This is a genomic window from Streptomyces sp. LaBMicrA B280 (assembly GCF_049222185.1).
GTDB classification, from domain to species: Bacteria; Actinomycetota; Actinomycetes; order Streptomycetales; family Streptomycetaceae; genus Streptomyces; species Streptomyces murinus.
In genome coordinates this window covers 168,225-279,470 of sequence record NZ_JBMJCT010000062.1, presented here as the reverse complement: position 1 = coordinate 279,470, position 111,246 = coordinate 168,225, and the positions used below count along the sequence as shown (strand labels likewise).

At 72.3% G+C, this 111,246-nt stretch carries 106 protein-coding genes, 1 tRNA gene and 2 pseudogenes (2 of these 109 running past the window's edge); 50 read left to right on the top strand and 59 right to left on the bottom strand.

Annotated elements, in window-relative coordinates:
- Positions 1-374, top strand: the 3' portion of a protein-coding gene (locus ACLF5H_RS34320) for a TetR/AcrR family transcriptional regulator (RefSeq protein ID WP_421679915.1). 265 nt of this gene lie to the left of the window's left edge; the window shows 374 of its 639 coding nt (coding positions 266-639); the start codon falls outside the window, past its left edge; it ends in the stop codon at positions 372-374.
- Positions 375-456: 82 nt separating this feature from the next.
- Here the strand turns inward: ACLF5H_RS34320 and ACLF5H_RS34315 are convergent, their stop codons facing one another.
- Positions 457-651, bottom strand: a complete 195-nt coding sequence (locus ACLF5H_RS34315) for a hypothetical protein (RefSeq protein WP_037651818.1) — start codon at positions 649-651, stop codon at positions 457-459.
- Between the two features lie 473 nt (positions 652-1,124).
- Between ACLF5H_RS34315 and ACLF5H_RS34310 the strand changes: the two genes are divergently transcribed.
- Positions 1,125-2,312 carry an acyltransferase family protein gene (locus tag ACLF5H_RS34310; RefSeq protein WP_421679914.1) on the top strand — a complete coding sequence of 396 codons (1,188 nt, stop codon included), beginning with the start codon at positions 1,125-1,127 and terminating at the stop codon, positions 2,310-2,312.
- Between the two features lie 40 nt (positions 2,313-2,352).
- Here the strand turns inward: ACLF5H_RS34310 and ACLF5H_RS34305 are convergent, their stop codons facing one another.
- From ACLF5H_RS34305 to ACLF5H_RS34270, 8 genes are all read right to left on the bottom strand, one after another.
- On the bottom strand, positions 2,353-3,783 hold the full coding sequence (locus ACLF5H_RS34305; protein ID WP_421679913.1) for a DUF6177 family protein: 1,431 nt from the start codon (positions 3,781-3,783) through the stop codon (positions 2,353-2,355).
- A 22-nt stretch (positions 3,784-3,805) separates the two neighbouring features.
- Positions 3,806-7,783, bottom strand: coding sequence for a type VII secretion protein EccCa (gene eccCa, locus ACLF5H_RS34300; RefSeq protein ID WP_421679912.1), 3,978 nt, complete (start codon positions 7,781-7,783; stop codon positions 3,806-3,808).
- A gap of 49 nt (positions 7,784-7,832) precedes the next feature.
- Entirely contained in the window at positions 7,833-9,020 is a 1,188-nt protein-coding gene (locus tag ACLF5H_RS34295; protein ID WP_421679911.1) for a MinD/ParA family protein, read from the bottom strand.
- Positions 9,021-9,045: 25 nt separating this feature from the next.
- Positions 9,046-10,401: a type VII secretion integral membrane protein EccD gene (eccD, locus tag ACLF5H_RS34290; protein ID WP_421679910.1), complete on the bottom strand. Its 1,356-nt coding sequence runs from the start codon at positions 10,399-10,401 to the stop codon at positions 9,046-9,048.
- Positions 10,402-10,414: 13 nt separating this feature from the next.
- Positions 10,415-10,708 (bottom strand): hypothetical protein, encoded by a 294-nt coding sequence (locus ACLF5H_RS34285; protein ID WP_421679909.1) that lies wholly within the window; start codon positions 10,706-10,708, stop codon positions 10,415-10,417.
- Positions 10,709-10,739: 31 nt separating this feature from the next.
- Positions 10,740-11,231, bottom strand: a complete 492-nt coding sequence (locus ACLF5H_RS34280; protein WP_421679908.1) for an HD domain-containing protein — start codon at positions 11,229-11,231, stop codon at positions 10,740-10,742.
- A gap of 168 nt (positions 11,232-11,399) precedes the next feature.
- The gene (locus ACLF5H_RS34275) at positions 11,400-12,266 is read right to left on the bottom strand and encodes an immunity 49 family protein (protein ID WP_421679907.1); all 867 of its coding nucleotides are present in this window, start codon (positions 12,264-12,266) and stop codon (positions 11,400-11,402) included.
- 25 nt (positions 12,267-12,291) lie between these two features.
- A complete protein-coding gene (locus ACLF5H_RS34270; RefSeq protein WP_421679906.1) occupies positions 12,292-12,531 on the bottom strand; it encodes an immunity 49 family protein in 240 nt (79 codons plus the stop codon).
- A 23-nt stretch (positions 12,532-12,554) separates the two neighbouring features.
- Between ACLF5H_RS34270 and ACLF5H_RS34265 the strand changes: the two genes are divergently transcribed.
- Positions 12,555-12,893 (top strand): hypothetical protein, encoded by a 339-nt coding sequence (locus ACLF5H_RS34265; RefSeq protein ID WP_421679905.1) that lies wholly within the window; start codon positions 12,555-12,557, stop codon positions 12,891-12,893.
- Positions 12,894-13,815: 922 nt separating this feature from the next.
- On the top strand, positions 13,816-14,238 hold the full coding sequence (locus tag ACLF5H_RS34260) for a hypothetical protein (RefSeq protein WP_421679904.1): 423 nt from the start codon (positions 13,816-13,818) through the stop codon (positions 14,236-14,238).
- A gap of 36 nt (positions 14,239-14,274) precedes the next feature.
- Here the strand turns inward: ACLF5H_RS34260 and ACLF5H_RS34255 are convergent, their stop codons facing one another.
- The 8 genes from ACLF5H_RS34255 to ACLF5H_RS34220 all read right to left on the bottom strand — a co-directional run bounded on the left by ACLF5H_RS34255 (position 14,275) and on the right by ACLF5H_RS34220 (position 21,566).
- On the bottom strand, positions 14,275-14,784 hold the full coding sequence (locus tag ACLF5H_RS34255; protein WP_421679903.1) for a hypothetical protein: 510 nt from the start codon (positions 14,782-14,784) through the stop codon (positions 14,275-14,277).
- A 33-nt stretch (positions 14,785-14,817) separates the two neighbouring features.
- On the bottom strand, positions 14,818-17,406 hold the full coding sequence (locus tag ACLF5H_RS34250; protein ID WP_421679902.1) for a hypothetical protein: 2,589 nt from the start codon (positions 17,404-17,406) through the stop codon (positions 14,818-14,820).
- A complete protein-coding gene (locus ACLF5H_RS34245; RefSeq protein WP_421679901.1) occupies positions 17,403-17,828 on the bottom strand; it encodes a DUF6507 family protein in 426 nt (141 codons plus the stop codon). The genes ACLF5H_RS34250 and ACLF5H_RS34245 overlap by 4 nt, the downstream gene beginning before the upstream one ends.
- 28 nt (positions 17,829-17,856) lie before the next feature.
- Positions 17,857-18,171 carry a pore-forming ESAT-6 family protein gene (locus tag ACLF5H_RS34240; protein ID WP_086808276.1) on the bottom strand — a complete coding sequence of 105 codons (315 nt, stop codon included), beginning with the start codon at positions 18,169-18,171 and terminating at the stop codon, positions 17,857-17,859.
- A 67-nt stretch (positions 18,172-18,238) separates the two neighbouring features.
- Positions 18,239-18,571 carry a hypothetical protein gene (locus tag ACLF5H_RS34235; RefSeq protein WP_037651814.1) on the bottom strand — a complete coding sequence of 111 codons (333 nt, stop codon included), beginning with the start codon at positions 18,569-18,571 and terminating at the stop codon, positions 18,239-18,241.
- 169 nt (positions 18,572-18,740) lie between these two features.
- Positions 18,741-19,919 (bottom strand): PP2C family protein-serine/threonine phosphatase, encoded by a 1,179-nt coding sequence (locus ACLF5H_RS34230; RefSeq protein WP_421679900.1) that lies wholly within the window; start codon positions 19,917-19,919, stop codon positions 18,741-18,743.
- A 125-nt stretch (positions 19,920-20,044) separates the two neighbouring features.
- Positions 20,045-20,854 (bottom strand): Fpg/Nei family DNA glycosylase, encoded by an 810-nt coding sequence (locus tag ACLF5H_RS34225; protein WP_421679899.1) that lies wholly within the window; start codon positions 20,852-20,854, stop codon positions 20,045-20,047.
- Between the two features lie 226 nt (positions 20,855-21,080).
- A complete protein-coding gene (locus tag ACLF5H_RS34220; RefSeq protein ID WP_421679898.1) occupies positions 21,081-21,566 on the bottom strand; it encodes a ribose-5-phosphate isomerase in 486 nt (161 codons plus the stop codon).
- A gap of 317 nt (positions 21,567-21,883) precedes the next feature.
- On the opposite strand from ACLF5H_RS34220, the gene ACLF5H_RS34215 reads away from it, so the two are divergent.
- Positions 21,884-23,314 carry an amino acid permease gene (locus ACLF5H_RS34215; RefSeq protein WP_421679897.1) on the top strand — a complete coding sequence of 477 codons (1,431 nt, stop codon included), beginning with the start codon at positions 21,884-21,886 and terminating at the stop codon, positions 23,312-23,314.
- A gap of 82 nt (positions 23,315-23,396) precedes the next feature.
- Here the strand turns inward: ACLF5H_RS34215 and ACLF5H_RS34210 are convergent, their stop codons facing one another.
- On the bottom strand, positions 23,397-23,978 hold the full coding sequence (locus tag ACLF5H_RS34210; protein ID WP_159701352.1) for a biotin transporter BioY: 582 nt from the start codon (positions 23,976-23,978) through the stop codon (positions 23,397-23,399).
- A 488-nt stretch (positions 23,979-24,466) separates the two neighbouring features.
- Between ACLF5H_RS34210 and ACLF5H_RS34205 the strand changes: the two genes are divergently transcribed.
- The 7 genes from ACLF5H_RS34205 to ACLF5H_RS34175 all read left to right on the top strand — a co-directional run bounded on the left by ACLF5H_RS34205 (position 24,467) and on the right by ACLF5H_RS34175 (position 32,321).
- Positions 24,467-25,666, top strand: a complete 1,200-nt coding sequence (locus ACLF5H_RS34205) for an ROK family protein (RefSeq protein ID WP_421679896.1) — start codon at positions 24,467-24,469, stop codon at positions 25,664-25,666.
- Positions 25,667-25,880: 214 nt separating this feature from the next.
- On the top strand, positions 25,881-26,927 hold the full coding sequence (locus tag ACLF5H_RS34200) for an ABC transporter substrate-binding protein (protein WP_421679895.1): 1,047 nt from the start codon (positions 25,881-25,883) through the stop codon (positions 26,925-26,927).
- Positions 26,924-27,799: an ABC transporter permease gene (locus tag ACLF5H_RS34195; RefSeq protein WP_421679894.1), complete on the top strand. Its 876-nt coding sequence runs from the start codon at positions 26,924-26,926 to the stop codon at positions 27,797-27,799. The genes ACLF5H_RS34200 and ACLF5H_RS34195 overlap by 4 nt, the downstream gene beginning before the upstream one ends.
- Positions 27,775-28,515 carry an ABC transporter ATP-binding protein gene (locus tag ACLF5H_RS34190; protein ID WP_421679893.1) on the top strand — a complete coding sequence of 247 codons (741 nt, stop codon included), beginning with the start codon at positions 27,775-27,777 and terminating at the stop codon, positions 28,513-28,515. Before ACLF5H_RS34195 ends, ACLF5H_RS34190 begins: the two co-directional genes overlap by 25 nt.
- Complete coding sequence (locus ACLF5H_RS34185) at positions 28,512-29,849, top strand: LLM class flavin-dependent oxidoreductase (protein ID WP_421679892.1); 1,338 nt, start codon at positions 28,512-28,514, stop codon at positions 29,847-29,849. The genes ACLF5H_RS34190 and ACLF5H_RS34185 overlap by 4 nt, the downstream gene beginning before the upstream one ends.
- Before the next feature lie 26 nt (positions 29,850-29,875).
- Entirely contained in the window at positions 29,876-30,802 is a 927-nt protein-coding gene (locus ACLF5H_RS34180) for a TauD/TfdA dioxygenase family protein (RefSeq protein WP_421679891.1), read from the top strand.
- Between the two features lie 136 nt (positions 30,803-30,938).
- Positions 30,939-32,321 carry an amino acid permease gene (locus tag ACLF5H_RS34175; RefSeq protein ID WP_421679890.1) on the top strand — a complete coding sequence of 461 codons (1,383 nt, stop codon included), beginning with the start codon at positions 30,939-30,941 and terminating at the stop codon, positions 32,319-32,321.
- Between the two features lie 19 nt (positions 32,322-32,340).
- Here ACLF5H_RS34175 and ACLF5H_RS34170 read toward each other — a convergent pair whose 3' ends face one another.
- Positions 32,341-33,111 (bottom strand): HAD hydrolase family protein, encoded by a 771-nt coding sequence (locus tag ACLF5H_RS34170; protein WP_421679889.1) that lies wholly within the window; start codon positions 33,109-33,111, stop codon positions 32,341-32,343.
- A gap of 107 nt (positions 33,112-33,218) precedes the next feature.
- Between ACLF5H_RS34170 and ACLF5H_RS34165 the strand changes: the two genes are divergently transcribed.
- Both ACLF5H_RS34165 and ACLF5H_RS34160 read left to right on the top strand, forming a co-directional pair.
- Complete coding sequence (locus ACLF5H_RS34165; RefSeq protein ID WP_421679888.1) at positions 33,219-33,866, top strand: superoxide dismutase; 648 nt, start codon at positions 33,219-33,221, stop codon at positions 33,864-33,866.
- Between the two features lie 216 nt (positions 33,867-34,082).
- The gene (locus ACLF5H_RS34160; RefSeq protein ID WP_421679887.1) at positions 34,083-35,105 is read left to right on the top strand and encodes a 2-hydroxyacid dehydrogenase; all 1,023 of its coding nucleotides are present in this window, start codon (positions 34,083-34,085) and stop codon (positions 35,103-35,105) included.
- Positions 35,106-35,200: 95 nt separating this feature from the next.
- On the opposite strand, the gene ACLF5H_RS34155 is transcribed toward ACLF5H_RS34160, so the two are convergent.
- Positions 35,201-35,857, bottom strand: a complete 657-nt coding sequence (locus ACLF5H_RS34155; protein ID WP_421679886.1) for a DsbA family protein — start codon at positions 35,855-35,857, stop codon at positions 35,201-35,203.
- Positions 35,858-35,996: 139 nt separating this feature from the next.
- Here ACLF5H_RS34155 and pepN (ACLF5H_RS34150) point away from each other — a divergent pair, with 139 nt between their 5' ends.
- Positions 35,997-38,570: an aminopeptidase N gene (gene pepN, locus ACLF5H_RS34150; RefSeq protein ID WP_421679885.1), complete on the top strand. Its 2,574-nt coding sequence runs from the start codon at positions 35,997-35,999 to the stop codon at positions 38,568-38,570.
- A 275-nt stretch (positions 38,571-38,845) separates the two neighbouring features.
- Entirely contained in the window at positions 38,846-39,910 is a 1,065-nt protein-coding gene (locus ACLF5H_RS34145) for a hypothetical protein (RefSeq protein ID WP_421679884.1), read from the top strand.
- Between the two features lies 1 nt (position 39,911).
- Here the strand turns inward: ACLF5H_RS34145 and ACLF5H_RS34140 are convergent, their stop codons facing one another.
- From ACLF5H_RS34140 to ACLF5H_RS34125, 4 genes are all read right to left on the bottom strand, one after another.
- The gene (locus ACLF5H_RS34140; protein WP_421679883.1) at positions 39,912-40,133 is read right to left on the bottom strand and encodes a hypothetical protein; all 222 of its coding nucleotides are present in this window, start codon (positions 40,131-40,133) and stop codon (positions 39,912-39,914) included.
- Positions 40,134-40,157: 24 nt separating this feature from the next.
- Positions 40,158-40,619 (bottom strand): hypothetical protein, encoded by a 462-nt coding sequence (locus tag ACLF5H_RS34135; RefSeq protein ID WP_421679882.1) that lies wholly within the window; start codon positions 40,617-40,619, stop codon positions 40,158-40,160.
- Entirely contained in the window at positions 40,580-42,601 is a 2,022-nt protein-coding gene (locus ACLF5H_RS34130) for an ATP-binding protein (RefSeq protein ID WP_421679881.1), read from the bottom strand. Before ACLF5H_RS34130 ends, ACLF5H_RS34135 begins: the two co-directional genes overlap by 40 nt.
- A gap of 160 nt (positions 42,602-42,761) precedes the next feature.
- On the bottom strand, positions 42,762-43,493 hold the full coding sequence (locus ACLF5H_RS34125; RefSeq protein WP_421679880.1) for a Crp/Fnr family transcriptional regulator: 732 nt from the start codon (positions 43,491-43,493) through the stop codon (positions 42,762-42,764).
- A gap of 104 nt (positions 43,494-43,597) precedes the next feature.
- Here ACLF5H_RS34125 and ACLF5H_RS34120 point away from each other — a divergent pair, with 104 nt between their 5' ends.
- Complete coding sequence (locus ACLF5H_RS34120; protein WP_421679879.1) at positions 43,598-44,371, top strand: hypothetical protein; 774 nt, start codon at positions 43,598-43,600, stop codon at positions 44,369-44,371.
- Positions 44,372-44,380: 9 nt separating this feature from the next.
- Positions 44,381-44,839, top strand: a complete 459-nt coding sequence (locus ACLF5H_RS34115; RefSeq protein ID WP_421679878.1) for a hypothetical protein — start codon at positions 44,381-44,383, stop codon at positions 44,837-44,839.
- 18 nt (positions 44,840-44,857) lie between these two features.
- Here the strand turns inward: ACLF5H_RS34115 and ACLF5H_RS34110 are convergent, their stop codons facing one another.
- Together ACLF5H_RS34110 and ACLF5H_RS34105 are read right to left on the bottom strand one after the other, a co-directional pair.
- Positions 44,858-46,033: a serine hydrolase domain-containing protein gene (locus ACLF5H_RS34110; RefSeq protein WP_421679877.1), complete on the bottom strand. Its 1,176-nt coding sequence runs from the start codon at positions 46,031-46,033 to the stop codon at positions 44,858-44,860.
- Between the two features lie 74 nt (positions 46,034-46,107).
- Positions 46,108-47,865 carry a TIGR03767 family metallophosphoesterase gene (locus ACLF5H_RS34105; protein ID WP_421679876.1) on the bottom strand — a complete coding sequence of 586 codons (1,758 nt, stop codon included), beginning with the start codon at positions 47,863-47,865 and terminating at the stop codon, positions 46,108-46,110.
- A gap of 608 nt (positions 47,866-48,473) precedes the next feature.
- Here ACLF5H_RS34105 and ACLF5H_RS34100 point away from each other — a divergent pair.
- Positions 48,474-49,493 (top strand): aspartate-semialdehyde dehydrogenase, encoded by a 1,020-nt coding sequence (locus tag ACLF5H_RS34100; RefSeq protein WP_421679875.1) that lies wholly within the window; start codon positions 48,474-48,476, stop codon positions 49,491-49,493.
- A 66-nt stretch (positions 49,494-49,559) separates the two neighbouring features.
- Here the strand turns inward: ACLF5H_RS34100 and pepN (ACLF5H_RS34095) are convergent, their stop codons facing one another.
- Positions 49,560-52,130: an aminopeptidase N gene (gene pepN, locus ACLF5H_RS34095; RefSeq protein WP_421679874.1), complete on the bottom strand. Its 2,571-nt coding sequence runs from the start codon at positions 52,128-52,130 to the stop codon at positions 49,560-49,562.
- A gap of 113 nt (positions 52,131-52,243) precedes the next feature.
- Here pepN (ACLF5H_RS34095) and ACLF5H_RS34090 point away from each other — a divergent pair, with 113 nt between their 5' ends.
- A complete protein-coding gene (locus ACLF5H_RS34090) occupies positions 52,244-52,714 on the top strand; it encodes a DUF1203 domain-containing protein (protein WP_421679873.1) in 471 nt (156 codons plus the stop codon).
- Here ACLF5H_RS34090 and ACLF5H_RS34085 read toward each other — a convergent pair.
- Both ACLF5H_RS34085 and ACLF5H_RS34080 read right to left on the bottom strand, forming a co-directional pair.
- The gene (locus tag ACLF5H_RS34085) at positions 52,635-53,567 is read right to left on the bottom strand and encodes a methyltransferase domain-containing protein (protein WP_421679872.1); all 933 of its coding nucleotides are present in this window, start codon (positions 53,565-53,567) and stop codon (positions 52,635-52,637) included. The two genes, ACLF5H_RS34090 and ACLF5H_RS34085, sit on opposite strands and share 80 nt — an antisense overlap.
- A gap of 174 nt (positions 53,568-53,741) precedes the next feature.
- Positions 53,742-55,283, bottom strand: coding sequence for an FAD-dependent monooxygenase (locus tag ACLF5H_RS34080; RefSeq protein WP_421679871.1), 1,542 nt, complete (start codon positions 55,281-55,283; stop codon positions 53,742-53,744).
- A gap of 186 nt (positions 55,284-55,469) precedes the next feature.
- On the opposite strand from ACLF5H_RS34080, the gene ACLF5H_RS34075 reads away from it, so the two are divergent.
- Together ACLF5H_RS34075 and ACLF5H_RS34070 are read left to right on the top strand one after the other, a co-directional pair.
- Positions 55,470-56,045 carry a TetR family transcriptional regulator gene (locus ACLF5H_RS34075; protein ID WP_421679870.1) on the top strand — a complete coding sequence of 192 codons (576 nt, stop codon included), beginning with the start codon at positions 55,470-55,472 and terminating at the stop codon, positions 56,043-56,045.
- Positions 56,046-56,074: 29 nt separating this feature from the next.
- Positions 56,075-56,464, top strand: coding sequence for a cytidine deaminase family protein (locus ACLF5H_RS34070; protein WP_421679940.1), 390 nt, complete (start codon positions 56,075-56,077; stop codon positions 56,462-56,464).
- Between the two features lie 138 nt (positions 56,465-56,602).
- On the opposite strand, the gene ACLF5H_RS34065 is transcribed toward ACLF5H_RS34070, so the two are convergent.
- Genes ACLF5H_RS34065 through ACLF5H_RS34055 form a run of 3 tightly spaced genes read right to left on the bottom strand, consistent with a single transcriptional unit; the run spans position 56,603 to position 59,324 of the window.
- Positions 56,603-56,884: a hypothetical protein gene (locus tag ACLF5H_RS34065; protein ID WP_421679869.1), complete on the bottom strand. Its 282-nt coding sequence runs from the start codon at positions 56,882-56,884 to the stop codon at positions 56,603-56,605.
- Between the two features lie 58 nt (positions 56,885-56,942).
- Positions 56,943-59,036 carry a 4-alpha-glucanotransferase gene (gene malQ / locus ACLF5H_RS34060; RefSeq protein WP_421679868.1) on the bottom strand — a complete coding sequence of 698 codons (2,094 nt, stop codon included), beginning with the start codon at positions 59,034-59,036 and terminating at the stop codon, positions 56,943-56,945.
- A complete protein-coding gene (locus tag ACLF5H_RS34055) occupies positions 59,037-59,324 on the bottom strand; it encodes a hypothetical protein (protein WP_421679867.1) in 288 nt (95 codons plus the stop codon).
- A gap of 109 nt (positions 59,325-59,433) precedes the next feature.
- On the opposite strand from ACLF5H_RS34055, the gene ACLF5H_RS34050 reads away from it, so the two are divergent.
- The 3 genes and pseudogenes from ACLF5H_RS34050 to ACLF5H_RS34040 all read left to right on the top strand — a co-directional run bounded on the left by ACLF5H_RS34050 (position 59,434) and on the right by ACLF5H_RS34040 (position 61,859).
- Positions 59,434-59,967 carry a PadR family transcriptional regulator gene (locus ACLF5H_RS34050; RefSeq protein ID WP_421679866.1) on the top strand — a complete coding sequence of 178 codons (534 nt, stop codon included), beginning with the start codon at positions 59,434-59,436 and terminating at the stop codon, positions 59,965-59,967.
- Between the two features lie 17 nt (positions 59,968-59,984).
- Positions 59,985-60,692 carry an ABC transporter ATP-binding protein gene (locus tag ACLF5H_RS34045; RefSeq protein ID WP_421679865.1) on the top strand — a complete coding sequence of 236 codons (708 nt, stop codon included), beginning with the start codon at positions 59,985-59,987 and terminating at the stop codon, positions 60,690-60,692.
- 2 nt (positions 60,693-60,694) lie between these two features.
- Positions 60,695-61,859: pseudogene (locus ACLF5H_RS34040) on the top strand (ABC transporter permease).
- A gap of 45 nt (positions 61,860-61,904) precedes the next feature.
- Here ACLF5H_RS34040 and ACLF5H_RS34035 read toward each other — a convergent pair.
- Both ACLF5H_RS34035 and ACLF5H_RS34030 read right to left on the bottom strand, forming a co-directional pair.
- Positions 61,905-62,078 (bottom strand): DUF397 domain-containing protein, encoded by a 174-nt coding sequence (locus tag ACLF5H_RS34035; RefSeq protein ID WP_086806028.1) that lies wholly within the window; start codon positions 62,076-62,078, stop codon positions 61,905-61,907.
- Positions 62,079-62,082: 4 nt separating this feature from the next.
- The gene (locus ACLF5H_RS34030; RefSeq protein ID WP_361668209.1) at positions 62,083-62,967 is read right to left on the bottom strand and encodes a helix-turn-helix domain-containing protein; all 885 of its coding nucleotides are present in this window, start codon (positions 62,965-62,967) and stop codon (positions 62,083-62,085) included.
- Positions 62,968-63,102: 135 nt separating this feature from the next.
- Here ACLF5H_RS34030 and ACLF5H_RS34025 point away from each other — a divergent pair, with 135 nt between their 5' ends.
- Entirely contained in the window at positions 63,103-63,576 is a 474-nt protein-coding gene (locus ACLF5H_RS34025; protein ID WP_421679864.1) for an ATP-binding protein, read from the top strand.
- Here ACLF5H_RS34025 and ACLF5H_RS34020 read toward each other — a convergent pair.
- Complete coding sequence (locus ACLF5H_RS34020; RefSeq protein ID WP_421679863.1) at positions 63,530-64,132, bottom strand: hypothetical protein; 603 nt, start codon at positions 64,130-64,132, stop codon at positions 63,530-63,532. The genes ACLF5H_RS34025 and ACLF5H_RS34020 overlap by 47 nt on opposite strands.
- Positions 64,133-64,406: 274 nt before the next feature.
- Complete coding sequence (locus ACLF5H_RS34015) at positions 64,407-64,943, bottom strand: HNH endonuclease (protein WP_085564765.1); 537 nt, start codon at positions 64,941-64,943, stop codon at positions 64,407-64,409.
- Positions 64,944-65,292: 349 nt separating this feature from the next.
- Here ACLF5H_RS34015 and ACLF5H_RS34010 point away from each other — a divergent pair, with 349 nt between their 5' ends.
- From ACLF5H_RS34010 to ACLF5H_RS33960, 11 genes are all read left to right on the top strand, one after another.
- Positions 65,293-66,378: a mechanosensitive ion channel family protein gene (locus tag ACLF5H_RS34010; RefSeq protein ID WP_421679939.1), complete on the top strand. Its 1,086-nt coding sequence runs from the start codon at positions 65,293-65,295 to the stop codon at positions 66,376-66,378.
- 92 nt (positions 66,379-66,470) lie between these two features.
- The gene (locus ACLF5H_RS34005; protein WP_421679862.1) at positions 66,471-67,109 is read left to right on the top strand and encodes a Uma2 family endonuclease; all 639 of its coding nucleotides are present in this window, start codon (positions 66,471-66,473) and stop codon (positions 67,107-67,109) included.
- A gap of 107 nt (positions 67,110-67,216) precedes the next feature.
- Entirely contained in the window at positions 67,217-68,428 is a 1,212-nt protein-coding gene (locus ACLF5H_RS34000) for an ROK family transcriptional regulator (RefSeq protein ID WP_421679861.1), read from the top strand.
- 90 nt (positions 68,429-68,518) lie between these two features.
- Positions 68,519-69,871, top strand: coding sequence for an ABC transporter substrate-binding protein (locus ACLF5H_RS33995; protein WP_421679860.1), 1,353 nt, complete (start codon positions 68,519-68,521; stop codon positions 69,869-69,871).
- 3 nt (positions 69,872-69,874) lie between these two features.
- A complete protein-coding gene (locus ACLF5H_RS33990; protein ID WP_421679859.1) occupies positions 69,875-70,816 on the top strand; it encodes a carbohydrate ABC transporter permease in 942 nt (313 codons plus the stop codon).
- A 2-nt stretch (positions 70,817-70,818) separates the two neighbouring features.
- The gene (locus ACLF5H_RS33985) at positions 70,819-71,712 is read left to right on the top strand and encodes a carbohydrate ABC transporter permease (protein WP_421679858.1); all 894 of its coding nucleotides are present in this window, start codon (positions 70,819-70,821) and stop codon (positions 71,710-71,712) included.
- A 7-nt stretch (positions 71,713-71,719) separates the two neighbouring features.
- A complete protein-coding gene (locus tag ACLF5H_RS33980; protein ID WP_421679857.1) occupies positions 71,720-72,985 on the top strand; it encodes a 6-phospho-beta-glucosidase in 1,266 nt (421 codons plus the stop codon).
- Positions 72,976-73,962 (top strand): N-acetylglucosamine kinase, encoded by a 987-nt coding sequence (locus tag ACLF5H_RS33975; RefSeq protein WP_421679856.1) that lies wholly within the window; start codon positions 72,976-72,978, stop codon positions 73,960-73,962. Before ACLF5H_RS33980 ends, ACLF5H_RS33975 begins: the two co-directional genes overlap by 10 nt.
- Before the next feature lie 436 nt (positions 73,963-74,398).
- The gene (locus ACLF5H_RS33970) at positions 74,399-75,694 is read left to right on the top strand and encodes a hypothetical protein (RefSeq protein ID WP_421679938.1); all 1,296 of its coding nucleotides are present in this window, start codon (positions 74,399-74,401) and stop codon (positions 75,692-75,694) included.
- A gap of 14 nt (positions 75,695-75,708) precedes the next feature.
- Complete coding sequence (locus ACLF5H_RS33965; RefSeq protein WP_421679855.1) at positions 75,709-76,737, top strand: glutamate ABC transporter substrate-binding protein; 1,029 nt, start codon at positions 75,709-75,711, stop codon at positions 76,735-76,737.
- A 41-nt stretch (positions 76,738-76,778) separates the two neighbouring features.
- Positions 76,779-78,050 carry a hypothetical protein gene (locus ACLF5H_RS33960; RefSeq protein WP_421679854.1) on the top strand — a complete coding sequence of 424 codons (1,272 nt, stop codon included), beginning with the start codon at positions 76,779-76,781 and terminating at the stop codon, positions 78,048-78,050.
- Between the two features lie 22 nt (positions 78,051-78,072).
- Here ACLF5H_RS33960 and ACLF5H_RS33955 read toward each other — a convergent pair whose 3' ends face one another.
- A complete protein-coding gene (locus ACLF5H_RS33955; RefSeq protein WP_421679853.1) occupies positions 78,073-78,441 on the bottom strand; it encodes a hypothetical protein in 369 nt (122 codons plus the stop codon).
- On the opposite strand from ACLF5H_RS33955, the gene ACLF5H_RS33950 reads away from it, so the two are divergent.
- The 4 genes from ACLF5H_RS33950 to ACLF5H_RS33935 all read left to right on the top strand — a co-directional run bounded on the left by ACLF5H_RS33950 (position 78,416) and on the right by ACLF5H_RS33935 (position 85,213).
- Positions 78,416-80,536 (top strand): tetratricopeptide repeat protein, encoded by a 2,121-nt coding sequence (locus ACLF5H_RS33950; RefSeq protein WP_421679852.1) that lies wholly within the window; start codon positions 78,416-78,418, stop codon positions 80,534-80,536. The genes ACLF5H_RS33955 and ACLF5H_RS33950 overlap by 26 nt on opposite strands.
- 3 nt (positions 80,537-80,539) lie before the next feature.
- Entirely contained in the window at positions 80,540-81,919 is a 1,380-nt protein-coding gene (locus ACLF5H_RS33945) for a protein phosphatase 2C domain-containing protein (protein WP_421679851.1), read from the top strand.
- Positions 81,920-82,016: 97 nt separating this feature from the next.
- Complete coding sequence (locus ACLF5H_RS33940) at positions 82,017-83,354, top strand: vWA domain-containing protein (RefSeq protein WP_421679850.1); 1,338 nt, start codon at positions 82,017-82,019, stop codon at positions 83,352-83,354.
- Between the two features lie 59 nt (positions 83,355-83,413).
- Positions 83,414-85,213, top strand: coding sequence for an FHA domain-containing protein (locus tag ACLF5H_RS33935; protein WP_421679849.1), 1,800 nt, complete (start codon positions 83,414-83,416; stop codon positions 85,211-85,213).
- A gap of 18 nt (positions 85,214-85,231) precedes the next feature.
- On the opposite strand, the gene ACLF5H_RS33930 is transcribed toward ACLF5H_RS33935, so the two are convergent.
- On the bottom strand, positions 85,232-86,203 hold the full coding sequence (locus tag ACLF5H_RS33930) for a methyltransferase domain-containing protein (protein ID WP_421679848.1): 972 nt from the start codon (positions 86,201-86,203) through the stop codon (positions 85,232-85,234).
- Between the two features lie 79 nt (positions 86,204-86,282).
- On the opposite strand from ACLF5H_RS33930, the gene ACLF5H_RS33925 reads away from it, so the two are divergent.
- Positions 86,283-86,687 (top strand): globin, encoded by a 405-nt coding sequence (locus ACLF5H_RS33925; protein ID WP_421679847.1) that lies wholly within the window; start codon positions 86,283-86,285, stop codon positions 86,685-86,687.
- Positions 86,688-86,711: 24 nt separating this feature from the next.
- Here ACLF5H_RS33925 and ACLF5H_RS33920 read toward each other — a convergent pair whose 3' ends face one another.
- Genes ACLF5H_RS33920 through ettA form a run of 3 tightly spaced genes read right to left on the bottom strand, consistent with a single transcriptional unit; the run spans position 86,712 to position 89,494 of the window.
- On the bottom strand, positions 86,712-87,404 hold the full coding sequence (locus ACLF5H_RS33920) for a hypothetical protein (protein ID WP_421679846.1): 693 nt from the start codon (positions 87,402-87,404) through the stop codon (positions 86,712-86,714).
- Complete coding sequence (locus tag ACLF5H_RS33915) at positions 87,401-87,823, bottom strand: acyl-CoA thioesterase (RefSeq protein WP_421679845.1); 423 nt, start codon at positions 87,821-87,823, stop codon at positions 87,401-87,403. Before ACLF5H_RS33915 ends, ACLF5H_RS33920 begins: the two co-directional genes overlap by 4 nt.
- A gap of 6 nt (positions 87,824-87,829) precedes the next feature.
- Complete coding sequence (gene ettA, locus ACLF5H_RS33910; RefSeq protein ID WP_111586220.1) at positions 87,830-89,494, bottom strand: energy-dependent translational throttle protein EttA; 1,665 nt, start codon at positions 89,492-89,494, stop codon at positions 87,830-87,832.
- 333 nt (positions 89,495-89,827) lie between these two features.
- Between ettA and ACLF5H_RS33905 the strand changes: the two genes are divergently transcribed.
- The gene (locus tag ACLF5H_RS33905) at positions 89,828-90,238 is read left to right on the top strand and encodes a hypothetical protein (protein WP_421679844.1); all 411 of its coding nucleotides are present in this window, start codon (positions 89,828-89,830) and stop codon (positions 90,236-90,238) included.
- A gap of 21 nt (positions 90,239-90,259) precedes the next feature.
- Here the strand turns inward: ACLF5H_RS33905 and ACLF5H_RS33900 are convergent, their stop codons facing one another.
- The 5 genes from ACLF5H_RS33900 to ACLF5H_RS33880 form a co-directional block, all read right to left on the bottom strand.
- Complete coding sequence (locus tag ACLF5H_RS33900) at positions 90,260-91,660, bottom strand: TQXA domain-containing protein (protein ID WP_421679843.1); 1,401 nt, start codon at positions 91,658-91,660, stop codon at positions 90,260-90,262.
- 215 nt (positions 91,661-91,875) lie between these two features.
- On the bottom strand, positions 91,876-92,352 hold the full coding sequence (locus ACLF5H_RS33895; protein WP_093892999.1) for a single-stranded DNA-binding protein: 477 nt from the start codon (positions 92,350-92,352) through the stop codon (positions 91,876-91,878).
- A 219-nt stretch (positions 92,353-92,571) separates the two neighbouring features.
- Positions 92,572-92,907 (bottom strand): hypothetical protein, encoded by a 336-nt coding sequence (locus tag ACLF5H_RS33890; RefSeq protein ID WP_421679842.1) that lies wholly within the window; start codon positions 92,905-92,907, stop codon positions 92,572-92,574.
- Positions 92,886-94,556 (bottom strand): GTPase, encoded by a 1,671-nt coding sequence (locus ACLF5H_RS33885; RefSeq protein ID WP_421679841.1) that lies wholly within the window; start codon positions 94,554-94,556, stop codon positions 92,886-92,888. The genes ACLF5H_RS33890 and ACLF5H_RS33885 overlap by 22 nt, the downstream gene beginning before the upstream one ends.
- Before the next feature lie 330 nt (positions 94,557-94,886).
- On the bottom strand, positions 94,887-96,509 hold the full coding sequence (locus ACLF5H_RS33880) for a dynamin family protein (protein WP_421679840.1): 1,623 nt from the start codon (positions 96,507-96,509) through the stop codon (positions 94,887-94,889).
- A 274-nt stretch (positions 96,510-96,783) separates the two neighbouring features.
- On the opposite strand from ACLF5H_RS33880, the gene ACLF5H_RS33875 reads away from it, so the two are divergent.
- Positions 96,784-96,856, top strand: a tRNA-Arg gene (locus ACLF5H_RS33875).
- 343 nt (positions 96,857-97,199) lie between these two features.
- Here the strand turns inward: ACLF5H_RS33875 and ACLF5H_RS33870 are convergent.
- The gene (locus ACLF5H_RS33870; protein WP_421679839.1) at positions 97,200-97,376 is read right to left on the bottom strand and encodes a hypothetical protein; all 177 of its coding nucleotides are present in this window, start codon (positions 97,374-97,376) and stop codon (positions 97,200-97,202) included.
- 491 nt (positions 97,377-97,867) lie between these two features.
- On the opposite strand from ACLF5H_RS33870, the gene ACLF5H_RS33865 reads away from it, so the two are divergent.
- The 4 genes from ACLF5H_RS33865 (at position 97,868) to ACLF5H_RS33850 (ending at position 100,262) form a co-directional block, all read left to right on the top strand.
- Entirely contained in the window at positions 97,868-98,395 is a 528-nt protein-coding gene (locus tag ACLF5H_RS33865; protein WP_421679838.1) for a GNAT family N-acetyltransferase, read from the top strand.
- Positions 98,379-98,627, top strand: coding sequence for a DUF7660 family protein (locus ACLF5H_RS33860; protein WP_421679837.1), 249 nt, complete (start codon positions 98,379-98,381; stop codon positions 98,625-98,627). The genes ACLF5H_RS33865 and ACLF5H_RS33860 overlap by 17 nt, the downstream gene beginning before the upstream one ends.
- A 239-nt stretch (positions 98,628-98,866) precedes the next feature.
- A complete protein-coding gene (locus tag ACLF5H_RS33855) occupies positions 98,867-99,826 on the top strand; it encodes a D-2-hydroxyacid dehydrogenase family protein (protein ID WP_421679836.1) in 960 nt (319 codons plus the stop codon).
- A 139-nt stretch (positions 99,827-99,965) separates the two neighbouring features.
- On the top strand, positions 99,966-100,262 hold the full coding sequence (locus tag ACLF5H_RS33850; RefSeq protein WP_086807391.1) for a chaplin: 297 nt from the start codon (positions 99,966-99,968) through the stop codon (positions 100,260-100,262).
- A gap of 139 nt (positions 100,263-100,401) precedes the next feature.
- On the opposite strand, the gene ACLF5H_RS33845 is transcribed toward ACLF5H_RS33850, so the two are convergent.
- From ACLF5H_RS33845 to ACLF5H_RS33800, 10 genes and pseudogenes are all read right to left on the bottom strand, one after another.
- Complete coding sequence (locus ACLF5H_RS33845) at positions 100,402-101,268, bottom strand: tyrosinase family protein (protein WP_421679835.1); 867 nt, start codon at positions 101,266-101,268, stop codon at positions 100,402-100,404.
- Between the two features lie 175 nt (positions 101,269-101,443).
- Positions 101,444-101,860: pseudogene (locus tag ACLF5H_RS33840) on the bottom strand (tyrosinase cofactor); the annotation flags it as partial.
- A gap of 104 nt (positions 101,861-101,964) precedes the next feature.
- Positions 101,965-102,468: a hypothetical protein gene (locus tag ACLF5H_RS33835; protein WP_421679834.1), complete on the bottom strand. Its 504-nt coding sequence runs from the start codon at positions 102,466-102,468 to the stop codon at positions 101,965-101,967.
- Between the two features lie 231 nt (positions 102,469-102,699).
- Positions 102,700-103,191, bottom strand: a complete 492-nt coding sequence (locus tag ACLF5H_RS33830; RefSeq protein ID WP_421679833.1) for a DUF5949 family protein — start codon at positions 103,189-103,191, stop codon at positions 102,700-102,702.
- A gap of 156 nt (positions 103,192-103,347) precedes the next feature.
- Entirely contained in the window at positions 103,348-103,638 is a 291-nt protein-coding gene (locus tag ACLF5H_RS33825; RefSeq protein ID WP_361668276.1) for a hypothetical protein, read from the bottom strand.
- 133 nt (positions 103,639-103,771) lie between these two features.
- Positions 103,772-104,650, bottom strand: a complete 879-nt coding sequence (locus ACLF5H_RS33820; RefSeq protein WP_421679832.1) for a hypothetical protein — start codon at positions 104,648-104,650, stop codon at positions 103,772-103,774.
- A gap of 196 nt (positions 104,651-104,846) precedes the next feature.
- A complete protein-coding gene (locus tag ACLF5H_RS33815; protein ID WP_421679831.1) occupies positions 104,847-105,086 on the bottom strand; it encodes a chaplin in 240 nt (79 codons plus the stop codon).
- A gap of 217 nt (positions 105,087-105,303) precedes the next feature.
- On the bottom strand, positions 105,304-106,053 hold the full coding sequence (locus tag ACLF5H_RS33810; protein ID WP_421679830.1) for a chaplin family protein: 750 nt from the start codon (positions 106,051-106,053) through the stop codon (positions 105,304-105,306).
- A gap of 131 nt (positions 106,054-106,184) precedes the next feature.
- Positions 106,185-106,412, bottom strand: coding sequence for a chaplin (locus ACLF5H_RS33805; RefSeq protein ID WP_128790111.1), 228 nt, complete (start codon positions 106,410-106,412; stop codon positions 106,185-106,187).
- 283 nt (positions 106,413-106,695) lie between these two features.
- Positions 106,696-107,106, bottom strand: a complete 411-nt coding sequence (locus ACLF5H_RS33800; RefSeq protein ID WP_421679829.1) for a rodlin — start codon at positions 107,104-107,106, stop codon at positions 106,696-106,698.
- A gap of 248 nt (positions 107,107-107,354) precedes the next feature.
- Here ACLF5H_RS33800 and ACLF5H_RS33795 point away from each other — a divergent pair, with 248 nt between their 5' ends.
- Positions 107,355-107,765, top strand: a complete 411-nt coding sequence (locus tag ACLF5H_RS33795; protein ID WP_401229480.1) for a rodlin — start codon at positions 107,355-107,357, stop codon at positions 107,763-107,765.
- 213 nt (positions 107,766-107,978) lie between these two features.
- Positions 107,979-108,386, top strand: coding sequence for a rodlin (locus ACLF5H_RS33790; protein WP_421679828.1), 408 nt, complete (start codon positions 107,979-107,981; stop codon positions 108,384-108,386).
- A 73-nt stretch (positions 108,387-108,459) separates the two neighbouring features.
- On the opposite strand, the gene ACLF5H_RS33785 is transcribed toward ACLF5H_RS33790, so the two are convergent.
- Both ACLF5H_RS33785 and ACLF5H_RS33780 read right to left on the bottom strand, forming a co-directional pair.
- On the bottom strand, positions 108,460-109,311 hold the full coding sequence (locus ACLF5H_RS33785; protein WP_421679827.1) for an ABC transporter permease: 852 nt from the start codon (positions 109,309-109,311) through the stop codon (positions 108,460-108,462).
- Positions 109,308-111,246 carry the 3' portion of an alpha/beta fold hydrolase gene (locus tag ACLF5H_RS33780; protein ID WP_421679826.1) on the bottom strand. It continues 638 nt past the right edge of the window, so the window shows 1,939 of its 2,577 coding nt (coding positions 639-2,577); its start codon lies beyond the right edge, outside the window; its stop codon occupies positions 109,308-109,310. The genes ACLF5H_RS33785 and ACLF5H_RS33780 overlap by 4 nt, the downstream gene beginning before the upstream one ends.

The following is a 111,246-nucleotide window of genomic DNA, read 5'->3' as shown; positions in this document are numbered from 1 at the left end:
GGCTGCTCGCCGAGGTGCTGCACGAGCGGCTGCCGGCCGGGGTGCTCGCGCCGCTGATCGCCGACTGCGCCGCCGACCCCGGGCTCCATGAGCACCTGCTGCGCAGCCTCGTCGGGCCCGGCCGGGCGGCCGCCGCGGTCGCGGTGCGGCGGGCCGTCGAGCGCGGGGACCTCCAGCCGGACGTGGACCCCGAGCTGTTCGTGGACCTGCTGGCGTCGGTGGTGTACCGGCGGGCGCTGTTCGGCGAGGCGCCCGTCGACGCGTCCGCGGCGCGCGCGCTGGTGGACCTGCTGCTGCGCGGGGTGGCCGTGGACTTCGACCGCCTGGTGTTCATCAGTCGGCAGCCGGCCGAGCGGCGGCACCTGTACCACTAGCGGTGACCGCGCCACGGGCGGCGGCCGGCACCACCGGTGCCGGCCCGTCGGGGTCCGACGGCCGAAACTTGATCGTCGACGGTCAGAACTTGATCGAGGAGATCGAGTCCGCTATCGAGTTCAGGAACCGCTGGATGGACGGCGCCATACCGCTGGAGGCCAGGAAGAAGCCGAAGAGCACGGCCACCAGGGCCGGTCCCGCCTTGAGGCTCTTCCCTCTTATGAGCACCACCAGGATGACCGCCAACAGCACCACTACGGACAGCGAAATGGCCACAACTGATCACAACCCTCGGTCGGTCCCTCTGCCGGCCCGGGGGTACGGCCCGCACCCCCGCCAGAACCATCGTGCCACCAACGGGCCTGCTCCATGCGGCCGCTGACAGGATGTCGGACAGGATGCCGGACGGGCCGCCCCGGCGCGGGGTACGCACCGCACTGCAATTCGATGGACGGCCGCTCGGGACTCCAGCCGTAATTGTGCGAGTTCGTTTCCGTGTCCACACATCTCGTGTGCAGGTAATTCGAATTGATGACACCTCGACGACGCCCGGAGCATGCCGAGGCGCGGTATGCCCCAATTATTGGGGATGAATCGGGACATCGGGGGCCAACGGTGGACCTCTGTGTGTGCATCATCACGTGCACGAGGGAGGCAAGTTCGGGAAATCCCGGGGCATACGCAGGGGATAACCAGGAATGACTAGGGGGGTTTTACGAAATCCCGCCGACGACGCTAGGGTGCCTGAGATGTTTGACGCCGCCTCGTCCCCCGGCCAGAACCCACGGCCGCTCCCCCCGGCACAGTCGCCGGCGGACGGAGTGCCCGGACCGCGTGCCCCGCAGCGTGCGCAGGAGGAGCAGGCGAAGGCGGGCAGACCCGGCAAAGAGCGCGATCCGTTCTTCGACAACGCCAAGTACCTGGCGATCGCGCTGGTGGCGATCGGGCACTCCTGGTCCCCGCTGAAGACGGACAACCGGGCCCTCGAAGACCTGTACAACGTCGTCTACACGTTCCACATGCCGGCGTTCATCGTCATCTCCGGCTATTTCTCCCGCAGTTTCGACATGCGCCCGGACCGGCTGAAGCGCCTGGTCACCGGCGTCGCGGTGCCCTATGTGCTGTTCCAGCTCGCCTACTCGCTGTTCAAGCGGTACGCGGGGCACATGGGCGGCCCGATCAACCTCTTCTCGCCGTACTACCTGACGTGGTTCCTGCTCGCGCTCTTCGTGTGGCGGATGACCAGCCCGCTGTGGAAGCTGGTGCGCCGGCCGCTGCCGGTCGCGCTCGGCCTGGCCATGATCGGATCGGTCACCCCGGGGGTGGACGACAGCCTGGACTTCGGCCGCATCCTCCAGTTCCTGCCGTGTTTCGTCCTCGGACTGCTGCTGAAGCCGGAGCACTTCGCGCTGATGCGCACGCGCCGGATGCGGATCCTGTCGCTGCCGGTGTTCGCGGCGGCGCTGGCCATCGGCTGGTGGACCGCGCCGCACATGAACGACAACTGGTTCTACCGCCAGAACGCCGCCCAGGAACTCGGCGCCCCGTGGTGGATCGGGCCGCTGATGACGCTGGCCATGTTCGGCTGCGCGATGCTGCTGACCGCCTGCTTCCTGGCCTGGGTGCCGGGCCGCCGCACCTGGTTCACGGCGCTCGGCGCGGGCACCCTGTACGGCTATCTGCTGCACGGCTTCGTGATCAAGAGCGTGCTCTTCCTCGGCGGCTTCGACATCGCCCAGCGGTACGGCGACTACGGCTCGGCCGTCGTCACCGTCCTCGCGGTGGCCACCGTCACCGTCCTGTGCACCAAGCCGGTGCAACGGGTGTTCCGCTTCGCCATGGAGCCCAAGATGGCCTGGGCCTTCGTCCAGGACGCCACCGAACTGGCCCGCGCGCGGCAGAGCAAGGAGCGGGAGCCGGTGAAGGCGAGCGTCTGAGGCTCCTGTCTCAGCGGCCCCTGTCCCAAAGCCCCTTGGCTCAGAGGCCCTTGAGGTGGCGCATCAGGCGCTCGAACTCCGTCCAGCCCGAGAGGTCCGAGGGGTCGCCCGGGAAGGCGTAGTACAACGCCGGACGGCGCTTCGGGCCCAGCTCGCGCGGTGACCGGGGCAACGGAGTGCGCCGGGCCCGGTCGCCGGGCATCTCCCGCACCTCGTCGGCGCCGAGGACGAAGGCGTACGGGACGCCGGGCCCCTCGAAGCGCGGCGGTACGGACAGGTCGCGGCGGGCCCGGCGGACCTGGACCAGCATCGACTGGAGGTCGTGCCGGGTGGCGAGGACCTCGGCCGCCCGGATCACCTCGGCTTCCGTGGGCATCTCCTCGCCCGGTCCGTACCCGAACGCCAGCGTGACATCCTCCTCCACACCGCCCTCGGTACGGCTGATCCGGACCGTCGCGAGGCCCGGGCGCTCCGGGCTGCCGACGGCCACCAGCCAGGTCGGCCGGGGGGCACGCTCGTACGCCACATCCGTCAGCTGCCGCGGCGACCACGGCAGGTTGGCGGGTTCCTCGGTGCCCCAGCCGGCCGGCGGCTCACCGGTCAGTTCACGCCATACGGCTTCCAGCGCGCCGCCGAGCAGGAGCCGTTCGTCCGCGGGGTGGATCGCCCGGAAGGACACGGCCAGCTGGCGTTCGCCGTCGTCGGCGGCCGCGGCGGCGAACGAGTCCGCCATCGGGGTGCGGGGGTCCTCCGGCGTGGCTTCCGGGTCCGGGGACGCGACCGGCACGAACATGCCGTGGTCCCAGTGCAGCACGGCTCCGGACAGGCCGTCGTAGTAGCCGTCCTTCTCGTCCTGCACCACCCAGCGCGAGGGCAGGCCGGGCAGGTTGTTGCGGACCGCGGGCGACAGCCGGGTACCTGCGGGGGTGACGATCTGGAGGCCGAGTCCGGCTTCGGCGACGGCCCGGAAGGCGTCCGAGAGCCAGGCGGTCATGGCGACCACCGGGCGGTCCTGGATCACCACGGCGACCCGGTCCGTGAGCACGTCCACGGCGGGCTGCGCCGCGGCCGGGGCCGGCACCGCGCGGATCCCGTCGGTCCTGACCACCGCCAGCGAGCGCGCCGCCTCCCGCGGCCAGGCGGTGCCGCCGACCAGGGTGGCGATACGGGCCGCGAAGGCCCCGGCGAGTTCCTCGGCCTGCTTGACGCCGGTGGTGGCACGGGCCTCGGTCCACCAGTACGGCACCTCCGGCTCGCTCGCCCCGAGCAGCCGCCGCGCCTCTCCCCTGACCTGCACCAGCAGCGGCGCCTCGACGGAGACCAGCGGGCGGCCCTGCTCGTCGCAGAGCTGCACCACCGCGCCGTCCCCGGCGGCGCCCGCCAGCACGTCCGGGCCACCGGCGAGCAGTGCCGCGAGCACGCTGAGCGGGTCGGGCATGTTCCTGGTGAGCGCGACGACATCCTTCGTCATGGTCTTCCGTTCCCTGCCTGGTCTACCTGTTGCCCGCGTACACGGTCTGGATCAGCCGGTTCGGCTCTCCCCTGCGGACCAGGACGCCCCGGCCGGGCGGCTGCTGACCGGCGTACACACCGGGGAAGAGCTGGCCCTCACCGCGGTCGCCCGCCATCACCAGGGCCGAGGCGCCGGACTCGCGCAGGCTCTGGAGCAGCGGCTCGTACAGGCCGCGGGAGGCGCCGGCGACCCGGCGGGTGAGGACGAAGTGCAGGCCGATGTCCTGGGCCGAGGGGATGTACGGCAGGAAGGGCGCGAGCGGCTGCTGTCCCGCGGTGGTGAGCACGTCGTAGTCGTCGACCAGGATCACGATCCGCGGGCCCGACCCCCAGTTGCCCGGTTCCAGGTCCTCGCCGCCCTCGCTCTCGTCGGGCATCCGCTTGTCCAGTTCGGTGGCGATGCCCGCGGAGAGGGCCGAGCACAGCTTGGCGTTGTAGGCGTAGCCGCCCCGGTACTCCTCCGGGACGGCGCCGCGCAGCCCGCGCCGCGGGTCCATGACGCCGAAGACCAGTTCGTCCTCGCTGTAGCGCTCGATCAGGGCGTCCGCGACGACCTTGAGCAGATTGGTCTTGCCGCACTCGCTGTCGCCCATGATCAGCAGGTGCTGGTCGTGCCGGAACAGGTCGACCAGCACCGGCGCCAGCTGGGTCTGGTCCAGGCCGATCGGGACCCGGCGCGGTTCGGCCGCCGGGCCGGGCAGCAGGTGCGGCTCCAGGAGATGCGGCAGCACCCTGACCGGCTGGGCCGTCTCACCGGTCCAGGTGGCGCGGATCGTACGGGCCGTGCGCTCCAGGACCGCGCCGAGGTCGGCGGTGTCGGTGGCGCCGTCGGTACGGGGCAGGGCGACCTGGGCGAAGAGCTTGCCGTCGGTGAGGACGCGGCCCTTCTCCTCGGGCGAGAGGGTCTGGGCGAGCCTGCGGTCGACGCTGGACTCCCCGGCGTCGTTCAGCCGCAGTTCCACCCGGGTGCCGAACTGGGACTGGGCGGCGATGCGCACATCGTTCCAGCGGAGCATGCCGGCGACCACGTGGATGCCGTAGCCGCTGCCGCGCCTGAGGATGTCGCCGACCGCGTCGTCGAGTTCCTCGAAGTCGTCACGCAGGGCGCCGAAACCGTCGATGAGCAGCACGATCTCCGTGGAGGCCAGCTCGGGGACGCGCCCCGCGGCGCGCAGGGTCCGCAGCTGCTCCAGGGAGTCCACGTCGTGCAGCCGAAACAGCTCCTCGCGCTGGTCCAGCATGCCGCGCACGGAGTCGATGGTGCGGGCGCACCGCTCCCGGTCCGCCCGGCCGGCCACCCCGCCCACGTGCGGCAGGACGGACAGCGCCTGGAGGCCGCCGCCGACCAGGTCGAGGCCGTAGACGCCGACCTCCCGCGGGGTGTGGGTGAGCGCCAGGGACAGGGCCAGGGTGCGCAGCAGGGTGGTCTTGCCGGACTGGGGGCCGCCGATGACCGCCGCGTGACCGCCCGCCATCGTGAGGTCCAGGTACCACTGGCCCTGCCACTGCCGGGTCGGGTCGTCCAGGAGGCCGAGCGGCACCTGGAGGGGGCCCCGGCGCCGGGCGAGCTGCATGCCGCGGGCGCCCACCTCGACGGGCCCCGCGACCTGGTCGAGGGCGACGGCGCCGGGCAGCGGGGGCAGCCAGATCTGGCGCACGGGACCGGCGCCGGAGTCCTCGATCTGCCGGACCAGTACGCCCATCTCGGTCGGGCCGGTCTCCCGGCGCCGCATCTGCGGCTCCTCGGCCCCGGTGCTGTCCTCCTGGCCCAGCGAGTTGTACGCCGGGTACTCCAGGGCGAGCGGCCCGCTGTCCTCGGTCTCCCGCTGGACGGGGCCGCGGTAGCCGCCGGAGACATAGCCCGCCTTGAACCGCTCGTAGTGGCTGGTGTCGACCTTGAGGTAGCCGAAGCCGGGCAGCGGCGGCAGATGGAAGGCGTCCGTGGTGTCGAGGACCGTACGGGACTCGTCGGCGGAGAAGGTGCGCAGGCCCAGCCGGTACGACAGATAGGTGTCCAGGCCCTTGAGCTTGCCGCCCTCGATGCGCTGGCTGGACAGCAGCAGATGGACGCCGATGGAGCGGCCGATGCGGCCGATGGACAGGAACAGGTCGATGAAGTCCGGCTTGGCGGTGAGCAGTTCACCGAACTCGTCGATCACGACGAACAGATGGGGCAGCGGTTCGAGATCGGGGCGCCGCTCGGCGCGGAGGGCGGCGTAGTGGCCGATGTCGGCGACGTTGCCCGCCTCCTTGAGCACCTGCTGGCGCCGCTTGACCTCGCCGGCGAGCGAGGCGTGGACGCGTTCGACCAGACCTGCCTGGTCCTCCAGGTTGGTGATCACACCGGCCACGTGCGGGAGGTCCGCGAAGGGGGCGAAGGTGGCGCCGCCCTTGTAGTCGACGAGGACCAGCGCGAGATCCTCCGGCGGGTGGGTGGCGACCAGCGCGAGGACGAGGGTGCGCAGCAGCTCGGACTTGCCGGAGCCGGTGGCGCCGACGCACAGGCCGTGCGGGCCCATGCCCAGCTCGGAGGACTCCTTGAGGTCGAGGAGGACGGGTTCGTGGCGGTCGCCGACACCGATCGGGACGCGCAGGAAGGCGCGTTCGCCGCGCGGTGCCCACAGCCGGGCGAGGTCGAGCCGGGCGACGTCGTCGATGCCGAGCAGTTCCGCGAAGTCGACCGGGCCGGTCAGCGGCGCGTCGACCAGGGACTCCGCGGACAGCCGCAGCGGGGCGAGCATCCGGGCGAGGCCCTCGGCGAGCGCGGTACCGGCCTCGTCGACCGTGCCGCCGGCGCTGATCGGCTCGTCCTCGCGCAGGTCCTCGATGAGGATGCGGACGCCGTCGACGGTGATCCGCACACCGATGCTGCCGGGCTCCTGCACCCGTTCGTCGAGCAGGTGCAGCACGGTGACACCCATCTCCCGCAGGCCGACCGCGTCATCGGGGCGCGGCAGGTCGACGGCGTCCGCGCCGTGCGCGTCGGCGACGACGAGGAGCCGGGAGGTCATGGCGAGGGCGTCCTTGTCGGACAGGCCGCGGCGCACCTCGGCCGCGTAGGAGGCGCGGCGGCGCAGCTCACCGCCGATCTGCCGGGCGAGCTGGGGCAGCGAGGGGGCGATGCGGCGGGCGGCGACCGGGCCGTCGAACTGCTCGGTGTCCAGCATGTGCGGCAGCCACTTGGTCCACTCCCAGTCGGCCAGCCGGTCACCGGGTGCCGCGAGGGCCAGGGCCACGTCGTCCGGCGCGTGGGCGGCGGCGGTCTGGAGGAACAGCGCGCGGACGACGCGCAGGGTGTCCTCGCGCGGGCCGATGACGCTGACGTTGCCGACACGGTCGAGCGGGACGGTGAGCGGCAGCTCGGAGCCGGTGCCGAAGCGGGCGGTCAGCGCGGATGCCTCGTTGAGCATGAACTGGTCGGGCGGGGTGAGCACGGAGGAGCCCTGCTGGGCGATCTTCAGATCGCGTACCGGCATCCGGCCGGTGCCGACGCGCACCCGCAGGAAGTCCCCGTCCGTCCGGCGCCGCTCCCACAGGCGGGCGGGATCGCGCACGATGTCGTAGAGCGCGTCCGGCGGCGGGTTGAGCACCTGGGCGCCCGCGCGGCGCTCGCGTTCCTCCTTGGCCAGCTGTTCGCGCAGTTCCTCCAGGTAGGCGAGGTAGGCCTCGCGCTGGGTGCGGCGGGTGCGCTGGGCCTTGCCGCGCTGGGAGAAGGCCATGGCGAGGGAGCCGGTCAGGGTGACGACGAGGATGATCGCGCCCAGCCCGGCGAACTGGCTGTTGCGCACGACGGTCATCATCACGACGGACGACATGACCCCGGCGATGGGCAGCAGCGAGTGCAGCACGGAACCGGCCTTGCCCTCGGGCAGGTTGGGCGGCGCCTCTATGGTGCGCGGTTCGGGCGCGGCCGGTGGCCGGGTGGTGCGTGCCGGGCGGTGGATCAGTCGGGTGCTCATTGTCGTTGCCTCGTCCTCGAGTTCCTCGTGTCCCTTCCTGTCGGGGCGGTCAGCGCTGTTTCTGGGAGAGCCGGAAGACCTCGGCGGCCAGCCGGGTGACGGCGTCCCGGGTGGCCCGGGCGAGGAGTTCGGTGCGGATGGCGCCGCCGGCCGCGAGGTGGCGGTCGTAGGGCAGGGCCGCCACGGTGACCCCGGCCGCGGTCAGCTCCTCGGTGGCCTTGCGGAGGTCGAGGCCGGGGTGCGGCGCGACCTCGGTGAGGACGACGACGGTGGAGGCCAGCACGTGCCGGGGCAGGTTGCGCATCCACTCCAGGACGGCACGGGTGCTGGCGACGCCCTCCAGGGTCGCGGGCACGGTGAGCACCCGGGCCTGCGCCGCGGACAGCGCGGTGCGGGCGACCTCGGCGGGCAGGGTCTCGCAGTCGACGACGGTGACGCCGAAGTAGCGGCGCAGCGACACCATGACCCGCTCGTACGCCTTGGTGTCGAGCATGGCACCGACCTGGCCCTGGCTGCCGGGCAGCAGCCAGGCGTTGCCGGGGAGCTGGACCAGGTATCCGGTGACGTCGAGCAGCGACATCTGCGGTTCCACCAGCCCGGCGAGGTCGCCGGTGGTCCAGCGCAGCGCCTGCGCGCCGAGCCGCAGCGGCAGCGAGCCGAGCGCCGGGTCGGCCTCGACGACGAGCACCGGGTCCTGGCGGTAGTGGGCGTAGGTGGCGCCCAGCAGCGCGGTGACGGTCGTCTTGCCGGAGCCGCCGCGGATGGAGGTCACCGCGATCTGGCGGCCGGTGGTGACGGCCTGCTGGAGCACCTCGGCGGTCGCGGCGGCACCGGCGACCTCGCGGGCCGCGGAGGAGGAGACGGTGCGGCGCACGGCACGCAGGGCACGCGCGGCGAACGGCTCGCCGTGGCGCGGCTTGAGCGCGGCGGACGCGAGCCGTTTGTCGAGCACCGGCCGGGAGTCGGGGGCGCCGCGCCGCGCGGCACCGGTCTGCTGCTGTTGCCGGGCGGCTTGCTGCTGCTGCCGTTGGTGGGTCGGCGCGTCGGGGTACGGCTGCTGCTGTGGGGGGCTGTACGCCGGTCCGTGCGCCGGTCCGTGCTGCGGTCCGTACGCCGGTCCGTCCGGTTGTTCCGGGGCAGCTGCCCCCTGTCGCGGCTGCTCCGGTACGGGTGGCTGCGGCGTGCCGCCCCTCAGCTCCCGCAACACGTCGCCCTGCCAGTTGTCCCCGTTCGGCATGTCGCCCTTCACTCCTGCCCTGGCCTCAGAATTTGTCGAGCAGTTGCCCGTATATGCCGAACGCTCCGACGGCGAGCGGGAAGAGCCCGATGAGGCCGACGGACTCGATCAGATCGCCGACCCGCCGCAGCCGCACCCGCACATGCTCGGGCGGCTGGGCCACGAGGGCCGTCAGCGGGAGCACCCCGGCGGCGCACAGCAGCACCAGCGGACCGGCGCCGCCCGCGTGGTCCATCCATTGCACGGCGAGCCGCAGGACGAGCAGCGCGGCCGCGCCGAACAGCGCCACGACCTCGGCGACCAGGGGGAAGGCCCGGGCCCGGGACAGCAGGACGACGGCGGTGAGCGAGGTGAGGGTGATCGTCCACACGGTCGGCCGCCCGGCCGAGGTCAGCAGCCAGCCCCCGGCGGCGGCCGAGGCGACGGTCGCGACGGTGGCCAGCGCGAGCCCGCGGTGGGTCGCGGCGAGCGCGTTGGCGACCTGGTGGCGGCTGACCGACGCGCCCGCGGAGCGCCGGTCGTCGAGTCCGGTCAGGCCGGAGGCCATCAGCGCGAGCCGGGGCAGCAGTCCGAGCAGGACGACGGAGAACACGGCCATCACCGCGCCGAGCCGGTCCGGCCGGTCCTGCACGGCGGCGACCGCCTCCCACACCAGGGTGATACCGGCCCCGGCAGCCGCCCCGACGAGCGCGCCCCGGCCGAATGGGGAGGCGTAGGCGAGCAGCGCGAGGGTGAGCACCAGCGCCGCGGCGACACCGGCGAGCCGGGCCGGTCCTGACCAGCCGTGGGCGTCGGCGGCGGTCCAGGCGGCGAGCACTCCGAGGCCCCCGGCGGCGAACAGCAGCGCGGTGGCGAGCCCCCGGTTGCCGTCGCCGATCCTCGCGACGAGCGCGCCGGCCGCCAGGAACACGACGGTGACGACGGCGAGGACGACGGCGACGGACCCGAGCGCGAACTCGCGCCGGGCCAGCAGGGCCGCGGCCACCGCGAACAGGACGGTGGCCACCCCGGCACTGGCCCGGCGGGCGGCGGGCCGCCAGCGCCAGGCGCGCAGATCGAGGTCGTCGGCGACCTGGTCGGTGACGTCGTGCACGACGGGCGCGGGCGGCGCGGCATGGGCGCGCACCAGCTGGAGCACGGCGCCGTCGGGCACCTCGGCCGACGACAGCGTGGCCTCGTGCGACAGCACCGAGCCGTCGGAGGTGACCAGTTGCCGGGTCATGGGCCGGGCGGCGGCCCGGTCGTCGAGCAACCGGAGTATGTCGGGCAGCAGTTGACCGATCGGGGTGTCCGACGGCAGGACGAGGTCGGCACGTCGACGCTCACCGATCAGCGTGACCCGGCTCAGTTGTGTTCGGGACGTCGTTGCTGTGCTCACCACTCACCGGAACCTATCATCGCGAAGTCGAGGCCGAGGATGCCGAGGACGGCTGTGCGGAGGGGGTGCCGTACTGCTGCTGTTGCTGTTGTTGCTGCTGCTTCTGCTGGGCCAGGGTGGCCTGGAGGAAGGACCATCCGACGCATCCGGCGCACAGTACGGCCGCGATGGCGATGCCCGCGAACACCTTGCCGAGCCGTTCGTCCATCGAGCGGCGGGTGCGCTGCGCGCCGAACAGCAGGGCGTCGCGCATCCGGCGTCGGCGTACCGCCACCGACTCCAGGAGCTGGCTGTCGTAGTCCCGTGCCATCGAGTTGGTCCTGTGCCTGTGTTCTGTGTGGTCAGTCGTCGGACGGCGTGGCGGCGGGGCTGAGGCCGAGGTACTGCCGCATGGCGGCGTACTTCCGCGTCAGCCGCCGTGCGGTGGGCTCGTCGAGGGCGGCCAGTCTGCGCGGGTCGGCGTTGTGCGCGAGGTCGGCCGCCTTGACCAGCAGTGCGCCCGGGGTGGCCAGGATCCGCTCCGCGTACGCCTGCGGCTCCTCGCCCGGCCGCTTGGTCACGGCCCGTACGACGTCCTTGGTGCGCCGGGTGAGCGGGGCCGCCGCCAGCCATTCCTCGCCGAGCACACCGTCCTCGACCGCGTCGTGCAGCCAGGCGGCGGCGATGAGTTCATCGTCACCACCGCGAGCCCGTACGCCCTCGGCGACGGCTCGTAGGTGCTCGACGTAGGGGCGCCCGGCCTTGTCCCGCTGCGCGGCGTGCGCGGCACACGCGACGGCCTCGACCTCGGCGAGCGTCATGCCCGGCGCCTCGGGCAGCCCGTCGTACGTCATCCAGAGTCCCCCTCACTTTGCCCGTGCAAGATAAAACATGACCGCGGGGGCGGCACAGCCGGGTCGACCGGGTTCATGGCCGCGACCGGGGATCCTCCGCGGATCCGGCATACCCAGGAGGCTGAGGCGTATGCGGCGCGCCCTCGGGGAGCGCGCGGGGCACGCGGCTCAGGTCTGGTACTCGCCGACCCAGGACCGCCGCAGCAAGGCCCGCGGAATGTACTCGGACTCGACATCGACCGGCATGCCCGCGTCGTAGGCCATGCACGCGACGGCGAGTGGAGCGAGCGCGACCAGGCCTTCACCGCTGCGGGACCGGGCCTCGTTCGCCGCCCAGTACTCCTTGTGCCAGGTGAGGGCGTCGGCCAGGGTCGCGTTGAACTCCCCGGCCTCCCGCCGCAGATAGTGGTGGAAGAGTTCGAGCGGCGGATAAAGGATCTTCAGCATGAGTTCCGGCCCGGCGATCGGGGCGGCCTCGGGGGCCGTGCCGTCGATGGCGGTGGCCAGGGTGTCCCAGACCTCGCGCCGCCCGAACCAGAGGTTCTGGAGGGTTTCCACCCAGGCGTAGACGTACTCGTCGAACTCCGCACCGGACGCGCGCAGGAAGGAGACCGGCACCTGGGCCAGCTGCTCGACCCGGCCGTTCTCACGGCAGATCACCGCGAGGTAGAAGGAGGTGAGCCAGTTACCCGCGTGGAGATAGTCCTGGGGCCCGGTGGCGGGGAGGTTCTTCACCCCGCCCTCGCTGCCGACCCGGCAGGCCACGGGCCCTTCGGCGGCCGTACCGGCGGCGAAGAGCCCGCAGCCGATCTGCATGGCCGTGACCCACGCCTCCCAGGTCGGAAACTCACCCGCCGTCGGGTTCGTCAGACAGCGCCACTTGGCGACGGCGAGCGTGGCGGACAGGGCGTCATAGCGGTCGTCCTCGGAGGTTTCGACGTGGTCGAGTACGTCCTTGGCGTTCTCGACGACCGGCGCCATGAGTTCCTCCGCGTTGTCCGTGCGGAACTCATGACGGGGGATGTGGGTGACCACTTGCTCTCCTCGGCCGAGAAATGTTCTAGGTGAGAAACTCGCCGAGCCGGCCGCGCTGGAGCAAGTGCTGGGGCAGATAGTCCGACTCCACTTCGATCGGGATTCCGCCGTCGTAGGCGAGGCAGGCGATCGCGAGTGGGCCCAGGGCGAGGCGTCCCTCGGGATCCTCGGCCCGTTCCTCGTCCGCTGTCCAGTGCTGCTGGTGGAGTTCCAGCGCCTCCACAAGGCCGGGCTTCCGCAGCCAGTACTGCTGAAGGACGGCCACCCAGTGGGGCCCAGCGCCGGAACATGCCGGATTTCATGGTTGATACGGCAGTCGACGAAGCCCTCGGCTCGGGCGGCCACGGTGAACAGTGCCGAGCCGGTCTGCAGGGCGTTGACGGTTGCTTCCCATGTTTCGAGCCGCGCGGCACGAGGATCGACGGTGCACCGGGCCCGCAGGTGCAACAGGGCCGTACTGAACATGAAGTCGACCTTGCCGGGATGGCGTTCGATCTCTCCCTTGACGACGATGTGGTCCAGTTTGTGATCGTCCAGCGCGTCCTCCAGCTGTCGTGCGAATCACTAGGCAGATTGCGTGCCCCGAGTTCCGTGGTGACGTTGCTCTTCGCTTCGATCACCACGTAGCCGCCGTCTTTACGCCGCCATACAGTGCGCGGACTTGTATTCACAGGTGCGCTCGAGCTGATGCAGCTCGGTCTCGGGGGTCGGAGCGTGCTTATGGACCTCGACGGCTCCGGCGCGTCCTTGACCGACCCCACCGGGCTCGTGGTTGGCGCGGTGGACCTGTATGTCGTGGATCTGCTTGTCGGTGAACGAGCCCTCGGGCCCGTACGGGTTGTCACCGTCGCGGGCGACACCGCGCCATGTCCCGGCAGGTGCGAGTCGCCGCCCTGGACCGGCAGATCCCGACCCGGCGTGTGGGTGTCGCTGCCGTGACCGCTCGTCACATGGTCACCGGACGCGGCGGGCACACCCGCGTGGTCCGTGGTGCCGGCGGGGACATGGGTGTCGACGCTGTTCGTCGACATGCGGCCCTCGGCCCGGTCGCCCGGGAGGTGGTCGCCGGCCCGGTCCGCGCCATGGACGCCCGCGCCGGCCAGGACCGGTGGAGCAGCTCCATTGGTGGATACAGGGGCTTCGCCACAGGAGCACGGCGTTGTGCCGAGTACCCATGTCCTTGTCGCTGGAATCCGGCGCGCGTGACGACGAGTTCGAGTACGCCTGGATCGACACACTGCAGACGTGTCCTTCTCCCGGCACACCAAGCACCCGGCTGAGCGCTGTGACGAACACGGCGGAGCCGACCTGCATGGCATTGACCCAGGATTCCCATGTCGCGAACTTCTCGGCAGCCGGGTCTTCCGCACAGCAGGACTTGGCCACGGTCGGCGTGCCCTCCAGAGCCCGAGCGCGCGACATCTCGGATCGCTCCAACCGGTCGCTCTCTCGTGCCCTGGGCCACGTCACCGACGCCTTCTCACCACTCCAGACCGGCGGACGCGCCTCTTCTTCGACAGCCTGGCCCACTGAGATCTAAGCTCCAGGCATGAGTGACGTGTTCGCGATGGACTTGGCCCTGGATCTTTCATCCTCCGTACCGAACGCCCTGCTCGATGACCTTCGGTGGCACCTTGGACTCCGCGACGATGAAAACGACGCAGTCGACGAAATGGCAGTCCCGGAACCGCTGCTGGCAGCGCGTGGCCCGGCGGCTCGCATCGGCGGACTGCTGACCGGTGAACTGGTCCGGGCCGGTAGCCGCTGGTCCCTGACGGCCAGGCAGGAAGTGCATGCCGAGCTTCTACCCGAGCTGGAGTCGCTGATCGAGTGCCTCGCGTTCCACGCGACGACCGACGGGGTCATCGGGCAGATACGGTTCTACGAGGACGACATCCCCGAGATGCTGCTCAACAGGTCCGGGGAACTGGTCAGGATGAATCTACGGCCAGACGAACCGACGGACCATTAAACCCTCTGCCCGAAAGCGGCTCCCGGTCCGGAATCGTCAGCGATCGTCCCCCATGAGCTCTTCCAGAGAGATATCCGCGAGGGATCCTTCATCGATCACCGGCGTGAGATGCAGTGCGGTCTCTGCATTCGCAACCATTCTGCTGATCTCGATCGGGAGGTTCTCAAATTCCTCCATCACCACGTCATACGGTTCAACGCGGTATTCTTTTCCGTCCCGCCCCGTCGCTTCCACGACATACCGGTAACCGGCAGGCGAATGCGTGTCGTCGATCCTCACCCACACCGCGCCGTGTCGACGCACGAGCAGGTCGCCGAGGTACGAAGTCAAATCCGTGTGAAGGCTGATCCAGTCGGACTGCTCGAACTCACTCAGCGGGAGACGGTCCGCGTAGTTCTGCAACCCAGGCAGAAGAACCAAAGGGTCTTCGTCATACTGTGTCGGCGACACACCGAGCACCGAAGCGAGACCGGCGGCATTGCGGTGCGCCCCCTCCGCCCACTCCGACAGCTCGGTGGCCGAGTTGTCCGGTGTCTTGTCCTGCATCGTACACAGCCTTCCAGTTGACCCGGAGCCAGTCTACTTCTTCCCGGGAGGCAAATCCCACTGATCCTTCTTGGGAGTGGGACCGTATTCGAGGAATATTATCTTCGCCTTCTTGAGGTACTCGCGCAGTTCACTGGAAGGCCCGGCGTGCGTGAAAGACCAGCGAGGGTCATATCCAGGATTCATTCTGCGCAACGCGACATCCTTGTGTATCTGCTCCTTGATGTGCTTACTCAGCGGGACTTCGTTCTTGATCGTTTGGTGAGAGCCGTCCTTCAGCGTGATAGTGCGGTACGGGCCATAGGTCTTCACCTCGACGGCAACAGTCCGCCCGTCTGGCAGGTCGACCGGAACGTCGACCTTGCGCCCGCCCTTGGCCGTCACCGGATACCTGTGATCGGAATTGGTGGGAACGGGGTAGTGACGCTCCGGCCCGCCGCCCCACATCTGTCGATGGAACTCCTCGCCGCGCTCCCAACGCGTGCGCACATCGCGCGAGTTGCGTACATCTCTCAGTGTGAGCGGGCCGTCCGCGGGAAGCAGGGCACGCCGGGAGAGGTCGGGCTCGTGTCCAGCGTACGGATCGCCGTCTCCGTGGGCGGGACCCGTGTCCGCCCCACCGTCCGCGGAGCCTTCGTGATCCGTGCCTGTGCCGTCTCCGTCGTGACCCGCTTCGTCATGGTCCGGGATTCCATCGTCACTACTCGGGTGTGCGCCACGGTGTCCAGGGAGATCGCGAGCGCCATGTCCTGCGTCACCCTGCGGGCCGTCGGAATGGGTGCCGCCCGCGCCCGAGCCGTCCGGTCGACCGGAGCCATGAGGGTGACCGACGGCGGATGGAGTGCCCGGGTGGTTCTCGGCCATGCGGGGCGCGCCACCGTGGTCGTCGCGAAGACTGTCGTTCAGGTCGTTCCTGGGTATGTGATCACCGACGTGACCGCCGGGCGCATGGCCTGCCGTGTCCTGCGGAAGGTGGTCGCCCAGGCGGCTTTCAGGGATGTCACCACCTACGTGGGTGCCGGAAGCGGTCGTGATGTCCTCACCGGCTCGGCCGGTGTCGCCGAAGTCGTGGCCGACGCTGTCGCCGAGCTTGATGTGGTCGCCGGTGTGCACCGTGGTGTCCGCGCCGTGGGTGGCCGCGCCGACCAAAGCCGGTTCCTTGGCCGGGGACGGGGTGTGCGGGACGTCGGAGCCGGAGTGGGGGTGGCTGGTGATGTCCGGGGGGCCGCCGTCGTGGTGCATCAGCACATCGCCCTTGTGGTCGACGATGTTGCCGTGCTCGTCGGCGAACAGCGGGGGCTCGCCCGCGGGGGTGTGCAGGGGGTCCGTGCCCGCCGGATGCAAGGGGGCGTCGTGCGGCAACCGGACGTCACCGCCCGGGAGTTCGACGGCGCCCTTGGGGATCGACGCGCCCTCGGGGAGGCGGACCGTGCCGTCCGGCAGATGCACGGTGCCCGCGGGCAGGGTGATGGCGTTGTCGGGGAGCTTGGGGATGTCGATCTTCCCGGCGCCCTTGAGGGCCTTGCCGATGTCGCCGATCTTCGACAGACCGGCGCCCGCGCCCTTCATGACGTACGTCATCGGGTCGATGACCCGGCCCGCCTTGCCCGCGAACGAGATCGCCTTGGCCACCGCGCCCGCCTTGCCCGCGCCCTCGGCCGCGGCGCCCGCGCCGTCGGTGAAGATCGCGGTGACGACGTTGAAGGTGACCCCGCCGGCCGCGCGGGCGGGGTTCTTGCCCCACTCGTCCCACGCCAGCAACGCCTTGCCGGTCTGCTTCATCGTGTTGCGCGACTCACGCAGCCACGACGGCATGTACTTGTCCGGCGTGGCCCAGAACGCCGCCGCCAGCACGGGGTTGCTCATGAACGCCAGGCCCGTGGCCAGCTGCGCCAGGCCCTTCCAGGCGGTCTTCATCGCGTCCCAGCCGTCGACACCGACCAGGGTGCCCAGGCCCTTGACCGTGCCCCAGATGCCGTCGACCACGATGCCGTCCCAGACGAACGACTTCACCCAGTGCCCGACGTCGTACCAGTGGTGCTTCTGCTCCACCGGATCGCCCCACGGCAGCCCCTTCGCGCCCTTCAGATCGGCCGCGCTGTAGCCGTACATGTTCTTCTTGTCGCTGCCGTCACCGGCGATCATCTGGGTGCCGTGCCACAACGCCGTGATCTTGTTGTGGCAGGTGCGCTCCGCCGCCCAGAACGCCGCGACCGTCGCCGTGACATCGTCGCGGAGCTGGTTGTTCTTCTTGACCTTGTCCTCGTCGTACTGCCAGTCGTCGTCGCCCTCGACCGAGTCGACGAACGTCTGCGCGTCATGCTTGAGCTGCTGCAGCTTCGTCACCAGCGGACGGACCTCCGCCGCGTACCCCGACAGCGCCGAGGACACCGTCTCCAGGTCCGTCCCGAACGCGTCCGCCCGGTCCGACACCGGCTTCGTCGAGGCGAACAGCTGATCCGCCTCGGGAGCCTTGTAGTACGCCGACAGCCCCTGGAACTGCGTATGCACATCCGAACCGGTGGAACGGACCTGCCCCGCGTCCTTCTTCAGCGCGGTGCAGTCCTTCTCCAACTGCGCCAGATCACCGGTGAACTCGGGTATCTCCTCCGGCTTGATCACGGCTTGTCCACTCCCGGCATCGTCACCCCGGGCGTGGCCGCCTTGCGCTGCGCCTCCGCCGCCATCGCCTCGTCACCGTCCAGATAGGCCGTCGTCGCGTCCACCGCGCCCTGCAACGACTTACCGGCCCGTGCCGCGATGAACTGAAGGTCCTTGGTCGCGTGCTCGGCGTACTCCGACAACGCCAGCGCCACGAGGCCGCCCTGCGTCGCGCCGCCGTCCTTGCCGTCCTGACCGCCCTTGCCGCTCTGGCCACCGGAGCCGCCCGAGCCGTCGCCCGCGGAGATCGTGCCCGCGCTCGACGCCGCCGACTGGAGATGCCCGCCGAAGTCCTTGGCCTGTGTCTCCAGATGCGACGCCGTCTTGCCCGTCGTCGTCAGCACCTGACTGATGCCCTGCGGACGCAGATCCCAGCCCGTCATACCCAACCCCCCGTGAACCGGCCGCTGGTCAGCCGATGTTGTCGACCGCCGACTTCGCCTTCGCCAGCGTCGAATGCGCCGTCGAGTCGTTCTTCTCCATCGTCGTCTTCAGCAGGTGGATGATGTTCCGCACCTCCTGCGACGCGTTGTTCCAGCGCTGCTCCTTGCCGTGGTACTCGTCCGCCACGCCATCGGCCGTGAAGTCCGCCATCGCCTTCTTCACCTGCTTGTCCCGCGCCGCGATCACCGACTCCAGCTGGGCGATCACCCCCGCGAGGTTCCCCTGCACATCGGCCGACGCCCCCGTGTCGTACGACCGACGATCCGCGCCAGAACCCGCCATCACACACCACTCCCCGTGAAGAGACCGAACGTCTCGAAGAATTCAGAACAACCCGGACGCGTGCGGCTCAGCGGCCCGAGAACCGCGCCGCGTCGAAGTTGGCGGCGCCCATCTGCGACTTGGCGTTCTCGCCCTGCTCCTGGTCACCCGAGCTGAAGGCACCCTCCATCCCGGACTGACCGCCCAGGATCGCCGCCAGCGAGCCGTTCAGCTCCTTCGTGATGCCGTCCGCGCGCGCCTTGAACTGGTCGAACGCCGTACGCCCCGCACCGTTGAACTTTCCTTCCAACGGCTCGGCGGCCTGCACCAACTGCCGGATCAGCGTGCCCAGATCCTGGCTGGACCCGCGTGAATCACGCATCAGCGTCGAGAGCGTCTGCGCGCCCATGTCGAACTTCATGTCGCCTCCCCCGTATGGGCTCCCGCGGCGTCCGCCGCTCATGTCACATACCGAAACATAATTATGAACTCCCGGGCGCAGGCGGTCGAGTCAGGGCCCGATCTGTCACAGGATCAGCGAATTTCCGTGACAAAGGCCCGGCACGGAACGGCGGCTCCGGCGGCCGGTGTCAGCGGGCCGTCTGCCCCGTCGGCGACTGCCGGCAGATCAGCAGCAGCGCCCGGTCGTCGTTGACGTCCTTGGCGACGGCCTCGATGAGGTGCCAGGCGGCGCCGTGGAAGCCGCCGGCGACATAGCGGTCGGCCTCGCCGGTGAGGCGGTCGATACCTTCCACGATGTCGCGGTCGGAGGTCTCCACCAGGCCGTCGGTGAAGAGCATCAGGACGTCGCCGGTGCGCAGCGAGCCCTTGACGGAGTCGAACTGGGCGCCGTCGTAGACGCCGAGGAGCGGGCCCTCGGCGGACTTCTCCTCCCAGCGGCCGGTACCGGCGCTGAGCTGGAGGCCCGGCGGATGGCCCGCGGAGTACAGCTCGTAGTCACCGGAGTCGAGGTCCAGGACGAGGTGGATGGAGGTGGCGAAGCCCTCGTCCCAGTCCTGGCGCAGCAGATAGCCGTTGGCCGCGGGCAGGAAGGCGTGCGGGGGCAGCGAGCCGAGCAGGCCGCCGAAGGCGCCGGACAGCAGCAGGGCGCGGGATCCGGCGTCCATGCCCTTGCCGGAGACGTCGGTGAGGACGACCTCCAGGGTGCGGCCGCCGTTGGTGCGGGCGGCCACCACGAAGTCGCCGGAGAAGGACTGGCCGCCGGCGGGCCGCAGCGCCATCTCGTGGTGCCAGCCCTGGGGCAGCTTGGGCAGGGTGGACTGCACCCGGATCCGCTCGCGCAGGTCGAACAGCATGGTGCCGCCGCGCCGCCAGGGCACGCCGACGCGGCTGCGGAACTGGGCGGTGAGCAGGCCGAAGAAGCCGCAGGCGGCCACCACCAGGACGACGCCCGGGGTGACCCGCGAGGGGCCCTCGGTGTACGGGCCGAGGCGTACCGACTCCACGATCAGCGCGGTGGCCGCGGTCGCGTACAGGCCGAGCAGGCTGGCCGGGCGCAGCAGCAGCCCACCGGCCACGATCGGCAGGACGAGCATGGCCGGGGAGCACCACACGGAGTCGAACAGGGTCAGGGCGGTGAAGACCGGGACGGTCAGGAGGAGCCCGGCGAAGGCGATCCAGTCGGAGCCGTCGCCCCGGAAGTAGTCGACGGCGCTTCTGCGCAGCCCGACGCGGGCCCGGTGCCACTGCATCTTCCACCGGGCCGTGAGCGTCTCGGCCTTCGCGCGCGTCTCTCGTCCTGCTGCCATTAGTTCGGGACCCTATCCATCGCACCGGCCCCTTGGCACGGGAGGTCCTGCTTGTCCCCCGTGCGGGGCTCGGGTTCACAGGTTCGCTCAGGCACCGGAATTCCGTAAACCCACCCGAAGGAGTGTCAGTGCTTCTGACAGGTGGGGCACCAGAAGAGGTTGCGGGCGGCGAGGCCCGCGGTGCGGATGGGGTCGCCGCAGATGTGGCAGGGCCGGGTGGCGCGGCGGTAGACGTAGACCTCGCCGCCGTGGTCGTCCACGCGGGGCGGGCGGCCCATGGCCTCGGGGGTGTGCTCCGGCCGTACGGTGTCGATCCGGTTGTCGCGCACGCCGTCGCGCATCAGGGCGGCGAGGTCGGCCCAGATCGCGTCCCATTCGGCGGGGGTGAGGTCGCGGCCCGCGCGGTAGGGGTCGATACCGTGCCGGAAGAGGACTTCGGCGCGGTAGACGTTGCCGACGCCGGCCACGATCTTCTGGTCCATGAGCAGGGCGGCGATCGTCGTACGGCTGCGGCTGATCCTCCGGTACACCGCCGCCGGGTCGGCGTCCGCCCTGAGCGGGTCGGGGCCGAGGCGGGAGTGGACGGCGCGTTTCTCGTCGTCGGTGATCAGGGCGCAGGTGGTGGGGCCGCGCAGATCGACGTACGACAGGTCGTTCGCGAGCCGGAGCCGGACGGTGTCGGTGGGCGGGGGCGCGGGGGCGTCGCCGAAGCCGACCTTGCCGAACAGGCCGAGGTGGATGTGGACCCAGTCGCTGTCGCGGAACCGCAGGAACAGGTGCTTGCCGTGGGCCTCGGTGGCGGTCAGCTCGGCGCGGTCCAGGAGGGCGGCGGCGTCGGAGAACTTGCCCTGGGGGCTGGTGACGCGGGGGGCACTGCCCTGGAAGCGGGCGGCGTAGTCCTGTGCCAACCGGTGGATGGTGTGGCCTTCCGGCAAGGCGGGCCGTCCTTTCGTCTTCTTCTCCCGCCCGCCCGGCTCACTCGACCGGCGGGCAGCCCTCGCCCCTCAGCCTAGGCGCGTTCCCCGGTCGCGTTTCCCGGCGCGTTCCCCGGCCGCGTTCCCCGGCGCGTTCCCCGGTCGCCTTCCTCCGCCGAGCACGACGCCCACCCGCCGCCGAGCGGATCGGCGAGGGGTGGGCGCGGGCGGAGGCAAAGGTGGTGGGTTACTGCTGGGGGTGGTGGGCGGGGATCGGGGGGAGGTCGCCCGTCGTCTCGTAGTCGCTCAGCATGTCGATGCGGCGGATGTGGCGCGCGTCACCGGAGAACGGGGTGGCGAGGAACGTCTCGACGAACGCGGTCGCCTCCTCGGTGCTGTGCATGCGCGCGCCGACGGCGACCACGTTGGCGTTGTTGTGCTGACGGCCGAGGGACGCCGTCTCCTCGCTCCAGGCCAGCGCCGCGCGCACGCCCTTCACCTTGTTCGCGGCGATCTGCTCCCCGTTGCCGGAGCCGCCGATCACGATGCCGAGGGCGTCGGCGTCGGCGGCCGTGCGCTCGGCGGCGCGCAGGCAGAAGGGCGGGTAGTCGTCCTGGGCGTCGTAGAGGTGCGGCCCGCAGTCGACGGGCTCGTGCCCCGCCGCCTTGAGCCACTCGACGAGGTGGTTCTTGAGTTCAAAGCCCGCATGGTCGGAGCCGAGGTACACGCGCATGGGACGAGTGTGACACGCCGGAATCGGGGCAGCAGCCCGGGGTCCACGGCATTCGAGGGGCGTCCGTCAAGGCATCCGGAGGTGACTCATGCGACACCCGGAGAGCTACGGATTTCGTCGTCAAATGTGAGCGGGGCCATAGAACCTCAAGGGAACCTCAAGTAACAATCCGGATTCAGAGGTTCCCGAATTCGTTCGCCTCGGATTCACTGGACCGACTCGTACACCGCTCGTACGAATCCCGTATCGGACCCCACAACGGCAACCCCCGTTTCCGTACGAGAACCCCCGCTCAACAGGCGCAAAGGAATCCGTCCATGACCCCTCCTGGTTCCGGACTTCAAGCAGGCCTCAAGAACCGGCACCTGACGATGATCGCCATCGGCGGTGTGATCGGCGCCGGGCTGTTCGTCGGCTCCAGCTCCGGTATCGCCGCGGCCGGACCGGGCATTCTGCTGTCCTACGCCCTCGTCGGCACCCTCGTCGTCCTCGTGATGCGCATGCTGGGCGAGATGTCCGCCGCCAACCCGACCTCCGGCTCCTTCTCCGAGCACGCCGACCGCGCGCTCGGCCGCTGGGCCGGTTTCTCCATCGGCTGGCTGTACTGGTTCTTCTGGGTCGTGGTGCTCGCGGTCGAGGGAACGGCCGGCGCGAAGATCCTGGAGGGCTGGGTACCCGCGGTGCCGCAGTGGGGCTGGGCCCTCATCGTGATGCTGGTGCTGACCGCGTCGAACCTCGTATCGGTCGGTTCCTACGGCGAGTTCGAGTTCTGGTTCGCCGGTATCAAGGTCGTGGCGATCGGCGCGTTCATCGTCGTCGGCCTGCTCGCGATCTTCGGGGTGCTGCCGGGCGCGCACACCGACAACGCGTCCTTCTCCAACCTCACCAGTCACGGCGGATTCCTGCCGCACGGTCCGGGCTCGATCCTCACCGGTGTCCTGCTGGTCGTCTTCTCCTTCATGGGCAGCGAGATCGCCACCCTGGCCGCCGGTGAGTCGGAGGACCCGCAGCGCGCGGTCACCAAGGCCACCAACAGCATCATCTGGCGTATCGGTGTCTTCTACCTCGGTTCGATCCTCGTCGTGGTCACGCTGGTGCCGTGGAACGACGCGTCGCTGGCGAAGCAGGGTTCGTACGTCGCCGCGCTGAACTCCCTCGGCATCGCGCACGCCGGCGAGATCATGAACGTCATCGTGCTGACCGCGGTGCTGTCCTGTCTCAACTCCGGCCTCTACACGGCCTCCCGCATGGCCTTCTCGCTCGGCCAGCGCGGTGACGCGCCGAAGGCGTTCGCCCGCACCACCTCCCGCGGTGTGCCGATGGCGGCGATCCTCGCGTCGGTCGTCTTCGGCTTCGTGGCCGTGTTCTTCAACTACAAGTTCCCGAACACCGTCTTCCTGTTCCTGCTGAACTCCAGTGGCGCGGTCGCCCTGTTCGTGTGGCTGGCCATCTGCTTCTCGCAGCTGCGGATGCGCCGGATCATCCAGCGCGAGGCGCCGGAGAAGCTCGTCGTGAAGATGTGGCTGTACCCGTACCTGACCTGGGCCGCGGCCGCGCTGATCGTCTTCGTCCTGGGCTACATGCTCACCGACACGGAGGGCGCGAGCAGCGGCCGCAAGACCGTGCTGCTGTCGCTGGGCGTGGCGGCGGTCGTGGTGGTGCTCGCCTTCGTGAAGCAGGCGGTCCAGTCCCGCCGTGCCCCGGCGGGGGCCGCCGAGGCCGCGACGGACAAGGTCTCCATCGGCTGACCCGGTCCGCCCACGGACAACGGCCGCGGGGCCCGACGAACTTCGTCGGGCCCCGCGGCCGTTGTCCTGTGCCGGTGGGCGGCTAGCGCTTGCCCGCGAACTTCCACGCGGTCGGCAGCAGACCCATCGCGAGGGCGGCCTTGAGGGCGTCGCCGATCAGGAACGGGACGAGGCCGGCGGCGACCGCCTGGCCGAGGGAGAGATGGGCGGCCAGGGCCAGGTAGGGGACGCCGACGGCGTAGATGACGGCCGAGCCGAGGATCATCGTGCCCGCCGTGCGCAGCGGGGAGCGGTCGGCGCCGCGGCGGGCGAGGGCGCCCACGACGGCGGAGGCGAGCAGCATGCCGAGGACGTAGCCGAAGGAGACCGCGCCGGTGCCGGAGTCGCCCTCCGCGAACCACGGGACGCCGATCATGCCGGCCACCGTGTACAGGGCGAGGGAGAGGAAGCCGCGGCGGGCGCCGAGCGCGGTGCCGACCAGCAGCGCGGCGAAGGTCTGGCCGGTCACCGGCACCGGAGAGCCGGGCACGGGCACCGACAGCTGGGCGGCGAGCCCGGTGAGCGCGGCACCGCCGAGCACGAGGACGGCGTCACGGGCGCGGGACGCGGGCAGCAGGTCGGCGAGGACGGCACCCGGACGGGCGCTGACGGTGGCGGTGCTCATGGGGACTCCGCGGGGTGAGGAGACAGGGGACAGGTGGGACATCGCGACGCTATACCGGCGCCCCGAGGCCGATCACCGTCAGCGCTCGACAAAGGGTTGATCGACAGCTTGGTGGGCTCCGTACAAAAGCGCGGTTCACACCGGGTTCGGCGTGACGGTGGTCACTGGGGTGGGGTGCTTCAGCAGACGTCGCGGACCGGCGGCGGGTCTGTAGGGATCCACCAAAGCGGCGGCCGGGCCGGCCGCTGGGGTCCCGGGTCGTCTCGGTCGGTGGGCGAGGGGTGGGCAGTGGTCGGGGGGTTTGCTAGCTTCGGGGGCATGGTTGCGCAGGCCCGGTATTTCACGTCGCGTCGCTATGTCGACCTGCGGCGCCAGGGCGCGGCCACCTGTCGCCGTCCGGGATAGGGGCGGGCCGCCGCCCGGCGTCGCGCCGCCCCGTCCTTTCCGGTCATCCGATGTACCGGCTCCGGTCCCGAGGACGGTTCTCCATGCCCCGCAGTGCGGCATCCACCCTTGTCTCCCCCGTGCCCCGCGCCGCCGAGCGCGACCGGCGGCGCGCCAGCGCCAGTTCCGTGCTGCGGTCCGTGCTGGAGCACGGCCCGGTGGCGCGCAGTACGGTGGCGCGGCTGACCGGTCTTTCGCCCGCTTCGGTGACCGAGCACTGTGCGCGGCTCGCCGGGCTCGGGCTGATCCGGGAGTCCCCGGCGCCGCGCCGCTCGCGCGGGGTGGGCCGGCCGCATGTGCCGGTCGAGCTGGACGACGCCCGGTTCGTGGTGGGCGGGGTGCATGTGGCGGTGCCGTACACCACCGTGGCGCTGCTGGATCTGCGCGGGCGGGTGCTGGCCCGGCGCGAGCTGAAGCATGACCGGACCGATCCCGGGCGGGTGCTGGCGCGGGCCGCCGAGGGGCTGGCCGCGCTGTTCGCCGAGGCCCCCGGGCGGCGCCCGCTCGGGGTCGGGGTCGCCGTCGGCGGCTGGGTGGACCGGGAGACGGGCACCGTGGTGGAGCACGAGCTGCTGGGCTGGCGGGAGGTGCCGGTGCGGGAGCTGCTCGCCGCCCGTACCGGTCTGCCGGTCGAAGTCGACGGGCACGCGCGGGCGTTGGTGAACGGCGAGCGCCTGTTCGGGCGGGCCCGGGGCAGCCGGAGCGTGCTGCATCTGTTCGTGGGCAATGTGGTCGACGCGGCGTTCGCCACCCATGACGAGGTGCACCACGGGCCCCGGTCCGCGGCCGGTGCCATCGCGCATCTGCCGGTGCCGGGCGGCACCGAGCCGTGCCCGTGCGGCCGTACCGGATGCCTCCAAGTGGAGCTGGGGGAACGGACGTTGTGCCGCAGGGCGCGGGCGGCCCGGGTCACCGCCTCGGCGAATCCGATGCATGTCGTGGCCGCGGCGGCGGCCGGGGACCCGGTGGCCCGGCGGCTGCTGGTGGAGCGGGCGCGGGCGACGGGACGGGCGGCCGCGCTGCTGCTCGATGTGCTCAACCCGGAGACGGTCGTGGTCACCGAGGTGGGGGTCATCCACTTCGAGGAGTGCCTGGACGCGCTGCGGGAGGCGGCCGGGAATTCCCGTTCCGCGGCGGTGCTGCCGACGAGTTTTCCCGATTCCGTACTCGCGGTCGCGGGCGGTTCGGTGCTGCTCGACGCGTTGTTCCGGGATCCGCTGGGCGCCTCACCTGAGGGTATTTAATTCAGAAACTCGGAATGTTGACATGGGTCGCCCGGGGCCTGGAACATGCTGGTCATGCGCCCCTTCACGAGCTGTCGAACCGAGTGTCACGCCTTCTGTTGCTGACATCTTGCCGCGCGTGACACGCGTGTTGCCGTGAATTTCCCAGGGCTTCTTCGCATTTCCTTTGAGTTTCTCCGTGTTTCCGTTGACCGGCTCTTTCCGGGAGACCTCCATGCACCGTCGTCTCTTTCTCACCTCCCTGCTGGGCGCGTCCGCCGCCGTCGCCGGACTCGACGGCTGCGCCAAGGGCGTGGCCACCGCCGACACCGGCGGCGCCGCCGCCACCCGGCCCCTCGCGGCCAGGGTCCCCGCCGGGACCAGCCTGAAGATCACGTCGTACCAGGGCGTGGAGCAACTCCAGTTCAGACTGGGGAAGTTCCCGCCGCTGCCGTTCACCGTGTCCGACTGGGTGAACATCGGCGCCGGACCCGATGTCATCAACGCCTTCCGCGCCAGGTCCCTGGACGTCGCCAACAACGCGGGCATCCCGCCGATCCAGGCGCAGTTCCAGGGCCTCGCGGCGAAGATCGTGGCGATCGAGCTGACCCGCAGGCCGAACTACCTGTTCGCGACCCGGCCCGGCAGCGACATCCGCACCGCGGCCGACTTCAAGGGCAGGCGGCTCGCCTTCTCGCAGGGGCAGGCGCAGGGCGTGGTCCTGCTGCGGGCCCTGAAGCAGGCGCATCTGGCGTACGACGACGCCGAGTTGGTGCCGCTGACCAGCAACCAGTTCCTGACCGCCCTCCAGTCCGGCCAGGTGGACGTGGCGCCGCTCGCCAACAGCCAGGCACCCGCCTACCTCAAGCAGTACGCGGCGAAGGGCGCCCGCACCGTCACCACCGACGTGGTCGACCTGCTCAACCTGCTCTGGGCGCCGCAGGCCACGCTGGACGACCCCGCCAAGGCCGCCGCGATCGCCGCGTACATCCCCAGGTGGGCCCGGGGCCAGGTGTGGCAGTACGAGCATCCGGACCGCTGGAACGAGGAGTTCTACGTCAAGACGCAGAACCTGACCCTCCCGCAGGCCGAGTCCATCACCGCGCTCGCCAACAAGCCGCTGTTCCCGCCGTGTTGGGACGAGGCGATCAGGTGGGAGCAGGAGACCGCCGATCTGCTCGCCGAGGGCGGCTTCGTGAAGAAGACGGATGTGTCGGGCCTGTTCGACCACCGCTTCGAGGCGATCGCCGCCCGGGCCGTGCCCGAGGAGTACCGGAAATGACCGCCGTGACGACCACGCCGACCCCGCCGAACGTCGCGTCCGGGGAGCCGCCCGCGGTCCGCCGGCGGCGCCGCCTCTCCCCCGGGCGCCGGCTGCCCGCCGCCCGGCTGGCCGGGCGCCGGCTGCCCGCCGCCCGGCTGGCCGGGCCCCTGCTGGTGCTGGCCGCCTGGGCGATCGCCTCGGCCGCCGGGCGGCTCGACCCGGCCGCGATACCCGCGCCCTGGACGGTGCTGCGCACCCTCGGCCGTCTGTGGACCGACGGCACCCTGCCCACCGATGTGCTGACCTCGCTGCGCCGGGCCGCGTACGGCTTCACGATCGGGCTCACCGCCGGGGTGCTGCTGGCGCTGGTGTCCGGGCTCAGCCGCACCGGGGAGGCGCTGATCGACGGGACCGTGCAGCTCAACCGGGCGATCCCGACCCTCGGCCTGATCCCGCTGTTCATCCTCTGGCTGGGCATCGGGGAGACCTTCAAGGTCGCCATCATCGCGATCGTCGTCTACGTCCCGGTCTATCTGAACACGCATGCCGCGCTGGCCGGAATCGACAGCCGCTATGTCGAACTGGCCGAGGTCCAGGGCCTGTCGAGGCTCGGCTTCGTGCGGCAGGTGGTGATCCCGGGGGCGCTGCCCGGGTTCTTCGTGGGGCTGCGGCTCGGGGTGACCGGCTCCTGGCTGGGCCTGGTGGTGCTGGAGCAGATCAACGCCACCAGCGGGCTCGGCTATCTGATGTTCCAGGCGCAGAACTACGGCCGTACCGACACCATCCTCGTCGGCCTGCTGATCTACGGCGTCTTCGGCCTGGTCTCCGACAGCGCGGTCCGTCTGATCGAACGGAGGGTGCTGTCATGGCGCCGCACACTGAGCAGCTGACCCGGCCCGCTACCGCCGTCCAACTGCGTTCCCTGCACCGGTCGTTCGGCGAACGTACGATCCTCGACGGCATCGATCTCGAACTGCCCGCCGGACAGTTCACGGCGCTGCTCGGGCACTCGGGGTCCGGGAAGTCCACCCTGCTGCGGGCGATCGCCGGGCTCGATCACGGGGTGGCCGGGTCCGGGCAGGTCGCGGCGCCGCGGCAGGTCTCGGTGGTGTTCCAGGACTCCCGGCTGCTGCCCTGGCGCCGGGTGCTGGACAACGTGCTGCTGGGCCTGGACGGGAAGGACGCCCCGCGGCGCGGCCGGGCCGCCCTCGCCGAGGTCGGCCTCGAAGGGCGGGAGCGGGCCTGGCCGGGCGAGCTGTCCGGTGGTGAGGCACAGCGGGCCGCGCTCGCCCGCGCCCTGGTGCGTGAGCCCGAACTCCTGCTGGCGGACGAGCCGTTCGGGGCGCTGGACGCGCTGACCCGGATCCGGATGCACCATCTGCTGCGCGAGCTGTGGGAGCGCCACCGGCCCTCCGTGCTGCTCGTCACCCATGACGTGGACGAGGCGATCGTGCTCGCCGACCGGGTCCTCGTCCTGGAGCGGGGCCGTATCGGCCTCGATCTGACCATCGACCGACCCCACCCGCGCTCCTACCGGGAGCCGGTCCTGGGCGAGTACCGGGAGCGGCTGCTGGCCGCCCTCGGTGTCACGGAGGACCACCGATGACCACCCGCCGACTCCATCTGAACGCGTTCCTGATGAGCACCGGCCACCACGAGGCGTCCTGGCGGCTCCCGGAGAGCGATCCGTACGCGCATGTCGATCCGCTGCACTACACCCGGCTCGCGCGGACCGCCGAACGCGGCACCTTCGACAGCCTGTTCCTCGCCGACAGCCCCCAGCTGTGGGGCGAGCTGGGTCAGCGTCCGGCCGGTGCCCTGGAGCCGCTGACCCTGCTGACCGCGCTGGCGACGGCCACCGAGCACATCGGTCTGATCGCCACCGCGTCCACCTCCTACAACTCCCCCTACAACCTGGCCCGCAGGCTCGCCTCGCTGGACATCGTCAGCGGCGGCCGGGCGGGCTGGAACATCGTCACCACCGCGGGCGCGGAGGCGGCCCGCAACTTCGGACTGGAGCAGGAGCCCGCGCACGGCCAACGGTACGCGCGGGCCGCGGAGTTCCTCGACGTGGCGCTGAAGCTGTGGGACAGCTGGGAGGACGACACGATCGTCGCCGACAAGGCGGCCGGCGTCTGGGGCGACGACGGCAAGATCCATCCGCCCCGGCACGAGGGGCCGTACTTCCGGGTCGCGGGCGCCCTCAACGTGCCGCGCTCCCCGCAGGGTTACCCGCTGCTGGTGCAGGCGGGCTCCTCGGCGGACGGCAGGGCGTTCGCGGCGCGGTACGCGGAGGCGGTGTTCACCGCGCAGCAGACCCTCGCCGACGCGCAGTGCTTCTACGCGGACGTCAAGCAGCGCACCGAGCGGGCCGGGCGGGACCCGGAGCAGCTGAAGGTGCTGCCCGGGATCGTGCCCGTGCTCGGCGCGACGGAGGCCGAGGCGCGGGCGGCCGAGCAGGTCCTGGAGGACCACATCGTGCCCGAGCACGGGCTGCGGCGCCTGGAACGGCTGCTGCAACTCACGCCCGGTGAGCTGGAGTTGGACAGAGAGCTGCCCGCCGAGCTGCCGCCGGAGTCCGCCGTTCAGGGCGCCAGGAGCCGGTACACGCTGGTGGTGGAGCTGGCCCGGCGCGAGCGGCTCACCGTGCGGCAGCTGATCGGCCGGCTCGGCGGCGGGCGCGGCCACCAGACCTTCGCCGGGACGCCCGAGCAGATCGCCGACCGCATCGAGACCTGGTTCACCCGGGGCGCGGCCGACGGCTTCAACATCATGCCGCCCGTGCTGCCCTCGGGCCTGGACGCCTTCGTGGACCACGTCGTACCGATCCTGCGCGCCCGGGGCCTCTTCCGCACCGAGTACGGACCGAGGCGGACCCTGCGCGAACGCTACGGCCTGCCGCGCCCCGCGAACCAGCACCTGTCCCCCGCCTTCGCCTGACACCCACCTCTCGGAAAGGAATCCCCATGTCCCTGGAGATCACCAAGATCACCGCGCGCATCGGCGCCCGTGTCTCGGGCGTCGACCTCACCCGGCCGCTCACCGAGGCGGAGGTGACCGGCATCCGCGAGGCGCTGAACGCCCACAAGGCGCTGGTCTTCGCCGCCGAGGGCCTGGACGACGCCGGTCAGCAGGCGTTCGCCCGGCACTTCGGCGCGCTGACCACCGCCCATCCGACGGTCGGCGCCGTCGAGGGCGCCCCGAACGTGCTGCCCGTGGACAGCGAGCGGGGCCGCGCCAACCACTGGCACACGGACGTCACCTTCGTCCTCAACCCGCCCCAGGCCAGCACCCTGCGCTCGATCACGATCCCGCCGTACGGCGGCGAGACGCTGATCGCGAACGCGGCCGGCGCCTACCGCGATCTGCCCGAGCCGCTGCGCCGCTTCGCCGACACGCTGTGGGCCGAGCACACCAACGACTACGACTACGCCGTACCGGACGAGGAGATCGACGCGGAGAAGGCGGCCCACCGCGCCCAGTTCACCTCGATCACCTTCCGCACCGCCCATCCGGTGGTGCGCGTCCATCCGCTGACCGGGGAGCGCGGGCTGTTCGTCGGCGGGTTCGCGCAGCGGATCGTGGGCCTGTCGGTCCGCGAGTCCCGCACGATCCTGGACCTGCTCCAGTCGTATGTGACCCGGCCCGAGAACATCCTGCGCCATCGCTGGGCGGAGCGGGAGCTGGTCCTGTTCGACAACCGGATCACCCAGCACTACGCCATCGACAACTACGACGACCTGCCGCGCCGGCTGCACCGGGTGACCGTCGCCGGTGATGTCCCGGTCGGTGTCGAGGGCAAGGAGAGCTACTCCATCGAGGGCGACGCCGCGCACTACACACCCGTACACACCCCGGCGGATACCCCCGCGCCCGAGCCCGCGGCGGTGTAACCGGAGTCTCACTCTCCGAATGGCGGGTGTCCGGATACTGGGCGGTCTCTCCGTGTGAGCGGACGGGTCGCCCAGACTGGGTTAGTTTTTGCCCGCCCATTGCACGCCCGCCTATCGCATCGGGAGAGCCGCGCCCATGCCCAGCCCCACCCGCTCGGACACACCACGCCTGGCGGAGAACCCCGCCCTCTCCCATGGTCTCAAGCAGCGCCATCTGTCGATGATCGCCCTCGGCGGTGTGATCGGCGCGGGGCTCTTCGTCGGATCGGGCGCGGGTATCGCCGCCGCCGGACCGTCCATCGTGATCGCCTACGCCCTGTCCGGGCTGCTGGTGATGCTGGTCATGCGGATGCTCGGCGAGATGTCGGCCGCGTACCCGTCCTCGGGCTCCTTCTCCGCGCACGCCGAGCGGGCGATCGGCCCCTGGGCCGGGTTCGCGGCCGGGTGGGCGTTCTGGGTGCTGCTGTGCACGGCGGTGGGCCTGGAGGGCATCGGCGCGGCGAAGATCGCGCAGGGCTGGATGCCGGGCAGCCCGCAGTGGGTGTGGGTCGCCCTGTTCATGCTGGTCTTCCTGGGCACGAACCTGGCCGCCGTGAAGAACTTCGGCGAGTTCGAGTTCTGGTTCGCCGCGCTCAAGGTCGGCGCGATCTCGCTGTTCCTGGTGCTCGGCGTGCTCGCCGTCACGGGCGTGCTGCCCGGCACGGACTCACCCGGCACCGCCCATCTCACCCACTTCCTGCCGCACGGCGGCCAGGGCCTGGTCATCGGCCTGCTCGCCTCGGTCTTCGCGTACGGCGGCCTGGAGACGGTCACCATCGCGGCGGCGGAGTCCGAGGACCCGGTGCGGGGCGTGGCGCGCGCGGTGAAGACGGCGATGTGGCGGATCGCCGTCTTCTACATCGGCTCCATGGCCGTCGTCGTCACCCTGGTGCCCTGGAACGACCCGGAGGTCGTGGCGCGCGGCCCCTACGTGGCGACCCTGGACCACCTCGGCATCCCGGGCGCGGGCCAGCTCATGAACGTCGTGGTGTTCGTGGCCCTGCTGTCCGCGATGAACGCCAACATCTACGGCTCCTCGCGCATCGCCTACTCCCTGGTCCAGCGCGGCCAGGGCCCGAAGGTGCTGGCGAAGGTGTCCGGCGGGGTGCCCCGGATCGGCGTGCTCACCTCCTGCCTGGTCGGCTTCGTCTGTGTGCTGCTGAGCTACTGGCGGCCCGATGACGTCTTCCCGTGGCTGCTGAACATGATCGGCGCGGTGATCCTGGTCGTCTGGATCTTCATCGCCGTCTCCCAGCTGCTGCTGCGCCGCCGCATCGAACGCGAGGCCCCGGAGAGGCTGGTCGTGCGGATGTGGGCCTTCCCGTACCTCACCTGGGTGGCGCTCGCGGGCATGGCCGCGATCTTCGTCCTGATGGCACGGCAGCCCGACACCCGCGTCCAGCTGTACTCCTCGGGCGCGATGACGCTCGTCCTCGCGGCGGCGGGGTACGCCTGGCAGCGGGTGCGCGCCAAGCGCTGACCCGTACGGGGCGCGGCGCTCAGGCCGCGGGCGGCAGCGCGGCCAGCCGGGAGATCTCGGCGGCCACGGCCTCCGGGTCGGGGGTGACGGTGACGCGGGCGATGCCGTCCAGGGCAGGGTGGGCGCCGACCCGGACCGAGTGGTGGGCGTGGCGCAGCAGGTCGAGGTCGTTGATGTCGTTGCCGAAGGCGTTGTAGCGGTCGATGCCCAGCGAGGCCAGGGCCTCCCACTTGTTCGTGGTGCCCGGGGCGAAGTCGATGATCGCCTCGTCGAGATGGTGGTTGACGGTCATGCCGAGCACGCGGCCCGCCTCGGCGAGGGCGGCCATGTCGGTCGCGTCGACCACGAGGAACTTCACCACGGCAGGCAGGCCCGCGAGGTCGACCCGGCGGGCGAGCCGCCCCTGGTCGACGCGGCCGAGGATCGGGTGCTCGGCCGGCCCGGTGTAGGCGTAGTCCCAGGGCCCGTCGGCGAGGTAGCCCGCGCGGTAGCGGTCGGCCTCGATCAGCAGCTTGCCGAGGTCGCCCGGCTCGAACGCGGCCCGCGCCCGGACCTCACCGCCGACGGCGACCAGGCTGCCGTTGCCACCGATCAGCGTGGCGGTGGGGAAGGCCCCGCCGAGCACCGGCAGCAGATCGCGGACCGGCCGGGCGGAGGCGAAGACCAGCTGGTGACCGGCGCGCTCGCAGGTCTCGATGGCGGTACGGATCCTGCCGTCGATCGTCCGTCCGTCGAAGCAGAGCGTGCCGTCGACGTCGAAGACCGTGGTGCGGGCGCTGGAAGTGATCACCGCGCGATCGTATCGACACTAAGGGGAGCCTTCCTGTCGCCCTGGTGCAGTTGTTGCTAGCGTGTAGTTGCAAGCAGTTTGCAATAAGGTTCCGGAGGGGATCACCCATGCCCGTCTACACGCTGCCCGAGCTGCCCTACGACTACTCCGCGCTGGCCCCCGTGATCAGCCCCGAGATCATCGAGCTGCACCACGACAAGCACCACGCGGCCTATGTGAAGGGCGCCAACGACACGCTGGAGCAGCTGGCCGAGGCGCGCGACAAGGAGACCTGGGGTTCGATCAACGGCCTGGAGAAGAACCTGGCCTTCCACCTCTCCGGGCACATCCTGCACAGCATCTACTGGCAGAACATGACCGGTCCGAAGGACGGCGGCGGCGAGCCGCTGGCCGCCGACGGCGTGGGCACGCTCGCCGACGCGATCACGGAGTCCTTCGGCTCCTTCGCCGGTTTCAAGGCCCAGCTGACCAAGGCCGCGGCCACCACGCAGGGCTCCGGCTGGGGCGTCCTCGCGTACGAGCCGCTGAGCGGGCGGCTGATCGTGGAGCAGGTCTACGACCACCAGGGCAACGTCGGCCAGGGCGCCACGCCGATCCTGGTCTTCGACGCCTGGGAGCACGCCTTCTACCTCCAGTACAAGAACCAGAAGGTCGACTTCATCGACGCCATGTGGGCCGTCGTCAACTGGCAGGACGTGGCCCGCCGTTACGAGGCCGCCACCTCGCGCGCGAACACGCTGCTGCTGGCCCCCTGAGCCCCGGCGCGCCCCGCGCGCCGCTGAAGCGCCCTGCCTCGTGATCGTCTTCTCACCCTTCACGACGGCAGGCGGATGAGGGGAGGCCCTCCGTGAGGACATGACTCGCGGAGGGCCTTTCGCCGTACGCGCCGGGCGCGTTCGGAGTTTCCCCGCTTTCCCCACACACCAGGGATTGACGCCCCTCGGCTGATCATTACAACCTGTGTTCCTGTGATGACCTCCAGTGTGCGGGTACTGGCCGCCGGCGACCGCTTCGTGCTCCCCTCGCTGATCACGGCCGCGCTGGCCAGACAAGCCCACTGCGATGTACGGGAGTTGACCCTCGACTGGCCGCAGAAACCGTTCGGCACCGTCGCCGAGGTGGAGGAGGCAAGCGACGCCGAGGACGAGCTGATCACGGCCCTCGCCGGGGCGGACGTCCTCGTCACCCAGATGGCACCGGTCACCGAACGGGTCCTCGCCGCCCGCCCCGAGTTACGGCTGGTCGCGGTCTGCCGGGCCCGCCCGGTGAACGTCAATCTCCGCGCGGCCCGCGCCCACGGGGTCCGGGTGTGCTGCGCGCCCGGCCGCAAGGCCGCGGCGACGGCCGAGTTCACCGTCGGGCTGCTGCTCGCCGCGCTGCGGCGCATCCCGCAGGCCCATGACCGCCTCACCGCGCAAGGGAGTTGGGCGGGTTCCCGGTACTACACGTACGAGCACAGCGGCCTGGAGGTGGAGGACCTGCCCGTCGGACTCATCGGGTACGGCGCGGTCGGCAGCCGGGTGGCGCGGGTGCTGGGCGCGCTCGGGGCGCGGGTGATGGTGTACGACCCGTACGCGCGCGGGGAGATGCACGGGCTGCGGATGGCCTCGCTGGACGAGCTGCTGCGGCGCTCGCGGGTGATCAGCCTGCACGCCCGGGTCACCGAGGAGACACGGGGGCTGATCGGGGCGCGGGAGCTGGCGCTGCTGCCGCCGGGGGCGGTGGTGGTGAACGCGGCGCGGGGGGCGCTGCTGGACGAGGGGGCGCTGTGCGACGCGCTGGAGGACGGTCGGCTCGCGGTGGCGGCGCTGGACACGTACGCCGACGAGCCGCTGCCGGCGGACTCGCGGCTGCGGACGGTCGGGGGGCGGGTGGTGCTGACGCCGCATGTCGGCGGGGCGAGCCGGGCGGTGGCGGAGAAGGGGGCGCGGATCGCGGCGGCGGAGGTGGGGCGGTGGGTGCGGGGCGAGGCGCTGGCGCATTGTCTTACGTGAGCGAGGGGACCGCACAAGACGGGCAGGGCCTCGCGCGCGCGTTGCGCGAAGCCCTGCCCCGTTGATCACGACAGTGCTCTCCGCGGCCCCGGAGGTCAGTCGAAAATGGGCCCCTGCGTCCGCGTCCGCTTGATCTCGTAGAAGCCCGGGACCGAGGCGACGGCCAGGGTGCCGTCCCAGAGGCGGGCGGCCTGTTCGCCCTTGGGGGCGGGGGTGACGACGGGGCCGAAGAAGGCGATCTGCTCGCCGTCCTCACCGGGGACGGCGATGACCGGGGTGCCGACCTCCTGGCCGACCTTGTCGATGCCCTCCTTGTGGGAGGCGCGCAGCTCGGCGTCGAACTCGAAGTCCTGCTGCTCGGCGTAGTCGATCAGCTCGGCGGGCAGACCGACGTCGGCGAGGGCCCCGGCGATGGACTCCAGGGTGATGCCCTCGCCGTTGTTGTGGATACGGGTGCCGAGCGCGGTGTACAGCGGGCCCACGACCTCCTGGCCGTGCTTCTGCCAGGCGGCGGTGACGACCCGGACGCCCTGCCAGGCGCGCACCGCGAGCATCTCCCGGTACTCCTCGGGCAGCGTGTCCAGCTTGTCCTCGTTGAGGACGGCGAGGCTCATGACGTGCCAGCGGACCTCGATGTCGCGGAGCTTCTCCACCTCCAGGACCCAGCGGGAGGTCATCCAGGCCCACGGGCACAGCGGGTCGAACCAGAAGTCGACAGGGGTCTTGCCGGACGGGGAAGCGGTGTCGGACATGGCTCTCCTCAGCGAAACGGTCTTCTTGAGGGATCAACGACATCGTCCCGGGGGGCATTCCCCGATGATTCCCGTCAGGGGCACATGGCAGGATCGGTGCTGTTCAGCCCCCATCACGCGATCACAAGGGAGTGCCGCCGTGCCCGGTGAGAATCTTTCCCGCGACGAGGCCCGGGAGCGGGCCGCACTGCTGTCCGTCGAGGGATACGACGTGTCCCTGGACCTCAGGTCGGCCGTCGGCGACGCGGCCGGCGAGCCGCGCACCTTCCGCTCGGTCACCACGATCCGCTTCCGCTGCACCGAGCCGGGCGCGTCCAGCTTCGCCGACCTGATCGCGCCGAGCGTGACCGCGGTGTCGCTCAACGGCAAGGACCTGGATCCCGGCGAGGTCTTCGACGGCGCCCGGATCGCCCTTGAGGACCTGGCCGCGGAGAACGAGCTGGTGGTGGACGCCCAGTGCGCCTACTCCCGCACCGGCGAGGGCCTGCACCGCTTCGTGGACCCCGAGGACGGCGAGGTCTACCTGTACACGCAGTACGAACCGGCCGACTCCCGCCGGGTGTTCGCCAACTTCGAGCAGCCGGACCTCAAGGCGCCCTTCCGCTTCGAGGTGCGCGCGCCCGAGGGCTGGACCGCGTGGAGCAACGGCGCCGGTGAACTCACCGACGGCGTCTGGAAGTTCGCGGAGACGAAGCCGATCTCGACGTACATCACCTGCGTGGTGGCGGGGCCGTACCACTATGTGACGGACTCCTACTCCCGTACGTTCGCGGACGGTACGACGCTGGAGATCCCGCTGGGCGCGATGTGCCGCAAGGGGCTCGCGCCGCACTTCGACGCCGACGACGTCTTCCTGGTCACCAAGCAGGGCCTGGACTTCTTCCACGAGAACTTCGACTACCCGTACCCGTTCGGGAAGTACGACCAGGCGTTCGTGCCGGAGTACAACCTGGGCGCGATGGAGAACCCGGGCCTGGTGACCTTCCGCGAGGAGTACATCTTCCGCGGCAAGGTGACGCAGGCGTCGTACGAGGCCCGCGCCAATGTGATCCTGCACGAGATGGCGCACATGTGGTTCGGCGACCTGGTCACCATGGCCTGGTGGGACGACCTGTGGCTGAAGGAGTCCTTCGCGGACTTCATGGGCACGTTCGGCAACGTCGGCGCGACCCGCTTCAAGGACGCCTGGATCACCTTCGCCAACCGCCGCAAGGCATGGGCGTACCGCGCGGACCAGCTGCCGTCCACGCACCCGATCACCGCGGACATCCGCGACCTCCAGGACGCCAAGCTCAACTTCGACGGCATCACCTACGCCAAGGGCGCCTCCGTCCTCAAGCAGCTGGTGGCGTACGTCGGCCAGGATGCCTTCCTGGAGGGCGCCCGCCGCTACTTCAAGCGGCACGCCTACGGCAACACGCGCCTCGGCGACCTGCTGTCGGTGCTCGGCGAGACCAGCGGCCGGGACATGACGGCCTGGTCGCGGTCCTGGCTGCAGACGGCCGGGGTGAACGCGCTGACCCCGCAGGTGCTCCTTGAGGACTCCCGCGTCGCCGAGCTCGCGGTGCTCCAGGAGGCCGCCGAGTCGCACCCCGAGCTGCGTCCGCACCGGGTCGCGGTGGGCCTGTACCGGCTGACCGAGGGCGGCGCCCTCGAACGGTACGCGCGGGTGGAGACGGACGTGGAGGGCCCGCGCACGGTCGTGGCGGACCTCGCCGGTGCCGAGGCCCCGGACCTGGTGCTGGTCAACGACGACGACCTCACCTACTGCAAGATCCGCTTCGACGCGGCCTCGCTGGACACGCTCCGGGAGCACCTGGGCGACCTGACCGACCCGCTGGCGCGCGCGCTGTGCTGGTCGGCGCTGTGGAACATGACCCGGGACGCGCTGCTGCCGGCCCGGGACTTCATCGCCCTGGTGCTGCGGTTCGCGAGCCGTGAGTCGGACATCGGCGTGCTCCAGATGCTGCACGCCTGGACCCACACCGCGCTGGACCACTACGCCGCCCCCGACTGGCGGCCGACGGGTGGCGCGCTGCTCGCCGAGGGCGCGCTGCGCCGGCTGCGGGCGGCCGACGCGGGCAGCGAGCACCAGCTGGCCTGGGCGCGCTTCTTCGCCTCGACGGCCTCGGCCGGGCCGGATCTCGCGCTGCTGAAGGACCTGCTGGACGGCACCACGTCGATCGAGGGCCTGGAGGTGGACCAGGAACTGCGCTGGGCGTTCCTCGGCCCGCTGGCCGCCCATGGCGTGGCGGACGAGTCCGTGATCGCCGCCGAGCTGGCCCGGGACGACACCGCGTCCGGCAAGCGCCACCAGGTGCGCTGCCTGGCGGCCCGTCCGTCGGCGGCCGTCAAGGCGCAGGCGTGGGCGCAGGTGGTGGAGTCCGACACGCTGTCGAACGCGCTGGTGGAGGCCACCATCGCGGGCTTCGACCAGCCCGGTCAGCGAGAGCTGACCGCGCCGTACGCCGAGAAGTACTTCGCGGCCATCGACCGGCTCTGGCAGGAACGTTCGATCCAGATCGGCATGGACATCGTCAGCGGGCTGTTCCCGGCCCTCCAGGACCGGCCCGCGACGCTGGCCGCGGCGGACGCGTGGCTTACGGCGCACGCGGACGCGGCCCCGGCGCTGCGGCGGCTGGTGCTGGAGGCGCGGGACGACCTGGCGCGCGCCCTGCGCGCGCAGGAGTGCGACGCCCAGGCTGCGGGCTGACCCCTGGCCCGAGCCGGGCTCCGGCCCGAGCCGAGCTTTGACCCGAGCCGAGCTTTGGCCCGAGCTGGGCTTTGGCCTGAGCTTTGGCGGTCGGTGACCGTTACGGGACCCGTACCCGTAAGGCCGTAACCCCTGGTCCGCACCCGGACGGACCAGGGGTTTCCGGTGCCCTTTCGGCATCCGAACACCTGACCTTTAGTACTACCTTGTCCGCATTTATCGACGACCGTGTAACAGCGGTTAAAGGGGGGACCAAGGGTGGGCATCCGAAGGGCATGACGCACAACGCACCGCTCTCCTCCCGCTCCCTCGGTCACCTCGGCCCGCTCACCGAGCCCCATCAGCGGGTCCTGACGACGGCCCAGCTGCGCGCCCACGGGGTGACCGCGGCCGAACTCTCCGCACGCTGCCGCCCGGGCGGGCCCTGGTCCCAACTGCTGCCGCACGTCTACGTGTTGCACCCCGGGCCGCCGACGAGCGAGGAGCGGCTGCACGGCGCCCTGCGGTACGCGGCCCGGGAACCCGCGCCCGGCGTCCCGGCCCAGCCGACCGGGCGGCACGCGTACCGGCCGCCCTACCCGGGCGCGGTGCTCACCGGCCTCGCGGCGCTCGCCCTGTACGGCTTCACGGGGACTCCGCCGCTGCCGGACCTGGAGCACGTCGACGTCCTGGTACCCCGGCAGCGCCGGCTGCGCTCCTCCGGCTACGTCCGCGTCCTGCGCACCGCCGACCTGCCCACCCCCGCCACGGTGACCGGGCTGCCGGTGGCGCCGGTGCCGCGGGCGCTGGCGGACGCGGTCGCCCAGCTGCGGGACGGGGCGGTGGTGCGGCGGCTGCTGACCGAGGCGGTGCGTGGCGGGCACTGCGAACCGGCCGCCGTCGTACGGGAGTTGACCAGCGCCAAGCTGCTCGGGCTGCCGCATGTGGTGGACGCGGTGGACTCGCTGGTGGCGGAGGGCCGGGCGATCGCGGAGAACCGGCTGTACCGGATGGTGCGCGAGCACGGCCTGCCGGACCCGCTGTGGAACGTCGACCTGCGGCTGCCCGGCGGGCCCCGCCTCGGTGCCCTGGACGCGTACTGGCCGGACCAGGCGGTCGCGGTCGAGCTGGACACCCGGGCGCGGCACGGGCACGCGGAGGGCGAGTCGGACGAGGAGACGGAGTGGGCGCGCCACGCCCGCAAGCGGGAGCACCTGGAGCGGCTCGGCATCACGGTCGTCCATCTGACCCCGAGGAAGCTCAGGGACGCGATGGAGCAGCAGGCCGCGGTGGTCCGTACGGCCCTGATGGCGGCGGACGACCGGGAGCCCGCCGCCTATGTGGTGGTCCTGCCCCGGTAGTTCAGGCCTCTTCCGGCATCTCGTGGTGGACGTGCAGATCGCCGTTCATCACCGTGTAGACGGTGCCGTGGTCGTTGGCCGTGTTGTTCTGGACGGGACCGGCGGCCTCCCGGTCGGCCTCGGGGGCGGCCTGCCGGACCTCGACGCGGTTGCCGTTCCCGGCGACGACCGGGCCGGACGCGTCACCGCCGATGCGGATGCTGTTACCGGGTGTACGGGACATGGGGCCCTTCCTGGGGAGCGGGGGTCACCGCGCGCGGGTGAGGTAGAGCGTTCCGCAGCTGAAGCACTGCACGCCCTGCTGGTAGGTCTTGGTCATGGTGGTGGTGACCTTGGCGGAGTCGCCGCTGAGGGTGATCGTGGTGGTGGCCTCGCCGAGGAGGTCGGTGCAGGAGCCGCCGGTGGAGTTGTAGATGGGCCGCTCGGCGCTGTAGGTGTCGCCGCCGCCGGTGAACTCGGTGCTCGCGTCCTGGCCGCAGGCGTCGCGCCCGCGGGAGACGTATCCGCCGCCCGACGCGTCGAACTCGTACGTCGCCCCGTCGCTGCCCGTCCAGCGTCCCGCGAGACCGGTGTCGGAGGAGCTGGACGAGCTGGACGAGCCGGAGCGGCTCTCCGCGAACGAGTGCACCGCCTGGCTGATGACGACCCGGCCCACGACGACGGCGACGATCACCGCGACGACCTTGAGCACCACGGAGGCCCCCGCCATGGAGGCCCCGGCACCGGCCGCGCCCGCACCCGCGGCGCCCGCGCCCGCCGCGCCCGTCCCCGCGTGATCTTGCGCGCCTGGATCGCCCACAGCTCGGAACAGGACCGCGAACCCCGGCGCGCCGACCTGCTGTTCGCCTTCGCCGCGCCCGCCTTCGCCGCACCGGCGTTCGCCGCGTGCGGGGCGGCGGCCGAGTGTGTCGTGGCCGCCGTGTGGGAGGTGGCCGTGGTGTGTGTGGTGGCCGTCGTGTGCTGGGCCGCCGTCGTGTGGGCCGTCGTGCCGGGGTCCATCGGGGTGGCGGGCGGGTGGGCCGCCGTACCGTGTGCGCCCGCCGCGTGGGCGGTGGACGGGTCGGGGGCGGAGGGCCCTGCGGAGGGTCCTGAGGAGGCGAGGTGGGAGGCGCCGCCGTCCGGCTGGAGGAGGGTGCCCTGGGCGTTCGCGGCGTGCGAGGGGACGTACTGGTGGGCCCCGGCGGCCGCGTTCGCGCCGTGCACATCGCCGAGTTGGCGCCACAGGACGGCCGCCTCGGTGAGCAGGACGGCCGCCATCACCCGGCGCCCGGTGAGCAGGCTGCGGATGCCCTGCTCATGGGTGAAGTACGCGACGGCCTGACGGTCGCCGGCCAGCTGGGCGGCGGGCAGCCCGAGGTCCAGCAGCCTGCCCCACACACCGAACCGCAGCGAGCGGGCCAGCGCCGGGGACGCGGCCCGTACGATCCGCACCGCCAGCTCGGGGCGCCCGTCCCGCTCGGCGAGTTCGGCCACCACCTCCAGGGCGCGGGCGTGCTGCTCGACCTGCGCGGGGGTGGTGGCGGGGCGGCCGATCCAGGTGGCGAAGTGCTCGCACAGCACCTCGACGGGGAACGGCTCGGGGTCGCGCTCGCGCAGCGCCGGTACGACATCGGCCACGGCGCGGTAGCCGCGTTGGGTCTGCTCCGCGAGGCCCAGGTCCACCAGGCGGCCGCAGAGCAGGGCGGTGTCGGAGGCGCCGCCGAGGGCCTCGATGTGGCCGACGTCGAGTTCGGCGTCGTCGAGGGTGGTCAACAGCCGCAGGACGCGCAGCGGTTCGTCGTCCAGTCGGCCGAGCAGCAGGGGCAGCAGATCGCCGACCTCGGCGGGGCGGGGCAGGGCGCCGGTGCCGGCCGCCTCCAGGCGGGTGAGGGCGGCGGCGCGCAGCAGCAGCAGGGGCCGCCCGGACGATGTCTCCCACAGGTCGCCCGCCGTGGCGCCCTCCGCGCCCGCGCCCACGGGCCGCCCCAGTTCGCGGGCGAGCAGATCGAGGGCGGGGGCGCGGCCGATGCCGTCCAGGCGCAGGGCGGTGCCGTCGCCGAGCAGCGATCTGTCCCGGCCCGCGACGACGAACGTGGCGTCGGGCGCCGCGTCCATGAGGGTGCGCAGGCCCTCCGGGGAGAAGTCGGCGTTGTCGACGTAGACGGTGACGCGCACGCCGGTCATCAGGCGGCGCAGTTCGGGGCCGGAGGGGGCGTACCCCCGGGTCTCGTAGCAGGCCTCGAACATGTCCTGGGCGAGGTCCTCGGGTTCGCGCCGGGCCGCGTCGAGGAAGAGCACGCCGTCGCGTTCCGGGGTGAGGGTGCGGGCCGCGTGCCGCAGCAGGGTGCTCTTGCCGACGCCGGGCGCGCCCCAGAGCTGGACCGGTCCGCCGTCGCGGACGGCGGTCGCGAGCCGGGCCAGGTCGGGGTCCCGGCCGAGCGGCGCGTTCTGCCGCCGGGGCAGCAGGGCCACCCGGTCGCGGCGCACCGGGCGGGGGCGGCGGCCCTCCATGAGGAGGGTGACGGTGGAGCCGTGCTGGGCGTCGATGACGACGTTGTGATCACCGGCGACGACCGGGCCGCCCGCGTCGCCCGCGATGTCGATCCGCCGCTCGGGCCCGTGTCCGGGCCGTCCCTCGTGCCGCTCCTCGTGCCGTCCCTCGCGCCGTTCCTCGTCGGCCGGCGCGGGCCCGCTCGTGTCCCTGTCCGTCATGACAACCCCCGTTGCGCAGGCGGCCCCGGAGCCCTGTCGCGCCGGCGCCCTGCCGCCACGCTAGCCACGGGCGGGCACCGGGCTGTCGTCAAAGTACGGTTTTCCCGGACCGATTTCGAGCGGCCCCGGGGCTCTCGACACCACTTCTGCACAAGGGAGTTCAGGGTTCCGGGTAGGCGATGCGGTACAGCAGGGCGAGGTCCTCGATGCGGACGCTGCGGTAGCCGGTGGCGACGGCGCCCGAACGGCGCAGCGCGCGCAGCGCCTTGTGCACGCTGGGCTCGGCCGCGCCCGCCAGGGTGGCCAGTTCGGGCTGGGTGATCGGCCAGTGGATCACCGCACCGGCGCCCGCGCGCTCCCCGTAGGTCATCGCGAGATGGTGCAGCACCCGGGCGAGGCGGGTGCCGACGTCGCAGCCGGTGAAGTTGATGCGATGGGCGTTGGCCAGGCGCAGTTTGGCCACGATGGCGCGGTTCACGGCGTCCGCGATCCGCGCGTCCCGGCGCAGGCAGTCGAGGAAGGCCGCGCGGGTCACCATCCGGGCGACGAGCGGACCGCAGGTGGTGACGGTGGCCGAGCGGGGATTGCCGTCCACGGCGGCGAGTTCGCCCACCAGATCGCCGCCCATCCGCACCGCGAGCAGGGCGTCCCGGCCGTCCTGGGTGCGGCCGGTGGCCTTCACCACGCCGTCCAGCAGGATCAGCGCGAAGTCGGTGTGCTCGGCCTCCCGGATCAGGATCCGGTCCGCGTCGTAGCGCACCCGTGTCCCGAGGCCCAGCAGGCGGGCGCGCGCGTCCGCGCCGAGGCCGCCGAGCAGGCTGGGCGCCGGCCAGTCCCACTCCTCGCGCGGCCGCCGTCCGGAACGCGCGAGGGACCGGGTGCCGTCCACCATGACCCCAGTATCCCCGCCCGACCCCGTATTCCTACGAGTTGTGCGCACACCGGCGCGGGAAGACTGGAGTACGTCACCTCCGCCGCCGAGCCGAAGCGGGTGCCATGAACGACGAGTTGGAGTACCGGGCCGTGCTGGCCGTGGACATCGAGCGGTCCGCCGGGCGCGGGGACCGGGCGCTCCTGGAGATCCGGGCGCGGCTCACGGAGATGGTCGAGGAGGCGTTCGAGGCGAGCGGTGTCGACTGGTCCGCGTGTCTGCGCCACGATCTGGGCGACGGACTGCGGGTGACGGCACCTGCGGGCACCCGCAAGGCGGCGCTCGTCCATCCGCTGGTGCCCGAACTCGCCCTGCGGCTGCGCACGTACAACCGGGGGGCCGCGCCGCTGACCCGGATCCGGGTGCGGATCGCGCTGCACGCGGGCGATGTCCATGTCTCCCCGGACGGAACGGTCGCCGGGAGCCCGCTGGAGGTCCTGGCCAGACTGCTGGACGCGCCCCCCGCGCGGGCCGCGCTGGCCGGGGCGCCGGAGACGGTGCCCGCGTCGCTGCTGCTGTCCGGGCACTTCTACGACGAGACGGTGCGGCACGGCCATCTCGGCCTGTTCCCCGAGGACTTCCGCAGGGTCGGCTTCACGGTGAAGGAGCACACCGCCGACGCCTGGCTCCAGTTGCCGGGCCGGGAGCTGCCCCCGGACCCGGACACAGACCCGGACCCGGACCCGGCCGGGGCCGCTCCCGAACCGGCCGACGCCCAGGAGCGGCCCGCCGGTTCGGAGACGGCCGGTTCGAGGATGGTCAACAAGGCCACCGGTCACGGCGTCGTCTACGCCACCCAGCACGGCACCCAGCACATCCGGATCGAGCGAAAGCACTGAGGCAAGCGGATGAACGACGAACTGACCGTGCTCGCCGAGGCCGGGGCCGCCGCCGTGGTCACCGCGATGGCCACCGATCTGTGGCAGGAGACCCGCGGCGCCGTCGTCGCCCTCTTCCGCCCGGACCGCCGCCGAAGGGCCGCCCTGGAGAGCCAGCTCGACGGCAACGCGACGCTCGTCCGGCAGGCCCCGGACCCCGACGCGGCCCGGCAGGCGCTCTTCTCCTACTGGACCCTGGAGCTGACCGCGCTGCTCCGGCGCGACCCGGCCGTCCGCGCCGCGCTGGAACGGCTCGCGGCGGCCGTCGAAGAGGCGCCCGGGGGCGGGACGCGGGGGCGGGTGCTGCGGCAGACAAACACGGCGCACGGCTCCGGGACCGTGTTCGCCGTACAGCAGGGCGACCAGCATGCCTACGGCGCGAAGTCGGAGTGGGCGCAGGGGCCGGAGGGGGCGCAGTCGCAGGGCTGAACTCGGCCCGCGCCCACGTCAGTTCCGGGCCGGTACGGACCGGCCCGCGGTGCCGCAGTACTCGGCGTCCAGCACCGCGGTCGTGTCCCCCGCCCAGTCCCCGTTGAAGTTCAGGGCCAGTGTGTGCCGGCCGTCGGGCGTCGCGGCGGCGACCGAGGTGGAGCCCAGGATGTCGCCGGTGTGGGTCCAGACATGGACACCGCAGGACAGCCGCCGGTCCATCAGCCCGAGGCCGTAGCGGACGCCCGGGGCCTGTGCGATCGCCACGGTGGTCCTCAGCTCCCCCGACTGGCGCGCGGGAAGCAGCCGTCCGCCGAGCAGGGCGGCGTAGAAGCGGTCCAGGTCGGCCGAGTCGGAGATCATCGCGCCGGAGGCGGCGGCGAGGGAGGGATCGAGGTCGGTGACGTCGTACGGCTCCCCCACCGAGCCGCCGAACGTCGAGTAGGCCCGGCTGCTGGGCCGGGGCACCTCGACCTCCCCGACGGGCACGGACGTCGCCGTCAGCCGCAGCGGTTCGATGAGACGCCGGGTGATCTCGGTGGCGTACGACCGTCCCGTCGCCTTCTCGATGACCATCCCGGCGATCACGTAGTTGGTGTTGGAGTAGCGCCATGAGGTGCCCGGCGCGAAGTCGGGCGCGTGCCGCAGGGCCATGGCCACCAACCGGCGCGGGGCGAGCGCCTCGTAGCGGTGCCGCCGAAAGCCGTCCTCGGTGAGGTACCGGGCGCGGAAGTCCGGGTCGGCGGTGTAGTCGGGTATCCCGCTGGTGTGGCCGAGGAGTTGGCGCAGGGTGATCCGGCGGCCGTCGTTGCCGTGGCCCTCGACCAGGCCCGGCAGCCAGGTGTCCACGGTGTCGTCCAGGGACAGCCTGCCCTCCGCCTCCAGCTGGAGCAGGACGGTGGCGACGAAGGTCTTGGTCAGGCTGCCGATGCGGTAACGGTCGCCGGGGGAACGCGGCCCGCCGGTGCGCAGGTCGCCGGTCCCGGCGGTGGCGGACCAGGTGCCGCGGGGGTCGTGGACGGTGACGGTCGCGCCGGGAACGCCCGAGCGCACCGCAGCGTCGAGGGCCCGTGCGGTCGCGGCGTGGGCAGGGGCGGGGGCGGGGGCGGGGGCGGCCGGGAGCGCGAGGGCCGTCGCGAGGGCGGCCGCCAGGAGCGGGGCGCCGGCGCTCGCCAGGACGGTGCGGACGCGCATGTCTTCCCCCAGCCTGTGGTGTGCGGTCGGGGGAAGATACCCGTTCGGCGCGTCCCGTGTCGGCCCGGCGCGCGTCAGCCCTTCTTGAGGACCAGCTCCGTGTTGCGGTCGACCGAGGCGCCCGCCAGGTTCGTCTTCGCGCCGGGGGCGTTGAAGGCCAACTCGCGGTAGAGGGAGGCCAGTCCGGTCTGGGAGAGGTCGGAGAAGTCGGTGCGGGCCGGGGCGGCGGACTCGATCAGGGTGGTGAACAGGGAGATCGTGCCGTCCTTGTTGTCGACCAGCTCGATGATGCGGGCCAGGTGCGGGTGGTCGATGTGCGAGGCGGTGGAGATCTCCCAGAAGGAGCCGCCCGCGCTGTTGCGGTGCGGGGTGATCTCGTTCTCGTGCTTGTGCCCGTTGACCCAGGCCAGCACATTGGCGTGCCGGGCCAGCAGGTTGACCACCTCGGCGCCGGTGTGCCGCATCTCGCCGGGGCGGGCCGGGTCGGGGCGCTGGTTGGTCATCGAGTCGCTGGTGTGGTGGCTGAAGACGATCGCGTGGGAGCCCTTGTTGTCCCGCAGCGTCTTCTCCAGCCACTTCAGCTGGGCGGTCCCGACGGACCCCTGGTAGTGGCCGCCCGCGTCGGTGGTGTCCAGGCTGATGCCGATGACGTCCTCGGCGATCCGGAAGGCGTAGTACTGGGTGCCCGCGTCGAGGTTGGCCGAGGAGTAGCCGTGGCCCGCCGGACCGTGCCCCTGGTAGGCGGGGTCCAGATGGGCCTTGAGGTACTCGGCCGGGGTGTACAGGGCGCGCGAGTCGTCGGCCGTGACCGAACGCATTCCGCTCGCATGGGACTTGAGGAAGTCGCGGTAGGCGGCGCCCTTGGGGTCCTTGCCGCTCCAGATGGAGTCCTGGAGCTTCTTGGCGTCGGCGGCGCTCACGCTGAACAGCTTCTTGCCGCCGATCGCCGCCTCGGCGAGGTAGGGGTCGCCGTGGGCGCCGTAGATGCCGAGCGGGAGCGCGTCGTGGTTGCCGACGGTGGAGTACCAGGGCAGGTTGAGGCCGGGGCTGCGCACCTCGCGGATCGCGGCGGCGAGGAAGCCGTCCAGGTGCGGGAAGCCGAGTGCCTTGTCGCTGTCCCCGGCGGTGGACCCGGGCTGCCAGTACAGGGAGAGGCCGCTGTTCTGCACGCCCTCGTAGTGTCTCGGGTCGCCGGTGTTGGGGGTGATCCGGCCGCCGCTCATCACCTTCATGAACCACTCCAGTTCGGAGCGGGCGTTGTTGTCGGTGTTGTCGCCTGTGGTCATCACGAACTGGAGCGGGGCGCCGGTGACGGGGGCGCCGCGCAGCGCGTTGACCCGCTCCACCAGCGAGACGGCGCCGGGCACGGTGAGCGCCTCGTGCGGCCGCCAGACGTCCTGGTGGGCGGCGCGCAGGTACTCCAGGCGCAGCGGGTGCTGCACGTCCTGCAGATGCAGATCGGTGAACTGCACGAACGCGGCGATGGCGTGCCGGCGCTTGTCGCGGCCGACCTTGGGCTTGGCCAGCTCGGTGCGCACCACCCGCTGCCAGCCGGGGCCGTCGGCGAGCCGCCGGTAGCCGGTGCCGTGCGGGGTGGAGACGGTGGCGAGGGTGGTGCCGGTGCGGTAGGGGGCGAGCGGCGCGGCGGCGGCCGGCCGGGACTGGGCGACCGGGGTCTGCCCGGTGGCGGCGGTGGCGGTGGCGGCCTCGCTGTCGGTGGGGCGCAGGGCGAAGCCGACACCCGCGGCGAGCGAGACCGCTCCGACGGCGGTGAGGACGGTACGGCGGTCGACCCCCGCTACGGAGGTGGCGGCAGAGCGTAGGCGCGACATGGTGCGATCTCCCCGAGTGCGAACGCGTCGGCAGTGGCCGCGGGCCGTCACGGACGCGAACGCCCCGCTTGCTATGGACCCTTGGCAACGGGGATGGCATTCATGCGAACGCCACGGCAACTCGGGGCGCCGATCACCGTACGTGGATCTATGGCCCCCGGCCCGGCCATGGACTCGTCCGCGCCGCGCCGGGGGCCGGTCGCCTTCCGTTCAACTACCGGGGTACGAGGGCCTACCCGGCCCACCGGCACACCCTCTGCCGGAACCCTCGCGGGGCCGCCTGGATCCGGGCGCGCGTCCCGGCCGAGCAGGAAGCCGGCCTCGGTGTTGGCCCATGGGTAGAATCGAACGACTGTACGACGGCCACGGTGACTCCGCGGCCATGGGTGACCGGCAGAGGCGTACGTCACATCGTCGTATGAGCGCGATCCGTAGGGGCAGGGGCGGCGAGGGGACGCCGTGGAACCGGAACCGTCCCCGCGGCCGATGGTGTCCCACTCCTCGGGCACATGTCGCAAAGAATTGGACAGGTGGACCGGGGTCGGCCGCATGATGGAAACGCCCCGGTCATCCCGGGGCCAGGCAGGAAACGGACAGAGGGAGTCGTCGTGAGGGTCGGAATCGTCGGAGCCACCGGACAGGTCGGCACGGTCATGCGCAGGATCCTCGTGGAGCGCGACTTCCCGGTCACGCAGCTGCGCCTGTTCGCCTCGGCCCGCTCGGCCGGCACGGTCCTGGACGGCGTGACGGTGGAGGACGCGGCGACCGCCGACTACTCCGGCCTGGACATCGTGCTCTTCTCGGCGGGCGGCGCGACCTCGAAGGCGCTGGCCGAAAAGGTCGCCTCGCAGGGCGCCGTGGTGATCGACAACTCCTCGGCGTGGCGCCGGGACCCCGAGGTGCCGCTGGTCGTCGCCGAGGTGAACCCGCACGCGATCGCCGACCGCCCCAAGGGCATCATCGCCAACCCGAACTGCACCACCATGGCCGCGATGCCGGTCCTCAAGCCGCTGCACGAGGAGGCGGGCCTGGAGGCCCTGATCGTCGCCACGTACCAGGCGGTGTCCGGATCCGGGCTCGCGGGCGTGGCGGAGCTGCACGGCCAGGTGCAGAAGGTCGCCGCCGAGGCCGACAAGCTGACCCATGACGGCGCGGCGGTCGACTTCCCCGAGCCGGGTGTCTACAAGCGCCCCATCGCCTTCAACGTGCTCCCGCTGGCGGGCGCGATCGTGGAAGACGGGGCGAACGAGACCGACGAGGAGCAGAAGCTCCGCAACGAGTCCCGCAAGATCCTGGAGATCCCCGCGCTGAAGGTCTCCGGCACCTGTGTGCGCGTCCCGGTCTTCTCCGGCCACTCGCTGCAGATCAACGCCCGGTTCGCCCGCCCGATCTCCCCGGAGCGCGCCACCGAGCTGCTCGCCAAGGCCCCGGGCGTCGCCCTCTCCGACATCCCGACCCCGCTCCAGGCGGCCGGCCAGGACCCGTCGTACGTCGGCCGGATCCGCGGCGACGAGACGGTGGAGCACGGCCTCGCGCTGTTCGTCTCCAACGACAACCTCCGCAAGGGCGCCGCGCTGAACGCGGTGCAGCTCGCGGAGCTGGTGGCGGCGGAGCTGTCCGCCCGGTAACCCCCGGCGCGACGAAAGGGGCGCCCGGCGAATCGCCGGGCGCCCCTTCCTCGTACCGGCCGGGCGCTACTGGGCGGCGCCGTCCGCGGCCTGGGCCTTCAGCGCGCGCTCGATGCCCGCGCGGGACTCGGAGACCAGACGGCGCAGGGCCGCGCCGGGCTCGGCCGAGGCCAGCCAGGCGTCCGTGCGGTCCAGGATCTCGCCGGAGATCTGGAGCGACGGGTAGAGGCCGACGGCGATCTGCTGGGCGATCTCGTGCGAACGGGAGTCCCAGGCGTCCTTGACGATCTCGAAGTACCGCTCGGCGTACGGCGCCAGCAGTTCGCGCTGGTCCGTCTGCACGAAGCCGCCGATCACGGCCTCCTGCACCGCGTTGGGCAGCTTGTCGGAGTCGACCACCGAGGACCAGGCCTCCGCCTTCGCCTCCTCGGTCGGGCGGGCCGCGCGGGCGGTGGCCGCGTGCCGCTCACCGGCGGCGGTCTTGTCCCGCTCGTACTCGCCGGCGATCTCCGCCTCGTCGTACCGGCCGACGGCCGCGAGGCGCTCCACGAACGCCCAGCGCAGCTCGGTGTCCACGGCCAGGCCCTCGATGGTCTGGGAGCCGTCCAGCAGGGCCTCCAGGAGGTCCAGCTGCTCGGGGGTGCGGGCGGTCGCCGCGAAGGCCCGCGCCCAGGCCAGCTGGTGGTCGCTGCCCGCCTCGGCGCTGCGCAGGTGCGCGAGCGTGGCGTCGGTCCAGCGGGTGAGCAGCGGCTCACGGGCGGCCGGGTCGGCGTACAGGTCGACGGCCAGCTTCACCTGGCGGTGCAGCGACTGTACGACGCCGATGTCGGACTCCTTGCCGATGCCGGACAGCACCAGCGAGAGGTAGTCGCGGGTGGCCAGCTCGGCGTCCCGCGTCATGTCCCAGGCGGAGGCCCAGCACAGGGCGCGCGGCAGGGACGCCTCGAAGTCGCCGAGGTGCTCGGTGACGAACGCGAGGGACTGCTCGTCCAGGCGGACCTTGGCGTACGACAGATCGTCGTCGTTGAGCAGGATCACGGCCGGGCGCGCCTTGCCGGTCAGCTGCGGTACGGCGGTCAGCTCACCGTCCACGTCCAGCTCGATCCGCTCGGTGCGGACCAGCTTGCCGGCCGCGTCGAGGTCGTACAGGCCGATCGCGATGCGGTGCGGGCGCAGGGTCGGCTCGCCCTGGGCGCCGGCGGGCAGCGCGGGGGCCTCCTGGCGCACGGCGAAGGAGGTGACGACCCCGTCGGCGTCCGTCTCGACCTCGGGCCGCAGGACGTTGATCCCGGCGGTCTCCAGCCACTTCTTCGACCAGGTCTTCAGGTCGCGTCCGGAGGTCTCCTCCAGGGCGCCCAGCAGGTCGGACAGGCGGGTGTTGCCGAACGCGTGCCGCTTGAAGTACGCCTGCACGCCCTTGAAGAACTCGTCCTCGCCGACGTACGCCACCAGCTGCTTGAGGACGGAGGCGCCCTTGGCGTAGGTGATGCCGTCGAAGTTGACGAGGACGTCGTCCAGGTCGCGGATGTCCGCCATGATCGGGTGCGTGGAGGGCAGCTGGTCCTGCCGGTACGCCCAGGTCTTCATGGAGTTGGCGAACGTGGTCCACGAGTGCGGCCAGCGCGAGCCGGGGGCGGCGGCCTGGCAGGCGATGGAGGTGTAGGTGGCGAACGACTCGTTCAGCCACAGGTCGTTCCACCACTCCATGGTGACCAGGTCGCCGAACCACATGTGGGCCAGCTCGTGCAGCAGCGTCTCCGCGCGCAGCTCGTACGCCGCGTCGGTCACCTTGGACCGGAAGACGTACTGGTCGCGGATGGTGACCGCGCCGGCGTTCTCCATGGCGCCCGCGTTGAACTCGGGGACGAAGAGCTGGTCGTACTTCTCGAAGGGGTACGCGCAGTCGAACTTCTCCTGGAACCAGTCGAAGCCCTGCCGGGTGACCTCGAAGATCGCGTCCGAGTCGAGGAACTCGGCGAGCGAGGGCCGGCAGTAGATGCCGAGCGGCACGCTCTGGCCGTCCTTCTCGTAGACGCTGTGCACCGAGTGGTACGGGCCGACGATCAGCGCGGTGATGTACGACGAGATGCGGGGCGTCGGCGCGAACGTCCAGACGTTGTCCCGCGGCTCCGGGGTCGGCGAGTTGGACACCACGGTCCAGCCCTCGGGCGCCGTCACGGTGAACTGGAAGGTGGCCTTCAGGTCCGGCTGCTCGAAGGAGGCGAAGACGCGGCGCGCGTCCGGGACCTCGAACTGGGTGTACAGATAGGCCTGCTCGTCGACCGGGTCGACGAAGCGGTGCAGGCCCTCACCGGTGTTGGTGTACGCGCAGTCGGCCACGACCCGCAGGACGTTGCGGCCCTCCAGCAGACCCGGCAGCGTGATCCGCGAGTCCGCGAACACCTCGGCCGGCTCCAGCCGGTCGCCGTTGAGCACGACCTCGTGGACGGCCGGGGCCACCAGGTCGATGAAGGACTCCGCCCCGCTGCGGGCGACGTCGAAGCGCACCGTGGTCACGGACCTGTAGGTACCGCCCTCCTGCGCGCCGGAGAGGTCGAGTTCGATCTCGTACGAGTCAACGTTGAGCAGCTCAGCCCGCTGCCGCGCCTCTTCGCGAGTCAGGTTTGTGCCAGGCACGCGGTCATCTCCTCGTTTATGTGTGGGTTGCGCCATCCTTCCATGCCGTCCGGCGGGAATGCGATGTCCGTATGCCGCCGGTGAGGTGGGCCGCGCCGCCGGAAGGTGGACTCATGACGACGTACACCGTGTGCCCCATTCCCGCAGGTACTCTCGCCGCGCTGCGCACCGAGGACGACGCGGGCGTTCCCGCGGCGGGTTACCTCGACCCGGAGGGCGACGCTCCGCTGCGCTGCTGCCTGCGCCGCAGCGCACCCGGGGAGCGAATTGCCCTTGTCTCATACGCTCCGCTGCGCCGCTGGGCGGCGGAGACCGGCGCCCGCCCCGGCGCGTACGACGAGCGGGGGCCGGTCTTCGTGCACGCGGACGGCTGCCCCGGTCCCTCCGGCCCCGAGCTGCCCTTCACCAACACCCACCGCGTCCTGCGCCGCTACTCGGCGCAGGGGCACATCCTCGGCGGGGAACTGGTGCGCGAGGACTTCCCGGCGGCCCTCACCCGGGCGTTCAGCGACCCGGAGGTGGCGTTCCTCCATGTGCGGGCGGTGGAGTACGGGTGCTTCCTGTACGAGGTGCGGCGGGGCTGACGGGCCGCCGCCGGTAGACGGTGACCAGGGCGGAGACGGTGACCCGCCCCGCCGTCCCGGTGGGCTCCAGATGGCGCGCGCTCGGGGTCATCGCGACCAGGTCGAGGGCCTGCGCCGCGCCCAGGTCCAGCCCGTACTCGACCCGTTCGGTGCCGCCGTCCTCGAAGCAGGGGTCCAGCGCGCGGTGCAGCCGCCGCTCCTTGTCCGGGTCGACGGCGACCATCCCGGGCAGCCGGTCGCGCAGTTCCGCGAGGTGCCGGGGGGTGGGGCGGACGACGATCAGGCGGCCGTGCGGGCGCAGCACGCGGTGGAACTCGGCCGGGTTGCGCGGGGCGAACACGTCCAGGACGACATCGGCGGCGCCGTCGGCCAGCGGGAGCGGGCGGAAGAGGTCCCAGCTCACCGCGGCGGCCCGGTCGTGGGCCCGCGCGGCCGAACGCAGGGCGCGCGCGGAGGAGTCCAGGCCGAGACCGCGGGCGCCGGGCAGCCGGTCGAGGACACCGGCGAGGTAGTAGCCGGTGCCGCAGCCCGCGTCCACGACCGTGGCCGGGTGCGGCCGCGTCCCGGCGGCCAGCCGGGCCACGGCCCGCCGCAGCGGCGCGTATCCGCCGGTGGCCAGGAAGCGCTCCCTGGCGCGGACCATGGGCGCGTCGTCGCCGCTGGTCGCGCGGGCGCCGGTGAGGAAGGCGGCGTAACCGGGCCGGGCGAGGTCGAAGGTGTGCCCGGCCGGGCAGCGCAGGGCGCCGGGGGCGGGGCTCAGGCGGGGTGCGCCACAGGTGGGGCAGCGCAGCAGGTCGAGGAAGGGGACGAGAGCGCGCGGAAACGACGCGGGCACGGGAGACAGAGGAGACATGGGAAAGGCACTCCTGGCGGACCGACGGGAGGGGACGGTGCCCGGGGTTCATGCCGCCGGGCACACCGAGGAGGGCGATGCCATACGGCGTCGCCCTCGTCGTCCTCCGGTCAGAGGAAGCAGTGGTGCGGGGTGCTCAGGAATGCCACGGGGGGAGTGTAAGCGGCGCCCTTTTCAGTGGAGTTGGCGGGCGGGGGCGGGGCCCAGGTGGGCGGTCAGGACGGACCGCAGGTCACCCGGGGCGGGAGTGCCGTCCGAGGCCCAGGCCGCGTAGCCGTCGGGGCGGACCAGGAGGGTGGTACGGCGGGCGCTCGCCCAGTGGGCCGTGGTCAGACGGTCGGGGTGGGGCGGCAGCTCATGGGAGAAGGGCTCGTGGGCCGGGGTGATCAGGACGAAGTGGCCGTCGCGCAGGGCCTCGTAGAGGCGGGTGCCGTCGGCGAGACGGACGTCGGGGACGCGGGTGCCGGTGAGCGGGTGGGTGCCGCGGGGCGCGGGGTAGCGGTAGCCGATGCCGGTGACCTGGGCGGTGGCCTTGCGGCGGGCGGGGCCGACGTGGCTCACGAGCCCGGTGAGCGCGGCGCGGGCGGCCCGGGTCCAGGGGCGCTTGACCATCGCCAGCCGCACCAGCCCGCCGCTGCTGCGCAGGACCGCCTTGCCGACGGGGTGCCGTTCGGACTGGTAGGTGTCGAGCAGGGCCGGGTCCGCGTGCCCGGCGAGGACGGAGACCAGCTTCCAGCTGAGGTTGGCCGCGTCCTGGAGGCCGGTGTTCATGCCCTGCCCCCCGGCCGGGGTGTGCACATGCGCGGCGTCCCCGGCGAGGAACACCCGCCCGACCCGGTACGCCGGTGCCTGCCGCTCGTCGCTGTGGAACCGGGACATCCAGCGGGCGTCGTGCATCCCGTAGTCACGGCCGAGCGCGAGCCGGGTGATCTCCTTGATCTCGGCCAGGTCCAGCGGCTCGGTGTCGGGCACATCGCGGCCGCGGTGCCAGCCGATCACCCGGTGGTATCCGTCCCCGAACGGCGCGAGGAACGCGAACGCGTCACCCACCGCGTTGACCGTGAGCAGCTCGTCCGGCTGTTCGGCCAGCCTCACATCGGCCAGTACGACGGACCGGAGCACCGACTTCCCGGGGAACGGCAGCCCGATCGCGCCCCGCACCGCGCTGCGCATGCCGTCCGCGCCGACGACGTACGCGGCCCGCAGCGATTCCGTACGGCCTTCCGGGCCGCGCGTCTCGACCGTCACCCCGTCCGCGTCCTGGACGAGCCCGGCCATCTCGGTGTCGTACCGGAACTCCGCCCCCGCCTCGACGGCCCGCCGCGCCAGCGCCTTCTCGACCTCGTACTGCGGGAGGACGAGGAGGTGGTTGAAGCGGGAGGGCAGGTCGGTGAGGTCGATGGAGAGGCGGCCGAAGAGGCGGAGCCGGTCGAGGGTGCGGCCGGTGGCCTCCAGTTCGTCGGCGAGGCCGCGGGCGTCGAGCTGTTCGAGGGTGCGGGCGTGCAGGGCGAAGGCGCGGGAGAGGTTGCTGATCTTCTGGGGGCGCTTCTCCAGCACGGTGACCGGGATGCCGGCGGTGGCGAGATCACCGGCGAGGAGGAGGCCGGTGGGGCCGGAGCCGACGACGATGACGCGGGTGGGGTCGGTGGTGCTGGTGGTGCCGGTTGTGTCTGTGTGGTCGGTGCTGCCGGTGGGATGTCCGTTGCTGCCGGTCATGGTGGCCTCCTGTGGGTGCCAACGCCCGTGGGTCAACGCTCGTTGGCCAACGCCTGTCGGCCAACATCCGTTGGTCAACAACTGTTGGCCAACGTCCGTTGACAACGGTACGCGCGGGACCGGGACGGGTCAACACTTGTTGGCCCACACTTGTTGGCCTACGTATGTTGGCCTACGCTCGTTGTCATGACCGAAAAGCACCCACCCCCGCCCCGCCGCTCCGACACCACCCGCACCGCCATCCTCACCGCCGCCCGCGAACGCTTCGCCGCCGACGGCTACGACCGGGCCACCATCCGCGCCATCGCCAAGGACGCGGGGATCGACCCGTCGATGGTGATGCGCTACTTCGGCAGCAAGGAGGGACTGTTCGCCGCGGCCATCGACGTCGATCTGCGGCTGCCCGACCTGACGTCCGTACCGCGGGAAGACGCCGGCCGCGCTCTGGTGGGCCACTTCCTCGACCTGTGGGAGGGGAACGAGCATCTGCGGGCCATGATGCGGGTCGGCGTCACCAACCAGGCCGGTGCCGAGCGGATGCAGGGCGTCTTCCGCGACCAGCTGCTCCCGGTGGCCCGGCAGGTGTGCCCCGACCCCGAGCAGGTCCCGGCCCGCGCCGCCCTGTGCGCCGCCCAGCTCCTCGGCCTGGCGCTCACCCGGCACGTCCTCCGGATGCCCGCCGCGCAGGCGCTGACCAGGGAGGAACTGGTGGCCTGGATGGGCCCGACGGTGCAGCGCTATCTGATCGCGCCGAACCCGTGACGGCCGTGGACACCATCACCCCTGACGACATGGCCCTCGTCGCCGCCGCCCGCCGTGTCGCCGAGGAGTACGCGCGCCCCGACCTGCACACCGTGGCGGCGGCCGCGCGCACCGGCGACGGCCAGATCGTCACGGCCGTGAACGTCTACCACTTCACCGGCGGCCCCTGCGCCGAGCTGGTCGTGATCGGCGCCGCCGCCGGGCAGGGGTCGTACGAGCTGACCGCGATCGTCGCCGTGCGCTCGCGCGACATGGCGGTGATCCCGCCCTGCGGCCGCTGCCGGCAGGTGCTGATCGACTACTTCCCCGGCATCGACGTCCTGGTCCGGCCCGAGGGGCGGCGGCTGACCCGGCTGCCCGTCGCCGAGCTGCTCCCGGCCGCCTTCAGCCGCAGCCGGTCGGCACCGCGGGAGTCGTAGAAAGCCGCAGGGCCCGTAGGAAGCCGTGGCGCGCACCGCCGCGAAAACGCCGAGGGCGCCGACCTCACCCGGGTACGCGAGGGACACGTACCGACGGGAGGACAGGCGCCCCCGGCGTAAGAACCGATGAACCGGCGATCAGACCTTGGTCTGGGCGTCGGGCTTGACGTTGATGTTGGACGAGGGGGTCTTGCCCTTGCCGCGGGACTTGTCCAGCGCCATCACCAGACCGGCGATGACCCCGAAGAGGACCAGCGGGAGCAGCACGTACAGACCCAGCGTCTGGACGACGCTCAGGCCCGGACCGGGGTCGTCGCCGTCGTCGCGGATCAGCGCGAGCGCAGGGGACGACATGAGCAGCATCATCAGCGTCGTACCGGCGCCCAGGGTGCCGGCGCGCAGGGCGTTCTTCTTGTCCACGATCTCAAGTTAGCGAATCACCCGGAAGGACGCGCGCCCGGGGTCCCGTAGCGCCCCCTCAACCGCCCCTGAGCTGGGCGAACACCTCCAGGAGCGCGCGCAGTCGCGGGGCGGCCGTCAATTCCTCCAGCGGCACCGCCCTGCCCTCGCGGTCCGCGATCGGCAACCGCCAGTTGGGGTATTCGGCGCAGGTGCCCGGCAGATTCTGCGGGCGGCGGTCGCCCACGCCGTCCGGGAGCCAGACGCCGATCAGCCGGGCCGGGGTGCGCAGCAGGAACCGGTGGACGGCTCGGACCTCCGCCTCCTCGTCGGTGCCGGGCGGCCCGGTGGCCGTGCTGTCCACCAGGTCGAGGCTGCCCAGCAGGGCGAGCCACTCGGCGGCGTCGGCGACGGCCTCGGCGCGTTCCTCGGCGGCGGGGCGGGTGAGCAGGCCGAGCCGGTCGCGCAGTTCGACGTGGTCGCCGCTGAGGCGGGCGGCGGTGGGCGGCAGATCGTGGGTGGTGGCGGTGGCGAGGCAGTCGGCGCGCCAGCGTTCGGGGGGCAGCGGGCGGCCGTCGCCGGTCCAGTCGCGCTCGAACCAGAGCACGGAGGTGCCGAGCACACCGCGCCGTTGCAGGGTCTCGCGGACGCCCGGCTCCACGGTGCCGAGGTCCTCGCCGATGACGACGGATCCGGCGCGCCCGGCCTCCAGGGCGAGGACGGCGAGCATGGCCTCGGCGTCGTAATGGACGTACGTGCCCTCGGTGGGCGGGCTGCCCTGGGGGATCCACCAGAGCCGGAACAGGCCCATGACGTGGTCGATGCGCAGGGCGCCCGCATAGCGGAACAGGGCGCGCAGGAGGTCGCGGAAGGGGGCGTAGCCGCAGGCGGCGAGGCGGTCGGGGCGCCAGGGCGGCAGGCCCCAGTCCTGGCCGCGCGCGTTGAAGGCGTCCGGGGGCGCGCCGACCGACGTACCGGCGGCGAAGACGTCCTGCTGGGCCCAGGAGTCGGCGCCCTCGGGGTGCACGCCGACGGCGAGGTCGTGCACGATCCCGACCGGCATCCCGGCCTCCCGGGCGGTGCGCTGCGCGGCCCGCAGCTGTCCGTCGGTGAGCCAGGCGAGGCGGGTGTGGAAGGCGACGCGGTCGGCGCGTTCGGCGCGGGCGCGGGCGGTCGCTTCGGAGCGGGGGTCGCGCAGGCCGTCGGGCCAGGTGGTCCAGTCGGGGCCGTGGGTCTCGGCGAGGGCGTAGTACGTGGCGTGGTCGTCGAGGGCCCGGCCGTGGGCGGCGCGGAAGGCGTCGTAGGCGGCGCGTCGGCCGGGTCCGAGGGGGACGGCGAGGACCGTCTCCAGCGCCTCGCGCTTGAGTTCCCACACCGCGTCCCGGTCGATCAGGGCGCCCTTGTCGAGGACGGCGGCCCGCAGCCGCGCGGCCCGCTCCAGCAGCCCGGCGAGCCGCTCGCGGTCCTCGGCGTACGCGTACTCGGGTACGTCCTCGACCCGCAGATGCACGGGGTCGGGGAAGCGCCGGGAGGAGGGCCGGTACGGCGAGGGGTCGGTGGGCGCGCCGGGCACGGCCGAGTGCAGCGGGTTGACCTGCACGAACCCGGCTCCGGCGACGTTCGAGGCCCAGCCGGCCAGCTCGGCGAGGTCTCCGAGGTCGCCCATGCCCCAGGAGCGGCGGGAGAGCAGGGAGTACAGCTGGACGAGGAGTCCGTAGGAGCGTCCGGGCGGCGCGGGCAGCCGGTCGGGGGCGACGACGAGGTGGGCGTGAGCGGTGCGGCCGTCGGGGGCGGTGGCGGTGATCCGGTGGACGCCGAGGGGCAGCCCGGCGACGAGGGGTTCGCTCGCGCGGTACGACTCCTCGCCCTCCTCCGTCTCGATCCGCACCCGGGTGCCGGGCGGCAGGGCGGTGAGGGCGGCGGGGTCATGGGTGTCACCGGCCCAGTGCACGACGGTCGGCGGCAGCAGGCGCTCGCCCAGCGCGCGTTCCCGGTCGGCGAGCGCGGCGCGGACCGCTTCGGGGGTGGTGGCGTCGACGCCGAGGGCGCCCAGCGCGGCGACGACGGCGGAGGTGGGGACGGTGACCGTACGGTCCGGGGCGGGGCGGTAGGAGACGGCGACCCCGTGCAGCTCGGCGAGCCGTGACAGCTCGTCCGCGCGCGTCCCCGTCATCTACGACCCCGCCGCGTAGGCGTCCGACTCGCTGGTGAGGGTGCTGGTGTCGGCGAGCGGCGGCTCGCTGGTCAGGGGCTCGGCGGCGGGCAGCGGCGGCTCGCTGGTGAGCGGCGCCGTGGTGGCGGCGGCCTCCGCGTTGAACGCGTACAGCCTGATCTCTCCGGTCTCGGTCGACTCGATCGACTCGATGGTCTCGGCGGACGTCTCCGCCAAGGGTTTGCGCGCGCCGTGGGCGCGGCCGTGTTTCCACTGGGCCGGGATCGGGGTGCGGGCCGGTGCGGGCACGGGGGCCTCCTCGTCGTGGGGTCTTCGGGGGTCATCGCAGCCCTACCCCGAGAACGCCGCCGCACTCACTATTCACTCAGTACATGTACCTGGTGCATACTGATCCGCCATGAGCACCCGGCACATCCTCCTGGGCCTGCTGGAGGCGGGGCCGAGCCATGGCTACGACCTCAAGCGCCGCCACGACGAACGCTTCCCGCAGGCGCGCCCGCTGGCCTACGGGCAGGTCTACACAACGCTGCAACGCCTGGTCAGGGACGGTCTCGCGAAGATCGAGGGGACGGACGCGGACGGCGGTCCCGAGCGCACCCTGTACCGCTCGACGGCCGCCGGCGCACGCGAGCTGGCCCGCTGGGCCGGTGAGATCGCCCCGCCCGCGCCGTTCGTGGCGAACGAGATCTTCGCCAAGGTCGTCGTCTCCATCCTGGCCGGCGGTGATCCGGCCGCCTATCTGCGCGCCCAGCAGGCCGCGCACAAGGCACGGATGCGGGAGCTGACGGCGGTGAAGACGGGCCCGGGCGCCGATCTGGCGACCGTGCTCTCGGCGGACTACGCCCTGAACCACCTCGACGCCGACCTGCGCTGGATGACCACCACGGGGGCCCGGCTGACCACATTGACCTCGGAGGTCGAGACGACATGAAGCACAGGGGGGACCTGATGAAGCACAGGGGGGACCTGATGAGCGGCGCGGAGCCGTTGCTGGCGGGCCTGGATCTGGTCAAGGCGCACGGCAGGACACCGGCGCTGCGCGGCGCCTCGATCGCGCTGGCCGCGGGCGAGATCCTGGCCGTGACGGGGGCCAGCGGCAGCGGGAAGTCCACACTGCTGCATGTGCTGGCGGGGATCGTACGACCGGACGAGGGCTCGGTGTCGTACGCCGGGCAGCGGCTCGACCGGCTGCCGGAGCGGCGGCTGACCGAGCTGCGCCGTACCGAGTTCGGGGTGGTCTTCCAGTTCGGGCAGCTGATCCCGGAGCTGACGGCCGCGGACAACGTGGGGCTGCCGCTGCTGCTGGCCGGAACCTCCCGCGCCGAGGCCCGGCGGCGGGCGGGCGAGTGGCTGGAGCGGTTCGGGGTGCGGGAGCAGGAAGAACTGCGGCCCGGTCAGCTCAGCGGCGGACAGGCGCAGCGGGTGGCGCTGGCGCGGGCACTGGTGACCGGTCCGAAGGTGGTCTTCGCGGACGAGCCGACGGGCGCCCTGGACTCGCTGGCGGGCGAGCGGGTGATGACGGCGCTGGTGCGTACGGCCCGCGCGGCGGGTACGGCGGTCCTGCTGATCACGCACGACGCGCAGGTCGCGGCGTACGCGGACCGCGAGGTGCGGCTGAGCGACGGTCTCGTGCTCCCCGCGGAGGTGGCGGCGTGAGCGTGTGGACGGAGGCACGGCTGGCCTGGTGGCTCGGCCGGGGCGCGGACCGGCGGGAGTGGTGGCGGGCCGGGCTGACCGCGGCCGGGTCCGCGCTGGCGACGGGATTCGCCCAGGCCGCGGTGGCTTTGGCCGCGCTGCGGGGGCAGTACCGCGTCTCCGTCGGCGACGGTCTGCTGGACCGGCCGGGCGAGCGCTCGGGGGTCGTCCTGGCCCTTCTCCTGCTGCTGGTGCCGGTGCTGGGCTTCCTCGGGCAGTGCGCCCGGATCGGTGCCGTGCACCGCGATCGGCGGCTGGCCGGGCTGCGGCTGGCCGGTGCCACCCCGGCCCAGGTGCGCCGGATCGCCGCGCTGGAGACCGGTCCGGCCTGTCTGCTGGGCTCGCTGCTCGCCACCGTCGCCGCCGTCACGGCCGTACTGCGCCTGTGGAGCAGCCCGGAACCGGCGGCCTGGGCCGGCCTCGCGCTGATCGCGCTCGGGGTGCCGGTGGTGGGCACGGCGGTGGCCGTGCTGGCGCTGCGCCGACTGGTGGCCTCGCCGCTCGGCCGGGTGCGCCGGGTGCGGCCGCGGGCGGCTGGTGGCGCGCCGGGCCCGGACCGCGGCGGCGCTGATCGCGGCGGAGCGGCTGCGCGACGATCCATGGGCCGCGGCCCGCACCCACGCGGCGGTCCTGCTGGTCACGGTGGTCGGCACCGGCTTCGCGGGCGTGCGGCAGACGCTCCTCGCCGATCTGCACCGGATGCGCCGGGACCATGGGCTCGGCATGCCGATGTCCTTCTACACCACGGGCATCGACCTGACCGGCGCCGCGATCCTGGTCGCCCTCGCGATCACCCTGTGCGGGCTCGCCGTGGCGACCGCCGAGTCCCTGGCGAGCCGCCGTCGGGGGCTGGCCGCGCAGGTCGCCGCCGGGGTGCCGCGGGCGGTGCTCGGCCGGGCCCTGCTCCTGGAGACCGCCCTGCCGCTGCTGCCCGCGCTGGTCCTGGCGGGCGCCGGAGGCATGCTGATCGGCACCGGGTACGCCACGCTGACCGGCGGCACCGTCACCGTGCCGTACGCCGCCCTGCTGGCGCCGGTCCTCGTCTACGCCTGCTGCCTGGCCTCGGCGGCCACCACCCTGCCCCTGCTGCACCGCTCGGCACGGCCGGGGGAGCTGCGGTACGCGTGACGCCGCCCGGTCCCGGGGGCGCGGGGGGCTCCCGGGACCGTGCCGTCAGCCGAGCGAAACGGTGAACTCCGTCCAGGCACGGGGGTCGAGACGGAGCAGCGGCCCGTCGGGGGTCTTGGAGTCGCGGACGGCGACGACGTCGGGGACGTTGCGGGCGACTTCGACGCACTCGCCCCCGGTGTTGCTGTAGCTGGACTTCACGAAGTCGAACTCGGGCATGAGGTCAGATCTCCTGGCGAATGGTGTCGATCAGCTGGGCCGAATCACGCTGGGCGCGGCTGAGCCGGGCCGTGCGCTCGAAGAAGGCGTCGTACGCCGTGCTGTCGGACTTGTTCTCCGCCCACACCGTGGACGTGTTGGTGTCCGCGTGAACGACGTCCACCGCCTCACTCTCAGCGAACGAGATGATGGTAAACGAAGCGGTGAGACACGGGTGTCCGCCCGCGTGGAACGGCAATACCTGCAAGCGGACGTTGGGCAGTTCGGCCACCTTCAGCAGGTGCTCCAGCTGGGCGCGCATGACGCCGGGACCGCCGATCAACTGCCGCAGTGCCGCCTCCCAGACGATGGCGTACACCTCAAGTGGGCGCTCGTCGTGCAGCCGTTGCTGACGGCGCATGCGAATCTCCACCAGGCGCTCGATCTCGTCCGGGTCCTCCCAGACGCCCGCGCCTTCGCTGACCGCGAGCGCACGGGCGTACTCGGCAGTCTGGAACAGACCGGGGACCAGGGAGAGTTGCCATGTGCGCACTCGACTGGCGGCAGCCTCCAGTGCGATGTACTCCGTGAGCGCGCCAGGGTGGGGCGAGTCCTGCCACCAGCCCTTGGCCTTACGGCGTTCGCGGTCCAGTCTTGCCAGGTCCAGCAGCCGGCCCACCGCTTCGGGATCGTCGAGCCCATAGCACTCGCAGAGCACGCGGATGTCCGGGTCCCGCATCGGGACCCAGCCCTGTTCCATCTTCACGATCTTCGAGTTCGTCGCGTTGATCGCCTCGGCGGCCTGCCGTTGGGTCTTGCCCGCCGCGTCCCGCAGCCGCAGCAGTTCTCCACCGAGCCTGCGGCCCAGGACAGTTGACGTTCGGTTACCCAGGGATGAGGTACGAGTCACGGCCCCAGTCTGTCGCATCCTGACGGCACGTCACTCGTTGGGGACAATTATCTCCGCAGACATTGCATCCATAACTCAAGCCTCGCTACCGTCAGCCTCCGGTCGCTCACTCAGCGAATTCACCGGAGGCTCCCCATGCCCGACGCCACCCCCTCCCCCATCCCCCTCGTCCACGAGGACCAGCTCGACTACACCCCCCTCCCCCGCAGCGTCACCCTGGCCCGGCACCGCACCGTGCGCCTGGTCGGCGCGTGGGGGTACGCGGCGCTCGCCGACGACGTCGCCCTCGTCGTCAGCGAGCTGATGACCAACGCCCTGCTGCACGGCAGCCTGCGCGGCCGGCTCATCCGGCTGCGGGTCCTCACCACGGCCGCCACGCTCCGCGTCGAGGTCAGCGACCCTCGCGGCGAGCGCCGGCCGACCCTTCGCGCGGTGACCGGCGACCAGCAGTTCGGGCGGGGTCTGCTGCTGGTCCAGGCACTGGCGGACGACTGGGGCGTGGCGCCACGGGTCGGCGTCGGCAAGACGGTCTGGGCTCAGTGGAGCCTCAGGCTCACGCCGGTCACTGCTCCGGGTGACGGAGTTCCAGTGGGGCACCGAGCCGGGTGAGCGATGAATTCCCTCTTCGCACGGCCTGAACGCGCGCGCGTTCGCCAGGCAGCAGGACGAGGAGGACCAAGGGGCCGGTCAGATCCCGCCTGGAGAGCGCCGAGGCCTCGGGGAGGGCCGGTGAAAAGCGCTCGATCTCGATGAGGTCCGCCGCACCGCTCACCAGGAGCTCCCACACGTGTACGAACTCCTCTCCGTCGCTCTTGGGGCCGGGTCTCGCGTACACCAGGGACCCGGATTCAGCGACCACGGACATCGGCGCCCCGGCGAGCGCGCACTCGACGGCGGAGGGGTCCGCCGTCTCCACGCCCACGAAGCCCCCGCTGAGATGTTCCGGGCACTCCCAGACGCCGTCTTCCCCACGCGAGGAGTAGTACAGCTCTTCGGCCATGAGGCCGTCGCCCCTGCGGTGCAGAAGGAGGACGAACCCGAGGTCGCCGCTGATCCAGACGTCAGCGACGTGGGGGGTACCGGCGTCCAGCGGCAGGCGCTTCACGGCGGTGCGGGCACCCAGCGGCACCCCCGACCGGAGGGCGGCCCCGGCGATGTCAGCCATCGGCTCTCTCACTGACTTCTTTCACTTTCTCGCCCGCATCACAGCCGTGATACCGCCGCAAAGGCACTGAACGTAAGGGTTTGGTAAGAGCAACAGATGGTCACAAGGAGCGCACACCGGACCGTGATCGTCAAGTGATGAGCGTGACGTCACGCAGCGCAACGCGACAGGGGCAGCGCCGGCCGATACGACCGAAGGGCGGGCACGCCCCCGCGCCCCGCGTCCCCGTCCGAGGAGGCCGGGGCGCGGGGCGGACGCGCGGAGGCCCGGATCGTCAGGCTGAGATGCCGTCGATCCGGGCCATGGCGTCGTCCGCGCCGTACGGCTGTAGGTAGGGCAGCCAGCGCGGGTCCCTATGGCCGGTGCCGATGATGCGCCAGGCCAGACCGGTGGGCGGGGCCGGTTTGTGGTGCAGGCGCCAGCCCAGTTCGACGAGGTGGCGGTCGGCCTTCACGTGGTTGCAGCGGCGGCAGGAGGCCACCACGTTGTCCCAGACGTGCTTGCCCCCGCGGCTGCGCGGGATGACGTGGTCGACGCTGGTTGCGACGCCACCGCAGTACATGCACCGGCCCCCGTCGCGTGCGAAGAGCGCACGGCGGGTGAGCGGAACGGGCCCGCGGTAGGGAACCCGGACGAATCGCTTGAGCCGGACCACGCTGGGTGCGGGGAGTGTGACGGTCGCGCTGTGCATGAAGGCGCCGGATTCCTCCAGGGAGACGGCCTTGTTCTCCAGGACGAGGATGAGCGCGCGGCGGAGCGGTACGACGCCGAGCGGCTCGTACGACGCGTTGAGGACCAGGACATGCGGCACGGGTGCCTCCTTGGGCGTCGGCGGCGCGTGGCTCGCGCCGGGACGATCTGCAGCCAGTCTCCCCTCATGCCTGGTGGCGGCGCCACCATGTCCCGGTAACGGGCTGGGAGTGTTTTCGACCACAGGTGATACATCCCCAGGATCACGGCCTGTTCAAGCCAGGGTGAGCCGTGTCTCTCCTGCGCCCCTCCTTGGCGGAACCGCACAGGACACCCACAATGCCCCGTTAGTGTGGTGGTGCTGGCCGTCCGGTGATCTTTTCGTGACCTCGCAGACCCTGCCCGCCCCACCGGTACGGACCGTGCAGCACCTGGAGGTACCTGCCGTGTCGTCCTTGCCCGTGGCCCTGATGGCCGCCGGTGCGTCTTCGTCCCCGTCGCCGTCCCCGTCGGGCACGGCGCCCGCGGTGCCGTCGCTCCAGGACGCCCAGGAGAGCGCGACGAACGCGGCGAGCTGGGTCGAGCAGAACTGGTCGACGTGGCTCGCCATGGGACTCCAGATCCTGCTGATCATCGTGGTGGCGGTCGCGCTGCGTTCGGTGGTGCGGCGGGCGATCACCAAGCTGATAGAGCGGATGGCCCGGACCGCGCAGGCCGTGGACGGCACCGCGCTGGGCGGGCTGCTGGTCAACGCGGAGCGGCGGCGGCAGCGGTCGGCGGCGATCGGGTCCGTGCTGCGCTCGGTGGCGAGCTTCCTGATCCTCGGTACGGCGGCGCTGATGGTGCTGTCCACCTTCAAGATCAACCTGGCCCCGCTGCTGGCGTCCGCCGGTGTCGCCGGTGTCGCGATCGGTTTCGGCGCGCGGAACCTCGTCACGGACTTCCTGTCCGGCGTGTTCATGATCCTGGAGGACCAGTACGGCGTCGGCGACGTGATCGACGCGGGCGTGGCCACCGGCGAGGTGATCGAGGTCGGGCTGCGCGTGACGAAGCTGCGCGGCGCCGAGGGCGAGATCTGGTACGTCCGCAACGGCGAGGTCAAGCGGATCGGCAACCTGTCCCAGGGCTGGGCGACGGCCGGGGTCGACGTGACCGTGCGGGCGAGCGAGGACCTGGACAAGGTCAAGGCGACGCTGGACGAGGTCGCCGAGAAGACGAGCAAGGAAGAGCCCTGGAACGAGCTGCTGTGGGGCCCGATCGAGGTCCTCGGCCTGGACTCCGTGCTCATCGACTCCATGGTGGTCCGCGTCTCCGCCAAGACCATGCCCGGCAAGTCCGTCACCGTCGAACGCGAGCTGCGCTGGCGCATCAAGCGCGCCTTCGACGCGGCGCACATCCGCATCGTGGGCGGCGCGACGGCGATCGAGGACGCGGAAGACCTCCCCGACCCGACCGCCGCGGTCGCCGCCCCCTCCGCCTTCTCCAACTCCGACTCCCCGCAGTCGATGGCGACGACCCCGATCACGACACAGCGGACGGTTCCGCCGAGGAAGTAGAGGAAGTAGGGGAACGGTTCAGCACGCTCGTTCGAGTGAAGGGGTGGGGCATTCCGGCGCGGTGGCGTTCGGGGTGCCCCACGGTGCTGTCCATGGACAGTACCGGTGATGCCGTTCCGGACCTCATGGCTCAGCTGGAGCCGGACCGCCTGCTGGCGGCGTACGAGGCGGTGTCACCCATGCCCGTACGCCCCGAGTTCCTCGAAGGCCGCGCCTACCTGCCGCAGTCGCCGCCCGATCACGGGCACGGCAGCGCGGTCATGAGCCTGCTTCTCCAGTTCCGGTCGGCGGCGGTCCCGGGCGTCGGCACGGGCAACGGGTACCGGTTCACCGGCCGGACCGGGAGCACGGCCGGGCTGCTCGTCCCCGACATCCACGTCCGGAGCCGAAAGGCGACCAGCGCCGACGAGGCCCACTACGCGGCATATCCGGGCTGGTACCCCAGCGACATGCTCGACCTGGTCGGCGAGGTCACCTCCACCGACCACGAAATCGACACCGGCCCCAAACTCCACGCCTACTCCGCCGCCGGCATCCCCGTCTACGTCCTCATCGACCGCCGTTCCAAGACCGCCCACTGCTACACAAACCCGGCCCTGCCCGGCGACGACCCCGCCGACGCCTACTACGAGCACGACACCAAGGTCGACCTCGGCGACCCCCTCCCCCTGCCTGCGCCGTATCCCACCCTCGACACCACCACTTGCTCCACGACCGGGCCTGAGAGGTAACGACTCCGTTGCCTCTCAGCTCCCGCGTATTGACGCCCCCTCCCCGCCGGGCTTACGTTCGGCCACAATAGGAAAGTTTCCTAACAGTGAGGCAGGTGTCGGGACCCATGGCAGGAACGGCCGGTACGCCGGGGACTCCGCGCGTGCTGCGGGCGATGAATGATCGTGCCGCGCTGGATCTGCTGCTGGAGCACGGGCCGCTGTCCCGGACCCGGATCGGGAATCTGACGGGGCTGTCCAAGCCCACCGCCTCCCAGCTGCTGGCCCGCCTTGAGGCCGCGGGGCTGGTCAGGGTCACCGGGACCAGCGAGGGCCGGCCGGGGCCCAGCGCCCAGCTGTACGCGGTGCACCCCGGTGCCGCCTACGCCGCCGGGCTCGATGTCGCACCCGACCGCATCCGCGCCGCCGTCGCCGACATCACCGGCCGCACGGTCGGCGAGTACGAGCTGCCCACCCCCGGCAGAAAGCCCGCGCAGTCCGTCGTACGACAGGTCACCGACGCCCTCGACGGCGCCGTGAAGGCGGCCGGGCTGGCGCGCGGCGAGCTGCACCGGGTCGTCATCGGCACGCCCGGCGCGTTCGACCCGAACACCGGGCGGCTGCGCTACGCCTCGCACCTGCCCGGCTGGCACTCCCCCGCGCTGCTCGACGAACTCGCCGCCGCGCTGCCGATGCCGGTCGAGTACGAGAACGACGTCAATCTCGTCGCCGTCGCCGAACAGCGCCTCGGCGCCGCCCGCGGCCACGGGGACTTCGTGCTGCTGTGGAACGAGGAGGGCCTCGGCGCCGCCCTCGTCCTCGGCGGCCGGCTGCACCGCGGCTGGACCGGCGGCGCCGGTGAGGTCGGCTTCCTGCCGGTGCCGGGCACGCCCCTGGTGCGCCAGGTGACCCGGGCCAACAGCGGCGGCTACCAGGAGCTGGCCGGTGCCCAGGAGCTGCCGAAGCTGGCCCGTGAACTCGGCGTCCCGGACGTGCCGCCGGGGCCGTACACCGAGGCGGCGCGCGAGCTGCTGGCCCGCGCCGCCGACCACGCGGACGGCCCGCACCGGGAGCTGCTGACGGCGTACGCGACCCGTCTCGCCACCGGTCTCGCCGCACTCGTCTCGGTCCTCGACCCCGAACTCGTCGTCCTCAGCGGCTCCGCCCTGACCGCGGGCGGCGAGGTGCTGCGCGCCCTGATCCAGGCCGAGTTGGAGGAGCTGGCGGCGACCCGGCCCCGGCTCGTCCTCGGCGACATCCGTGAACACCCCGTGCTGCGCGGCGCGTTGGAGTCCGCGCTCGCCACCACCCGGGACGAGGTCTTCGACACCTCGCGCTGACCGCCCCGGGCCCCAATAAAGCCCGGGCCACGAATTGCCCCCGCACCGCGCCCTCCCCACCCCGACCCGAACCGTCCTGGGAGATCCGCCATGCCCACAGCAACCCCCGGAGTCACCAGAGCCACCCGCAAAGCCGCCCTCGCCCTCACCGCCTCCGCCCTGCTGCTGACCGCCGCCTGCACCGGGCAGTCCGACGCGGGTGCCACGGACGACCCCACCAAGGACACCACGATCAACTTCTGGCACGCCTGGAGCGCGCCGAACGAGGTCGCGGCGGTCAGGTCGCTGGTCGCCGGGTTCGAGAAGGCGCACCCCAACATCCATGTGCACATCGTCGGCAACATGACCGACGACAAGATCAACCAGGCGCTGCGCACGGGCGGCGGCGACGCCCCGGACGTGATCTCCTCCTTCACCACCAACAACGTGGGCAAGTTCTGCTCCTCCGGCGCGCTGATCGACCTCGACCCCTTCCTGAAGAAGGCGGGCATCGATCCCGCGACGACCTTCCCGAAGGCCATGAACGAGTACACCCGGTTCGACGGCGACCGCTGCACCGTGCCGCTGCTCGGCGACGCGTACGGGCTGTACTACAACAAGACGGCGTTCGCGAAGGCCGGGATCGAGCAACCCCCCAGGACCTGGAGCGAGTTCGAGGCCGACGCCAAGCGGCTGACCGTGCCCGCCGGGGACTCGTACCGGCAGCTCGGGTTCATGCCCGACTACCACGGCTGGGAGACCACCACCGAGCACTACCTCGGCCAGTTCTCGCCGACGTACTTCACCAAGGACGGCAAGTCGAACGTCGCCGAGGACCCGGCGTTCAAGCAGGGGTTCGCGCTCCAGAAGCGGCTCGTGGACGAACTCGGCGGATTCCGGAAGCTGGAGAGGTTCCGCTCCACCCTCGGCGACGAGTGGGGTGCCAAACACCCCTTCCACACCGGCCAGGTGGCCATGCAGCTGGACGGCGAGTGGCGGCTCGGGATGGCCGAGCAGACCAAGCCGACGTTCGAGATAGGCGTCGCCCCGCTGCCCGTACCGGACGACCAGAAGGACCAGTACGGCAAGGGCTACATCACCGGCACCATCACCGGCATCGCCGCCACCAGCCGCAAGCAGAACGCCGCCTGGGAGTTCGTGAAGTACATCAGCACGGACACGGACGCGGTGGTCGGCTTCGCCAACGACATCCACAATGTGCCGTCCACGCTCGCGGCCCTCAAGTCCCCCAAGCTGAAGTACGATCCGCGCTTCAGGACCTTCCTGGACATCGCCGCCGACCCCGACTCCACCACCACGCCCGCCTCCCTCAACGGCGGCCAGTACCTGGTGACGCTCCAGCAGTTGGGCTACGACTACGAGAGCGGCAGGGTCACCGATCTGACGGCCGGGCTGAAGAAGGCCGCCGCGCAGATCGACACGGACATCGCGCAGGCGAGGTAGCCGATGAGCACGCTCACCCTGGCCGCCAAGCGCCGCCGCTCGGCGCTGCGCACGTTCGCCTTCCTGTCGCCGTGGCTGATCGGCTTCGCGGTGTTCTTCGCGTACCCGCTGATCTCGACGGTCTACTTCTCCTTCATGCACTACGACGGCTTCCGGCCGCCCACCTGGAGCGGCGGGAAGAACTGGACGTACGTCTTCAGGCACTACCCGCTGTTCTGGCCCGCGCTGCGCAACACGCTGTGGCTGGTCGTGGTGATGGTGACCCTGCGCGTGGCCTTCGGGCTCGGCATCGGGATGCTCATCACGAAGATCAAGACGGGTACCGGCGTCTTCCGCACCCTGTTCTACCTGCCCTACCTCGCCCCGCCGGTCGCCGCCACCATGGCCTTCGCCTTCCTCCTCAACCCCGGTACCGGGCCGGTCAATTCACTCCTGGAGAAGGCGGGGATCCCGGCGCCCGGCTGGTTCAACGACCCGGACTGGTCCAAGCCGGCGCTGACCCTGCTCGCGCTGTGGGGCATCGGCGATCTGATGGTGATCTTCATGGCCGCGCTGCTCGACGTGCCGAGGGAGCAGTACGAGGCGGCCGAACTGGACGGCGCCTCCGCCTGGCAGCGGTTCCGGTACGTGACGCTGCCGAACATCTCCCCCATCGTGATGTTCGCCGTCGTCACCGGCGTGATCCAGGCGATGCAGTGCTACACGGAGCCGCTGGTCGCGGGGAAGGTCGCCTCCGGGGTGATCCAGGGCGCGGGCGCCCAGTTCGAGCCCGGCTACCCGGACAAGTCCACGCTCACGCTGCCCCAGCTCGTCTACAACCTCGGCTTCCAGCGCTTCGACTACGGCTCCGCGTGCGTCGTCGCCCTCGTACTCTTCGCCCTCTCCATGGCGTTCACCGCGCTTCTGATGCGGCGCCGGGGCGGCCTGATCCAGGCAGGTGACTGACCATGACCCAAGTCCTCGCCACGCCGACCGAGTTGGCGCCGATGTCCACGCCCGCGCGGCGCACCGCCCGCCGCAAGGAGCTGCTCCGGTGGATCGCGGTGCACTCCCTCGGCGTCGCCGCCGCGCTCTTCTTCGTGCTGCCCTTCGTGTTCGTGCTGCTGACCTCGCTGATGAGCGACAGCCAGGCACTGAGCCGGGACCTGATCCCGGGCACCTGGGAGTGGGGCAACTACCGCAAGGTCTTCGACACCCCCGGCTTCCTCACCTGGTGGCGCAACACCCTGATCTACGCGGGCCTGGGCACCGCGCTGACCGTGGTGTCCTCGATCCCGGTGGCGTACGCGCTCGCCAAGTTCCGCTTCCGGGGCCGCAATCTGGCCCTGATGCTGGTGATCTCGATGATGATGCTGCCCCCGCAGGTCGTCGTCATCCCGATGTACCTCTTCTGGGCGAAGCAGCTGGGCCTGTCCGGGACGCTGTGGCCGCTGATCATCCCGATGGCGTTCGGCGACGCGTTCTCGATCTTCCTGCTGCGCCAGTTCCTGATGACGATCCCGAACGAGTACGTCGACGCCGCCCGGGTGGACGGCTGCGGCGAACTGCGCACCCTCGTCCGGGTCGTGCTGCCGATGGCGAGGCCCGGCATCGCCGCCGTGGCCCTCTTCCAGTTCTTCAACGCCTGGAACGACTACTTCGGCCCGCAGATCTACGCCTCCGAGAACCCCGGCGCCTGGACGCTGAGTTACGGCCTGGAGTCCTTCAAGGGCGCGCACCACACCGACTGGAACCTCACCATGGCCGCGACGGTACTGGTCATGGCCCCCGTGATCCTCGTGTTCTTCTTCGCCCAGAAGGCGTTCGTCGAAGGCGTCACGCTCACCGGAGTGAAGGGTTGATCTCTGTATGAAACTCACCGTGGTCGGCGGCGGCTCGACCTACACCCCCGAACTCATCGACGGCTTCGCCCGGCTCAGGGACACCCTGCCCGTCGAGGAACTGGTCCTGGTGGACCCGGACGCCGAACGCCTGGAACTGGTGGGCGGGTTGGCCCGGCGGATCTTCGCCAGGCAGGGGCACGGCGGGAAGATCGTGACCACCGCCGACCTGGACGCGGGCATCGACGGCGCCGACGCGGTGCTGCTCCAGCTGCGCGTCGGCGGCCAGGCGGCCCGGCAGCGGGACGAGACCTGGCCGCTGGAGTGCGGCTGTATCGGCCAGGAGACCACCGGCGCGGGCGGCCTCGCCAAGGCGCTGCGCACCGTACCGGTCGTGCTGGACATCGCCGAGCGGGTCCGGCGCAGCAATCCGCGCGCCTGGATCATCGACTTCACCAACCCGGTCGGCATCGTCACCCGCGCCCTGCTGCACGCCGGGCACCGCGCGGTCGGCCTGTGCAACGTGGCGATCGGCCTCCAGCGCAAGTTCGCCGACCGCCTCGGGGTGATCCCGCAGGACGTGCACCTCGCGCACGTGGGGCTCAACCACCTCACCTGGGAGACCGCCGTACGGCTCGGCGGGCCCGAGGGCGAGAACGTGCTGCCCAAGCTGCTCGCCGAGCACGGCGACGCCATCGCCGACGACCTGCGGCTGCCGCGCGCCCTCCTCGACCGCCTCGGCGTCGTCCCCTCGTACTACCTGCGCTACTTCTACGCCCACGACGAGGTCGTACGGGAGCTGCGCACCAAGCCCTCGCGGGCCGAGGAAGTGGCCCGGATGGAGCGGGAGTTGCTGGCGATGTACGCCGATCCGGCCCTGGACGAGAAGCCGGCGCTGCTCGCCAAGCGGGGCGGGGCCTACTACTCCGAGGCCGCGGTGGACCTGGCGGCGGCGCTGCTGCGCGGCGAGGGCAGCCCGTACCAGGTGGTGAACACGCTGAACAAGGGCACGCTGCCGTTCCTCGCCGACGACGCGGTGATCGAGGTCCAGGCCGCGGTCGGCCCGAGCGGTCCCGCGCCGCTGCCGGTGCCTGAGGTGGACCCGCTGTACGCGGGCCTGATCGCGAACGTGACGGCGTACGAGGAGCTGGCCCTGGAGGCGGCGCTGCGCGGCGGCCGGGACCGGGTCTTCCGCGCCCTGCTCGCACACCCGCTGATCGGCCAGTTCGAGTACGCCGAGACCCTGACCGACCGACTGATCGCACACAACCGGGAGCATCTCGCGTGGGCCTGACCTCGACCGACACCGCGAGCGTGCTCGCCATCGACGCGGGCAACAGCAAGACCGACGTGGCCGTGGTCAGTGCCGGGGGCGAGGTGCTGGCCACAGCGCGCGGCGGGGGTTTCCGGCCGCCCGCGGTCGGTGTCGCGGCGGCCTTCGACGCGCTCGCCGAGCCGGTGCGCCGGGCGCTGGCGGACGCGGGCCTTGACCGTGTCAGCCATGTCTCCGCGTGCCTGGCCAACGCCGATCTGCCGGTGGAGGAGGAGCAGTTGGCGACCGCGCTGCACGCGCGCGGGTGGGGCGGCGCGGTGGAGGTGCGCAACGACACCTTCGCGATCCTGCGCGCGGGCGTCGCCGAGCCCCGGGGCGTGGCGGTGGTCTGCGGGGCGGGCATCAACTGCGTGGGGATGCGGCCCGACGGCCGTACCGCCCGCTTCCCGGCGATCGGCCGGATCTCCGGTGACTGGGGCGGCGGCTGGGGCCTCGCGGAGGAGGCGCTGTGGTTCGCGGCGCGGGCCGAGGACGGCCGGGGCGAGCCGACGGCGCTCGCGCGCTCCCTGCCCGCCCACTTCGGGCTGTCCTCCATGTACGCGCTGATCGAGGCGCTGCACCTGGAACACCTGGCGCCGGAGCGGCGGGGCGAGCTGGCCCCGGTGCTGTTCGCCACGGCGGCGGGCGGCGACCCGGTGGCCCGGTCGATCGTGGACCGGCTCGCGGACGAGGTGACGGTGCTGGCCACGGTCGCGCTGACCCGGCTCGAACTGCTGGACGAACAGGTGCCGGTGCTGCTCGGCGGGAGCGTGCTGACCGCCGGGCACGACCGGCTGGACGACGGCATCCGCGCCCGGCTCGCGGCCCGCGCCCCCAAGGCCGCCGCGCATGTCGTCAACGCGCGTCCGGTGCTCGGCGCCGTCCTGCTCGGACTGGACCGGATCGGGGCGGCGGTAGGGGCGCAGGAGCGGGCGCGGAGGTACTGGGAAGCGCCGTGAATCCGCCCTGAACGCCCCCTGTGGAGAAACGGTTTCCTCGTGGCGGGACAGGGCATGACGCGCTCCCCGGCCCGAGGAACCGAACATCTGCTCCCGGCGTGTATAGGGGCAGCGCACACTGGGTTCCGCGCAAGATCCAGTGAAGGCCGGTGCGGAATGTCGGTCCGTGCGGCGATACTTGGCTGCGTACGGATGACCATGGGGGAGGTCGAGTGACACACCCGCCGCAGAGCGCAGCACCACCCATCGCGGGCTCCGCCGTGTCCGCCGCCCCCGGCATCCCCGCCCAGCCCGGCCCGCCCGCTCCGGCGCCGTCCCACGCATCGCCCCACGCGCCGCACCCGCCCACCGGGGAGGCCAGCATGTTCGGCGAGGCCGCCGCGACCAGGGCGTGACCGCCCTCGTGGTAGCGGTGATCTTCTTCTCCTTGTCCGACATGATCCGGGTCCGCTTCTGCGGGCCCGCGACCACCGAGCCGGGCCGGCTGCGCGTCATCGGTGCCGTACTCGCCCTGCTGGTCGTGGTGTTCGGCGCGGTCACCGCCTGGCAGAGCAGCGAACGCGCGGCCGCCGCCGACGACGTGCTGCACCGCAGCCAGCCGCTCAGCTCCGGCGCCGCCGACATCTACCGCTCGCTGGCGGACGCCAACACCGCCGCCTCCAGCGGCTTCCTCGCGGGCGGCCAGGAGCCCGCCTCGACCCGCGACCGGTACGAGAAGGACATCAGCTCGGCCGCCTCCGGTCTGGTCACGGCCGCCGCCAACGCGGAGCCGGGCTCCGCCTCCGAGGCCACCATCGCCCGGCTGAACCGGCTGCTGCCCGAGTACAAGGGCCTCGTCGAGCGGGCCCGCACCTACAACCGGCAGGGCTACCCGGTCGGCGGCGCGTATCTGCGGTACGCCAACGAGAAGATGCAGACCCAGATGCTCCCGGCCGCGGAGGACCTCTACACCAAGGAGAACGCGCGCCTGGACGCCGACTACGGGGACGCGACGCCGTACCCCTGGGCGGCCATCGCGCTCGGCGTGCTCACCCTGGCCGCGCTCGGCTGGGCCCAGCGCCGCGACTATCTGCGCACCAACCGCGTCCTGAACCACGGTCTGGTCGCGGCCGGCTGCGCCACCGTCGTCGCCCTGCTGTGGCTCACCGTGGGACACACCGTCGCGCGCTCCGAGCTGACCGGCTCCTACGACCACGGCATCCGCTCCCTGACCGTCCTGCACGACGCCCGCATCGCCTCCCTGAAGGCGCGGGGCAACGAGAACCTGAGCCTGGTGGCGCGCGGCGCCGAGACCGTCACGGTCGACGGCAAGCAGTACGACACGTACTACTACGACTTCGACAAGGACATGACCGTACTCGGCAAGGGCCTCGTCCGGGCGGAGCGGCTCGCCGACGACTCCGGCGGCACCGCGCCCGTGAAGTCCGCCGAGACCGGCACCGCGCTGTGGAAGCAGCGCCACACCGCGGCCCGCACCGCGGACGAGAACGGCGACTACCAGCAGGCGCTGGACAAGGTGATCGGCGCCAAGGGCACCACCGGCGAGTGCTTCGACGGTGTCGACAGCGACCTCGCCCGCGCGATAGGCCATGAGCAGGCCGAGTTCCAGCGGGCCGCCACGAGCGGGCGGGACGCCATGACCGGGCTGCCCGTGGGCGCCGCCGCCCTCGCGGTGCTCGGCGCGGCGGGCGCGCTCGCCGGGATCGGCCGCAGGCTTTCGGAGTACCGGTGAGAAGGGGCGGGGCGATGGACGCGAGCCGGCTGCGCGGCTGGGGCGGGGTCGGCACGATGGCGGTCCTGTGCGCCCTGGCGCTGGCCTTCGTCCTGCTGCTGCCGTGCACCCAGATCACGCACCACCACCACGCCGCCCCGGACCGGGCCGGGCAGCAGCTCGCCGAGGGCAGCCAGGCGCGCGCCGGGTCCTGCCAGGACTCCGAGGCGCAGGCGCAGACCCTCGCCCCCTCCGGCGCGGACGGCCCGACCATCGACGCCATCAAGGCCCGCGAGGGCGCCCGGCGCAAGCTGATCGTCGGCGTCGACCAGAACAGCTACCGCTGGGGCTACCGCAACCCCAACACCGAGGGCGCCCAGCTGGAGGGCTTCGACATCGACCTGGTGCACCGCATCGCGCAGGACATCCTCGGCGACCCGGACGCGGTCCAGTTCAAGGCGATACCGACCAACCAGCGCATCTCGGCGATCCAGGACGGCCGGGTGGACATGGTCGTGCGCACGATGACGATCACCTGCGAGCGGCTCGGGCAAGTCGCTTTCTCCGCGCCGTACTTCAAGACCGGGCAGCAGGTGCTCGCCCCCAAGTCGTCGACGATCACCGGGTACAACGACACGCTGGCGCACAAGAAGGTGTGCACGGCCACCGGTTCGACGGGGTACGCGAAGCTGGACGCGGACAAGAAGGTTGGGACGCTGCCCGCCTCCACCGACCTCTCCACCACCGTGCCCAACCAGCTGGACTGCCTGGTGCGGCTCCAGCTCGGCGAGGTGGACGCGGTGGTCACCGACGGCGCCCTCGCCGCGAGCCAGGCAGCGCAGGATCCGACGGTGGAGCTCAAGGGCGCGCCGTTCACGACCGAGTACTACGGAGTGGCGATGCGGAAGGACGCCTCCGATCTGGTGCGCCGGGTCAACCGGGTCCTGGTCGCCTACCGCGCGAGTGGCTGGCAGGCGTCGTACGACACATGGCTGTCGGCCACACTGGGAAAGGACTCCTCGGCGTCCAAGCCGCCCGCACCGCAGTATCTGCGCACCAGTTGAACCACGGCCGACCGGAACACACAGCAAGCGAGAGGTGATCGATGGGCGTCACGGACCCCGCCGGGCCGGTGATGGACCGGGACGAGGTGGACCGTGCGCTGGCGCGGCTCGGCCAGGAGCACGAGGCCATCGAGACCTCGCTGCTCGCCCTCCAGGACCACGCGGGCCGCAGACTCCTGGAGGGCGCCGAGCTGTCCGGCGTCACCCAGGAGCGCTGGCGGACCACGGAGGACCGGATCACCCTGCTGTGGTCGTACTTCGACGCCTATACGGCCGCGCTGCGCGGCGCCCGCGAGATCCGCGCCCGGCGCCGCTGGTCCAGCCGGGAGGACCTGGCCGAGCTGACCGAGCTGCTGCGCGGCACCTCCGTGGCGGTCGCCGGGCCCGGCACCGGCAGGCTCAGCGAGAGCTTCTCGCTGGCCGAGCTGGTGGAGCGGATGAACGAGCTGTACGCGACCAGCCTGGACCTGGTCGTGACCGCCGACGCGGTCTGGTCGGCGCTGCCCGCGCGGATCGACCTGCTCGCCGCCGAGCTCCAGCGCACCCGGCAGCTCGCGCACTCCGTCGGCGTGCGCCCCGGCGAGCACCCGGCCGGGGACGACCTGGAGCGGATCACCCGCACCCTGACCCGGCTGCGCGCGGACGTGATCCGCGACCCGCTCGCCTTCTGGGTGCCCGCCCGGGGCAGTTCGGCGCCCGGCGGCGGCCGCCCGGACACCACGGTGTACGACCGCGAGGCGCGCGCCCTGGAGGACGTGCGCCGGGAGATCGACGCGGTGCTGACCGTGCGCCAGGACGCGGAGGCCCGGCTGATCCGGCTGCGGGACGTCCTCTCGCGCGCCGACCGCACCCTCGCCGAGGCCCGCACGGCGCGCGGCGAGGTGCTGGCGAAGATCGCCGCCACCGAGGTGCCGGTGGTCAGCGGCCCGCCGACCGCGCTCCAGGAGCAGCTGGCGACGGCGGCCGAGTACCGGCGGGGCGCCCAGTGGCACCGGCTGTCCCCGCTGCTGGAGTCCCTCGAACAGCGAGCGGAGGACGAACTGCTGCGCGCCCGCGAGCAGTTGACCGCGGTCACCGCGCCGCTCGCGGTCCGCGCCGAACTGCGCGGCCGGCTCGACGCCTACAAGGCGAAGGTCTCCCGGCACGGCCTGGCCGAGGACCCGTTCCTGGTGGAGCGGTACGACGCCGCCCGGCGGATGCTGTGGAGCGCGCCCTGCGATCTGCGGGTGGCCGAGGGCGCGGTGCTGCGCTATCAGCGGGCGGCGGCCGAACTGCTGGACGGCGCGCCCGAGGACCGTAAGGGGGACCAGTGATGAGCGGGGCCGGGCGGGCCTGTCAGCGGCCGGGCTGCGAGGGGTCGTACGAGGACGTCGGCGGCGGCGAGCTGTACTGCGACACCTGTGGCCTGGCGCCCGTGGTGTCGCCGACCGGGATGGTCGGCTCGCCGCCCACCGGGCTGACCCGGGGCGCCGCCGAGAGCCGGGGTTCCGGCAGCGCCCGCAGCGCGCGCACCTCCTCGCAGTCGTCCAGATCGCGGCGCTCGGTGTCCGGGCGGCTCTCGCGGTCCCTGTCCGGCGCCGCCGCCACCGCCCGCTCGGTGTCGGTGCGCAGCTCCGGCTCCTCCTCGGGGTCCTCGGGGCGCGGCCGGCTCGGCGCGGGCCTGGTGGAGGTGCCGCAGGTGCCGCGGCCCGACCCGCACACCATGGTCCTCGACGACCCCGAGGTACCCGAACGCAAACGGTTCTGCTCCCGCTCGGACTGCGGGGCGCCGGTCGGCCGGGCCCGGGGCGAACGGCCGGGCCGTACCGAGGGGTTCTGCACCAAGTGCGGCCACCCGTACTCCTTCGTGCCCAAGCTGAAGGCCGGGGACATCGTGCACGGCCAGTACGAGGTCGCGGGCTGTCTCGCGCACGGCGGCCTCGGCTGGGTCTATCTCGCCGTGGACCGGGCCGTCTCCGACCGCTGGGTGGTCCTCAAGGGCCTGCTGGACACCGGGGACCAGGACGCGATGGCCGCCGCGATCTCCGAGCGGCGCTTCCTCGCGGAGATCGAGCACGCCAACATCGTGCGGATCTACAACTTCGTGGAGCACCTGGACCAGCGCACCGGCTCCCTCGACGGCTACATCGTCATGGAGTACGTCGGCGGCAAGTCCCTCAAGGAGATCGCCAACGCCCGCCGCACGCTTGAGGGCAGGCGCGATCCGCTGCCGGTGGAGCAGGCGTGCGCGTACGGCATCGAGGCGCTGGAGGCGCTCGGCCATCTGCACAGCCGCAACCTGCTGTACTGCGACTTCAAGGTCGACAACGCCATCCAGACCGAGGACCAGCTCAAGCTGATCGACATGGGCGCGGTGCGCCGCATGGACGACGACGAGTCCGCGATCTACGGCACCGTCGGCTACCAGGCCCCCGAGGTCGCCGACGTCGGCCCCTCGGTGGCGAGCGACCTGTACACCGTGGGCCGCACTCTCGCCGTGCTGACCTTCGACTTCCAGGGCTACACCAACGTCTACGCCGACTCGCTGCCGGACCCCGAGACCATAGACGTCTTCCGCCGCTACGAGTCCTTCTACCGCCTCCTGGTCCGCGCCACCGACCCCGACCCGGCCCGCCGCTTCGGCTCCGCGCAGGAGATGGCGGAGCAGCTGACGGGGGTGCTGCGGGAGGTCGTGGCCCTCCAGAGCGGCCGGGCACGGCCCGCCCTTTCGACCCTGTTCGGGCCCGAAGTGCGGGTCACGGACCCGGAGTTGTTCCCCCCTCTGCACGGCGATGTGTCGCGGCTGGGGGCGCGGCAGATCCCGGCGCGGAGGCGAGGGGCCGCCCCCCTCGCGCCGGTCCCGTCGCCGCCCGCCCTGGTCAAGCCGCTCGACTTCCCCGCCGCCGCCCTCGCGCTGCCCGTGCCCCTGGTCGACGCGAGCGACCCGAACGCCGGTTTCCTGGCGGGCCTCGTGGCGTCCGCGCCCGGTGAGCTGCTCGGGGCGCTGGCGGCGGCGCCCGCGCAGAGCGTGGAGAGCCGGCTGCGGCAGGTGCGGTCGCGGCTGGAGAGCGGGGACCACCACGGCGCCAGGAGCGGGCTCGCCGCGCTGGACGAGGAGCGGCCCGAGGACTGGCGGGTGGTCTGGTACCGGGGCCTGGCGGCGCTGGTCACCGGCGACTTCGAGGGCGCCGCGCTCGCCTTCGACGCGGTCTACGACGCCTTTCCCGGCGAGGCCGCGCCCAAGCTGGCGCTCGGCGCCTGCGCCGAGGTGCTGGGCCAGCTGGACAACGCGGCCGACTACTACCACCTGGTGTGGACGACCGATCCCAGTTATGTGAGCGCGGCGTTCGGGCTCGCCCGGGTGCGGCTCGCCGCCGGGGACCGGCAGGGTGCGGTGCGCACGCTGGAGTCGGTGCCGGAGTCGTCCATCCACTACACGGCCGCCCGGGTCGCCGCCGTCCGGGCCCGGCTCAGAGGACGCGCCGCGGCCGTGGGTGACGTACCGTTCCTGGAGGATCTGACCGCCGCCGCCGGGCAGGTCGAGGCGCTCCAGGCGTACGGGCTCGACCCGGCGCGGCGCGAGGTGCTGTCGGCGGAAGTGCTCGGCTGTGCGCTGGACTGGATACTCTCCGGGGACCGGAACACCGCCCGGACGGCCTCCGGCGGGCAGTCGCTGCTGGGCAGCGGACTGGACGAGCGGGGCCTGCGCTTCGGCCTGGAGCGCGCCTACCGGGCGCTGGCCCGGCTGGCCCCCGGCGGCCAGGAGAGGAACGAACTGGTGGAACGGGCCAACCGTTACCGCCCCCGGACGTGGGTGTAGTTGATGTCCCAGATGCCCCAGCAGACCGCACCGGCCACGTGCCCGAGCTGCGCGGAACCCGTCGAACCGGACGACCTCTTCTGTGGTGCGTGCGGTCACGACCTCTCGGCGGCGCCCGCCCCGCCCCAGGACCACGCCACACTGGCCATGACCGGCTCCCCCGCGCCCGGCTCCCGGGACTCCGGTGTCCCGGCCCCCAGGACCGGCGTGGAGTGGCCCGCCCCCGAGCCCCCCGGCTCCGACTCCACCTCCCCCAAGACGCATCTGCCGACCGATCTGCCCGGCACCGACTCGGGCGGCCACCCGCTGCACCCCGGCACCCCCGGGGCGCCCGCGGGTCAGCCCGCGTCCGGCGTCCGCCTCGACCGGCCGGCGGAACCCGAGGAGTACCCCTTGCAGGCCCCCGACCCCCGCACCGCGAACGAGACCCCCGAGCCCGAACAGCGGCCCGAGGCGCCCGCACAGCCCGCCACGACCTGTGTCGCCTGCCGCGCCGGCCGCGTGGACAGCGACGGCTACTGCGAGAACTGCGGGCACGCCCAGCCCCGCGAACGCGACCACATGGAGCGGGAGTCGGGCCCGGTGGCCGCCGTCAGCGACCGCGGACTGCGCCACCACCGCAACGAGGACTCCTTCGCCCTCGGCCACACCGCGCTGCCCGACGGCGGCCCCGCCACGCTCGCCGTCGTCTGCGACGGCGTCTCCTCGGCGACCCGCCCCGACGAGGCGTCGGCCGCCGCCGCGCGCGCGGCCGGTGACGTCCTGCTCGCCGCCCTGCCGCGCGGCACCCATCCGCAGGCGGCCATGCACGAGGCGATCGTCGCCGCCGCCGAGGCCGTCAACGCGCTGGCCGGGGAGCCGGACACGGCCCGCGAGCACGACCCGCACCAGAACGCCCCGGCCTGCACCCTCGTCTCCGCCGTGGTCGCCGCCGGGCTCCTGGTGGTCGGCTGGGTCGGCGACAGCCGCGCCTACTGGGTGCCGGACGACCGCGCCGCGCCGCCCGCCCGGCTGACCGAGGACGACTCCTGGGCCGCGCAGATGGTCGCCGCCGGACTGATGAGCGAGGCCGAGGCGTACGCCGACGAGCGCGCCCACGCGATCACCGGCTGGCTCGGCGCCGACGCCTATGAACTGGACCCGCACACCGCGTCGTTCAAGCCGGACCGGCCCGGTGTGGTCGTGGTGTGCACCGACGGGCTGTGGAACTACGCCGAGACGGCGCGGGAGATGGCCGAGACGATCCCGGCGGACGCCGCCGCCCGGCCGCTGCACAGCGCCCGGGTCCTGGTCGGCCACGCCCTGGACGGCGGGGGCCACGACAACGTAACAGTGGCCGTACTGCCGTTCCCCGCACCGCCGCAGGGGGCAGGATCGGCCTGAGGGAACGGGGGCCACGGGGGCCACGGGCCGGAGGGGACCGGCCCGTACACAGCACCGACGCGCGTGAGCGGGCCGGTGGAGGGGGATTTGAGTTCGTATGGCCAATTTCGCGAAACCGAGCGCGCCGCGGTTCTCGGTGGACGTGTACCAGAACGAGTACCTGCCCGAGGACGGCCGCGAGGTCAACGCCGTCGTCACGGTGACGGCCACGGGGGGCGGCACGCTGGGCGGGGGCCCGAGCCCCGCCGGCTCCGGCGGCCACCCCTCCGCCGCCGTGGTGATCATGGTCGACTGCTCGGGCTCCATGGACTATCCGGCCACGAAGATGCGCAACGCCCGGGACGCCACGGCCGCCGCCGTCGACACCCTGCGCGACGGCACCCACTTCGCGGTCGTCGCCGGCACCCATGTGGCCACCGAGGTCTACCCCGGCGACGGCGGCCTCGCCGTCGCGAGCCCCACCACCCGGCACCGGGCCAAGCAGGCGCTGCGGCGGCTCTCCTCGGGCGGCGGCACGGCCATCGGCACCTGGCTGCGCCTCGCCGACCGGCTGCTGTCCTCCACGGACACCACCCTGCGGCACGGCATCCTGCTCACCGACGGGCGCAATGAGCACGAGTCGCCGGAGGAGCTGCGCGCCGCCCTCGACGCCTGCGCCGGGCGGTTCACCTGTGACGCGCGGGGCGTGGGCACCGACTGGGAAGTGAAAGAAGTCACAGGGATCGCCTCGGCGCTCCTCGGCACCGCCGACATCGTCGCCGATCCGGCGGGCCTGGCCGCCGACTTCACCCGGATGATGGAGACGGCGATGGGCAAGGAGGTCGCCGACGTCGCCCTGCGGGTGTGGACGCCGGTCGGCACCACCCTGCGCTACGTCAAGCAAGTCGCCCCCGCCGTCGTGGACTTGACCGCCCGCCGCACCGAGGCCGGGCCGCGCGCCGGGGACTATCCGACCGGGTCCTGGGGCGACGAGTCCCGCGACTACCACCTGTGCGTGGAGGTCCCCCCGGCCGGTCTGGGCCGCGAAATGCTGGCCGCGCGCGTCTCGTTGGTGGTCCCGCGGCCGGACGGCTCGGCGCAGGGCCTCGGCGCGCAGGGCCTCGTACGGGCCGTATGGACCGACGACATGGCGGCCTCCACCGCGATCAGCCCCCAGGTCGCCCACTACACGGGTCAGGCCGAACTGGCACAAGTCATCAAGCAGGGGCTCGATCTGCGCAAAGTGGGCGATTTCGATGGAGCAACGGCCAAACTGGGACGGGCCGTTCAGCTGGCGAGCGCCTCGGGGAACGCGGATACTGCGAAACTGCTTTCGAAGGTGGTGGACGTGGTCGACGCCGCGACAGGTACTGTGCGGTTGAAGACGAGGGTCGCTCAGGCCGATGAGATGACTCTGGAGACGCGGTCCACAAAGACTGTTCGTGTAAAGAAGTGACCTGGAAGCGACCCTAGCGATCCAGCCGGACCCTTAAAGGAAGAAGGGGAAGCACCGACATGCCGACCTGCCCGAACGGACACCAGTCGGGTTCCGACGACTGGTGCGAGGTCTGCGGTCACCGCATGGCCGGTGCCGTACCTCCGCCCCCGCCCCCGCCGCCCGGCGGTTACGGCTTCCCGCCCCCCGGGGCAGGACAGCAGGGCGCCCGCCCGCCGGCCGCCACCGGCGAGGCCGAGCTGTGCCCGCAGTGCCGTACGCCCCGCGAGGGCGGCGCGCCCTTCTGCGAGGAGTGCCGGTGGAACTTCCTGACCAACACCGCGACCTCGTACACCCCGGCGGCCCCGCGCCCCACGGGCGGCCCGCACTTCCAGTCGCCGAACACGCCGTTCGGCGGCGGTGACGGGTTCGAGTACCAGGGCTCCCGGCCCTCGCAGGTGAACCGTCCGGCCGAGCCGATCCCGTCCTTCGGCAGCGAGCCCTCGGGCCCGACCCCGTTCAACCGCACCCCGCCGAGCCCCCCGACCTCCCCCGGCCCCCCGGCCCCGCCCGCCTTCGGCCGGATCCCGGGCCAGGGCGCGCCCGGCGCGCCGTCCGCGTCCGGCCCCGGCCAGGGTCCCGGCGGTCAGGGCCCCGGCGGTCAGGGCCAGGGCGGCTACGGCTTCCCGCAGCCCGGCAACCCGCAGTCCCCGCCCCCGCCGCCGAGCTTCGGTGGCGACCGCGGCGCCCCTTCCGGTCCCGGCCAGGGTCCCGGTGGCCAGGGCGGCTATGGCTACCCCCAGCCCGGTGGCACCCAGGCCCCGCCCCCGCCCCCGAGCTTCGGCGGCGACCGCGCTCCGGCCGGTCGCCCCTCGCCCTTCGGCAACGCCCCGGGCCAGGGTCCGGGCGCCGGTGGTCCGGCCGGTGGCCCCTCGGGTCCCGGCCAGGGTCCCGGCGGCCAGGGCGGCTACGGCTACCCCCAGCCCGGTGGCACCCAGGCCCCGCCGCCCCCGAGCTTCGGTGGCGACCGCAGCCCCGGCGCGGGCCCCGGTGGTCAAGGCGGCGCCCCTTCGCCCTTCGGAAGCGCTCCCGGCCAGGGCCCCTTCGGCGACCCCTCCCGGCCCGCGGGCCCCGGCGGCCAGGGCGGCCCTGCCGGTCCCGGCCAGGGCCCCGGCGGTCCCGGCGGTGGCCCGCCCGCGCCCCCCGCGTTCCCGCAGGAGACCGGGCGTCCCCCGGCCGGCGGGCCGCAGGGCGGCCCCTTCGGTGGTCCCGGTGGCGGCCCCGGCTCCGGCGGTCCCTCCTTCGGCGGCGGTGACGACGACTGGGTGATCTCCCCGCCGTCGTCCGCCGACCCCTCGGGCCCCGGCCAGGGCGGCGGCTACGGCTACCCCCAGCCCGGTGGCACCCAGGCTCCCGCGAACCCCGGCTTCCAGAAGGCCCCCGCGACCCCGGGCTTCCCGGACGCCCCGGGCCAGTCCACCTGGACCGCGACCATCGGCCCGGACCGCGAGTACTTCATGGCGATGATGCACCGCTCCGGTCCCGAGGCCACGGGTCTGAACCTGCCCGCCTACTCCCCCGAGCAGCAGCGCACCCTCACCGGCGACCAGGTGACGATCGGCCGCCGCCGGCACTCCACCGGCGACACCCCGGACATCGACCTGGCCGTGCCGCCGGAGGACCCGGGCGTCTCGCACCAGCACGCGATGCTGGTGCAGCAGCCGGACGGCAGCTGGGCGGTGGTCGACCAGAACTCGACCAACGGCACCACGGTCAACATGTCGGAGGAGCCGATCCAGCCGTTCGTGCCGGTTCCGCTGCGCGACGGCGACCGGGTGCACGTGGGCGCCTGGACGACGATCACCGTCCGCCGGGGCTGAGCACCGGCGGCGGGGCGGTCATGGGAGGGGCCAGGCGTACGGCCCCTCCGGGTCGTCCAGCCAGGCCCAGCCGTGCTCGCCGGTGAGCGTGACGCCGTACCGTTCGCGCTCCGGCTCCTCCTCGCGCTCCCACAGCGCGTACGCCTCCTGCGGGTCGAGCGCGCCCCGGCTCAGCGCCAGCAGGAAGCGGAAGGTGTCCTGCTCGCGGGCCCTGCGCGGCAGCCCCGCGAAGCAGACGCCCTCGGGTTCGGCCCGGCCCCGGCCGCGCAGCGGCACGAAGTAGGCGGCCGTGTCGAGGAAGCGGCCCTCGGCGTGCTCCGCGTCCCGCACGGTGAGCGCGAGCAGTCCGGTCGCCAGCGGCAGCAGCACGCGCGCGCCGGGGCGGCACTGGGCGAGCCAGGCGCGCGGCACCGTGTCCAGCGCACAGGTCGCGATGATCCGGTCGAAGGGGGCGCGTCCGGGCACCCCGCGCGCCCCGTCCCCGGTGACGACCACCGGCCGGTATCCGGCCGCGGCCAGCTGCGCCCGCGCGGACTCGGTGATCTCCGGCTCCAGCTCGACGCTGGTGACGAGAGCGTCGTCGCCGAGCCGCTCGGCCAGCAGGGCCGCGTTGTATCCGGTGCCCGCGCCCACCTCCAGGACCCGGGCGCCGTCCTCGACGCGCAGCGCGGCCAGCATCCGGGCCATCAGGGAGGGCTGGCTGCTGGAGGACAGCAGCTCGCCGTCGCGCAGCCGGGTGGCCAGCGGCTCGTCCGCGTAGGCGCCGCGCACCCAGCGTGCACGGGCCCGGGGGTCGGGACTTTCGCCCCAGCGCCGCTCATAGCCGCGCGGCCCGGCCACGAAGTAGTACGGCACGAACAGATGCCGGGGCACCCGCGCGAACGGCTCCCGCCATCGCGGGTCCGCCGCGAAGGCGCCCTCGGCCGCGAGCTCCCGCACCATCCCGGCCCGCGCGGCGGTGGCGAGTTCCTCGGTGTCGTAGCCACCCATACGACCACCCTAGGTCCGGGATCTCCTCGCCGGTCCTCAGACTTGAGACCTGGGCCGCCCGGTCTGAGACCATGGACGGGTGAATGAGATTCGGCGCGGCACGCTTCAGGAGCAGACCTTCTACGAGCAGGTCGGCGGTGAGGACACCTTCCGCCGGCTCGTCCACCGTTTCTACGAGGGGGTCGCCGAGGACCCCGAGCTGCGGGCGATGTACCCGGAGGAGGACCTGGGCCCGGCGGAGGAGCGGCTGCGGCTCTTCCTGATGCAGTACTGGGGCGGCCCCACGACCTACAGCGAGAACCGCGGCCATCCCCGGCTGCGGATGCGGCACGCGCCCTTCGCGGTGGACCGGGCGGCGCATGACGCCTGGCTGCGGCACATGCGAGCGGCCGTGGACGACCTGGGCCTGTCCGAGGAGCACGAGCGGACGCTGTGGAACTATCTGACGTACGCCGCCGCGTCGATGATCAACACCGCGGACTGAGCCCCCCGTTGAAGCGGCGGCGGTTCAGCCGCCGACGCTGACACCGAGCACCCCGAGGGAGCCGGGCGCCCCGGCCCGCCGTACCGCGATCGAGCCGTAGGGCGTGCGCAGCCGCAGCCACGCGCCCGAGGACAGCAGGCCGGTGTCGGCCGCCCGGGTGCCCGGGCGCAGGAAGCCCAGGGACTGCGCCGCGTGCACGGCGCGCACGGGCAGCGGGGTGTGCCCGATCTCGCGGGACCAGATGTCCCGCCCGATCCGGTCCAGCTCCGCGCGGTTACGTCGCTCGGGCGTCAACTCCTCGCTGCGCGCCCGGAATTCACCGACCGCCGCGGCGACCGTCGCCCGCAGCGCGTCCGGTGCCGGCAGCCCCGGCTCGGTCCACCAGCCGCCGCGCGGCGGCAGCACACCGGCCCACGGCGGCCCGGTGACCGCGCCCGGCACGGCCGCGGTGGCGGCCCGCTCGGACACCGACTCCAGCAGCTCACCCGCGGAGACGGTGGCGTCGAGGGTGACATCGAGACCGTGCTCGTACGGCTTCGCGAGCCGTACCGCGCGTACCGCGAGCACCTCGAAGGACGGCGGCCGGCCGAAGACGGCGAGCGCGGTGCCGGCCGCCTGGAGGCGCACGGCGGCACCGCGGTCGTAGTGGAGCAGCCGGGCGAGGAAGGCGGCGAGGTCCGCCGCCTCTGTCTCGTCCACGAGGTGCAGCACCGTCATGCGGCGACGGCCTCGCCCTCTTCGGCGCCGGCCTTCTCCAGGTACTGCTGGAGGAACTCGCGCTCCTCGGAGGTGATCCGGCGCGGCCGCTGGGCCTCGAAGTCGAACGGCACGACGACGGTCGAGGCCCGCACATAGACCTCGTCCGCGTCCTTCACCTCGTAGGTGATGGTGAAGGACGCGGCCCGGATCTCGGTGACCCACAGCTCGATGTCCACCGGGTGGTGCCGGTGGACGAGCTGGCGCTTGTAGTCGATCTCATGGCGCGCCACCACGGAGCCCTGCCGGAACTCCTTGTCCGGACGGAACAGGAAGTTGATCCGGGCTTCTTCCAGATAACGGATGAAGACCGCGTTGTTGACATGGCCGTAGGCGTCCATGTCGGACCAGCGCAGCGGGCACGCGTAGGTGTGGCGCAAGATCGATCAGCCCCGGGTCAGCTTCTTGTAGGTCGCCCGGTGCGGACGCGCGGCGTCCGCACCGAGGCGCTCGACCTTGTTCTTCTCGTACGACTCGAAGTTGCCCTCGAACCAGAACCACTTGGAGTCACCCTCGTAGGCGAGGATGTGGGTGGCGACCCGGTCGAGGAACCAGCGGTCGTGGGAGACGACCACGGCGCAGCCGGGGAACTCCAGCAGCGCGTTCTCCAGGCTGGAGAGGGTCTCGACGTCGAGGTCGTTGGTGGGCTCGTCGAGGAGCAGCAGGTTGCCGCCCTGCTTCAGGGTGAGCGCGAGGTTGAGGCGGTTGCGCTCACCGCCGGACAGGATGCCGGCCGGCTTCTGCTGGTCCGGGCCCTTGAAGCCGAAGGCGGAGACGTAGGCGCGGCTGGGCATCTCGACCTGGCCGACGTTGATGTAGTCGAGCCCGTCGGAGACGACCTCCCACAGCGTCTTCTTCGGGTCGATGTTGGCGCGGCCCTGGTCGACGTAGGAGACCTTGACGGTGTCGCCGACCTTGATGTCGCCGGAGTCGGGGGTCTCCAGACCCTGGATCATCTTGAAGAGCGTGGTCTTGCCGGCGCCGTTCGGGCCGATGACGCCGACGATGCCGTTGCGCGGCAGCGTGAAGGACAGGTCGTCGACCAGGATCTTCTCGCCGAACGCCTTGTTCAGCTTGTCGACCTCGACCACGACGTTGCCCAGGCGCGGGCCCGGCGGGATCTGGATCTCCTCGAAGTCCAGCTTCCGCATCTTGTCGGCCTCGGCGGCCATCTCCTCGTAACGGGCGAGGCGGGCCTTGGACTTGGCCTGACGCCCCTTGGCGTTCGACCGCACCCAGTCCAGCTCCTCCTTGAGGCGCTTCTGCCGCTTGGCGTCCTTCTGGCCCTCGACCTTGAGGCGGGCGGCCTTGGTCTCCAGGTACTTGGAGTAGTTGCCCTCGTAGCCGTGCAGCCGGCCGCGGTCGACCTCGCAGATCCAGCCGGCGACGTTGTCCAGGAAGTACCGGTCGTGGGTGACGGCGACGACGGTGCCCGGGTACTTGGCCAGGTGCTGCTCCAGCCAGTTCACCGACTCGGCGTCGAGGTGGTTGGTGGGCTCGTCGAGGAGCAGCAGGTCGGGCTGCTCAAGAAGCAGCTTGCAGAGCGCGACGCGGCGCTTCTCGCCACCGGAGAGGTTGACGACCGGCCAGTCGCCCGGGGGGCACCCGAGCGCGTCCATGGCCTGCTCCAGCTGGGCGTCGAGGTCCCAGGCGTTGGCGTGGTCCAGCTCCTCCTGGAGCTTGCCCATCTCCTCCAGCAGCGCGTCCGAGTAGTCGGTCGCCATCTGCTCGGCGATCTCGTTGAACCGGTCGAGCTTGCCCTTGACCTCGCGGACGCCGTCCTGGACGTTCTCCAGGACCGTCTTGTCCTCGTCGAGCGGGGGCTCCTGAAGCAGGATGCCGACGGTGTAGCCGGGCGACAGGTAGGCGTCGCCGTTGGACGGCTGCTCCAGCCCCGCCATGATCTTCAGCACGGTCGACTTACCGGCACCGTTCGGACCGACGACGCCGATCTTGGCACCCGGCAGGAAGTTCAGGGTGACGTCGTCGAGGATCACCTTGTCGCCGTGCGCTTTGCGCGCCTTGCGCATGGTGTAAATGAACTCAGCCAAGAGAAACCGTCCGGCAGCTTGAAATCTGGCAGTGGGCAGATACACCCCATCTTGCCGTATCGCCACCCCTGCGCGGAAACCCGTTGGGGCGGGGGGTCCTGACCTGGGGGTTCGCGGGGTCGGGTGCGGGTGATGGGGCGGTGGCGTGCTCACTGCGCCTGCGGCCGGCCGGAGCGCCGTACTTCACGATCCAGGGCACGGCGCGGATCCTCTGCTGTTGATCCGCGGCAGGAGAGCTGGGCTCCCGGGAGCGGGCGGGTGAGTAGGTGTACGGGGGCGGGGTGAGTACGCGCGCTCTGCGCGGGGGCGGGGGCCGGGGGCGACGCTTTGGGCATGCGTCCAGGAATGTGGTGGAAGAAGCCGGCCGGGCAATCCCTGTGGGTGCTCGGGCTGGGGGTCGTCGCGGCCGGTCTGTGGGCCGGTTGGCTGGGATGGGATCAGCACGAGGATGTGCGGCCCGACGGCACGGAGAGCGGGCCGTACGAGGCGTGGCAGGTGGCCGGGCTGGTGCTGAGTCTGCTGGTGGTGGTCTGCTGGGCGGCGCTGCGGCGGCACACCGTGGCCACGGTGGCCGGGACGACGGCCGGGCTGACGGTCGCCGCCTGGTACGACTGGTCCGACGACTCCAGCGGGCTCTTCGCGGTCGGCGTGGCCATGGTCATGCTCGGCAGCCTGGCCGCCACCACCCTCGTGTCCACGCTGGTCAGGTACGTGGCACCGGGCGCCCGGTGGGCGGGCCGCTGATCCGTCCGCCGCGCGACGAGGTCACTCGCCCGGCTGCTCCGGCTTGCGCAGGACGACCAGGACCGCGCCGCCGATGACGACCAGACCTATCGCGGCACCGGCGATCAGCGGGGTGACGGCGGAGCCGCCGGTCGCGGCGAGGTCGGTGTCGTCGGGGGTGGGGGTGGCGAGCGGGGTCGGTTCGCCGACGGTCTGGGCGGCGGCCCTGGAGACGATCGTGCCCTGGATCTTGCAGTCCAGGACGCCGGTGAAGCGGCGGGTGAAGCCGTTCGGACCGGTGATCGTGAAGTCGTAGCCCTGGTCCTCCTGGAGGGCGACCGGGATGGTGCGCGTGGCACCGGCCGGGACGGTGTGCTCGGTGCCCATCAGGGCGAAGGTGAAGGGCTGGTCGCCCTTGTCGGCGGCCGTGATGTCCACCGTGCCCTTGGCGCAGTCCTTGCGCGCCGACACCACCGGTATCGCGCCCTGCGCGGCCCAGTCGGCCGTCGCGCTCGCAGAGACCGCGGACTCGCTGGAACCGGCCAGGATCTGGGTCTGGCTGCGGCTGTCGGAGGCGAGGGCGCGCCCCACCGGGACCGTCGTCGACGCCTGCACGCTCAGCTGGGCGGAGCCGTCCGCCGCGTCCTCGGGGATGTCGAAGTAGATCCGGCTGCCGTCCTTCGCCGTGGTGAGCGCCTTGCCCGTCTTGTCGGTGATCCGCACCCCGCTGGTCGCCGCGTCCGCGGGCGGTATCACCGCGACCGCGCCCGCGTTGGTGTGCACGGTCACCGGTCCGACCACGCTCCCGGGGCGGCCGGAGACCGCGGCCGGGTCCAGGGTCAGCGAGGCTCCCGGCTCGCCGCCGGTACGGGCGCCGCGCTGGAGGTAGTCGGCGAGCTTCTCGGCGCCCGGGGCCACGGCGTCGACCTTGGCGTGGTCCGAGTACCGCCAGATGGCCACCTGGGTGCCGGTGGCCGCGTCCTGCTCGGTGAGGCTCCCCACGCCGGCCCGGTGGGCGAGCGCGGCGAGGTCGTTGACCTGGGGGTAGGAGTGCCGCACGATCCAGTCGATCTTGCCCGCGTCCCGGTTGGTGCCCAGCGAGGTGCCGCTCCAGGACGTCTCCTGGTAGCGGGCGTCGCGCTGGACCGGGTTGTGCAGGTCGACGCCGTACGTCTGCAGGGTGCCGCCGCCGTCCACGGACATCTCGAACAGGCCCGCCGACACCCGCTGGTCGCCGCCGGCCTCATGGACCACGGCCTCGCCGAAGATCTTCAGGCCGTCCAGGGCGGCGCTCGCCCCGCCCTCGGTCTGCGGCGCCACATCGGCCGCGGCCGTACCCGCGCCGGACAGCACACCGGCCGCCACGAGCCCGGACACCGTGGCGGTGGCGGCCAGGCGGGCCACGGCGGTGGACCGGCAGAACCCAGAGAGCGCAGCAAGCACAGAATTCCCCTTCGAGCAGGACCCGTTGGACGTGGGGGACGGGTCCCACCAGCAGAATCGGTGGCCCCGAGGGGCACGCCCGGCATCCTATGGACTCGGGCTGTGCCTCTCTGGCCGGTCGGATGATCCGATGGCGTTTCCGATCCGGAATCGTTATCGCCGGACCGCCCTTGAACAGTGCTTATCGATAAATCCACCCGGTCGGACAGCTGACTTCACGTCACTGTGGCTGGTTCCGAGGCCTGTTGGACGGCGGTGTCCTCACCGGTGTCCGGGGGGCTCGGAGTCGCCCAGTCCGGCTCGGGCCGCGCGGCTCCCGCGGGGGGTTCCGGTTTGCCCGCGCGACGGAAGACCGCCGTACCCCGCGAGAGGTCATGGCCGATCGCGGTGGCGTCGATGTCCGCCGACGCCCATTGCTGCTGCCCGTCGCGTCCGTCGGTGCGCACCTTCAGCCGGCCCTGCACGACCAGCGGCTGCCCCACCTCCACCGACGCCATCGCGTTGGCGGCGAGCTGGCGGTTGGCCCACACCGTGAAGAAGTTGGTGTGCCCGTCCGTCCAGGCGCTCTTCTCCCGGTCCCAGTAACGCGCGGTCGCCGCGAGCCGGAACCGCAGCGACGGCCCCGCCGCCAGCTCCCGGTACACCGGCGCGGTCGCCACATTGCCCACCACACAGACCACGGTCTCGTGCATCTTCGCGCTCCCCTCCCCCGCCCGGCGCACTCGGCCGGGCGGGCGGACGTACGTACGGGCCCGTCCCGTACGGCGGCGTCTGCCACGACCTCAGACTGCCTCCGCCGGGCCGAGCCCGCTGAGCGCTGTGGACGGCCCCCGCACCTGTGGAAAACTCCGCCACCCGCACGAGTGACGACCACCGGCACACCATCGCCGACGGACCGTACGGCCCCTAACTCACCCCACCCCGGCCTCCGCCCGCACCACCTTCCCGTACTGCTCCCGCACCTCCCCGTACCGCAGCAGCTCCGAGGCCACCGGATCCAGCACCCGCGCCCGTCCACAGCTCGCGGCCGACTCGCACAACCGCCGTTCCGCGTCCTGGCCGTACCGCCGCGCGGGCCCCCGCGCGGCCATCCGGCAGCCCCACTCCACCAGCGGCCCGCCGACGATCCCGCACATCATCAGCAGCACCGGAACCCCCAGATTCGGCGCCATCACCCCGGCGATCTGCCCGACCAGCCACAGCCCGCCCGCGATCTGGAGCAGCGTCATCGCCGCCTGGACCAGCACCGCCGCCGGCCACCAGCCAGGACGCGGCGGCCGCCCGGAGGGGCCCCCGGCCCGCTCCGCCAGTTCGTCCAGCGCCTCCGGCAGCCCCTGCGCACCGCGTACGGCCGCCTCGCGCACCGCCTGCGCCCAGGGCACCGGCAGCCCGGCCGAGGCCCGGTCGGCCACCGTACGGACCGCCTGTTCCACGCGCTGCCGCGCCGTCGCCTCCTCGTCGGACTGGGCGCCCGTCTGATGGCGGCCGGTCGCCGCCGTACCGCGCTTCTGGTACCAGCGCCACAGCCGCAGCCAGGGCGTGCCGCAGGCCCGGTTGGCGTTGCGCAGCCAGGCCCGTTCGGCGGCCTCGCCCGCCGCGGCGGCTTCCCGCTTCGCCTTCCGTGCCTCGTCCCGCTCCTGGCGCTTGGCCCGGCGGTCCTCCCACACCTGCTGCCGCTGCGCCCGGGCCTGGTCGCGGTCCCTGCTCCGGCCCGGCGCCCGGCGGCGTAGACGGGCCGCAGCCCGGCCGCGGCGGCGTCCACATCGGCGGCGACCCGGCGGGCCGCCGCACCCCGCTCGGCCACGAACTCGCCGAGTGACTCGCGCAGTTCACCGACGCCCTCACCGGTGAGCGCGGACAGCGCGAGCACGGTGGCGCCGGGCTCCCCGTGCTCCCCGAGCGCCACGCCGTCCTCGTCCAGCAGCCGCCGCAGATCGTCCAGGACCTGGTCGGCGGCCTCTCCGGGCAGCCGGTCCACCTGGTTGAGCACGACGAACATGACCTCCGCGTGCCCGGCCATGGGCCGCAGATAGCGCTCGTGCAGCACGGCGTCGGCGTACTTCTCCGGGTCGACCACCCAGATCACCGCGTCCACCAACTTCAGGATCCGGTCGACCTGTTCACGGTGCTGTACGGCCGCGGAGTCGTGGTCGGGCAGGTCGATCAGGACCAGCCCGCGCAACTGCTCCTCCGACTCGGGGTTGTTGAGCGGGCGGCGGCGCAGCCGGCCCGGGATGCCGAGCCGGTCGATGAGTCCCGCGGCGCCGTCGCTCCAACTGCACGCGATCGGCGACGAGGTGGTCGGGCGTCGTACCCCGGTCTCCGAAATGGCCACTCCGGCAAGCGAGTTGAACAGCTGCGACTTGCCGCTGCCGGTGGCGCCCGCGATGGCGACGACCGTGTGCCGCCCGGACAGCTTGCGCCGCTCCGCCGCCTCGTCCAGCACCCGGCCCGCCTCGGCGAGGGTCTGGCCGTCCAGCCGCGTCCGGGAGAGCCCGACGAGCTCCCGCAGGGCGTCGAGGCGGGAGCGGAGCGGGCCTTCGTAGGCGAGCGGGACGACGGTACGGGCGGCCCCGCCACGGGCCGGGACCGGCTCCACGGGGGCGGCGAGCGCGGCGGCGGCCGAGGCGTCGGTGATACGGCGGGCGATGAGTCCGTCGTCCCAGGAGCCCGCGGGGGCCGGACCGCCGGACGGATCCGGCGAGTCGGCGGGTGCGGCCGAGGCGCTTCCGGGACCGGAGGTACGGGGGGCGCGCGCGGCGCGAGGGGAGCCGCCGGGCTCGCTTTCCGGCGCGCCGGGGCCGCTTGCCTCCGCCCGCGCGCCCAGGGCCGCCTTCTCCCCGTCCTCGCCGCCCTGCCGGGCCTCGACCTCCACGACCCCGCCCGCGTCCGGCATCGGCGTACCTCCCTCACCCCGGTCCGCCGCGGCGGGAGCGGCGCCGGCCGTCGTACCGTCTCCGTCTGCTCCGCCGCCCCCCGCTCCCCCCGGTACTCCCCCTGATGCTCCCCTCCGGTCGCCTCGGGCGCCCTCTCCCTGCTTCCCGATGTCGACGACCCTCGGACCCGCGATGTGGTCGATGGGGTTGCCGGGGCCCACGGGATTGACGGGTTTGGCGGGATGGACGGGCTTGACGGGATCGGCGGGATCGACGGGGCTCATGTGGTCCCTGGGCTCGACGCGATCGGTGTGGTCCATGTGCTCCTGGTCAGTGACGGCGGACACCGGTCACCTCTCCTTCTGCAGGACGGACAGGGCGGCGATGAGTTCGGCCTGGGGCTCGGGATGGATGTCGAGGGCGTCGAGCGGGGCGAGGCGGCGTTCGCGTTCGCGGTGGATGACACGGTCCACATGCTCGGCGAGCAGTCGTTCGGCACGGTCACGCAGGCGCAGCGCGCCATGGGCGCCGACCCGGTCGGCGAGCCGTTCGCCCGCGTGGCGCCCCCGGCGACCGCCCAGCAGGGCGGTGGCGGCGAGGGCGGCGACGGCCTCGGGATCGGGCGCGACGCTGCGGTCCAGCTCGCGCGCCTCGTCCTCGGCGTATTCCTCCAGCTCGCGCCGCCAGCGCCGTACCGCGAGGCCGATACGGTGCTCCGCGCTCTCCGGCGAGGGATCACACCCGGCGAGTCCCGGGGCCGCGGCGGCGGGCTCGCGGCGCCAGGCCTCGGCCACCCGCTCGTCGGCGGCGGTGACGGCGCACAGCAGCAGCGCGCCGAGGCTCTCCACGAGGGCGTCGAGGAGTTCGCCCGAGGTGCAGTCCAGGGGGAAGGCGCGCCAGCGTTTGAGGGCGCCCCCGGCGAGTACGGCGCCGGACTGGAGGCGATCGCGCAGGCGCGCGTGCTCCCTGTCGTACGCCCCCTCGACCGCGGTGGTGAGCCGGAGCGCGGCCGCGTACTGGGCGGCGGCGGCACCGGCCAGCTCGGGCATGCGGGTTCTCAGCGAGTCGAGGAGGCCGTGGGCGGTACGGGCCATGACGTGCTGCCGGGCGCCGGGGTCCTGGGCGTGCTGGATGAGCCAGGTGCGCAGGGCCGCGACGGCGGTGGCGGGCAGCAGTCCGGCGCTCCAGACGGACTCGGGGAGCTCGGGCACGGTGAAGCGGGGTACGTCGCCGAGCCCGGCCTTGGTGAGCAGGGCGGCGTACTGCCGGGAGACCTCGGAGACGACCTGGTGGGGCACCCGGTCGAGGACGGTGACGAGCGTGGCGTCGTACTCCTTGGCGGTGCGCAGCAGGTGCCAGGGGACGGCGTCGGCGTAGCGGGCGGCGCTGGTGACCATGACCCAGATATCGGCGGCGCAGAGCAGTTCGGCGGCGAGGACGCGGTTCTCGGCGACCAGGGAGTCGACATCGGGGGCGTCGAGGAGGGCGAGGCCGCGCGGGAGGGTGTCGGCGGTCTCGACGCGCAGGGCGTGGACGGGGTGATCGCCGGGAAGGTCGCCCGGGAGCAGGAGGTCGTCGTCGCGGGGGTCGTGGTGGGGCACCCAGACGCGCGCGAGGTCGGGCAGGACGCGCATGCCGCTGAACCAGTGATGATCCGCCGGATGGCAGACCAGGACCGGGGTGCGGGTCGTCGGCCTGAGCACGCCGGCCGCGCTCACCCGGCGCCCCACGAGGGAGTTGACTAGGGTCGACTTCCCCGCGCCGGTGGACCCGCCGACCACGGCCAGCAGCGGCGCCTCGGGTGCCCGTAGTCTGGGTACGAGGTAGTCGTCCAGCTGGGCGAGGAGTTCGTCGCGGTTGGCACGCGCGCGTGGGGCACCGGCGAGGGGCAGCGGAAAGCGTGCGGCGGCGACACGGTCGCGCAGAGCGGAGAGTGTGTCGAGCAGCTGAGGCCGTACGTCCAAGGTCACCACATGTGAAGAATGCCCAATTTTAGGGGAATTCTGAAGCATATGGACATGTCTGCGCGCCGACGGAACAGAAAGGGCGGATGGGGCGACTGGGACATGGGCGCGGGCCAGGCATAACGAGTGCACAACACCCGGTGGCGTCGGACGCCAAAAGCACTGCACGATTCGTACCTGCCTGCGATTATCAGGACCGCTTCACCGAACCTCCACATCGAGCCACGGAGGCGAAGCGACAGGGTCGGCGAGCAGGGAGCTTTATCCTTGGACGCGCCACCAGGCCCCCGTAGCTCAGCGGATAGAGCAGGCGCCTTCTAAGCGCTTGGCCGCAGGTTCGAGTCCTGCCGGGGGCGCTCTGCAATGGGCTGGTCAGCAGCCCGGCGGTCGCGACGGCCCGCCGACCGGCCCGGACGGGTTCCGGTACGGCGGCGGCCGTGGACGCCCCGTTTCAGATCGCTCGGGAGCCGCCCCTCGGTGGGCTTGATCCCTCCGCCTTCTCCTCAAGGCACCGGAGATCGGTCGCCCGGCCCGGACCGGCGTCGTCCGTGGAGTCTCGGCCGCGCCGCCAGCCTTGTCCGTACGGCGACGGGCTACCCGTTCCCGGACACGGAGCCAGCGCGGGGTGCCTCTTGCGGTTGACGCCGCCGCGAACGCCGGGCCGAGGCCGGAAAGGGCTCACTTGCCGGTGACAGGAGGTCAATTCGTATGAATTTGGCCGCTCTTGTACACCGTGTAGTAGTCGCCGCTGGAGAGCAGGAGCTGGAACACCGTGCCGTAACGCTTGCGGATACCGGCGACCGTCGCCGACCGCGGCTCCCGCGTGAACCGCTGAACCGGCGGATCGTTCTTCGCGGCGTACGGCTCCCCGACCAAGCGCTCGGGGTGGTGGTCTTGTAGGTGTCGCTGCCGTCCTGAAAGAAGGGCTGGCTGCGCGGACCCGTCTGGCAGGTGTCCCGCACCACGACCAGCCCGAGGCTCAGGCGGGTGTGGTCGGCGAAGGTCCGCGCGGTCTTGCGGAGTTCCTGCTCCGTCCGCTGCCGGGCGTGGCCCGCCTGCCGGCTGTCGGCCAGGCTGCGGGCCTCGTCCGGGCTGACGGGTGTTCCGCCGTAGGCACTGTCCACCTGGCTGGTGGGGCAGGTCATGAGTAGCGGTACTCAGACAGCTCCGGGGCAGCCCTCGCGAGCTGTCCCGGAAGGATCGCGAGCGATCGTCACAGGCTCGTGCCCGACGGCGTCCGCTCCAGCGAGTCGGCTCATCCCCGAAGCCGTCGTGCAGGCCGTCCGAGGTCCGGGCGGGGCAAGGGGCCCTCAGCAAGCTCCTACGGCGGCCGCCGAGGGCGCTGCGGCCGTTGTTAGGCTGCCCGCATGACCGTTGAGGCCGGGCACGTCGAACTGCGGGCAGCACGGCGTGCGGACGTGGCGGCGGTGGCGGGGATCTGGTACCTCGGTTGGTGCGACGGGCACCTGGGGAACGTTCCCGACGCGCTGGTCGCCGTGCGGACGCGGGAGTCCTTCGCGGAACGTGCCCCGCGCCGCCTGGCCGACACGACGGTCGCGGTCGTCGGTGGCGAGGTCGCGGGGTTCGTCATGGTGGTCGATGACGAGGTCGAGCAGGTTTACGTGGCCGAGCGGCACAGAGGCGGCGGGGTGGCCGTGGTGCTGCTGGAGGAGGCGGAGCGCCTGGTCGCGGCCGGTGGTCACCGTCAGGCATGGCTGGCCGTCGTACCGGGCAACGCCCGGGCGCGACGGTTCTACGAGCGCAACGGGTGGACGGACCGAGGGCCGTTCGAACGGTTCGCGCCGCGCGACCAAGGACAGGTGCCGGTGCCCGCGCATCGGTATGTGAAGCGGCTCGCCGACGCGCGGGGCCCCGGGCATGACCACTTCTCCTGATCGCGTCGGCAGCAGAGAAGACCTGGCGGCTTTCGTCCGTTCCCTGCGTCTCCACCACGCCGAGGAGGGGATGTCGTGGGAGAACGCGGACCTTCCGAGCTTCCTGGAGGCCCTGGCCGCCTGGCTCGACGACGCGGACGGGTGGTACGGCAGCACCGGCCGGGAGTTGCCGCCCGGCGGTGACTGGGCGTTCTTCGCACGAGCGCCGCGAGCGGCGACCATGTACGAGTGAGCCGACCGCCGCGAAGGCCGGTCACCGTACAGTCGTCGAGAGCCCTTGGCGAGGCTTCCCCGACAGCGCTCCAGGACCCCGATCGGCAGTGCCGACGCGGTCATCGCACCGAACACGTCGAACCGGGGGCTCGCCGAAGGAGAGTTGGCGCCGGGCCCCCGCCTGAGCGCACCCCGCCGTCCGACATACTTCGAGGCGCTCGGAGTACTCGGGCGATCGGATCGTGAGGGGAGAACGGCGTGCGACTTCGCTGTGCGGTGCTGGACGACTTCCAGGGCGTGGCCGTCGAGTCGGCCGACTGGTCGGTGCTCGGGGACGCGGTGGAGGTCGTATCGCTGCGCACGCACCTGGCCGACGAGGACGCGCTCGCCGATGCGCTCGCCGAGTACGACATCGTCGTGACCCTGCGCGAACGCGTCGGTTTCCCTGGCTCGTTGCTCGCCCGACTGCCCCGGCTGCGGCTGATCGTGGCGACCGGGATGCGCAACACCGTGATCGACTACGCCGCGGCCGAGAAGCACGGCGTCACCGTGTGCGGGACGCAGAGTTCCGGGACTCCCCCGGTCGAACTGACCTGGGCGCTGCTGCTCGGGCTCGCCCGGGGGATCGTCCAGGAGAGCACCGCGCTGCGCACCGGCGGACCCTGGCAGTCCACCGTCGGCGCCGATCTGCACGGCGCCCGTCTCGGCGTGCTCGGACTCGGCCGGATCGGCGGCAAGGTCGCACGGGTCGGGCTCGCCTTCGGGATGCGCGTCACCGCGTGGAGCCCGCGGCTGACCGAGGAGCGCGCCGCGGCGGACGGTGTCGAACTCGCCGCCTCAAAGGAGGAGTTGCTCGCCGAGAGCGACTTCGTCTCCGTGCATGTGCCGGGCGGCGTTCGCACCCGGGGGCTGATCGGCGCCGCCGAACTCGCCCTCCTGAAGCCGACCGCCTACCTGATCAACACCTCCCGTGCCTCGGTGGTGGACCAGGACGCCCTGCTCGCCGCTCTGCACGCGGGCCGGATCGCGGGCGCCGGCATCGACGTCTTCGACATCGAACCCCTGCCCGCCGACCACCCGATGCGCACCGCGCCCCGTCTGCTCGCCACCCCGCACCTCGGCTATGTCTCCGCGGCCAACTACCGGACGTACTTCACTCAGGCCGTGGAGGACATCCAGGCTTATCTGGCGAAATCTCCGGTACGACAATTGCCGTGAAACCTCTGATAACGGATGTATGCCTGTTGAAAGGGTGATCCCCCGCCGATCACCGTGACCCCTGTCGGACGGCGGCGTTGAACGTGGAGTGCGACGGCAGGACCGGCCGTCGCGTATCCCGATCGACAGGAGGAACGTGATGTCTCGCATCGCGAAGGCAGCCGCCGTGGCCCTCGGCACCGGTGCCGTGGTGATCGGTGGGGCCGGGCTGGCTCTGGCCGACGCGGGCGCGGAGGGTGCGGCCGTCGGCTCGCCCGGCGTGCTGTCCGGCAACGTGATCCAGGTCCCGGTCAACATCCCGGTGAACGTGTGCGGCGACTCCGTGGACGTCATCGGTCTGCTGAACCCGGCCTTCGGCAACACCTGCGTCAACCAGGGCGGCACCCTCGCTCAGCCCAGCAACGGCTACGGCAGCAACAGCAGCTACGGCGGCTGAGACCCCGTCGCGCACCGCGAAGAGCCCCGGCACCTCCGAGCGCCGGGGCTCTTCGCGCGCGTCACCGGAACAAACCCACCGGCACAGACCCACCGGTACAAATCAACCCGGCCAAGCCACGAATCCGGCGGTGCGAAATTCACTCGTACCGGTAAACCCCGCTCACGTCCTCCAGCTGATCCGGCGTATCACTCCACGGCGGCAGCTTGTCGTGCCGGGCGACGACCCGGCCGTGCTGCGCGTCACCGGCGCCGGGCTGCGCGGCCGGCAGATAGCGGTGGCTGCTGTGCGCCCGCTGCCAGCGCTCCCACTGCATGTCGAGGTAGGCGTGATGGAGCCAGAACACCGGGTCGTTGACCGACGCGGCGCCCAGCATCGCCCCGCCGACCCAGCGGTGCACCCGGTTGTGGTTGTGCCAGGAGGCGCTGCCGCTGCCGGTGCCCCAGCCCTCCAGCTTGTTCCGGAAGCCCTGGGTGACGGTGGAGTCCCAGGGCTGTACGTCGTAGACCGGGTCGTTCAGCGCCCAGCTCACGTCGTCCTTCGTGGGCAGTTGGATGGGCGAGGCGGCGCGGCCCAGGTCGCGGGTGAGGTAACGGCCGTCGGTGACCCCCACCTTGATGGTCCAGTTGCCCGTCGCATAGGCGAACGGACCGGTCGTCACCTGCTGGTCGGAGCGTCGGCCGTTGCCGCCGAGCAGGTCCTTGGTCCAGGGCACCGAGGTCGCCGTGCGATCCCGGGTCCAGTCCCAGTACGGCAGGGTCACCGAGGAGTCGACCCGGCGCAGCGCGTCCTCCAGGTCCAGCAGGAACCGGCGGTGCCAGGGCAGGAAGGACGGCGCCATGTGGGCGGTACGCAGTTGGGTCTCGCCGTCGGCGGCGAAGTAGGCGACGTGGGTGCGCACGAACTCGTCGTACTCGCCGCGCCGCTTGACCTCCAGCAGGGCGTCCACGAATCGTTTCCGCTCGTTCGCGGTGAGGGCTCCGGCGTTCTTACGCACGTACGCCATGCCGGCCCCCCGTCCCCATGCCCGCACCGGCCGCGCCCGACCCGCCGCTGCCGCTCATGTCCATGCCGCCCATGCCGCCCATGCCGCCCGTGCCGCCCATGTCCATGGTCATGCCCATGCGGCTCATCATGTCCTTGACGCCGTCGGGCAGGACGCCGTCCAGCGGGCCCGGGGCGAGGTCGCTCAGCCGCTGGCCGGGGCCGAGTTCGTCCACCGCTGCCCGCGCCGCCTCCAGGGGCGTGCGGTACGACGTGTAGTGGTCGACCATGCTCAGCCAGGTGCCGTCGGCCCGCCGCATCAGATGCAGCGGGCGGCCGTCGACGGTGATCCGCCAGGCGTCGTCGGACGTGCTGCGGCCGGCGTCCGACAGCCGGACACCCTGGATGTGGCGGCCCCGGTACGTCTCGTCGAAGGAGTCACCACCGGCGGCCGGGGGCACCGGCCGGGAGGCGGCGACGACCGGCGCGAGGGCGAGGGCGGCGCCGCAGGACAACAGTCCCCGCATCACCCGCCGCCGCCCGGGACCGGCCGTCGTATCCGCTCTGACCTGCTCTGTCGCGCCCGCCGCAGCTGCGCCGTCGCCGTCGACCATCGCACTCTCCTCGTCCGGGAACAGATGTCGTACCCGCTAACGGACAAGGAGGGGCCGGGTCACCGGCGTACGGCCGAACGGCGCTGGTGAGGGAGCCCTGGGGGTTACCGGGCCGGGCCCACGCCCAGGTCGCCGCCGCCGACGGTGCGCAGGGCCGGGGCGAGCAGGCCGACCTCGGGGAGCCGGAGAGCGGGCAGGCCGAACAGGTCCGGGTCGGGCGCGGTCAGGGGTGCGCCCACGTTCAGGCCGGGCCCGGCGGTGTGCAGACCGGCGGCGGGGGCGTCGAGGCCGAGCTGGTCGCCGAGCGGATGCGGCAGCGGCGCCCGCAGGTCGGCGCCGGGCAGCGTCCCCGCGAGCGGCAGCCTCGGCAGGATCGGCTCGGGCAGCAGTCGGCCGGTGACATAGCGCGGCCCGTCGGGCGCCCCCGGGGTCAGCAGCGGCACCTCGAGCGTGGCCTCGGGCATCCGCGTGCCGAGGGAGTGGGAGACGCCCTGGAGCGGTACGGGCACGGGGACCGCACCGGCCGCGACTGCGGGGGCGGTCGCGCTCGCGGCGGCCGCGACACCGGTCAGCACGGCGGCGAGGGCTCCTCGGGTGGTCGGCTTCATCTCGGATACGGCCCTTTCCGGGTGCGGGGGTTCGGCGTCCGTACCGCGTAACTGGCATGGCCGGGACGGAGAACGGGGGTGGCGCGACAATTCCCCCGGCTGCCGTAATAGTCGGCTGGTCATCTTCATGAGCGGTCGGCCGGTCGCGCTCGTACGGCCCCTCGTCCGCGCCGCCGGATGCCGGGGCCCCGGCCCTCGCCCCGGCGCTCGCCCCGGCCTTCGCTCCTGCCGTCAGCCGCGCAGGCTGGTGGCCGGGAGGACGACATGTGCGGCGGCGTGCAGGGTCTCCGGAGCCCCGGCGAACGCGGCCAGCGCGGCCGGCTGTACGACCCTGCCGGGCGCGCCCTCGGGCCAGGCGCGGGTGGTGAAGACCAGGTAGGCGAAGCCGCGGGCCCGGACGGCGGCGAGCCACTCCGGCGGCGCGGGGGCCTGCGCGATCAGCCGCGGCATCCGTACGACGGCCTGGCCGGCCTCCACCAGCAGGGTGATGGGGAGGCTGGGCCGGTAGGTGCCGTCGACCAGGTCGCCGCCGACCGGCAGTCCGTTGCTCACCAGCAGCTGCTCGACCGCGGCCGCGGTGACCTGGGGGCCGCCCGCGGCGTCCCCCAGGGAGTAGGCCAGCAGGTAGGGCATGTCGGTGCCGTCGGGGGCCGCGCCGCTCCAGGGCAGCACGACCAGCGTGCCGAGTTCGGCGGGGCGCAGTTCCGTGGGGGTTGAGGTCACCGCGCGACCATATCGACGCGCCCGGGGGCGGCCCGGCGGCTTCTCACCCGTCCGGACCAGTGGACCGGGGGGCTCCACACGAACGAGGGAAGCGGCCGCGAAAGGGGCGGGGCCGGCACCGCGGATGCGGTACCGGCCCCGGTCGCGCAGGGGGTGTCAGCTCTGCAGGGGCAGGCCGCCGAGCAGCGGGTTGTGCTGGTTCAGCGCGGTGGTGGCGCCTTTGACCGTGTGCAGCACGGAGTCCTTGTCCTCGGTGTCGAGGGCGTTCGACTGGTGCTGGAGCGGCATCACGTCCCGCAGGGTGAAGTCACCCTTGGCGAGCTGGTTGACGGCGCCGTTGAGGCTGGAGGGCGTCAGGTCGGTGGCGTTGTAGGCGAACGCGGGCGCGGCGACGCCGGCGAGGGCAACGGAACCGGCCAGGACGGCGGCAGCCTTCAGGGACTTCATCGTGTTCCTTTCTTCGGCAACGACGTGTCCAACGAGCGCCGTGGCGGGGCGGAAACCCCGTGGCCGAGAAGACATATGAACATGCCTCGGCCGCAAGGGGCCGGTCAGGCGGTCCTGGGGACCGGTCAGGGGGTCAGCCGGTCGCGGGCGTGGCCGGGAGCGCCGGTGTGCTCGGGAGCGTCGTCGGGGTGGCGGTGGGGGTCGGCAGGCCGGTGCCGGAGAGGGCGGCGAGCAACTGGGCGACCAGGGCGTTGGCGGTGGCGACCACCTGATTGACGTCGGAGACGACCGCCTTCACCAGGGCGTCCACCGCGGCGAGCACATCGCCGACGAGGTCCCGGGCGACGGGCACGCTGCGGGCGACGCCCTGTGGGGCCGGGTTGAGCGGCGCGGCGGGCGACGCGGACGGCTTGGGCAGCGCCGACTGGGACTCGGACCCCGAGGGGACGGGGGCGGGCGCCGAAGGAGCGGCGGGCGTGGCCGGGACGGCAGGGGTGGTGGCAGGGGTGGTGGCCGGGCTCGCGGCGGCTTCGGGGGTCGCCGCCTGGGCCGGAGTGGCGGCTACGGCGGGCGCCGCGGGCGTCGTCGGCTTCCCGAGATCGGAAGAGACGCTCTTCCGATCTGGAGTCGCCTCCCCGGCAACGGCCGGCGCCGCGGCCGCCGTCGGCTCGGCCGGAGCCTTCGCCCCGTCGAGCGTCCCCGCGGCCATCGCCCGTACGACGGCCTGCTTCGCCGCGTCGCCGAGTCGCTCGGCCTCCGCCGCGGGCAGCCGGCCCTCCGTCAGGGAGCGGTCGAGCAGTTCGACGACCGGCTTGGGCAACGCGCCCGCGTGGTCCAGGGCTCTGACCTGGGCGAGGAGTTTCGCGGCGCCGGGCAGGGCGGCCTGGGTGGCGGGGGCGTCGCCATGGCCTCGCGCCGTGTCGACGGCGACGGCGACCGGGCCGGTGATCGCGGCGATGACGGCGGCGCTGAGGACGGTGGACGCGAGGCGCCGTGCGGGCAGAGCACGCATGAAGGTTCCTTTCGGCTGGGCTTCGGGATCTGAGCCCACCGTCAGTTCGCCCCATCCGCCCCGCAACCGCTCGCTAGGCCACGTGCCCCGTCCGGGCCCATCACTGCCCCGACCGGCGGACACGAGAACCGGCCGCCCACTCCAGCGACGGATGCGCGGAGTGGACGGCCGGTCGAAGGGGTGTGCGCCCCGGACGTCAGCCGTTGACGCAGGTGTTGCCGAACGCCGGGTTCAGCAGACCGATGACGTCGATGCTGTCACCGCAGACGTTGACCGGGATGTGGACCGGGACCTGAATGACATTGCCCGAGATGACACCGGGCGAGTTGGCGGCAACGCCGTCCGCGCCGGAGGAGGCGGCGGCGACACCGGCGGCGCCGGCGACGGCCGCGACGGCGGCAGAGGTCAGGACCAGACCCTTCGCGATACGCGACATGGAGAGGTGCTCCTTGAAATAGACACAAACATCCGGGCGAGTGCCCGGCGTTGTGTCAACGCGTCGCGCTCCCCCGGGTTGTGCCGCCAAAGGGGTGATGTACGACGGGAGCCACCCGGAGGGGACTTGGCCGGCCCATGCCGAAAACCCCCGCACGGATGCGCGCGGGGGTCCTGGGCGGCGGGTGCCGGACGCTCGGGGTCCGGCACCCGGCAGGTCACCGACGGGCGGCCGTCCGGCCGCGGCGGTACAGCACCGCACCCGCCATGATCAGCGCGGCGCTGGCGGCCGACGTCGCGATCATGGCCTTGGCGTTGCCACCGGTGTGCGGCAGGGTCGGCGGCTCGTCGTTGCCGTACGAACCGGGCGGGGTCGGCTCGTCGCTACCGTAGGAGGACGGCGGCGTCGGCTCGTCGCTCCCGTAGGAGGACAGCGGCGTGGGCTCGTCGCTCCCGTAGGAGGTGGGGGTCGGGGTGGGCTCGTCGCTGCCGTACGACGTGGGGGTCGGCGTCGGCTCGGGGCTGCCGTACGACGGCGGCGTGGGGTCGTCATGGCCGTACGACGTCGGGGTCGGCGTCGGGTCCGGCTTGCCGTAGGAGACCGGCGGGGTCGGGTCGTCGTGACCGTACGACGTGGGCGTGGGCGTCGGGTCGTCGTGACCGTACACGTCATGGCCGTACGCGTCGTTGCCGTAACCGGTGGGGCGCGGGGTGACCGAATGGCCGACATTGGCACAGGAGTTGCCGAACGCGGGGTTCAGCAGCGCGGCCACGTCCACGGAGTTGCCGCAGACATTGACCGGCACGTGCACCGGGACCTGGATGCTGTTGCCGGACAGCACGCCCGGTGAACCCTGGGCCAGTGACTGCGCGTTGGAGTCGGCGAGCGCGGCCGTGCCGTACAACGAAAGCACGCCGGTCGCGGCAGCTGCGGCCACGACCATGCCCTTGCTGAGGGTCTGTCGCAATCTCGTAGTCTTCCTACTCGAACTGCTCGAAGATGTGGGAAGGCCGGCCCCGGGCCACTGGATCTATGGATCGACGGTCCGAGGCCGGCCTGAACGCAGCCGGCCGGCTGGCGTGCGGTGGGTACCGAACGTCAGCCGTTGGCGCAGGTGTTGCCGAACGCGGGGTTCAGCAGACCGATGACGTCGACGGAGTCGCCGCACAGGTTGATCGGGACGTGCACAGGGATCTGGATCACATTGCCGGAGAGCACACCCGGGGAGTTGGCGGCGACGGCCCCGGCCCCGGAGTCGGCGAAGGCGGGGGCGGCCCCGCCCAGCGCCAGGAGGGCACCGGCGACGACAGCAGCGCTCTTCTTCATGAATTTTCCCTTCTCTGACGGTCATGCACCTATGAGCGGTCGAAACCGAGCGAGCACAGCCTTGAACGGCTCGCACCATGACCGGCAGGTTGTAAAACGAGGGATAGACAGCCGGAGAAACCCTGGAACGTGTCCAGCCCCCTAATTCACTCGAACGCCCCCATAGAATTGACACCTTGGACGATTAACGGATAGGTGCTTCTTCGGGAAGAACGAAGAAACCGCCCGGGCGCCGCACCAGAAATTCGGTGCGACGCCCGGACGGACTCGGGGTGGGGCCTGCTCAGCTGCCGACGGCGCCGTTGCCCGCCAGGACGGAGAGGTCGTCCGCGATGTGCGAGAGCGGCTCGTCGTCCTTGGCCTGCGTGGAGTTCTCGGCGCACTGCTGGGTCTGCGGCGAGGACAGCACGGGGATGTCCTGGACACCGACGTTGACCAGGGCGAGCACCGACTGGACGTCCGCCTTCACCGGCAGGCCGACGCACAGGTCGTTGAGCGAGCCGCCCACCAGGGTGGCCTGCGGGCTCAGGTTGCCGGTGGTCACGGCGTTCCCGAACGCCTCATGGGCGCCGTTGCCGCTGGCCGACGTGGTGCCCGTGTCGTTGCCGATGGCAAGCGCCTGAGGGGCCGCCGCCGCGGACACACCGATGAAAGACGCGGCGACCGCCGCCGCGGCCATTGCCTTCTTCAGCATTTCGCTTTCCTTTCCGGGCTTTCGCCAAGACGCACGTTCCTGTCCTGGCATCAACCGGACCGCCGCCGTTTGGTTGCGGGGCGTCACCCGATCGGATCGTCCGGCGGTATTCGGGGACATTCACCGGCCCTTCGTCGGCATCCGGTGACATGTGGGCCATTGGAGTGAACGAGGACAACCCGCGGGCGGGCGACGCCGTTGAACCAGATCGCTCCGGTGGACGGGGTGTCTTCAGAAGGGAACAGCAAGTGATCAAGAAGGTTCTGGCCACCGCCGCGGTCGCCTCCGCCGTCGTCGGTGCCTCCGCCGCCGTGGCGGCCCCGGCCCTGGCCATCGGCAACGACACCGGTACGACGTCCTACAGCGGCAACGGCGCCGCGCAGACGTACGGCAACTCGGCCACCTACGGCAACATGAGCCCGCAGATGGCGCTCATCCAGGGCTCGTTCAACAAGCCCTGCATCGGTCTGCCGGCGAAGGCGGACCTCCAGTCGCTGGTGGGTCTGGTCAACGTCGGCGTTCAGGACATCCCGATCCTGTCCTCGCCGCAGACCCAGCAGTGCACGGAGAACTCCACGCAGGCGAAGGGCGACGAGGCCCTGTCGCACATCCTGGACGACATCTCCGCCCTGTCGGGCAACGGCGCCGCCGGCAGCTGAGCCCGATCCCCGCGACGGCGGGTCACCGGTTCCCCCGGTGGCCCGCCGTTTCGTCGTCCCGGTGCCGGTTCGAGCGGGTTCGACCGGGGGCGTTCATCCATTCATCCGACCACGCTGCTCCGAACGGGGCAAACGCCGCAACCACGGCACCACCCGGGCAGTTGACGGTCACGCAGCTCCTCCCCGGAGTCCGCCTTTCGAAAGGGAACGAACATGAAGAAGCTGTGGGCAACCGCGGCCGTTGCCGCCTCCGTCGCCGGTCTCGCCGGTGCCGCGGCTCCCCAGGCCCTGGCCATCGGCAACGACCACGGCACCACGTCGCTCAGCGGCAACGGCGCCACGTCGTCCTTCGGCAACTCGGCCACCGCCGGCAGCATGAGCCCGCAGCTCTCGCTGGTCGAGGGCTCGCTCAACAAGCCCTGCATCGGCCTGCCGGCGAAGATCGACGCCCAGTCGCTGGTCGCCCTGGTCAACGTCGGTGTCCAGGACATCCCGATCCTGTCCTCGCCGCAGACCCAGCAGTGCACGGAGAACTCCACGCAGGCGAAGGGCGACGAGCCGCTCTCGCACATCCTGGACGACATCTCCGCCCTGTCGGGCAACGGCGCCGTCGGCAGCTGAGCGGACGCACCCCCGCGACGGCGGGTCACCGGTTCCCCCCGGTGGCCCGCCGTTTCGCTGTGTACGGGACCGGCTAGGAGACGATGTCCTTGCGGGCGAACCCCCGGAAGGCCAGCGCGAACAGCACGAGCGCGCAGGTCACCGAGAGCGCGCAGCCCTGGATCATCCCGGACCACTCGGCGTGCGGCTGGACGGCGTCGGCCCAGGCGAACTGCCAGTGCGCGGGCAGGAAGTCGCGCCAGTGGCCCAGCGCGGTGACGGCGTCCAGGACATTGCCGACGATGGTCAGCCCGACCGCGCCGCCGACCGCGCCCAGCGGGGCGTCCGTCCTGGTCGACAGCCAGAACGCGAGCCCCGCGGTGACCAGTTGGGACACGAAGATGTACGCCACCGCCACCAGGAGCCGCCCCACGGCCGTGCCGGGGTCCAGCTCACCGCCGGTCGGTATCTGGAGCGGCCCCCAGCCGTAGGCGGCGGTGCCGACGGCGAGGGCGACGACCGGCAGCAGCACCATCGCGGCGAGGCTCAGCCCGAGCGCCACGACCAGCTTGGACCACAGCAGCCGGGCCCTGGGCACGGGCGCGGCCAGCAGATAGCGCAGCGAGGACCAGTTGGCCTCCGAGGCCACGGTGTCCCCGCAGAACAGGGCGACCGGCACGACCAGCAGGAAGCCGGCCGAGACGAACAGGTTCACCGCGGCGAAGTTGGCCCCGGACGCGGTGGCCGTGTCCATCAGGGTGACCTGGCCGTCGCGCCCCGAGGGGTGGCCGACGGCGAAGGCGATCACCAGCACGAACGGCAGCACGGCGAGGAGCGCGCCCATGACCAGGGTGCGGCGCCGCTTGAGCTGGCGGACCAGCTCCACGCGCAGCGGCAGGGTGCCCCGGGTGCGGTAACCGGAGGCTACCTCGGTGAGCGTGCTCATGCGGAACCTCCGATCAGGGTGAGGAACGCGTCCTCCAGGCGTCGGTGCGGTCCGACCGAGGCGACCGGCACCGAGAGCCGCACCAGCTCCACGACCAGCTGCTCGGCGGTGCCGCCCGCCGCCAGGCGGACCAGTAGCCCGTCGTCGGTGCGCACGGCGGAGGCGACGCCGGGCAGGGCGGCCACCTTCTCCATCACCGGCTCCTCCACGGGGCCCGCGGTGCCCACGAGCAGGGTGTCGCCGGAGCCGACGATGTCCCGTACGGGTCCGGCCTGGACGAGTCGGCCGCGGTCCATCACCACGAGGTGGGTGCAGGACTGCTCGACCTCGGAGAGGAGGTGGCTGGAGACGATCACGGTGCGTCCGGCGGCCGCGTAGCGGATCATCACCTCACGCATCTCGCGTATCTGGGGCGGGTCGAGGCCGTTGGTGGGCTCGTCCAGGATGAGCAGATCGGGCAGGCCGAGCATGGCCTGGGCGATGGCCAGGCGCTGCCGCATGCCCTGGGAGTAGGTGCGCACCGCGCGGGCCAGCGCGTCGCCGAGCCCGGCGATCTCCAGGGCTTCGTCCAGGTGGGCGTCCTCGGCGGGGCGGCCGGTGGCCCGCCAGTACAGCTCCAGGTTCTCCCGCCCGGACAGGTGCGGCAGGAAGCCCGCGCCCTCCACGAAGGCGCCGACCCGGGAGAGCACCGCGGCGCCGGGGCGGACGGCGTGCCCGAAGACGCGGATCTCGCCGTCGTCCGGGGTGATCAGGCCCATCAGCATGCGCAGGGTGGTGGTCTTGCCCGCGCCGTTGGGTCCGAGCAGCCCGAGCACCTGGCCCCGCTCGACGCGGAAGGACAGCTCACGCACCGCGTACCGGTCGGCGGATCCGGCGTACCGCTTGCTCAGGTCCTTGATGACCAGCGGGACCTCCGCCAGTCCGGGATCGGGCGCGGGGGCGGCCGTACGGCGCCGGGCGGTCAGCAGCAGGGCGGCGGCGATGCCCGCGCCGGTGAGCGGCAGCCACCACACCCAGGAGGGCAGCGGGGCCGCGGCGGTGCGCACGGCGGGTGCGGTCGGGACGCTCAGCGCGCTCTTCAGAGTGACGGTGTACGTGGCCGGGGCGGCCGGTGAGGCGTAGCCCAGGTCGGTGGTGGCGAGGACCAGGCGGAGCCGGTGGCCCTTCTGCACCTCGTGGTCGATCGCCGGGAGGGTGACCGTGACGTCCTTGCCGCTGCGGGCGCCGGTCACCCGCAGGGGGGTGACGAGCTGGGAGGGCAGCACCTGGTGCCTGCCGTCGGGGCCGACGTCGTAGACCTTGCCGAACAGCACAGCGTCGCCGCTGGTGGAGGTGATGTGGACGCGGGCGGTCGGGGTGCCGGTGATCTGGAGGGTGCGGGTGAGCGGCGCGGAGTCGAAGCGGGCGTTCTGGCCGGGGAAGTCGAGGGCGGTGCCGAGGCCGAGCGCGGACAGCTGGCCGAGACCGCCGGAGCCGCCGAGTCCGGGCAGCGCGGAGACGGCGGGCGGGCTCGCGCCGGCCGGGTTGGCGATGTGCTGGGTGCGGCCGGACAGGGCGATGGCGTGCCGGTCGGCGCGCAGCCCGGGGTAGCTGTTCGCGCTCGCCCCGCGCAGTTGGGCGGTGCCGTCCGTGGAGTCGACGCCGCCGGTGCGGGTGATCCGGAAGGCGGGGCCGGTGTCGGTGCCCTGGTCGCCCTTCAGATACCGGTCGAACCAGGCGCGCACCCGGTTCTGGACGCGGCCGGTCTCCAGATCGCCGCCGTCATGGCCGCCCGCGACCCAGTCGACGTCGACGGGGGCGCCGTTGGCCTTGATGGCGTGCTCGGCGGCGTCGGCCTGGCCGAGCGGGAAGAGCGAGTCGGTCTGGCCCTGCACCAGCAGGGTGGGCACCTTGACGCGGGAGCCGACGGCGGACGGCGAGCGCTCCTGGAGCAGG

What these genes read in the sequence shown, in the direction of transcription:
- ACLF5H_RS34310 (WP_421679914.1), top strand. Translation starts at nt 1,125, where the DNA reads ATGTTTGACGCCGCCTCGTCCCCCGGCCAGAACCCACGGCCGCTCCCC.
- ACLF5H_RS34305 (WP_421679913.1), bottom strand. Translation starts at nt 3,783, where the DNA reads ATGACGAAGGATGTCGTCGCGCTCACCAGGAACATGCCCGACCCGCTC.
- eccCa (WP_421679912.1), bottom strand. Translation starts at nt 7,783, where the DNA reads ATGAGCACCCGACTGATCCACCGCCCGGCACGCACCACCCGGCCACCG.
- ACLF5H_RS34295 (WP_421679911.1), bottom strand. Translation starts at nt 9,020, where the DNA reads ATGCCGAACGGGGACAACTGGCAGGGCGACGTGTTGCGGGAGCTGAGG.
- ACLF5H_RS34285 (WP_421679909.1), bottom strand. Translation starts at nt 10,708, where the DNA reads ATGGCACGGGACTACGACAGCCAGCTCCTGGAGTCGGTGGCGGTACGC.
- ACLF5H_RS34280 (WP_421679908.1), bottom strand. Translation starts at nt 11,231, where the DNA reads ATGACGTACGACGGGCTGCCCGAGGCGCCGGGCATGACGCTCGCCGAG.
- ACLF5H_RS34265 (WP_421679905.1), top strand. Translation starts at nt 12,555, where the DNA reads ATGCCGGATTTCATGGTTGATACGGCAGTCGACGAAGCCCTCGGCTCG.
- ACLF5H_RS34260 (WP_421679904.1), top strand. Translation starts at nt 13,816, where the DNA reads ATGAGTGACGTGTTCGCGATGGACTTGGCCCTGGATCTTTCATCCTCC.
- ACLF5H_RS34255 (WP_421679903.1), bottom strand. Translation starts at nt 14,784, where the DNA reads ATGCAGGACAAGACACCGGACAACTCGGCCACCGAGCTGTCGGAGTGG.
- ACLF5H_RS34245 (WP_421679901.1), bottom strand. Translation starts at nt 17,828, where the DNA reads ATGACGGGCTGGGATCTGCGTCCGCAGGGCATCAGTCAGGTGCTGACG.
- ACLF5H_RS34240 (WP_086808276.1), bottom strand. Translation starts at nt 18,171, where the DNA reads ATGGCGGGTTCTGGCGCGGATCGTCGGTCGTACGACACGGGGGCGTCG.
- ACLF5H_RS34235 (WP_037651814.1), bottom strand. Translation starts at nt 18,571, where the DNA reads ATGAAGTTCGACATGGGCGCGCAGACGCTCTCGACGCTGATGCGTGAT.
- ACLF5H_RS34230 (WP_421679900.1), bottom strand. Translation starts at nt 19,919, where the DNA reads ATGGCAGCAGGACGAGAGACGCGCGCGAAGGCCGAGACGCTCACGGCC.
- ACLF5H_RS34220 (WP_421679898.1), bottom strand. Translation starts at nt 21,566, where the DNA reads ATGCGCGTGTACCTCGGCTCCGACCATGCGGGCTTTGAACTCAAGAAC.
- ACLF5H_RS34215 (WP_421679897.1), top strand. Translation starts at nt 21,884, where the DNA reads ATGACCCCTCCTGGTTCCGGACTTCAAGCAGGCCTCAAGAACCGGCAC.
- ACLF5H_RS34210 (WP_159701352.1), bottom strand. Translation starts at nt 23,978, where the DNA reads ATGAGCACCGCCACCGTCAGCGCCCGTCCGGGTGCCGTCCTCGCCGAC.
- ACLF5H_RS34205 (WP_421679896.1), top strand. Translation starts at nt 24,467, where the DNA reads ATGCCCCGCAGTGCGGCATCCACCCTTGTCTCCCCCGTGCCCCGCGCC.
- ACLF5H_RS34200 (WP_421679895.1), top strand. Translation starts at nt 25,881, where the DNA reads ATGCACCGTCGTCTCTTTCTCACCTCCCTGCTGGGCGCGTCCGCCGCC.
- ACLF5H_RS34195 (WP_421679894.1), top strand. Translation starts at nt 26,924, where the DNA reads ATGACCGCCGTGACGACCACGCCGACCCCGCCGAACGTCGCGTCCGGG.
- ACLF5H_RS34190 (WP_421679893.1), top strand. Translation starts at nt 27,775, where the DNA reads ATGGCGCCGCACACTGAGCAGCTGACCCGGCCCGCTACCGCCGTCCAA.
- ACLF5H_RS34185 (WP_421679892.1), top strand. Translation starts at nt 28,512, where the DNA reads ATGACCACCCGCCGACTCCATCTGAACGCGTTCCTGATGAGCACCGGC.
- ACLF5H_RS34180 (WP_421679891.1), top strand. Translation starts at nt 29,876, where the DNA reads ATGTCCCTGGAGATCACCAAGATCACCGCGCGCATCGGCGCCCGTGTC.
- ACLF5H_RS34175 (WP_421679890.1), top strand. Translation starts at nt 30,939, where the DNA reads ATGCCCAGCCCCACCCGCTCGGACACACCACGCCTGGCGGAGAACCCC.
- ACLF5H_RS34165 (WP_421679888.1), top strand. Translation starts at nt 33,219, where the DNA reads ATGCCCGTCTACACGCTGCCCGAGCTGCCCTACGACTACTCCGCGCTG.
- ACLF5H_RS34160 (WP_421679887.1), top strand. Translation starts at nt 34,083, where the DNA reads ATGACCTCCAGTGTGCGGGTACTGGCCGCCGGCGACCGCTTCGTGCTC.
- ACLF5H_RS34155 (WP_421679886.1), bottom strand. Translation starts at nt 35,857, where the DNA reads ATGTCCGACACCGCTTCCCCGTCCGGCAAGACCCCTGTCGACTTCTGG.
- ACLF5H_RS34145 (WP_421679884.1), top strand. Translation starts at nt 38,846, where the DNA reads ATGACGCACAACGCACCGCTCTCCTCCCGCTCCCTCGGTCACCTCGGC.
- ACLF5H_RS34140 (WP_421679883.1), bottom strand. Translation starts at nt 40,133, where the DNA reads ATGTCCCGTACACCCGGTAACAGCATCCGCATCGGCGGTGACGCGTCC.
- ACLF5H_RS34135 (WP_421679882.1), bottom strand. Translation starts at nt 40,619, where the DNA reads ATGGCGGGGGCCTCCGTGGTGCTCAAGGTCGTCGCGGTGATCGTCGCC.
- ACLF5H_RS34130 (WP_421679881.1), bottom strand. Translation starts at nt 42,601, where the DNA reads ATGACGGACAGGGACACGAGCGGGCCCGCGCCGGCCGACGAGGAACGG.
- ACLF5H_RS34125 (WP_421679880.1), bottom strand. Translation starts at nt 43,493, where the DNA reads ATGGTGGACGGCACCCGGTCCCTCGCGCGTTCCGGACGGCGGCCGCGC.
- ACLF5H_RS34120 (WP_421679879.1), top strand. Translation starts at nt 43,598, where the DNA reads ATGAACGACGAGTTGGAGTACCGGGCCGTGCTGGCCGTGGACATCGAG.
- ACLF5H_RS34115 (WP_421679878.1), top strand. Translation starts at nt 44,381, where the DNA reads ATGAACGACGAACTGACCGTGCTCGCCGAGGCCGGGGCCGCCGCCGTG.
- ACLF5H_RS34110 (WP_421679877.1), bottom strand. Translation starts at nt 46,033, where the DNA reads ATGCGCGTCCGCACCGTCCTGGCGAGCGCCGGCGCCCCGCTCCTGGCG.
- ACLF5H_RS34105 (WP_421679876.1), bottom strand. Translation starts at nt 47,865, where the DNA reads ATGTCGCGCCTACGCTCTGCCGCCACCTCCGTAGCGGGGGTCGACCGC.
- ACLF5H_RS34090 (WP_421679873.1), top strand. Translation starts at nt 52,244, where the DNA reads ATGACGACGTACACCGTGTGCCCCATTCCCGCAGGTACTCTCGCCGCG.
- ACLF5H_RS34085 (WP_421679872.1), bottom strand. Translation starts at nt 53,567, where the DNA reads ATGTCTCCTCTGTCTCCCGTGCCCGCGTCGTTTCCGCGCGCTCTCGTC.
- ACLF5H_RS34080 (WP_421679871.1), bottom strand. Translation starts at nt 55,283, where the DNA reads ATGACCGGCAGCAACGGACATCCCACCGGCAGCACCGACCACACAGAC.
- ACLF5H_RS34075 (WP_421679870.1), top strand. Translation starts at nt 55,470, where the DNA reads ATGACCGAAAAGCACCCACCCCCGCCCCGCCGCTCCGACACCACCCGC.
- ACLF5H_RS34070 (WP_421679940.1), top strand. Translation starts at nt 56,075, where the DNA reads ATGGCCCTCGTCGCCGCCGCCCGCCGTGTCGCCGAGGAGTACGCGCGC.
- malQ (WP_421679868.1), bottom strand. Translation starts at nt 59,036, where the DNA reads ATGACGGGGACGCGCGCGGACGAGCTGTCACGGCTCGCCGAGCTGCAC.
- ACLF5H_RS34050 (WP_421679866.1), top strand. Translation starts at nt 59,434, where the DNA reads ATGAGCACCCGGCACATCCTCCTGGGCCTGCTGGAGGCGGGGCCGAGC.
- ACLF5H_RS34045 (WP_421679865.1), top strand. Translation starts at nt 59,985, where the DNA reads ATGAAGCACAGGGGGGACCTGATGAGCGGCGCGGAGCCGTTGCTGGCG.
- ACLF5H_RS34035 (WP_086806028.1), bottom strand. Translation starts at nt 62,078, where the DNA reads ATGCCCGAGTTCGACTTCGTGAAGTCCAGCTACAGCAACACCGGGGGC.
- ACLF5H_RS34025 (WP_421679864.1), top strand. Translation starts at nt 63,103, where the DNA reads ATGCCCGACGCCACCCCCTCCCCCATCCCCCTCGTCCACGAGGACCAG.
- ACLF5H_RS34020 (WP_421679863.1), bottom strand. Translation starts at nt 64,132, where the DNA reads ATGGCTGACATCGCCGGGGCCGCCCTCCGGTCGGGGGTGCCGCTGGGT.
- ACLF5H_RS34010 (WP_421679939.1), top strand. Translation starts at nt 65,293, where the DNA reads ATGGCCGCCGGTGCGTCTTCGTCCCCGTCGCCGTCCCCGTCGGGCACG.
- ACLF5H_RS34005 (WP_421679862.1), top strand. Translation starts at nt 66,471, where the DNA reads ATGGACAGTACCGGTGATGCCGTTCCGGACCTCATGGCTCAGCTGGAG.
- ACLF5H_RS34000 (WP_421679861.1), top strand. Translation starts at nt 67,217, where the DNA reads ATGGCAGGAACGGCCGGTACGCCGGGGACTCCGCGCGTGCTGCGGGCG.
- ACLF5H_RS33995 (WP_421679860.1), top strand. Translation starts at nt 68,519, where the DNA reads ATGCCCACAGCAACCCCCGGAGTCACCAGAGCCACCCGCAAAGCCGCC.
- ACLF5H_RS33990 (WP_421679859.1), top strand. Translation starts at nt 69,875, where the DNA reads ATGAGCACGCTCACCCTGGCCGCCAAGCGCCGCCGCTCGGCGCTGCGC.
- ACLF5H_RS33985 (WP_421679858.1), top strand. Translation starts at nt 70,819, where the DNA reads ATGACCCAAGTCCTCGCCACGCCGACCGAGTTGGCGCCGATGTCCACG.
- ACLF5H_RS33980 (WP_421679857.1), top strand. Translation starts at nt 71,720, where the DNA reads ATGAAACTCACCGTGGTCGGCGGCGGCTCGACCTACACCCCCGAACTC.
- ACLF5H_RS33970 (WP_421679938.1), top strand. Translation starts at nt 74,399, where the DNA reads ATGATCCGGGTCCGCTTCTGCGGGCCCGCGACCACCGAGCCGGGCCGG.
- ACLF5H_RS33965 (WP_421679855.1), top strand. Translation starts at nt 75,709, where the DNA reads ATGGACGCGAGCCGGCTGCGCGGCTGGGGCGGGGTCGGCACGATGGCG.
- ACLF5H_RS33960 (WP_421679854.1), top strand. Translation starts at nt 76,779, where the DNA reads ATGGGCGTCACGGACCCCGCCGGGCCGGTGATGGACCGGGACGAGGTG.
- ACLF5H_RS33955 (WP_421679853.1), bottom strand. Translation starts at nt 78,441, where the DNA reads ATGGTGTGCGGGTCGGGCCGCGGCACCTGCGGCACCTCCACCAGGCCC.
- ACLF5H_RS33945 (WP_421679851.1), top strand. Translation starts at nt 80,540, where the DNA reads ATGTCCCAGATGCCCCAGCAGACCGCACCGGCCACGTGCCCGAGCTGC.
- ACLF5H_RS33940 (WP_421679850.1), top strand. Translation starts at nt 82,017, where the DNA reads ATGGCCAATTTCGCGAAACCGAGCGCGCCGCGGTTCTCGGTGGACGTG.
- ACLF5H_RS33935 (WP_421679849.1), top strand. Translation starts at nt 83,414, where the DNA reads ATGCCGACCTGCCCGAACGGACACCAGTCGGGTTCCGACGACTGGTGC.
- ACLF5H_RS33930 (WP_421679848.1), bottom strand. Translation starts at nt 86,203, where the DNA reads ATGGGTGGCTACGACACCGAGGAACTCGCCACCGCCGCGCGGGCCGGG.
- ACLF5H_RS33920 (WP_421679846.1), bottom strand. Translation starts at nt 87,404, where the DNA reads ATGACGGTGCTGCACCTCGTGGACGAGACAGAGGCGGCGGACCTCGCC.
- ACLF5H_RS33905 (WP_421679844.1), top strand. Translation starts at nt 89,828, where the DNA reads ATGCGTCCAGGAATGTGGTGGAAGAAGCCGGCCGGGCAATCCCTGTGG.
- ACLF5H_RS33895 (WP_093892999.1), bottom strand. Translation starts at nt 92,352, where the DNA reads ATGCACGAGACCGTGGTCTGTGTGGTGGGCAATGTGGCGACCGCGCCG.
- ACLF5H_RS33885 (WP_421679841.1), bottom strand. Translation starts at nt 94,556, where the DNA reads ATGCCGGACGCGGGCGGGGTCGTGGAGGTCGAGGCCCGGCAGGGCGGC.
- ACLF5H_RS33865 (WP_421679838.1), top strand. Translation starts at nt 97,868, where the DNA reads ATGACCGTTGAGGCCGGGCACGTCGAACTGCGGGCAGCACGGCGTGCG.
- ACLF5H_RS33860 (WP_421679837.1), top strand. Translation starts at nt 98,379, where the DNA reads ATGACCACTTCTCCTGATCGCGTCGGCAGCAGAGAAGACCTGGCGGCT.
- ACLF5H_RS33850 (WP_086807391.1), top strand. Translation starts at nt 99,966, where the DNA reads ATGTCTCGCATCGCGAAGGCAGCCGCCGTGGCCCTCGGCACCGGTGCC.
- ACLF5H_RS33845 (WP_421679835.1), bottom strand. Translation starts at nt 101,268, where the DNA reads ATGGCGTACGTGCGTAAGAACGCCGGAGCCCTCACCGCGAACGAGCGG.
- ACLF5H_RS33835 (WP_421679834.1), bottom strand. Translation starts at nt 102,468, where the DNA reads ATGAAGCCGACCACCCGAGGAGCCCTCGCCGCCGTGCTGACCGGTGTC.
- ACLF5H_RS33825 (WP_361668276.1), bottom strand. Translation starts at nt 103,638, where the DNA reads ATGAAGTCCCTGAAGGCTGCCGCCGTCCTGGCCGGTTCCGTTGCCCTC.
- ACLF5H_RS33820 (WP_421679832.1), bottom strand. Translation starts at nt 104,650, where the DNA reads ATGCGTGCTCTGCCCGCACGGCGCCTCGCGTCCACCGTCCTCAGCGCC.
- ACLF5H_RS33815 (WP_421679831.1), bottom strand. Translation starts at nt 105,086, where the DNA reads ATGTCGCGTATCGCGAAGGGTCTGGTCCTGACCTCTGCCGCCGTCGCG.
- ACLF5H_RS33805 (WP_128790111.1), bottom strand. Translation starts at nt 106,412, where the DNA reads ATGAAGAAGAGCGCTGCTGTCGTCGCCGGTGCCCTCCTGGCGCTGGGC.
- ACLF5H_RS33800 (WP_421679829.1), bottom strand. Translation starts at nt 107,106, where the DNA reads ATGCTGAAGAAGGCAATGGCCGCGGCGGCGGTCGCCGCGTCTTTCATC.
- ACLF5H_RS33790 (WP_421679828.1), top strand. Translation starts at nt 107,979, where the DNA reads ATGAAGAAGCTGTGGGCAACCGCGGCCGTTGCCGCCTCCGTCGCCGGT.
- ACLF5H_RS33785 (WP_421679827.1), bottom strand. Translation starts at nt 109,311, where the DNA reads ATGAGCACGCTCACCGAGGTAGCCTCCGGTTACCGCACCCGGGGCACC.